The sequence below is a fragment of the Devosia sp. LjRoot3 genome, assembly GCF_964252865.1.
Classification (GTDB): domain Bacteria; phylum Pseudomonadota; class Alphaproteobacteria; order Rhizobiales; family Devosiaceae; genus Devosia.
In genome coordinates this window covers 1,294,755-1,407,520 of record NZ_CAXUPK020000001.1, presented here as the reverse complement: position 1 = coordinate 1,407,520, position 112,766 = coordinate 1,294,755, and the positions used below count along the sequence as shown (strand labels likewise).

At 61.5% G+C, this 112,766-nt stretch carries 108 protein-coding genes and 1 tRNA gene (2 of these 109 cut by a window edge); 37 read left to right on the top strand and 72 right to left on the bottom strand.

The window, feature by feature from the left end; genetic code table 11:
* The 9 genes from ACSQ2A_RS06860 to aspS form a co-directional block, all read right to left on the bottom strand.
* Positions 1 to 1,120: the 5' portion of a pyruvate dehydrogenase complex E1 component subunit beta gene (locus ACSQ2A_RS06860; RefSeq protein ID WP_295411934.1), read on the bottom strand. It extends 266 nt beyond the left edge of the window; the window shows 1,120 of its 1,386 coding nt (coding positions 1-1,120); it begins with the start codon at positions 1,118 to 1,120; its stop codon lies off the left edge, out of view.
* Position 1,121: 1 nt separating this feature from the next.
* Positions 1,122 to 1,523: a hypothetical protein gene (locus tag ACSQ2A_RS06855; protein WP_436071579.1), complete on the bottom strand. Its 402-nt coding sequence runs from the start codon at positions 1,521 to 1,523 to the stop codon at positions 1,122 to 1,124.
* Between the two features lie 7 nt (positions 1,524 to 1,530).
* Positions 1,531 to 2,550 carry a pyruvate dehydrogenase (acetyl-transferring) E1 component subunit alpha gene (gene pdhA, locus ACSQ2A_RS06850; protein ID WP_436071578.1) on the bottom strand — a complete coding sequence of 340 codons (1,020 nt, stop codon included), beginning with the start codon at positions 2,548 to 2,550 and terminating at the stop codon, positions 1,531 to 1,533.
* Between the two features lie 116 nt (positions 2,551 to 2,666).
* The gene (locus ACSQ2A_RS06845; protein ID WP_353921413.1) at positions 2,667 to 3,014 is read right to left on the bottom strand and encodes an FtsB family cell division protein; all 348 of its coding nucleotides are present in this window, start codon (positions 3,012 to 3,014) and stop codon (positions 2,667 to 2,669) included.
* 109 nt (positions 3,015 to 3,123) lie between these two features.
* Positions 3,124 to 4,095: a ribose-phosphate diphosphokinase gene (locus tag ACSQ2A_RS06840; protein WP_436071577.1), complete on the bottom strand. Its 972-nt coding sequence runs from the start codon at positions 4,093 to 4,095 to the stop codon at positions 3,124 to 3,126.
* Positions 4,096 to 4,152: 57 nt separating this feature from the next.
* Positions 4,153 to 4,443, bottom strand: coding sequence for a Dabb family protein (locus ACSQ2A_RS06835; RefSeq protein WP_436071576.1), 291 nt, complete (start codon positions 4,441 to 4,443; stop codon positions 4,153 to 4,155).
* Positions 4,443 to 6,725 carry an NADP-dependent malic enzyme gene (locus tag ACSQ2A_RS06830; protein ID WP_436071575.1) on the bottom strand — a complete coding sequence of 761 codons (2,283 nt, stop codon included), beginning with the start codon at positions 6,723 to 6,725 and terminating at the stop codon, positions 4,443 to 4,445. Before ACSQ2A_RS06830 ends, ACSQ2A_RS06835 begins: the two co-directional genes overlap by 1 nt.
* A gap of 127 nt (positions 6,726 to 6,852) precedes the next feature.
* Entirely contained in the window at positions 6,853 to 8,463 is a 1,611-nt protein-coding gene (locus ACSQ2A_RS06825) for an EAL domain-containing protein (protein WP_436071574.1), read from the bottom strand.
* 141 nt (positions 8,464 to 8,604) lie between these two features.
* Positions 8,605 to 10,395: an aspartate--tRNA ligase gene (gene aspS / locus ACSQ2A_RS06820; protein ID WP_295411948.1), complete on the bottom strand. Its 1,791-nt coding sequence runs from the start codon at positions 10,393 to 10,395 to the stop codon at positions 8,605 to 8,607.
* A 171-nt stretch (positions 10,396 to 10,566) separates the two neighbouring features.
* On the opposite strand from aspS, the gene rnd reads away from it, so the two are divergent.
* Complete coding sequence (gene rnd / locus ACSQ2A_RS06815) at positions 10,567 to 11,736, top strand: ribonuclease D (protein ID WP_295411950.1); 1,170 nt, start codon at positions 10,567 to 10,569, stop codon at positions 11,734 to 11,736.
* Between the two features lie 40 nt (positions 11,737 to 11,776).
* Positions 11,777 to 12,082: a nucleotidyltransferase family protein gene (locus ACSQ2A_RS06810; protein WP_436071573.1), complete on the top strand. Its 306-nt coding sequence runs from the start codon at positions 11,777 to 11,779 to the stop codon at positions 12,080 to 12,082.
* Between the two features lie 182 nt (positions 12,083 to 12,264).
* On the opposite strand, the gene ACSQ2A_RS06805 is transcribed toward ACSQ2A_RS06810, so the two are convergent.
* From ACSQ2A_RS06805 to ACSQ2A_RS06790, 4 genes are read right to left on the bottom strand one after another with little or no spacing between them, the layout of a single operon-like run.
* Positions 12,265 to 13,800 carry a Ppx/GppA phosphatase family protein gene (locus tag ACSQ2A_RS06805; RefSeq protein WP_436071572.1) on the bottom strand — a complete coding sequence of 512 codons (1,536 nt, stop codon included), beginning with the start codon at positions 13,798 to 13,800 and terminating at the stop codon, positions 12,265 to 12,267.
* A 2-nt stretch (positions 13,801 to 13,802) separates the two neighbouring features.
* Positions 13,803 to 15,965, bottom strand: a complete 2,163-nt coding sequence (locus ACSQ2A_RS06800; protein ID WP_295411954.1) for an RNA degradosome polyphosphate kinase — start codon at positions 15,963 to 15,965, stop codon at positions 13,803 to 13,805.
* A complete protein-coding gene (locus ACSQ2A_RS06795; RefSeq protein WP_436071571.1) occupies positions 15,958 to 16,704 on the bottom strand; it encodes a hypothetical protein in 747 nt (248 codons plus the stop codon). The genes ACSQ2A_RS06800 and ACSQ2A_RS06795 overlap by 8 nt, the downstream gene beginning before the upstream one ends.
* Positions 16,673 to 17,764 (bottom strand): AI-2E family transporter, encoded by a 1,092-nt coding sequence (locus ACSQ2A_RS06790; RefSeq protein WP_295411956.1) that lies wholly within the window; start codon positions 17,762 to 17,764, stop codon positions 16,673 to 16,675. The genes ACSQ2A_RS06795 and ACSQ2A_RS06790 overlap by 32 nt, the downstream gene beginning before the upstream one ends.
* Positions 17,765 to 18,000: 236 nt before the next feature.
* On the opposite strand from ACSQ2A_RS06790, the gene purM reads away from it, so the two are divergent.
* The gene (gene purM, locus ACSQ2A_RS06785; protein WP_436071570.1) at positions 18,001 to 19,077 is read left to right on the top strand and encodes a phosphoribosylformylglycinamidine cyclo-ligase; all 1,077 of its coding nucleotides are present in this window, start codon (positions 18,001 to 18,003) and stop codon (positions 19,075 to 19,077) included.
* Positions 19,074 to 19,658 (top strand): phosphoribosylglycinamide formyltransferase, encoded by a 585-nt coding sequence (gene purN / locus ACSQ2A_RS06780; protein ID WP_436071569.1) that lies wholly within the window; start codon positions 19,074 to 19,076, stop codon positions 19,656 to 19,658. Before purM ends, purN begins: the two co-directional genes overlap by 4 nt.
* Here purN and ACSQ2A_RS06775 read toward each other — a convergent pair.
* The 3 genes from ACSQ2A_RS06775 to ACSQ2A_RS06765 form a co-directional block, all read right to left on the bottom strand.
* On the bottom strand, positions 19,655 to 20,146 hold the full coding sequence (locus tag ACSQ2A_RS06775; protein ID WP_436071568.1) for a hypothetical protein: 492 nt from the start codon (positions 20,144 to 20,146) through the stop codon (positions 19,655 to 19,657). The two genes, purN and ACSQ2A_RS06775, sit on opposite strands and share 4 nt — an antisense overlap.
* Positions 20,147 to 20,245: 99 nt before the next feature.
* Positions 20,246 to 20,824, bottom strand: a complete 579-nt coding sequence (locus ACSQ2A_RS06770) for a TetR/AcrR family transcriptional regulator (RefSeq protein ID WP_436071567.1) — start codon at positions 20,822 to 20,824, stop codon at positions 20,246 to 20,248.
* A 47-nt stretch (positions 20,825 to 20,871) separates the two neighbouring features.
* The gene (locus ACSQ2A_RS06765; protein ID WP_436071566.1) at positions 20,872 to 21,480 is read right to left on the bottom strand and encodes a nucleotidyltransferase family protein; all 609 of its coding nucleotides are present in this window, start codon (positions 21,478 to 21,480) and stop codon (positions 20,872 to 20,874) included.
* A 188-nt stretch (positions 21,481 to 21,668) separates the two neighbouring features.
* Between ACSQ2A_RS06765 and ACSQ2A_RS06760 the strand changes: the two genes are divergently transcribed.
* A complete protein-coding gene (locus tag ACSQ2A_RS06760; RefSeq protein ID WP_295411967.1) occupies positions 21,669 to 22,571 on the top strand; it encodes a DMT family transporter in 903 nt (300 codons plus the stop codon).
* 47 nt (positions 22,572 to 22,618) lie between these two features.
* Complete coding sequence (locus ACSQ2A_RS06755; protein WP_436071565.1) at positions 22,619 to 22,819, top strand: hypothetical protein; 201 nt, start codon at positions 22,619 to 22,621, stop codon at positions 22,817 to 22,819.
* A 40-nt stretch (positions 22,820 to 22,859) separates the two neighbouring features.
* Here the strand turns inward: ACSQ2A_RS06755 and ACSQ2A_RS06750 are convergent, their stop codons facing one another.
* From ACSQ2A_RS06750 to ACSQ2A_RS06735, 4 genes are all read right to left on the bottom strand, one after another.
* Positions 22,860 to 23,153: a DUF1330 domain-containing protein gene (locus tag ACSQ2A_RS06750; protein WP_436071564.1), complete on the bottom strand. Its 294-nt coding sequence runs from the start codon at positions 23,151 to 23,153 to the stop codon at positions 22,860 to 22,862.
* Between the two features lie 17 nt (positions 23,154 to 23,170).
* Entirely contained in the window at positions 23,171 to 24,670 is a 1,500-nt protein-coding gene (gatB, locus tag ACSQ2A_RS06745; RefSeq protein WP_436071563.1) for an Asp-tRNA(Asn)/Glu-tRNA(Gln) amidotransferase subunit GatB, read from the bottom strand.
* 89 nt (positions 24,671 to 24,759) lie between these two features.
* Positions 24,760 to 25,269, bottom strand: a complete 510-nt coding sequence (locus tag ACSQ2A_RS06740; RefSeq protein ID WP_295411973.1) for a GNAT family N-acetyltransferase — start codon at positions 25,267 to 25,269, stop codon at positions 24,760 to 24,762.
* A 37-nt stretch (positions 25,270 to 25,306) separates the two neighbouring features.
* Positions 25,307 to 25,624: a chorismate mutase gene (locus tag ACSQ2A_RS06735; RefSeq protein WP_436071562.1), complete on the bottom strand. Its 318-nt coding sequence runs from the start codon at positions 25,622 to 25,624 to the stop codon at positions 25,307 to 25,309.
* A gap of 264 nt (positions 25,625 to 25,888) precedes the next feature.
* Here ACSQ2A_RS06735 and ACSQ2A_RS06730 point away from each other — a divergent pair, with 264 nt between their 5' ends.
* Positions 25,889 to 26,131: a YjhX family toxin gene (locus ACSQ2A_RS06730; protein ID WP_295411976.1), complete on the top strand. Its 243-nt coding sequence runs from the start codon at positions 25,889 to 25,891 to the stop codon at positions 26,129 to 26,131.
* 71 nt (positions 26,132 to 26,202) lie between these two features.
* Here ACSQ2A_RS06730 and ACSQ2A_RS06725 read toward each other — a convergent pair whose 3' ends face one another.
* The 6 genes from ACSQ2A_RS06725 to ACSQ2A_RS06700 all read right to left on the bottom strand — a co-directional run bounded on the left by ACSQ2A_RS06725 (position 26,203) and on the right by ACSQ2A_RS06700 (position 29,972).
* A complete protein-coding gene (locus ACSQ2A_RS06725; RefSeq protein WP_295411978.1) occupies positions 26,203 to 26,520 on the bottom strand; it encodes a hypothetical protein in 318 nt (105 codons plus the stop codon).
* A 129-nt stretch (positions 26,521 to 26,649) separates the two neighbouring features.
* A complete protein-coding gene (gatA, locus tag ACSQ2A_RS06720; RefSeq protein WP_436071561.1) occupies positions 26,650 to 28,134 on the bottom strand; it encodes an Asp-tRNA(Asn)/Glu-tRNA(Gln) amidotransferase subunit GatA in 1,485 nt (494 codons plus the stop codon).
* The gene (locus tag ACSQ2A_RS06715) at positions 28,127 to 28,594 is read right to left on the bottom strand and encodes a hypothetical protein (protein WP_436071560.1); all 468 of its coding nucleotides are present in this window, start codon (positions 28,592 to 28,594) and stop codon (positions 28,127 to 28,129) included. Before ACSQ2A_RS06715 ends, gatA begins: the two co-directional genes overlap by 8 nt.
* Positions 28,591 to 29,073 (bottom strand): GNAT family N-acetyltransferase, encoded by a 483-nt coding sequence (locus ACSQ2A_RS06710; protein ID WP_436071559.1) that lies wholly within the window; start codon positions 29,071 to 29,073, stop codon positions 28,591 to 28,593. The genes ACSQ2A_RS06715 and ACSQ2A_RS06710 overlap by 4 nt, the downstream gene beginning before the upstream one ends.
* Before the next feature lie 2 nt (positions 29,074 to 29,075).
* A complete protein-coding gene (gene gatC / locus ACSQ2A_RS06705) occupies positions 29,076 to 29,363 on the bottom strand; it encodes an Asp-tRNA(Asn)/Glu-tRNA(Gln) amidotransferase subunit GatC (RefSeq protein ID WP_295411986.1) in 288 nt (95 codons plus the stop codon).
* An 87-nt stretch (positions 29,364 to 29,450) separates the two neighbouring features.
* Positions 29,451 to 29,972 carry a hypothetical protein gene (locus ACSQ2A_RS06700; protein ID WP_436071558.1) on the bottom strand — a complete coding sequence of 174 codons (522 nt, stop codon included), beginning with the start codon at positions 29,970 to 29,972 and terminating at the stop codon, positions 29,451 to 29,453.
* A 106-nt stretch (positions 29,973 to 30,078) separates the two neighbouring features.
* Here ACSQ2A_RS06700 and ruvX point away from each other — a divergent pair, with 106 nt between their 5' ends.
* Positions 30,079 to 30,495, top strand: a complete 417-nt coding sequence (gene ruvX / locus ACSQ2A_RS06695; protein WP_436071638.1) for a Holliday junction resolvase RuvX — start codon at positions 30,079 to 30,081, stop codon at positions 30,493 to 30,495.
* Here the strand turns inward: ruvX and ACSQ2A_RS06690 are convergent.
* Positions 30,484 to 31,494 (bottom strand): cupin domain-containing protein, encoded by a 1,011-nt coding sequence (locus ACSQ2A_RS06690; RefSeq protein WP_436071557.1) that lies wholly within the window; start codon positions 31,492 to 31,494, stop codon positions 30,484 to 30,486. The two genes, ruvX and ACSQ2A_RS06690, sit on opposite strands and share 12 nt — an antisense overlap.
* A gap of 48 nt (positions 31,495 to 31,542) precedes the next feature.
* Here ACSQ2A_RS06690 and ACSQ2A_RS06685 point away from each other — a divergent pair, with 48 nt between their 5' ends.
* The 8 genes from ACSQ2A_RS06685 to topA all read left to right on the top strand — a co-directional run bounded on the left by ACSQ2A_RS06685 (position 31,543) and on the right by topA (position 40,368).
* Positions 31,543 to 32,373, top strand: coding sequence for an NAD(P)H-binding protein (locus ACSQ2A_RS06685; RefSeq protein WP_436071556.1), 831 nt, complete (start codon positions 31,543 to 31,545; stop codon positions 32,371 to 32,373).
* Positions 32,373 to 32,768, top strand: a complete 396-nt coding sequence (locus ACSQ2A_RS06680; RefSeq protein WP_436071555.1) for a DUF4345 domain-containing protein — start codon at positions 32,373 to 32,375, stop codon at positions 32,766 to 32,768. The genes ACSQ2A_RS06685 and ACSQ2A_RS06680 overlap by 1 nt, the downstream gene beginning before the upstream one ends.
* 114 nt (positions 32,769 to 32,882) lie before the next feature.
* Positions 32,883 to 33,845 (top strand): aspartate carbamoyltransferase catalytic subunit, encoded by a 963-nt coding sequence (locus ACSQ2A_RS06675; RefSeq protein ID WP_295411998.1) that lies wholly within the window; start codon positions 32,883 to 32,885, stop codon positions 33,843 to 33,845.
* The gene (pyrC, locus tag ACSQ2A_RS06670) at positions 33,842 to 35,134 is read left to right on the top strand and encodes a dihydroorotase (protein WP_436071554.1); all 1,293 of its coding nucleotides are present in this window, start codon (positions 33,842 to 33,844) and stop codon (positions 35,132 to 35,134) included. Before ACSQ2A_RS06675 ends, pyrC begins: the two co-directional genes overlap by 4 nt.
* Before the next feature lie 90 nt (positions 35,135 to 35,224).
* A complete protein-coding gene (locus ACSQ2A_RS06665) occupies positions 35,225 to 35,725 on the top strand; it encodes a DUF1993 domain-containing protein (protein ID WP_436071553.1) in 501 nt (166 codons plus the stop codon).
* 190 nt (positions 35,726 to 35,915) lie between these two features.
* Positions 35,916 to 36,527 (top strand): glycerol-3-phosphate 1-O-acyltransferase PlsY, encoded by a 612-nt coding sequence (gene plsY, locus ACSQ2A_RS06660; protein ID WP_436071552.1) that lies wholly within the window; start codon positions 35,916 to 35,918, stop codon positions 36,525 to 36,527.
* A 17-nt stretch (positions 36,528 to 36,544) separates the two neighbouring features.
* Positions 36,545 to 37,651, top strand: coding sequence for a DNA-processing protein DprA (gene dprA, locus ACSQ2A_RS06655; protein ID WP_436071551.1), 1,107 nt, complete (start codon positions 36,545 to 36,547; stop codon positions 37,649 to 37,651).
* Between the two features lie 83 nt (positions 37,652 to 37,734).
* On the top strand, positions 37,735 to 40,368 hold the full coding sequence (topA, locus tag ACSQ2A_RS06650; RefSeq protein WP_436071550.1) for a type I DNA topoisomerase: 2,634 nt from the start codon (positions 37,735 to 37,737) through the stop codon (positions 40,366 to 40,368).
* Between the two features lie 13 nt (positions 40,369 to 40,381).
* Here the strand turns inward: topA and ACSQ2A_RS06645 are convergent, their stop codons facing one another.
* Together ACSQ2A_RS06645 and ACSQ2A_RS06640 are read right to left on the bottom strand one after the other, a co-directional pair.
* Positions 40,382 to 40,762, bottom strand: a complete 381-nt coding sequence (locus ACSQ2A_RS06645) for a nuclear transport factor 2 family protein (RefSeq protein WP_436071549.1) — start codon at positions 40,760 to 40,762, stop codon at positions 40,382 to 40,384.
* A gap of 50 nt (positions 40,763 to 40,812) precedes the next feature.
* Positions 40,813 to 41,859, bottom strand: a complete 1,047-nt coding sequence (locus ACSQ2A_RS06640; RefSeq protein ID WP_436071548.1) for a dipeptidase — start codon at positions 41,857 to 41,859, stop codon at positions 40,813 to 40,815.
* Positions 41,860 to 41,957: 98 nt separating this feature from the next.
* Here ACSQ2A_RS06640 and rnr point away from each other — a divergent pair, with 98 nt between their 5' ends.
* The 3 genes from rnr (at position 41,958) to rpmG (ending at position 44,903) form a co-directional block, all read left to right on the top strand.
* Entirely contained in the window at positions 41,958 to 44,240 is a 2,283-nt protein-coding gene (gene rnr, locus ACSQ2A_RS06635) for a ribonuclease R (RefSeq protein ID WP_436071547.1), read from the top strand.
* A gap of 4 nt (positions 44,241 to 44,244) precedes the next feature.
* Entirely contained in the window at positions 44,245 to 44,640 is a 396-nt protein-coding gene (locus tag ACSQ2A_RS06630; RefSeq protein WP_295412012.1) for a DUF983 domain-containing protein, read from the top strand.
* 95 nt (positions 44,641 to 44,735) lie between these two features.
* The gene (gene rpmG / locus ACSQ2A_RS06625; RefSeq protein ID WP_046104197.1) at positions 44,736 to 44,903 is read left to right on the top strand and encodes a 50S ribosomal protein L33; all 168 of its coding nucleotides are present in this window, start codon (positions 44,736 to 44,738) and stop codon (positions 44,901 to 44,903) included.
* A 398-nt stretch (positions 44,904 to 45,301) separates the two neighbouring features.
* On the opposite strand, the gene ACSQ2A_RS06620 is transcribed toward rpmG, so the two are convergent.
* Together ACSQ2A_RS06620 and ACSQ2A_RS06615 are read right to left on the bottom strand one after the other, a co-directional pair.
* On the bottom strand, positions 45,302 to 46,672 hold the full coding sequence (locus ACSQ2A_RS06620) for a PleD family two-component system response regulator (protein WP_436071546.1): 1,371 nt from the start codon (positions 46,670 to 46,672) through the stop codon (positions 45,302 to 45,304).
* 87 nt (positions 46,673 to 46,759) lie between these two features.
* Positions 46,760 to 47,131, bottom strand: a complete 372-nt coding sequence (locus tag ACSQ2A_RS06615) for a response regulator (protein ID WP_291417845.1) — start codon at positions 47,129 to 47,131, stop codon at positions 46,760 to 46,762.
* 123 nt (positions 47,132 to 47,254) lie between these two features.
* On the opposite strand from ACSQ2A_RS06615, the gene ACSQ2A_RS06610 reads away from it, so the two are divergent.
* The 10 genes from ACSQ2A_RS06610 (at position 47,255) to ACSQ2A_RS06565 (ending at position 56,158) form a co-directional block, all read left to right on the top strand.
* The gene (locus ACSQ2A_RS06610) at positions 47,255 to 47,533 is read left to right on the top strand and encodes a DUF3572 family protein (protein WP_295412018.1); all 279 of its coding nucleotides are present in this window, start codon (positions 47,255 to 47,257) and stop codon (positions 47,531 to 47,533) included.
* Between the two features lie 9 nt (positions 47,534 to 47,542).
* The gene (locus tag ACSQ2A_RS06605; RefSeq protein ID WP_436071545.1) at positions 47,543 to 48,871 is read left to right on the top strand and encodes a DNA polymerase IV; all 1,329 of its coding nucleotides are present in this window, start codon (positions 47,543 to 47,545) and stop codon (positions 48,869 to 48,871) included.
* Entirely contained in the window at positions 48,868 to 49,326 is a 459-nt protein-coding gene (locus ACSQ2A_RS06600) for a RidA family protein (RefSeq protein ID WP_295412022.1), read from the top strand. Before ACSQ2A_RS06605 ends, ACSQ2A_RS06600 begins: the two co-directional genes overlap by 4 nt.
* Before the next feature lie 70 nt (positions 49,327 to 49,396).
* Positions 49,397 to 50,158, top strand: a complete 762-nt coding sequence (locus ACSQ2A_RS06595) for a glycerophosphodiester phosphodiesterase family protein (protein ID WP_436071544.1) — start codon at positions 49,397 to 49,399, stop codon at positions 50,156 to 50,158.
* On the top strand, positions 50,148 to 51,323 hold the full coding sequence (locus ACSQ2A_RS06590) for a GNAT family N-acetyltransferase (RefSeq protein ID WP_436071543.1): 1,176 nt from the start codon (positions 50,148 to 50,150) through the stop codon (positions 51,321 to 51,323). Before ACSQ2A_RS06595 ends, ACSQ2A_RS06590 begins: the two co-directional genes overlap by 11 nt.
* A gap of 81 nt (positions 51,324 to 51,404) precedes the next feature.
* The gene (locus ACSQ2A_RS06585; RefSeq protein ID WP_436071542.1) at positions 51,405 to 52,505 is read left to right on the top strand and encodes a hypothetical protein; all 1,101 of its coding nucleotides are present in this window, start codon (positions 51,405 to 51,407) and stop codon (positions 52,503 to 52,505) included.
* Between the two features lie 12 nt (positions 52,506 to 52,517).
* Positions 52,518 to 52,934, top strand: a complete 417-nt coding sequence (locus tag ACSQ2A_RS06580) for an HIT family protein (protein ID WP_436071541.1) — start codon at positions 52,518 to 52,520, stop codon at positions 52,932 to 52,934.
* Positions 52,935 to 53,030: 96 nt separating this feature from the next.
* Positions 53,031 to 53,738, top strand: a complete 708-nt coding sequence (gene lexA / locus ACSQ2A_RS06575) for a transcriptional repressor LexA (RefSeq protein WP_295412030.1) — start codon at positions 53,031 to 53,033, stop codon at positions 53,736 to 53,738.
* A 5-nt stretch (positions 53,739 to 53,743) separates the two neighbouring features.
* Entirely contained in the window at positions 53,744 to 54,118 is a 375-nt protein-coding gene (locus tag ACSQ2A_RS06570) for a YybH family protein (protein ID WP_436071540.1), read from the top strand.
* Between the two features lie 246 nt (positions 54,119 to 54,364).
* The gene (locus tag ACSQ2A_RS06565; RefSeq protein ID WP_436071539.1) at positions 54,365 to 56,158 is read left to right on the top strand and encodes a diguanylate cyclase; all 1,794 of its coding nucleotides are present in this window, start codon (positions 54,365 to 54,367) and stop codon (positions 56,156 to 56,158) included.
* A 125-nt stretch (positions 56,159 to 56,283) separates the two neighbouring features.
* Here ACSQ2A_RS06565 and ACSQ2A_RS06560 read toward each other — a convergent pair whose 3' ends face one another.
* The gene (locus tag ACSQ2A_RS06560; protein WP_436071538.1) at positions 56,284 to 57,228 is read right to left on the bottom strand and encodes an alpha/beta fold hydrolase; all 945 of its coding nucleotides are present in this window, start codon (positions 57,226 to 57,228) and stop codon (positions 56,284 to 56,286) included.
* Between the two features lie 86 nt (positions 57,229 to 57,314).
* Here ACSQ2A_RS06560 and ACSQ2A_RS06555 point away from each other — a divergent pair, with 86 nt between their 5' ends.
* On the top strand, positions 57,315 to 58,034 hold the full coding sequence (locus tag ACSQ2A_RS06555) for a helix-turn-helix transcriptional regulator (RefSeq protein WP_436071537.1): 720 nt from the start codon (positions 57,315 to 57,317) through the stop codon (positions 58,032 to 58,034).
* 554 nt (positions 58,035 to 58,588) lie between these two features.
* On the opposite strand, the gene ACSQ2A_RS06550 is transcribed toward ACSQ2A_RS06555, so the two are convergent.
* Positions 58,589 to 60,397: an IlvD/Edd family dehydratase gene (locus ACSQ2A_RS06550; RefSeq protein WP_436071536.1), complete on the bottom strand. Its 1,809-nt coding sequence runs from the start codon at positions 60,395 to 60,397 to the stop codon at positions 58,589 to 58,591.
* A gap of 286 nt (positions 60,398 to 60,683) precedes the next feature.
* On the opposite strand from ACSQ2A_RS06550, the gene ACSQ2A_RS06545 reads away from it, so the two are divergent.
* From ACSQ2A_RS06545 to ACSQ2A_RS06530, 4 genes are read left to right on the top strand one after another with little or no spacing between them, the layout of a single operon-like run.
* Positions 60,684 to 61,595: a 2-dehydro-3-deoxygalactonokinase gene (locus ACSQ2A_RS06545; protein ID WP_436071535.1), complete on the top strand. Its 912-nt coding sequence runs from the start codon at positions 60,684 to 60,686 to the stop codon at positions 61,593 to 61,595.
* Between the two features lie 11 nt (positions 61,596 to 61,606).
* On the top strand, positions 61,607 to 62,218 hold the full coding sequence (locus ACSQ2A_RS06540) for a 2-dehydro-3-deoxy-6-phosphogalactonate aldolase (RefSeq protein WP_436071534.1): 612 nt from the start codon (positions 61,607 to 61,609) through the stop codon (positions 62,216 to 62,218).
* Complete coding sequence (locus tag ACSQ2A_RS06535; protein ID WP_436071533.1) at positions 62,215 to 63,090, top strand: SMP-30/gluconolactonase/LRE family protein; 876 nt, start codon at positions 62,215 to 62,217, stop codon at positions 63,088 to 63,090. The genes ACSQ2A_RS06540 and ACSQ2A_RS06535 overlap by 4 nt, the downstream gene beginning before the upstream one ends.
* A 9-nt stretch (positions 63,091 to 63,099) precedes the next feature.
* Entirely contained in the window at positions 63,100 to 65,061 is a 1,962-nt protein-coding gene (locus ACSQ2A_RS06530) for a beta-galactosidase (RefSeq protein ID WP_436071532.1), read from the top strand.
* On the opposite strand, the gene ACSQ2A_RS06525 is transcribed toward ACSQ2A_RS06530, so the two are convergent.
* Positions 65,030 to 67,132 carry a ComEC/Rec2 family competence protein gene (locus ACSQ2A_RS06525; protein ID WP_436071531.1) on the bottom strand — a complete coding sequence of 701 codons (2,103 nt, stop codon included), beginning with the start codon at positions 67,130 to 67,132 and terminating at the stop codon, positions 65,030 to 65,032. The two genes, ACSQ2A_RS06530 and ACSQ2A_RS06525, sit on opposite strands and share 32 nt — an antisense overlap.
* Positions 67,133 to 67,242: 110 nt before the next feature.
* On the opposite strand from ACSQ2A_RS06525, the gene gltX reads away from it, so the two are divergent.
* Positions 67,243 to 68,655, top strand: a complete 1,413-nt coding sequence (gene gltX, locus ACSQ2A_RS06520) for a glutamate--tRNA ligase (RefSeq protein ID WP_436071530.1) — start codon at positions 67,243 to 67,245, stop codon at positions 68,653 to 68,655.
* A gap of 154 nt (positions 68,656 to 68,809) precedes the next feature.
* Positions 68,810 to 70,099, top strand: coding sequence for a citrate synthase (gltA, locus tag ACSQ2A_RS06515; protein WP_295412051.1), 1,290 nt, complete (start codon positions 68,810 to 68,812; stop codon positions 70,097 to 70,099).
* 79 nt (positions 70,100 to 70,178) lie between these two features.
* On the opposite strand, the gene ACSQ2A_RS06510 is transcribed toward gltA, so the two are convergent.
* The 16 genes from ACSQ2A_RS06510 to proS form a co-directional block, all read right to left on the bottom strand.
* Positions 70,179 to 71,309, bottom strand: a complete 1,131-nt coding sequence (locus tag ACSQ2A_RS06510) for a lipid-A-disaccharide synthase (protein ID WP_436071529.1) — start codon at positions 71,307 to 71,309, stop codon at positions 70,179 to 70,181.
* Positions 71,310 to 72,119 carry an acyl-ACP--UDP-N-acetylglucosamine O-acyltransferase gene (lpxA, locus tag ACSQ2A_RS06505; RefSeq protein ID WP_436071528.1) on the bottom strand — a complete coding sequence of 270 codons (810 nt, stop codon included), beginning with the start codon at positions 72,117 to 72,119 and terminating at the stop codon, positions 71,310 to 71,312.
* Entirely contained in the window at positions 72,116 to 72,592 is a 477-nt protein-coding gene (fabZ, locus tag ACSQ2A_RS06500; protein WP_295412056.1) for a 3-hydroxyacyl-ACP dehydratase FabZ, read from the bottom strand. Before fabZ ends, lpxA begins: the two co-directional genes overlap by 4 nt.
* The gene (gene lpxD / locus ACSQ2A_RS06495; RefSeq protein WP_436071527.1) at positions 72,589 to 73,617 is read right to left on the bottom strand and encodes a UDP-3-O-(3-hydroxymyristoyl)glucosamine N-acyltransferase; all 1,029 of its coding nucleotides are present in this window, start codon (positions 73,615 to 73,617) and stop codon (positions 72,589 to 72,591) included. The genes fabZ and lpxD overlap by 4 nt, the downstream gene beginning before the upstream one ends.
* Before the next feature lie 71 nt (positions 73,618 to 73,688).
* The gene (gene bamA / locus ACSQ2A_RS06490; RefSeq protein WP_436071526.1) at positions 73,689 to 75,824 is read right to left on the bottom strand and encodes an outer membrane protein assembly factor BamA; all 2,136 of its coding nucleotides are present in this window, start codon (positions 75,822 to 75,824) and stop codon (positions 73,689 to 73,691) included.
* 181 nt (positions 75,825 to 76,005) lie between these two features.
* Positions 76,006 to 77,142 (bottom strand): RIP metalloprotease RseP, encoded by a 1,137-nt coding sequence (rseP, locus tag ACSQ2A_RS06485; protein ID WP_436071525.1) that lies wholly within the window; start codon positions 77,140 to 77,142, stop codon positions 76,006 to 76,008.
* Positions 77,143 to 77,184: 42 nt separating this feature from the next.
* Entirely contained in the window at positions 77,185 to 78,042 is an 858-nt protein-coding gene (locus tag ACSQ2A_RS06480) for a phosphatidate cytidylyltransferase (protein WP_436071524.1), read from the bottom strand.
* A complete protein-coding gene (locus tag ACSQ2A_RS06475) occupies positions 78,042 to 78,803 on the bottom strand; it encodes an isoprenyl transferase (RefSeq protein ID WP_436071523.1) in 762 nt (253 codons plus the stop codon). Before ACSQ2A_RS06475 ends, ACSQ2A_RS06480 begins: the two co-directional genes overlap by 1 nt.
* A 34-nt stretch (positions 78,804 to 78,837) precedes the next feature.
* Positions 78,838 to 79,392: a ribosome recycling factor gene (gene frr / locus ACSQ2A_RS06470; protein ID WP_353921745.1), complete on the bottom strand. Its 555-nt coding sequence runs from the start codon at positions 79,390 to 79,392 to the stop codon at positions 78,838 to 78,840.
* A 98-nt stretch (positions 79,393 to 79,490) separates the two neighbouring features.
* On the bottom strand, positions 79,491 to 80,210 hold the full coding sequence (gene pyrH / locus ACSQ2A_RS06465) for a UMP kinase (protein WP_295412065.1): 720 nt from the start codon (positions 80,208 to 80,210) through the stop codon (positions 79,491 to 79,493).
* 177 nt (positions 80,211 to 80,387) lie between these two features.
* Positions 80,388 to 81,317, bottom strand: a complete 930-nt coding sequence (tsf, locus tag ACSQ2A_RS06460; protein ID WP_436071522.1) for a translation elongation factor Ts — start codon at positions 81,315 to 81,317, stop codon at positions 80,388 to 80,390.
* 70 nt (positions 81,318 to 81,387) lie between these two features.
* Entirely contained in the window at positions 81,388 to 82,158 is a 771-nt protein-coding gene (gene rpsB / locus ACSQ2A_RS06455) for a 30S ribosomal protein S2 (RefSeq protein WP_295412067.1), read from the bottom strand.
* 319 nt (positions 82,159 to 82,477) lie between these two features.
* A complete protein-coding gene (gene dnaE, locus ACSQ2A_RS06450; RefSeq protein ID WP_436071521.1) occupies positions 82,478 to 85,933 on the bottom strand; it encodes a DNA polymerase III subunit alpha in 3,456 nt (1,151 codons plus the stop codon).
* A 778-nt stretch (positions 85,934 to 86,711) separates the two neighbouring features.
* A complete protein-coding gene (locus tag ACSQ2A_RS06445) occupies positions 86,712 to 87,398 on the bottom strand; it encodes an ABC transporter ATP-binding protein (RefSeq protein ID WP_436071520.1) in 687 nt (228 codons plus the stop codon).
* On the bottom strand, positions 87,391 to 88,701 hold the full coding sequence (locus ACSQ2A_RS06440; protein ID WP_436071519.1) for an ABC transporter permease: 1,311 nt from the start codon (positions 88,699 to 88,701) through the stop codon (positions 87,391 to 87,393). The genes ACSQ2A_RS06445 and ACSQ2A_RS06440 overlap by 8 nt, the downstream gene beginning before the upstream one ends.
* 62 nt (positions 88,702 to 88,763) lie before the next feature.
* Positions 88,764 to 90,113 (bottom strand): proline--tRNA ligase, encoded by a 1,350-nt coding sequence (gene proS, locus ACSQ2A_RS06435; RefSeq protein ID WP_436071518.1) that lies wholly within the window; start codon positions 90,111 to 90,113, stop codon positions 88,764 to 88,766.
* A gap of 294 nt (positions 90,114 to 90,407) precedes the next feature.
* Between proS and ACSQ2A_RS06430 the strand changes: the two genes are divergently transcribed.
* Positions 90,408 to 90,731 (top strand): MmcQ/YjbR family DNA-binding protein, encoded by a 324-nt coding sequence (locus ACSQ2A_RS06430; protein WP_436071517.1) that lies wholly within the window; start codon positions 90,408 to 90,410, stop codon positions 90,729 to 90,731.
* A 177-nt stretch (positions 90,732 to 90,908) separates the two neighbouring features.
* Here ACSQ2A_RS06430 and ACSQ2A_RS06425 read toward each other — a convergent pair whose 3' ends face one another.
* The 22 genes from ACSQ2A_RS06425 to ACSQ2A_RS06320 form a co-directional block, all read right to left on the bottom strand.
* On the bottom strand, positions 90,909 to 91,160 hold the full coding sequence (locus ACSQ2A_RS06425) for a DUF1467 family protein (protein WP_436071516.1): 252 nt from the start codon (positions 91,158 to 91,160) through the stop codon (positions 90,909 to 90,911).
* 4 nt (positions 91,161 to 91,164) lie between these two features.
* Entirely contained in the window at positions 91,165 to 92,838 is a 1,674-nt protein-coding gene (locus tag ACSQ2A_RS06420; RefSeq protein ID WP_436071515.1) for a ribonuclease J, read from the bottom strand.
* 72 nt (positions 92,839 to 92,910) lie between these two features.
* Positions 92,911 to 93,741, bottom strand: a complete 831-nt coding sequence (locus ACSQ2A_RS06415) for a biotin--[acetyl-CoA-carboxylase] ligase (RefSeq protein WP_436071514.1) — start codon at positions 93,739 to 93,741, stop codon at positions 92,911 to 92,913.
* A complete protein-coding gene (nuoN, locus tag ACSQ2A_RS06410) occupies positions 93,742 to 95,187 on the bottom strand; it encodes an NADH-quinone oxidoreductase subunit NuoN (RefSeq protein WP_436071513.1) in 1,446 nt (481 codons plus the stop codon).
* 9 nt (positions 95,188 to 95,196) lie between these two features.
* The gene (locus tag ACSQ2A_RS06405) at positions 95,197 to 96,780 is read right to left on the bottom strand and encodes an NADH-quinone oxidoreductase subunit M (RefSeq protein WP_436071512.1); all 1,584 of its coding nucleotides are present in this window, start codon (positions 96,778 to 96,780) and stop codon (positions 95,197 to 95,199) included.
* Positions 96,780 to 98,879 (bottom strand): NADH-quinone oxidoreductase subunit L, encoded by a 2,100-nt coding sequence (gene nuoL / locus ACSQ2A_RS06400; protein ID WP_436071511.1) that lies wholly within the window; start codon positions 98,877 to 98,879, stop codon positions 96,780 to 96,782. Before nuoL ends, ACSQ2A_RS06405 begins: the two co-directional genes overlap by 1 nt.
* A gap of 10 nt (positions 98,880 to 98,889) precedes the next feature.
* Entirely contained in the window at positions 98,890 to 99,198 is a 309-nt protein-coding gene (nuoK, locus tag ACSQ2A_RS06395) for an NADH-quinone oxidoreductase subunit NuoK (protein WP_035079223.1), read from the bottom strand.
* Positions 99,199 to 99,213: 15 nt separating this feature from the next.
* The gene (locus ACSQ2A_RS06390; protein WP_436071510.1) at positions 99,214 to 99,822 is read right to left on the bottom strand and encodes an NADH-quinone oxidoreductase subunit J; all 609 of its coding nucleotides are present in this window, start codon (positions 99,820 to 99,822) and stop codon (positions 99,214 to 99,216) included.
* A gap of 11 nt (positions 99,823 to 99,833) precedes the next feature.
* Positions 99,834 to 100,322 (bottom strand): NADH-quinone oxidoreductase subunit NuoI, encoded by a 489-nt coding sequence (nuoI, locus tag ACSQ2A_RS06385; protein ID WP_436071509.1) that lies wholly within the window; start codon positions 100,320 to 100,322, stop codon positions 99,834 to 99,836.
* Positions 100,322 to 101,419, bottom strand: a complete 1,098-nt coding sequence (gene nuoH / locus ACSQ2A_RS06380; protein WP_295412089.1) for an NADH-quinone oxidoreductase subunit NuoH — start codon at positions 101,417 to 101,419, stop codon at positions 100,322 to 100,324. Before nuoH ends, nuoI begins: the two co-directional genes overlap by 1 nt.
* A 9-nt stretch (positions 101,420 to 101,428) precedes the next feature.
* The gene (nuoG, locus tag ACSQ2A_RS06375) at positions 101,429 to 103,531 is read right to left on the bottom strand and encodes an NADH-quinone oxidoreductase subunit NuoG (RefSeq protein ID WP_436071508.1); all 2,103 of its coding nucleotides are present in this window, start codon (positions 103,529 to 103,531) and stop codon (positions 101,429 to 101,431) included.
* Between the two features lie 4 nt (positions 103,532 to 103,535).
* The gene (gene nuoF / locus ACSQ2A_RS06370; protein ID WP_436071507.1) at positions 103,536 to 104,843 is read right to left on the bottom strand and encodes an NADH-quinone oxidoreductase subunit NuoF; all 1,308 of its coding nucleotides are present in this window, start codon (positions 104,841 to 104,843) and stop codon (positions 103,536 to 103,538) included.
* Complete coding sequence (gene nuoE, locus ACSQ2A_RS06365; RefSeq protein ID WP_436071506.1) at positions 104,843 to 106,183, bottom strand: NADH-quinone oxidoreductase subunit NuoE; 1,341 nt, start codon at positions 106,181 to 106,183, stop codon at positions 104,843 to 104,845. The genes nuoF and nuoE overlap by 1 nt, the downstream gene beginning before the upstream one ends.
* Entirely contained in the window at positions 106,183 to 107,373 is a 1,191-nt protein-coding gene (locus tag ACSQ2A_RS06360; RefSeq protein WP_295412093.1) for an NADH-quinone oxidoreductase subunit D, read from the bottom strand. Before ACSQ2A_RS06360 ends, nuoE begins: the two co-directional genes overlap by 1 nt.
* Positions 107,373 to 108,011, bottom strand: a complete 639-nt coding sequence (locus ACSQ2A_RS06355; RefSeq protein ID WP_436071505.1) for an NADH-quinone oxidoreductase subunit C — start codon at positions 108,009 to 108,011, stop codon at positions 107,373 to 107,375. The genes ACSQ2A_RS06360 and ACSQ2A_RS06355 overlap by 1 nt, the downstream gene beginning before the upstream one ends.
* A gap of 9 nt (positions 108,012 to 108,020) precedes the next feature.
* Complete coding sequence (locus ACSQ2A_RS06350; protein WP_295412096.1) at positions 108,021 to 108,602, bottom strand: NuoB/complex I 20 kDa subunit family protein; 582 nt, start codon at positions 108,600 to 108,602, stop codon at positions 108,021 to 108,023.
* Complete coding sequence (locus ACSQ2A_RS06345; protein ID WP_295412097.1) at positions 108,593 to 108,958, bottom strand: NADH-quinone oxidoreductase subunit A; 366 nt, start codon at positions 108,956 to 108,958, stop codon at positions 108,593 to 108,595. Before ACSQ2A_RS06345 ends, ACSQ2A_RS06350 begins: the two co-directional genes overlap by 10 nt.
* A 361-nt stretch (positions 108,959 to 109,319) precedes the next feature.
* A complete protein-coding gene (locus ACSQ2A_RS06340; RefSeq protein ID WP_295412098.1) occupies positions 109,320 to 109,895 on the bottom strand; it encodes an outer membrane protein in 576 nt (191 codons plus the stop codon).
* A gap of 252 nt (positions 109,896 to 110,147) precedes the next feature.
* Complete coding sequence (locus ACSQ2A_RS06335) at positions 110,148 to 110,723, bottom strand: outer membrane protein (RefSeq protein ID WP_295412100.1); 576 nt, start codon at positions 110,721 to 110,723, stop codon at positions 110,148 to 110,150.
* Positions 110,724 to 111,077: 354 nt separating this feature from the next.
* A complete protein-coding gene (locus ACSQ2A_RS06330; RefSeq protein ID WP_295412102.1) occupies positions 111,078 to 111,626 on the bottom strand; it encodes an outer membrane protein in 549 nt (182 codons plus the stop codon).
* A gap of 217 nt (positions 111,627 to 111,843) precedes the next feature.
* Positions 111,844 to 112,575 (bottom strand): peptide-methionine (S)-S-oxide reductase MsrA, encoded by a 732-nt coding sequence (gene msrA / locus ACSQ2A_RS06325; RefSeq protein WP_436071504.1) that lies wholly within the window; start codon positions 112,573 to 112,575, stop codon positions 111,844 to 111,846.
* A 130-nt stretch (positions 112,576 to 112,705) separates the two neighbouring features.
* Positions 112,706 to 112,766 (bottom strand) — tRNA-Asp (locus ACSQ2A_RS06320) (it continues 16 nt past the right edge of the window).

Sequence of the window (112,766 nt, the reverse complement as noted above, 5' to 3'; positions counted from 1 at the left end):
GCAGCGTGCGCAGATCGATCAGTTCAACGTCGACGCCGGCCGCAACCAGCTTTTCCGTCGCCTGGGTCGCGTAGCGCATGCCCATGGAGAAGGAGACGATGGTGACATCGGCACCCTTGCGGGCGATGCGGGCCTTGCCGATCGGCAGGACATAGTCATCGACCTTCGGCACAAGGCCGGTCGAACCGTACAAAATTTCGTTTTCGAGGAAGACGACCGGGTTGGGCGAACGGATTGCTGCCTTGAGTAGGCCCTTGGCGTCAGCTGCGCTATAGGGCGCGATGACGGTCAGGCCCGGGACATGGCTGTACCATGCCGAATAGTCCTGGCTGTGCTGGGCGGCAACGCGCGAGGCAACGCCGTTCGGGCCACGGAACACCATCGGCGCCGTCACCTGGCCACCGGACATGTAGAGCTGCTTGGCAGCCGAGTTGATGATCTGGTCGATTGCCTGCATGGCAAAGTTCCAGGTCATGAATTCGACGATCGGCTTCAAACCGGCAAAAGCCGCACCAACGGCGAGACCGGCAAAACCGTGCTCGGTGATCGGGGTGTCGATGACGCGCTGCGGACCGAATTCCTGCAGCAGGCCCTGGGTCACCTTATAGGCGCCCTGATACTCCGCGACTTCTTCACCCATGACGAAAACGTCCGGGTTGGCGCGCATTTCTTCGGCCATGGCTTCGTTGAGCGCCTGGCGAACCGTCAGTTCTACCATTTCGACGCCTTCCGGCAGATCCGGATCGGCCTGGGCTTCGAACTTCGGGGCGGCCGGAACAGCAGCGGCGGGAGCCGCAGCCGGAGCTTCGGCCTGCACCATGCTCGGCGCGGGCTCTTCCGCAGCGGCAGGGGCCGCAGCTGGAGCAGCGCCAGCGCTTTCGCCTTCGGCCAGAACCAGCGCGATCGGGGTGTTCACCTTCACGCCTTCGGTGCCTTCGGCCACGAGGATTTCGCGAACGACGCCCTCATCGACAGATTCGACTTCCATCGTCGCCTTGTCGGTTTCGATTTCGGCAAGCACATCGCCGGACTTGACGGTATCACCGACCTTGACCAGCCACTTGGAGAGCTTGCCCTCTTCCATCGTTGGCGACAGGGCGGGCATGAGGATTTGGGGCATATCAGCTCTCCAGAATGGTAGTGCCGGGCATGGGGGCCACGCGGCGAAGTTCGAATTGTTCGGCAAATTGCGCGGCGGGCAGCACGCGCCAATCGTTTATAGGGGCAGAAGCAGCAACGGGCGCCGCGGACTGGCGCTGGTTGACCGCCCAGCCACTAAGGATGAGGCCAAGGATCACGAAGACCAGGCAGGCAATGACAGCGCGCTTGTAGATGGCAGCCTGCACTTCGCCGCTGAGACCAGCCCAGCCGGCGACGCGTTCAAAGCGCCACCAGCCGAAAAGCCATTCGCGCCAACTCGGGCCGCTCGCTGCGGCCAGACGGCTGATGGCGATCGCCTGCCCCGCCGCCAGAACGGCGGAGAGCAGTGCAAACAGCATGATGACGCCGAGCAGGATGCTCATCGTGAGATCAGGCCTCGATCGTGATATCGGTCCACAGCTCCGAAGCATCGGGCTCCGGATCATTGGTGGCAAAATCCGCCGCTTCCGTGACGATGGCACGAATGTCGGTCTCGATTTTCTTGAGATCGTCTTCGGTGATCACACCAGTTTCGAGCAGACGCGCCCGGACCTGTTCGATGGGATCACGTTCCTGACGATACTTGGTCACTTCGTCCTTGGAGCGATATTTCGCCGGGTCGGACATGGAGTGGCCGCGATAGCGGTAGGTCAGCATTTCGAGGATATACGGCCCCTGCCCCGAACGGGCATGCTCGATGGCGCGCTTGGCGGCATCATAGACCATGCGGACGTCCATGCCGTCGACCTGCTCGCCCGGAATGTCGAACGAAGCGCCGCGCATGGAGAAATCGGTGGTTGCGGCGGCGCGCTCGATCGAGGTGCCCATGGCGTATTTGTTGTTTTCGATCACGAAGACAACAGGCAGCTTCCAGAGCTTGGCCATGTTGAAGCTTTCGTAGACCTGGCCCTGGTTGGCCGCGCCGTCGCCGAAATAGGCAAGGCTCACCGAGCCGTCGCCCTTGTACTTCGAGGCGAAGGCCAGACCTGTACCGAGCGAAACCTGCGCACCGACGATGCCGTTGCCGCCGTAGAAGCGGTGCTCGTTGGAGAACATGTGCATCGAGCCGCCCTTGCCTTTCGACAGGCCGCCCTGGCGGCCGGTCAGCTCGGCCATCACACCCTTGGGGTCGAGCCCCATGACCAGCATGTGGCCGTGGTCGCGGTAGCCGGTAATCTGGGCATCCTTGCCCTTTTCCGAGGCCATAGTGATGCCGGTAACGACAGCTTCCTGGCCGATATAGAGGTGGCAGAAGCCGCCAATCAGACCCATGCCATACATCTGGCCGGCCTTTTCCTCGAAACGCCGGATCAGCAGCATTTCACGGAAGGCTTCGAGATCCTGTTCGTTGGTGAACTGAGGGGCATTGGGCTGCGTCTTGGCCTTGGTGGCCGTCGCCTTGCGCGCCATAGGGGGCTCCCGGTGTAGAAATGGAATTTGCCGCTTGGCCCGATCAGGCCACTTCTCGCACTATAGCGCAAGCGCTCCGCGGATAATATTGCTCCAGGAGCGTGTTGGAATGGGTGCTAGAGCGTTGAATCCGCTTCGATAATCTTGATTAACTGATCATCGATTAATTCTTGGAATTTACCGGAAATCGGTTTACCCGTCGCCGGATCGACCATGATCAGAATGTCATCCGCATTGGCCATGTTGAGCAGCGCCCTGGCCCGCTCCGTCACGATATCAGGATCGAGATGGCGCGGATTCATCAGCGAATTGCGGTGACGAAAACTGTCGATTTCGGCCTGCAGGGCCGACGAACGGTCCTTGAGCACCTGAATATCGGCGTGAATTTCGTCGCGACCTTCGATGCCGAACTGACCGCTGATGGCCGAATAGCCGAGATAGCCCTGAAAAGCCAGGAGTGTCACGGCTAGGGCCAAGGGACGCCAGAATGGTGGGCGTTTGAGTCTGGTGGGCATGTACGGACCGGTCTATGGACCTTCACTATGCCGTACAAGGCATTAATACCCGGTTTAGCTATTCCGCCGCGACCCGTTCGGGGGCCACGCCTTCCTCGAAAAGCGCGCTGACCGATTCCCCATTATTGATGCGCCGCATGGCCTCGGCCAACGCCGGCGCCACCGACAGCACCGTCAGCTTGCCATGGGCCTGCCGTGCCGCGTTGGGCAGCGTATTGGTGCAGACGATTTCGATCACATCAGGTTCAGCGGCCAGACGCGCAACCGCGTCGCTACCAAAAATGCCATGCGTACAGGCAACCCGCACCGAGCGTGCGCCATTGGCGCGAAGGTGCTTCAGCAATTCAAGGATCGACCCGCCGCTGGCGATTTCGTCGTCAAGAATGATGACGTCCTTGCCCCGCACCTCGCCAATGATGGCTGAGATGCGCACCTGCGTATCGGTAATTCGCTCCTTGGCGCCCGCCGCCACTGGAGTGCCAAGGCTGCGAGCAAAGGCGGCTGCGGTCTTGGCATTGCCAAGATCAGGCGAGACGACGACCGCATTGCTGAGATCAAACCGGCGGAAATGCGATGCCAGCTCGTGCAATGCGTGCAGGTGATCAACCGGCACGCTGAAGAAACCATGCACCTGCGGCGAATGCAGCGTCATGGTCAGCACGCGATCGGCGCCGGCGGTCTTGAGCAGATCGGCAACCAGACGACCGCCGATGGAAATGCGCGGGGCGTCCTTCTTGTCGGAGCGTGCATAGGAATAGTGCGGAATGACCGCTGTAATCCGCGCCGCCGAAGCCCCGCGTGCCGCGTCGAGCATCAGCAGCAGCTCCATCAGGTGCTCCTGAACCGGCGCGCTGAGCGTCTGGACCAGGAACACATCCTGTTCACGGCAATTGGCCTGCAATTGCACTTCGATACAGTCGTTGGAGAAGCGTTTGACCCGCGTCGGGAGCAGCGGCACGCCGAGATCGGCGCATATCTCCTTAGCCAGGTCGGGGTGAGCACTACCACTGAACACAGCAATCTGGTTCATGGAACTTCCTCGGCTTTTGGCGGTAAGGATTATGCGGCGGTCTTAGCCTACGCAGCCTCAGAGCGCAACGTAGTCGATCTCCTGAAATCTTTCGACTTCCGGCACCCAACGGTCCCGCACGAACGCGACGTGGTCCCGATGCACATTGTAGCCGTCATAGGCGGCCTGATCGGCGAACTCCATCGAGAAGCCATAGGCAAAGTCAGCCTTGGGGCTCACCTGCTTCAATCGCTCGAATTTTTGCACGCCCGGAATGCCTTCCAGCACCAGAGCATCGCGCAGAAAGGCCGCTTCGGCTTCCGAGCCGGCCGCATGCTTGAGCGAGAAAACGACAGTGTGACGGATCATCACTCGGCTCCGATGGCTTCATTGGCGGCAATGGCCGCCATGTTGACGATGCCGCGGCTGGTCACCGACGGCGCCAGAATATGCGCCGGCGCCCGCGTACCCATCAGGATCGGCCCGACAGCCAGGGCGTTGTTCATTTCCTTGAGCAGCGTCATCGAAAGGTTGGCCGCATCGAGATCGGGGAAGATCAAGAGGTTGGCTTCGCCCTTCAGTGCGGTCTCAGGCACATAACGCTCGCGCAGCTCAGAATTGAGCGCAAGGTCACCCTGCATTTCACCTTCGACAATGAGGTCCGGTGCGGCGACTTTAAGCTTCTCATAGACCTCGCGCATCTTGAAGGCGCTGTCGCCATCGCGCGAACCGAAGTTCGAATAGCTCAAGAGCGCCATGCGCGCCTCGATGTTGAAGCGCTTGAGGTGATCCCTTGCCTGCAGCGAAATGCTGACCAGCTCGTCGGCGGAAGGATTCTGGTTCACATAGGTGTCGGCGAGGAAGAAGGCACCGCGCGGCATGATCAGCATAGAGAGCGCCGAAACGTCGCTCACGCCGTCCTGGAGCCCGATGATCGAGCGGATATCGCGGACATGCTTGATGTAGCGGCCCTGGAGACCACAGATCAGCGCATCGGCCTCGCCGCGCTTCACCGCCAGCGCCCCGATCACCGTCGTATTGGTGCGCACGATGGTGCGTGCAGTGTCCGGCGTCACGCCGTTGCGCCCCACCAGCGAGTGGAACAAGCTGACATAGTCGCGGTAGCGCGGATCGTCTTCAGGGTTGATGACCTCGAAATCGCGACCGGGCTGAATGCCAAGACCAAAGCGCTCGATACGCGCCTCGATGACGGCCGGACGGCCGATCAGGATCGGGCGGGCAATCCGCTCTTCGAGCAGCACCTGGGTGGCGCGCAGCACGCGCTCGTCTTCGCCATCGGCAAAGGCGATGCGCTTGCTCTTGCCCTGTGCCCGATCGATGATCGGCTTCATCACGAGGCCCGAGCGGAACACGAAGCGGTTGAGCTGGTCCTGATAGGCGTCCCAATCGGCAATCGGGCGCTTGGCCACGCCCGATTCCATCGCCGCCCGCGCCACGGCCGGCGCGATGCGCAGGATAAGACGCTGGTCGAACGGGTTGGGAATGATGTGGTCCGGCCCAAACACGGCCGGCGCGCCCGAAGGCGAGACTTCAAGGCCCGGCTCATGCGCCAGCTTGGCAATGGCGCGAACCGCCGCCAGCTTCATTTCTTCGTTGATGGTCGTCGCATGCACGTCGAGCGCACCGCGGAAGATGAAGGGGAAGCAAAGGACGTTGTTGACCTGGTTGGGATAGTCCGAGCGCCCGGTGCAGACCATGGCGTCAGGCCGCGTTGCCTTGGCCACTTCCGGCATGATTTCCGGATTGGGATTGGCCAGCGCCAAGATCAGCGGCTTGGGCGCCATCTTCTGCAGCATTTCCGGCTTCAGCGCGCCGGCAGCGGACAGGCCCAGAAACACGTCAGCGCCGTCGATCACTTCAGCCAGCGTCGTCGCATCGCTCTGGCGGCGGAACTGGCCGCGCCACTTGTCATTGACGTCGTTGCGCTTGTGGGTGACGAGGCCGTCCTTGTCGGCGACCCAGATATTTTCGTGCTTGGCGCCCAGCGCCACCAGCACGTTGAGGCAGGCAATGGCCGCAGCCCCTGCCCCCGAGGTGCAGATCTTCACCTCGTCGATCTTCTTGCCGGTCAGTTCGAGCCCATTGAGCACAGCGGCACCGACGATGATCGCCGTACCGTGCTGGTCGTCATGAAATACCGGGATCGGCATGCGCTCGCGCAGCGTCTCTTCGATCTCGAAGCAGTCAGGCGCGCGGATATCTTCGAGATTGATGCCGCCAAAGGTCGGCCAGAGCGGCGCCACGGCATCGATGAACTTCTTCGGCTCGATCTCGTCGATCTCAAGATCGAAGACGTCAATGCCGGCGAACTTCTTAAACAGAACCGCCTTGCCTTCCATCACCGGCTTACTGGCCAGCGCGCCGATATTGCCAAGACCCAGCACTGCCGTGCCATTCGAAATCACCGCGACGAGATTTTGACGCGAAGTGTAACGGGCCACGGCCTCCGGGGTCTGGGCGATCTCTTCGCAGGGCGCCGCAACGCCAGGCGAATAGGCGAGCGCGAGGTCGCGCTGGTTGCCAAGCGGCTTGATCGGCTGGATTTCCAGCTTGCCGGGCTTGGGGAACTCATGGAAGTGGAGAGCAGCGTCGCGCAAAACCTTGCGTTGTTCATTAGGATCAGTCGACACGCTTTCCTCCGGCACAGCTTAGATGGCGTCGTACCTGCCACCAATCAGCGCCGAAGGAAAGGGGCGTTGCGACCTCGTGAAGCCAAGAATCGAGGCCGTCGCCATAGGCAATTCGTAGAAGGCGCGATCAAGCCGCGTCAGTAACGATTTCAGACGTATCCTGCGTATCGGAATAGCGGGCCGGGCTCGTAGCGAGTGCCAGCGCGAGTTCCTTGAATGCACCCACCTTGAGGGCCGGCGCGAAGATGTAGCCCTGCGCCTGGACGACGCCACGCGACCGCAGGTAGATAGCCTGCGCTTCAGTTTCGACGCCTTCGGCCACGATTTCGCAATCGAGATCCTTGGACATGGCGATGAGACCGTCGAGCACCGGCACTTGAGTCGTGCCCGGCTTGATCATGTCGACAAAGATGCGGTCGATCTTGATCACGTCGACGCCGAGCGTCGCGATGTAAGCAAGGTTCGAGTGCCCCGTGCCCGCATCGTCCATGGCAATACGCGAACCGAGCGCGTGGAGGCCAGAGATGACGCTATTGACGGCCAGCGAGTTTTCCAGCGGACGACGCTCGGTGATTTCAAACACAAGCTGATCGTAGGAGATCGGCGAATTGCCGAAAATCGCCTGCACGTCGTCCACGATACCGACATCGCGGAAGTGGCCCTCGAAGAGATTGATCGAAATCTTCAGGCCCGGGATTTTCTGCGAGAGATCGCTCAGGTCGTAGCGCACCTGCTGCATCAGCGAGAGCGTCATCGGAATGGCCATCCCCGACGCTTCTGCATAGTCGATAAAGACGCCCGGCGGCACCACTTCGCCACTCGGCTTTTCCCAGCGGCAGAGCACTTCGCAACCCATAAGGCCGCCAGTGCGCAGGTTGATGACCGGCTGGTAATAGGGCTTGATTTCGTTACGGCCGATGGCGCGCTCAAGATCGAAAGACGGCGTCCGTGAGCGGCGAGCATAGCGCAGCGTTAGGAGCAGCAGCCCCGCACTCAGCAAGCACCCGAGAATGGTGAAAAGCACATCGAGATCGGCGTAGCCCGCGCGCGCCTCGGCGAAGGGCAGCAGATAGCGAACCTTGATCGGCAGTTCGCCGGCAAAGCTCTGCACCGCCAGATAGTCCCCGCGCGCCGCCTGGCGATCGAAATCCACTGAAGCACCAAGTGAGAGAACCGGCAGGCCACTGGTCAGCGCGATGTCCAGCATGGCGCCATCCGGCAGATTGTCAGCGAGCGCTTCCTGCGTCGTCGCCATCAGTGGGGTAAACGCCGAAATGCGCCGCACGCCGCCCAGGGTTTGCGTAACCTTGAGGGCGGGCATGATCATCTCGGCGAATTTGACGACGGTGATCGTTTCGGTGAGGCCCGGCACAGGCAGCGACTCGGAGAGCGGCGAATAGGCGACATTGCGACCGAAGGCGTCGCAATACTGCACCCCATCCATGTTCTCGACGAGGATCTGCTTCACATTGAAGCTGTTGTCGATTGCCGTCTGAGCAAAACCGCTAAAGGTCGGCGTACAGAACGATGGACTATCGGCAACCACCTGTCGCAGCGCCGCAACAGCATTGGCCGCGTTGTAATTGATTTCGGAGCTGAGGGCATCGATCCGCGTCTGCAGCGCGGCGACTTCCTTATTCCTTGCATAGGCGTCGAGCAGGTAGTCGACAGAGACTATGGGAACGAAGGCCAACAAGGCGCCCAGCAACATAAGTACGTGCGAGAACTTCGCCTTCACCGACCAATCCACTTCTATCAGCTCTATCCCATTGTTAACGCTGCGATCTTAAAGACCCGTTAACCAGGATTTTAACCGCCCGTGGAAACGAAAAAGGCAGGCCTTGCGGCCTGCCTTTGAAAGAAAATTAGTGCGCCGAAATCAGCTTTGCACGTTGAGGCGGATGCTCAACTCGCGCATCTGCTTGGCCGAAGCCGGGCTTGGCGCGCCCATGAGAAGGTCTTCGGCCTGCTGATTCATCGGGAAGGCCGTGATTTCGCGCAGGTTCTGCACGCCGCAAAGCAGCATGACGATACGGTCGATACCGAAGGCCGCGCCACCATGCGGCGGAGCGCCATACTGGAACGCACGGTAGAGGCCGCCAAACTGCTCTTCGACTTCCTGACGCGACTTGCCGGTCAGTTCGAAGGCCTTGACCATGGTCTCGGGCTCCTGGTTACGAATCGACCCGGAGGCGATTTCGTAGCCGTTGCAAACCGCGTCATACTGATAGGCCTTCAGCGACAGCGGCTCAGCCGAGTTCAGCGCCTCAAGACCGCCCTGCGGCATCGAGAACGGGTTGTGCGCGAAGTCGATGCGTTTTTCTTCCTCGCTCCATTCATAGAACGGGAAGTCGACGATCCAGCACAGTGCGAACTGCTCGGTATCCACCACGCCGAGATCGGTACCAACCTTGGTGCGGGCTTCGCCGGCGAACTTGTAGAACTTCTCCGGGCGACCAGCGACGAAGAACACGGCATCGCCGTCCTCAAGGCCAAACTGCGCCTTGATCGCTGCCGTGCGCTCTTCGCCAATGTTCTTGGCGATCGGGCCAGAGCCTGCACCGTCCTTGAAGAAGATATAGCCAAGGCCCGGCTGGCCTTCGCCCTGCGCCCAAGCGTTCATTCGATCGCAGAAGGCGCGGCCGATCGGCTCGGCGCCAGCCTTGTTCTTGGCCGGGATCGCCCAGACTTCAACCTTGGGGTCGGTTTCGATCTGGTTGGCGAAAACCTTGAAGCCCGAACCGGCAAAGTGCTGGGTCACGGCGTCGATTTCGATCGGGTTGCGCAGGTCGGGCTTGTCCGAGCCATACTTGCGGATCGCCGTGTCATAGGGAATGCGCGGCCAGCTCTTGGTAACGCGCTTGCCGTCGGCAAACTTCTCGAAAACGTTGGTGATCACCGGCTCGACGGTGCTCCACACGTCTTCCTGCGTCACAAAGCTCATTTCGAGGTCGAGCTGGTAGAATTCGCCAGGCAGGCGATCAGCGCGCGGGTCTTCGTCGCGGAAGCACGGCGCCACCTGGAAGTAGCGGTCGAAGCCGGCCACCATGAGGAGCTGCTTATACTGCTGCGGCGCCTGCGGCAGGGCAAAAAACTTGCCGGGGTGGATACGGCTCGGCACGAGGAAGTCACGCGCGCCTTCCGGCGACGAGGCCGTCAGAATCGGCGTCGAAAATTCGGTAAAACCGGCATCACCCATTCCGGCGCGCATGGCCGAGATGACCTTGGTGCGCTTCAAAATATTGGCGTGCAGCTTCTCACGACGCAGATCGAGGAAGCGGTAACGCAGGCGAATATCTTCCGGATATTCGGCGTCGCCGAAAACCGGCAGCGGCAGCTCCTTGGCGACCGACAAAACCTCGATTTCGCGAATGAAGATTTCGATGCCACCGGTGGCAATGTTGGTGTTCACAGCCGCAGCGTCGCGCAGCTTCACTTCACCGTCGATACGCAACACCCATTCCGAACGCACCTTTTCGGCGTCTGCAAAGGCCGCGGAATCAGGGTCGATCACGCACTGGGTAATGCCATAGTTGTCACGGAGATCGATAAACAGCAGGCCGCCATGGTCGCGAATACGATGAACCCAGCCGGACAGACGCACGTTATTGCCGGCATCGTTCGCCGTGAGAGCGCCACAGGTGTGGGTACGGTAGCGATGTGTCGTCATTTTCTTTTCCGAAAAAGTGCAAAAAGGGCCGGATTCTCGGGCGGGAAAAGCGCATGGAGCACCCCGCTTGTCAAGCACCCGGGCTTTCCCGGTCCGTGGCGGAAATCCGAGGTGGAGCAATCCTTCAGCACCTGCTAGGAACGATAGTGACTATTTTGAGACGGTATTCATATGGACCTGATTGTTTCCACAGAGGCGCTCTCGGCATTTTGCGAGCGTGCAGCCCAGTTTGATTTCGTGACGGTGGACACCGAATTCCTGCGCGAAACCACCTATTGGCCGCGTCTCTGTCTCATTCAGGTGGCGACGGATGACGAAGCCGTTCTCATCGATCCCCTCGCCGATCACCTTGATCTCAAGCCGTTCTTTGCGCTTCTGGCCAATCCATCGGTCACCAAGGTGTTTCATGCCGCGCGGCAAGATATTGAAATCTTTGTCAAACTGACCGGCGCCGTGCCGCACAATATTTTCGACACGCAGATCGCAGCCAGCGTATGCGGCTTTGGAGATAGCGCGTCCTATGACAGCCTCGTGCGCGCCATCTGCAAGGTCGAGCTCGACAAGTCCTCGCGCTTTACCGATTGGTCGGCTCGCCCGCTCTCGGAAAAGCAGCGCCTTTATGCGCTCGCCGACGTCACCTATCTGCGCGACATCTACCGCGAACTGCGCAAGCAGGTCGAACAGACTCGCCGCTGGGATTGGGTTGAAGACGAACTCACCGTTCTGCGCAGCATCGATACCTATGTCGTCCAGCCCGAAGAGGCCTGGGAACGGCTCAAGATGAAGATCAACCGCCCGCGCGATCTCGCCGCCCTCAAGGTCTTGGCCGAATGGCGCGAGCGCAAAGCGCAGACATCAGATCAGCCGCGCAGCCGCGTCTTCAAGGATGACGCGCTGTTCGACCTCGCCATGCAGCGCCCCCTGACGCCCGATGCTTTCGACAAACTGCGCGCCGTCCCCCGCGGCTTTGGCCGCAGTTCCGCTGCCGCCGAAATCATCGAACTCCTCAAGGGCGTCGAGGCTCTACAAAAGACTGACCTCCCCACCCTGCCCGAGCGCTACCGCGGCCCCTCGCCCAAGGGCGCCGTAGGCGATCTCATTCGCGTACTTCTGAAGTCCGTGGCCGAACAGCACGGCGTCGCCGCCCGCATCCTCGCAACCTCCGACGACATCGATGCCCTCGTGCTCGATGACGAAGCCGACGTTCCGGCCCTCAAAGGCTGGCGCAGAAAACTCTTCGGCGAAAAGGCCCTGGCCATAAAGCACGGCCGCATCGGCCTCGTGGCCACTCGCAAGGGCGTTATCGAGTTCGCGGTCAATCAGGCAGAAGCGGCTGAGTAGCCACGGTAGCAAAGTGCGGGTAGCGTCCTATACTTAAGGCATGCAGAATATTGCCCGCGATGAATTGCTGCAGAGGCTGAGGCGATTGCGCCCCCGTTTTGAGCGGGACGGCGTAACGCATATGACTCTGTTCGGGTCCAGAGCCCGCGGCGATCACCGGCCCGACAGCGATGTAGACCTCATGATCGAGGTCAACGACGGTCAGTCATTCTCGATGTTGAAGATCGTCGGCATTGGCCACATCGTCACGGACGACACCGGCCTGCCCGCGAATATTTTCATGAAGCGAAGCTTGGACGACAGTTTCGTCAAAGAAACTCAGGCCGATTTGATCCGAGTTTTTTGATGACCCGGCGCACAATAGCGTCTCTTCTTTCGATTGAGACATCCCAACACTCGATGTCACCCCGGCGAAGGCCGGGGCCCATCCCCAGATCTCATGATGGCTCCCGGCCTTCGCCGGGATGACATCCGGTGGGATGGGAAGTCATTGTTGCGCCCAATCAAAGCGTGAAACGATGTAGCCTCTCAGCCCACTTCCACTCGCGCGTCCGCGTGCTCGGCGAAGCTGGCGAACTGGCTCAGCCGGTTGCGCAGGTGCTCGCCATTGAGGAAGGCAAAGTCCGTCGGCAGTTGCAGCACCAGCACATCGCCATCGAGCCGGAAACGGATGCGCGGCAGAATTCCCGGCATGGCGGCCGTCATCGGATAGGCCACACGGAACAGCGTGCCAATCAGCCTTCCCCGCTTGATCATTTCCGGCGAAGCCAGTGGGATCAGCGTATTGGCCGATTTGCTCTTCAGCCCGTCATAGCGCACCGAAATGGCATGGGCGAGCACGGCGCGGCCGGGATGGTCGACACCGGTCAGCGAGCCATAGGCCACCGAATCGACGCTTTGCGGCCCGCGATAGTCCGGATGCGCGCGCCAGCCGATATCGGCCAGGAGGCATGCCACCTGACGCAACCGGCTTTCCTCGGCCGTTTCCACAGTGCCGGTCGCCGCAAAATACTGGGCGGTAAATTCCACAAGGTCAGAAGCATGAGCCGGCGAGCGCGAGCGCAGTACCGACAGTTCCTCGGCGCCCTGAATCAGTGGGTCGACCGCCTGTTCGGCCTCCGAAAGCAACCCATGCAGATAGCCTTCGCGCACGCCCAATGCCGAGAATACGACGCTATCAAACTTGCCTGCGCGCAGCACCTCGGCCAGCACGGCGGCGCCGAACGGCACGAGTTCGCGGCGCGAATTGCTGGCGCTGTTTGAGCCCGGATAGCTCTTGAGCGACTCGGCCGCGATGATGTCTTCGCAGACCGCAATCATTTCGGCCGCCGGTACCACATAGTCCTGCACCATGTGGAGCGGGTAGTCGCGCAATTCCAAATGCAGTTTCGCGAGGGATCGCCAGGTGCCCCCAATGGCCGCAAACCGCCCGCCCGGCTCGATGCCCGCGAGCAGCGACTTCTTGAGCTTTTCCCGGACCAGGGCCGCAGCCTTTTTAGGCGACCCGTCGGCATCGTCCTGCAGCCGAATGACACCCAGCTCGTGCGATTGTCCGTCGGCGTCGCGACCATTGGTGATCACAGACAATTCGAGGCTGCCGCCGCCTAGGTCACCGACCACACCGGCAAATCCCGGAATGCCGGCGACTACACCGAGCGCAGCGAAATGGGCCTCTTCCTCGCCCGAAAGCACCCGAACGGGCGTTTCCATGATCGCTTCCACGGCCGAGACGAATTCCTGCCGATTGGCCGCATCGCGCACGGCCGAGGTGGCGAGCACATGGACCTTGCCGACACGCATCATCCGCGCCACCAGCGCAAAGCGCTTGATGGCGTCGAGTGCCTTTTCGACATTGGCGTCGGCCAGCCGCCCGCTCTGGGCAATGCCCCGGCCGAGCGCGCAGGCCGATTTTTCGTTGTAGAGCGGCGTCAGGGAGCGCGCGTGGCGCTCATAAACGACAAGGCGAACGGAGTTCGACCCGATATCAAGGACGGCAACCGGCTGGGCGCCCTTGAGACGGCCCTGGGCCGTAGGATCGGCGTCTACGCCCCAGAATTGTGTCAAACTCAGCCCTCGTCGTCTCCAATCCCGGCGCTGCCGCGTCCAGACAGCGACGGATTGGTCATGAAATAGTCATGCGCATTGAAAGGTTCCGCCCCTTCGGCAACGCGCAAGCGATGGGAACTGCCATCTGGCAAGACTTCCCAACTTTGCTGATTGTCCTTCAAATAGGCAACTAGCGTTCTGTCAAGAATCTGCTTGTGCACGGTTCTGTTGAGAATCGGCACCATCACCTCGACGCGACCATCAAGGTTCCGACCCATCAAATCCGCAGAGGAAATATAGACCAGCGCCCGCGCCGACGGCATGGATTCGCCATTGCCGAAGCAATAGATGCGGCTGTGTTCGAGGAACCGTCCGACCACCGATTTGACCCGGATATTATCCGAGAAACCCGGAATGCCCGGCCGCAGGCAGCAGATGCCACGGACGATGAGGTCGACCTTCACCCCAGCCTGGCTCGCGTCATAAAGCGCGTCGATCACCTGCGGATCGACAAGCGAATTCATCTTGAGCAGGATCGATGCCGGCTGGCCCGAGCGCGCGAACTCGATCTCCCGGGCGATATTGTTGACCAGCGTCTCGCGCAGGTTGACCGGCGAAACCGCGATGGTTTCGAGTTCGGTCGGCCGCGCATAGCCGGTGATGAAGTTGAAGACGCGCGCCACGTCGCGGGTGATCGCGGGATCGATCGTGAAATAGCTGAGATCGGTATAAATCTTGGCCGTGATCGGGTGATAATTGCCCGTGCCGATATGGCAATAACTGACGAGCTTGCCCTTCTCGCGCCGCACCACCTGGCTCAGCTTGGCGTGGGTCTTCAACTCGATGAAGCCGAAAACCACCTGCGCACCAGCGCGTTCGAGATCGCGCGCCCAGCGGATATTGGCTTCTTCGTCGAAGCGCGCCTTGAGTTCGACCAGGCACGTCACCGACTTGCCCGCCTCGGCCGCCATCACCAGCGCCTTGACGATCGGACTATCCGACGAGGTGCGATAGAGCGTCTGCTTGATCGCCACAACGTCCGGATCGCGCGCCGCCTGCATCAGGAATTGCGCAACGACGTCAAAGCTCTCGAACGGATGGTGGACCAGAATATCCTTGGCCCGGATCGCGGCAAAATTGTCGCCGTTATAGTCGCGGATCCGCTCGGGGAAGCGAGCGATATAGGGCGTGAATTTCAGGTCGGGCCGATCCACATCGCAAACCTTGCGCGCGTCGGCGAGCCCGAGGAAGCCGTGAACTTCGAACACATCGGCATCCTTGATGCCCAGCTGTTCGCCGATCTGGCGCTGCAGCGCACGCGGCATCGAGCGTTCGATTTCAAGCCGGATCACCTGGCCGCGGCGACGCTGGCGCAGGGCGCTTTCGAACTCCACGACGAGGTCTGCCGCTTCGTCGTCGATTTCGATTTCGCTGTCGCGGATGATGCGGAAAGCACCCGATCCCACGACCTCATGGCCCGGAAACATCTTGTGAAAGAAGAGCTTGACCAGCGTGTCGATGGTCACGACTTCGCTGCGCCCTTCCGAAACCAGTTCGTTAGGCAGGTTGATGAAGCGATCGAGATTGCCCGGAATGCGAACCAGCGCCGTCAGCGGCTGATCGCTGTCAGGACGCTTCAGTTCAAACGCCAGCGCCAGACCGAGATTGGGAATGAACGGGAACGGATGCGCCGGATCGACCGCAATCGGCGTAAGAACCGGGAAGATTTCTTCGCGGAAAAGCTTTTGCAGGTAAGCCACCTGCTCTTCGCTGAGATCGTTGGATTCGTGGATGACGACGTTCTGCGCAAACAGCTCTTCGCGCAGCGTTTCCCAATGATCCTGCTGATCACGCTGCAAGTGCTGCGCCAGCGTCGCGATTTCCTCGAGCTGTTCGGCCGGTGTCAGCCCGTCAGCGCTCTGCTTCGTCAGGCCCGCCCGGATCTGACCCTTCAGACCCGCCACGCGCACCATGTAGAATTCGTCGAGATTGTTGGCCGAGATCGACACGAAGCGCAGGCGCTCCAGCAGCGGATGCGCCTCGTTGCCGGCTTCTTCCAGCACGCGCATATTGAACTGCAGCCAGCTCACCTCGCGGTTGACGAACCGCGCCGGGCTGGTTCGCAACGCCTCGACGTCCGGCCCAGCGCCTTCTGCCTCGGTGATCTCGCTCATGTCATTCATCGCTTAAAGGGTCCCAGTCCTGTTGGCTGCCACCGTCGCGCTCCGCCTCCCGGAGCGCCAGGGCCTCTGCTGCAATCGTTCGGGTAATGGCCGTGCCCCTTGCTAGGGCCAGCCTGTCCATGCGGTCGACTAAAACGGCCACTTCCTCGGGGCTGCGCTCCATGCGCGCCACAAGATAGTGGATGATTTTCGGGTCGACCTTGATCTGACGATCGCCGAAAAGTTTGGCGAACATGTGTGACAGTTCTATGTCGTCGCTAACCTCAAGCCGGAAGGCCGGAGCGCGACGCACGCGCGACCGCACGTCGTCCGTTGCCAGAGGCCACTTGGCGATATCTTCGCGCGCCGTCAGCAGCAGCGTCCGGTTGCCGCGCATGGCCTGGTTGAGCAGGTGAAACAGGCTCGGCTCATCATAACCCAGCCGATCCACGTCCTCGACAACCAACGGCCCGCGCCCATCGGCTTCGGCAATGGCAGCGATCGTCTCGGGCGTCACCATGGGTGCATGGCTGCGATCGGCAAAAATCCGCGCCAGATGCGATTTCCCCGAAGCCGGCGGGCCGATCAGCAGCGTCACGGCATCGGGCCAATGCGGCCAGGCGCCGATGCGTCCATGGGCCAAGGCATTGCCTTCCCCCACCAGAAAATCGTCTGCGGCATGGGATGGCGTATGCTCGAACTCGAGCGGCAATTGCCGCAGCCTGTCGTTACGCAGTGGGGTTACCACCCTGGCCACCATGGGTTGATCCGAGATAGAGGCTGCTACCCTTATACTTGCGAATGCCGTAGCGCACGAGCACCCCGCCAATCGCCGCCAGCGGCACGGCCAGCAACAGCCCGACAAAGCCGAATAGCGCGCCAAAAGCCAACAGTGCAAACATCAGCCAGACCGGGTTGATGTTGATCGAACTGCCCACGAGCTTGGGATAGAGCACGTTGCCCTCGACAAACTGCCAGCCCATGAAAATGCCGAAGACCAGGGCAATCATCCACCAGTTCGGCCAGAACTGCACGGTGGCGATACCCATGGACAGCGCAAAGCCAACGCCGAACCCGACATAGGGAATGAAGCTCAAAAGCCCGGCAATGAGCCCGACGGCGAGGCCATAGTTAAGGCCAACGAGGGAAAGCGCACCCGCATAGAACACGGCGTCGATCACCAGCACACCGCCCTGCCCGCGGATCACGCCGGCCATCGAGCTGTCGATATCGCGCAGGATGCCGAGAATCTCCGCCCGATGCCGCCGCGGCAGCAGGTCATGCACGCCGCGCACCATGCTGTCCCAGTCGAGCAGCAGGTAGAAGGCGACGACGGGCGTGAAAATGGCGAAGCCGATCACGCTGATCAGCGTCATGCCGGAGGCCAGAATTTCAGATGTGACGACGCCGGCAAATCCGACGATCTGCCCCAGCATGTCCGAAACCGTGCGCTCCACCTGCGCCGCGCGCTCCGGCCCAAGCCACTCGTTGAGTTCCGGCGCCCATTTCCGCACCATGGCTTCAAGATCGGCCGCATAGCCCGGAAGGCGCTGCACCAGCCCCACGATCTGCTGCGCCACCATCGGAACGATCATGACGAAGATGCCAGCGATAATGGCAACCACGCAGAGCAGCACGACCGCCGTGGCCCAGCTGCGGTTGAAATGCCACTTCTGAAGCTGGTTTACGAGCGGATTGAGCAGATACGCTAGCGCCGCGCCGACCACGAAGGGCAGGAGAATTCCGCGGAATATCCAGAGAGCCAGGATCAGGAAGACGAGGAAGCCGATCCAGATCAGCACTTGATTTCTAAGGTTCATGGTGCCGGGCGGCCCTTGCGTCTGACTATCCAAGAAGCTATCAGGCCTTCAGGCGAATTCAGCGGAAAGCATCTATCACTTTCCGCTTTTGAAACCGCCGCAAAAACAAAGACCTGGAGCATCACGCGATTCGAGGATCGCACGAAAAGCTCTAGCGGCCAGCACCGTTAAGTTCAACCAGACCGGGTCTCGGTAGCCAAAGCGTTCCCGATATCCCCAGCAATGGCTTTAGGCTCATGTCCGACGCGCAAAACCTGCCATCAAACGGCCTGTCATACAAGCAGGCGGGTGTCGATATCGATGCTGGCAATGCTCTGGTCGAGGCGATCAAGCCCGCCGTACGCTCCACTCGCCGCCCCGGCGCCGATGGCGAAATCGGCGGTTTCGGTGGTCTTTTCGATCTCAAGGCGGCTGGTTTTGTCGATCCGGTTCTCGTCGCCGCCAATGATGGCGTCGGCACGAAACTGAAGATCGCCATCGATACCGGCAAGCACGACACCATTGGACAGGACCTTGTCGCCATGTGCGTCAACGACCTCGTGGTGCAGGGCGCCGAGCCGCTGTTCTTCCTCGATTATTTCGCCACCGGTAAGCTCGATGTCGCCCAAGGCACGGCCATTGTCGAAGGTATCGCCCATGGCTGCCGCCTCGCCGGCTGCGCCCTGATCGGCGGGGAAACCGCCGAAATGCCGGGCATGTATCACGGCAACGACTATGATCTCGCCGGCTTCGCGGTCGGCGCTGCCGAACGCAACGCGCTCCTGCCGCGCAAGGATATTGCCGCCGGCGACACGCTCGTCGCCATCGCCTCCTCCGGCGTTCATTCGAACGGCTATTCGCTCGTGCGAAAAATCGTCGATCTCTCCGGCCTAGCCTGGACCGCCGACGCGCCCTTCGAAGCTGGCAAGACCCTCGCCGAAGCGCTCCTCGAGCCGACCCGCATCTACGTAAAACCGCTGCTCGCCGCCCTCAAGGCCGGCATCGGCATCAAGGCCCTGGCCCACATTACCGGCGGCGGTTTCATCGACAATATTCCGCGCGTCCTGCCCGATGATCTCGCGGCCGACGTCGATCTCGACGCCGTCACCGTGCCCGCCGTCTTCGGCTGGCTGGCAAAAGTCGGCGGCATGAGCGAGCGCGAAATGCTGCGCACCTTCAATTGCGGCGTCGGCATGCTCGTTGCCGTCACCCCGGAAGATGCCGAAAAGCTCGTCGCAAACCTCACCGCCTCGGGCGAAACCGCTGCCATTGTCGGCCAGTTGACGCCGCGCACCGGCGAGCCCGTCACCTTCCGCGGAAAGCTCGCCCTGTGAGCCGAAAAAAGGTCGGCGTCCTCATTTCCGGCCGCGGCTCCAACATGTCCGCGCTGATCGAGGCCACGAAGTCCCCGGACTATCCGGCCGAGATCGTCGGCGTGCTCTCGAACAGGGCCGCCGCTCCGGGTCTGCTGACGGCCCAGGAAAACGGCATTGCCACGGCCTCACTGGCCCAGAGCAAGTTCCCAAGCCGGGAAATGTTCGAGGACACGATGACCCAGATTCTTGAGAGCTGGGAGGTCGACTATGTCTGCCTCGCCGGCTTCATGCGCATCCTGGGCGAAGATTTCGTGCTGCGCTGGCAGGGGCGGATGGTCAACATCCACCCCTCCCTCCTGCCCCTCTACAAGGGCCTCGACACCCACGCCCGCGTCCTCGCCGCTGGCGACGCCGAGCATGGCTGCACGGTCCATTTCGTCACGCCCGGCCTCGACGAAGGCCCCGCGATCCTCCAGGCCCGCGTCCCGGTCCTCCCGGGCGATACGCCCGAGACGCTGACCGCCCGGGTGCTCGTCGAAGAGCACAAGATCTATCCGCAGGCGCTAGCAATGCTCGCCCGCGGCGAAGTTTCGCTCTAGCGGTAAGCCGGCATGCGGCCTTCGCGCCGCAGCACGATGATCTGCACGATCAGCCCGACGATGAAGGCCAGCAACAGCGCCGCGTGAGATCCCAGCACGATGGGCGAGGTAACGCTCGACGCCAGCGGCGCCCCATCAGGCACGCGCGTGAGCGTTTCCGTCACCGTCGGTACCAGCAGCAACAAGACGCTGAAGCTGAGACTGACGGTTTCGATATACCGCCGCAGGCGCCCCAAGAAGGTCACGCGATGCACGCCATAGCCCACGGCGATCAAAAGCAGCGTCAGGCCACCAATGGCATAGCTCACCGGCTGCTTTGCCACCAGAAATGCCGTGGCGCCGCCCAAAACCATTGAAGCAAAGTAGATCGCGCCCGGTACGGAACGCGGCACGATGCGGCCATGCCGCGCCAGCATATAGGCAGCCACGACGAGCGCCGGCAGACTGCCGAGCGTGTGAAACCAGCCGATGGGAGAAATACCGAACATTTTTAGTCCTTCACATTGAAGAGGACGCACAATGCGCCCAACATATATCTACTAGTTGGTAGGCTTAATTGCCGAAGGTCGGCATGCTCACCCCTGCCCTTATCTAACGAAGCGCTCCACAAGGGGGCGGACGATCATTTCAAAAACGGCGGGATCGCCATGAGCCCGGCTGGACAGCATGGCCCCGTGCACCGTGGCAACAAAGACCTCCGCCTCTATCTCGGGATCATGGGCCATGTGCAGGCTTCCCTGTTCCAAACCATCCCGAAACACTGAGGTCAGCCACGTGGCCAGCGCCCGAAAGTGCACCCGCACCTCGGCAGCAACCTCATCAGGCAAAGCCGGCATCTGACTGGCCAACAAGGCGCAAACGCAGAAAGGCTCCGAGCCCGAGGTGATGCAGGACTGCCAATAGCCCGTATAGGCCCGCAGCTTTTCCGCCGGGTCGGCAATGACCTCGTCCATTTTCTGAAGCCCTTCAATGGCCTCCCGCCGATACCGCTCCACCAGAATGCGCACCAGCTGTGCCTTGGTCGGAAAGTGGTGGTGAATACTGGCCTTGCGGATGCCGACGATGGTGGAAATATCCGCATAGCTGAATCCGTCATATCCGCCCAAGAGAATGAGCGGACGCGTGCGGCGGAGGATTTCTTCGGCAGTACTGGAAAGCTCGGTCATGCAAGCTACCTACCTTCTAGTAGGTTTGCCGTCAAGCACCGAGCTGACTAATCCGGCCAGGGTTCGAACTGCAGTTCCGGCCAAAGCACCATGGCCCGTGCCGCCTTGCTTTCGTGCGTGGCACGATTGTGCAGAGCAGGATTGGGCGTCAGCCGAAACGAGAACAGATCATCCAGCCCAAAGGGCGCGAAGATGACGATCTCTCCATTCTCGATCCGTGCTGCGACCGCGTGAGTCCTGGTGGCAAAATAGAGCAGCATGTCCGCACTTCGCGTGAGCTCGGGATAGACCAGCCCAAACTTTTCGGGAAACCAGAGGTGCACCCGCGCCTGGTTCCGCACTTCAACCGGAATTGGGCTGTCCGCGAAGTGGGCCTGCGTTCGGCGAATGACTCTGTCTTCCGCCTCATAGCTTCGGTCGCTCGGGTCGAAATAGACGATGTCAGCGTCCTTGATTCCCGCGTACCGCTCGCGACCGGTGAGGACATTCCAGACCGTGTTGTAGATCGCCCCCGAGCCCAGCAGCGGATCGGGAAGACCAAGGTCCGCCATGCCCCTCAGGAACCGCATCAACACCGGATCATCCGCAATAATGTCGACGAGGACCTGCCGCTGCATATCGGCATCGAGCCCCGAATATCTTAGGTGTGCCACCATGCTTGCGTCCCTCGCTCAACCGCCTCCGCCGAAGGCAACAGACGTCGCTGACATGGACTGTCAGCAGAAAGACGTTCAGTCTCCGCAGGCAGACCGACCGCATCACCGCAATTGATGACCCCCATCGTCAAAATCGGTTCGACGCGACTCCTTTTGCCCGCTACCGTCAGCACAAAGGGAGAACACCTGTGCCACTACGCTATTGGTTGCTGATCATTCTGCTGGGCGCGGTCTGGGGCAGTTCGTTCCTGTTCAATGCGGTTCTTATTCGCGAAATCAGCCCGCTCTGGGTCTCGGCCGGTCGCGTCAGCATCGGCGCTGCCATTTGCTGGGTCTATTTCTTCGCCACCCGCAAGACATTGCCTAGAGACGGCAAGATTTATGGCCAGCTGCTTTTCCTGGGCATTCTCAACTACTCCATCCCCTTCTCGCTCTTCCCCTTTGCCGAGCACACCGTCGCCAGCAGCATCGTGGGCGTCATCAATGGCCTGACCCCGATGAGCACGGTGATCGTCTCGCAGCTTTGGCCGGGCGGCGAAAAGGCGACCTGGAACAAGGTCGTCGGTGTGGTGATCGGCTTCCTCGGGGCAGTGATCCTCGCCCTGCCCTCGCTCGGCGCCGGCGCCTCGGCCCAGGTCATCGGGCTCCTGGCCGCACTTCTTGCCACCGTCTGCTACGCGGTGACGCTCAACTATGCCCGGCGCTTCAAAGCCATCGAGCCCGCCGTCGTCGCCACCTGCTCGCTGACCGGCGCCGCGCTGGTCTCGCTGCCAATCGCGCTGATCTTTTCGGGCCTGCCGATCATTACTCGTCTCGAAACCTGGGGCGCGCTCTTTGCCATCGCAACGTTCTCGACCAGCTTCAGCTTCCTGCTGGTCTATTGGCTGCTACCGCGCGTGGGCCCCACCAATCTCTCGCTCAACACCTATATCACGCCAATCTCGGCGATCCTTCTGGGCGTGCTGATCCTCCACGAACGCTTCGAGCCTGTGCATGTCGCCGGCATCGTCGTGATCTTCATCGGCCTGATCTTCATGGACGGCCGGCTGGTGCAGCGCTGGCGACCGAGGCAGGTCAAGTCTGCGAGTTGACGCGGAACTCTCCTTGAGGCCTCACGTTGGCTTCAAGGAGGTGTGCCATGCCCGAACCGAGACCCGATATCGATCCGCGCCCGACCCCTGAAATCATACCGCAGCCCGAACCGTCGAACCCGCAGCCAATCAATCCCTATCCGCCGGGGCCGGAGGAATTTCCGCCGCCGGACCAGCCGATCGAAAATCCCACCACGCCCGATTTTCCGTCCGATCCGGGGTACGAACCGCGGATGAGCGAGGCATAGGTTTAGGCGCCGGAGCCGGGCCGCGATATCACTGTGAAAATTAGCCTTCGTAGCCTTCCACGACCACGAAATCGACTACGGACGCATTTTCGCGCATAGCAATCCCGCCCTGGTATTCGGCGGAATCATAGGCCTTTAGCGCGGCCTCGTAGGTTGGAAATTCCACGACAACGGTGCGCTGCCGCGCCGTGCCCTCGGGAATGGTGTGGCGACCGCCGCGGACCAGAAAACGCCCATCATGGGCGGCTAGAAAGGGGCCGACGAAAGCCTGGTAGATCTTGAACTGTTCGGGATCGGTCACATCGACCCGAACCACCCAATAGCCTTTCGCCATGCCCCCTCCAGAATGGTTTATTCGATGCCGAGCTTCTTCTTCATGAGATCGTTCAGAGCCTGCGGATTGGCCTTGCCGCCCGAAGCCTTCATGGCCTGGCCGACGAACCAGCCGATCATGGTCGGCTTGGCCAGAACCTTGGCCACCTGATCCGGGTTGGCCGCAATGATTTCGTCGACGATCTTCTCGATCGCGCCGAGATCGGTCACCTGCTTGAGGCCGCGACGCTCAACGACCTCGGCCGGGTTGCCTTCGGGCTCTTCAGCGATAAGAATCTGCAGCACGTCCTTGCCGCCCTTGGACGAAATCGTACCGCCGGCGATGAGATCAACGAGCCCGGCAATCTGGGCCGGCTGCAAGTGCGTTTCCCACACGGCGAGACCCTGGCTATTGGCATAGGCCGCGACGTCAGCATTGAGGATATTGGCCACGGCCTTGCCGTCGCGCTTGCTGCCACCAAAGGCGACGCAGGCTTCAAAATAGTCCGCCGTTTCGCGATCGAGCGTCAGCACCATCGCGTCATAGGCCGTCACGCCATAGTCAGCGATGAAACGTGCCTGCTTCTCGTCCGGCAATTCCGGCAGGTGCTTGCCAAGCTCCGCGACAAAAGCATCATCGAATTCGAGCGGCAGCAGATCGGGATCGGGGAAGTAGCGATAGTCATGCGCTTCTTCCTTGGAACGCATCGAGCGCGTTTCACCCAGCTTGGGATCGAACAGCCGCGTTTCCTGATCGATCGAGCCGCCGTCTTCCAGAATATCGATCTGGCGACGCGCTTCATACTCAATGGCCTGACCGGCGAAACGGATCGAGTTGACGTTCTTGATTTCGCAGCGCGTGCCGAACTCGCCGCCCGGGCGACGCACCGACACGTTCACGTCGGCGCGCATGGAGCCCTGCTCCATATTGCCGTCGCAGGTGCCGAGATAGCGCAGAATGGTGCGCAGCTTGCCTAGATACGCCTTGGCCTCTTCCGACGAGCGCAGATCGGGCTTCGACACAATTTCCATCAGCGCCACGCCGGACCGGTTGAGGTCGACAAAGCTCATGTTCGGATGCTGGTCGTGAATCGACTTGCCGGCGTCCTGCTCGAGGTGCAGGCGCTCGATACCGATCTCGATCTGCTCGCCATCGACGTCGAGCAAAACCTTGCCCTCGCCAACGATCGGGTCCTTGAACTGGGAAATCTGGTAGCCCTGCGGCAAATCCGGATAGAAATAGTTCTTCCGGTCGAACACCGAGCGCTTGTTGATCTTGGCCTTCAAGCCGAGGCCGGTGCGCACAGCCTGGCGCACGCATTCCTCGTTGATCGTTGGCAGCATGCCGGGCATGGCCGCGTCCACAAAGCTCACATTGGCATTGGGCGGATTGCCGAAGGCCGTCGAGGAGCCCGAAAAGAGCTTCGACTCGCTCGTGACTTGCGCGTGCACTTCCATGCCGATGATCACTTCCCAATCACCGGTCGAACCGGAAATCAGGCGCTTCTTGTCAGGGGTGCGGGTGTCGACGAGGGTCAATTCAATGTCCTGAAAGGCGAGGCAAATCTAGGTAAGTGCTTACTTATGTTGGCGCGGGGATGCAACCGAATAGCCCGGCTTCGGGGCCTTCAATCCTCGTCGATTTCGCCCTCATAGGGCCGAAGCTGCTTTTCGAGGTGCACACTCGTAAACGGATCATGCCCGCCGCGCGGCTCTCCGCGCAGTGCCAGGATGTGATAACCCTGCCGCTCATAAAACCGCACGGCCCGCACATTGTCGGCGGGCGTTTCGAGATGCACCTTGCTCGCGCCCTGCAGCTCGAGGATCGTTTCCATGCGGCCGAGCAGGCTCGCGCCAATCCCATGGCCCTGCATGTCGGGCATCACGAAGAGATAGGGGATATAGCTCCGCCGCGCCGAGCGGGAACACCAGCCAACGACGATACCATCGATGGTGGCGACAATGGTGTTCTGCCAATTCATGGCGGAAGCCTGCGAAAGCCGCGCACGTTCGTTTTCGCGCTGCCCCGGCTGTTCATCGAGCAATGGACGAATACCAGTGTCCCAGGCGGCGAAGGCAATGTCGGCCATGCGTGGGGCGTCGGATATTTCGGCCTTCCGAATTTCGATCACCGCCACGCCCAGCTCCCGTTACGCTTCAGTTACGCCCGATATCTCACCGCGCCCGGCGACGAGCGGCAATGATGCCCTTTTCGTAGTTTACGTTCCAGTCGATCAGGGTCCGCCACAAGAGTTCGGCCTGGTCTTCGTCCAATTCAAGATCGCCGCTGCGCGTGCGAACCTTGGAAATGACCGCTTCGATGCGCTGGGGATCATAGGCCTCGTGCGGATCGGTTTTGATCTCGGCCATTCTTGTCACATAGCGGTGACGCTCGGCAAGCAGGGTCAACAGCGCTTGGTCGATACGGTCGATCTCGGCCCGCACATCATCCTTGCTTTCACATTCGGCGGGCAGTTTGGCGGCAGCGGTCACGGTCTATCCTCAAGTCATGCGTCTGTTGCTGGTTTGCACCGCCATGGCGGCGATTTCAACCGCTGCTTTCGGAGATTCTGGACGCAACGGCAGAGCGGCGGTAAACGATACGCCATGTCTAGCCAGTCTGAGATTGCATAGGACCCCGTCCAATCGCGACGGGGCAGAATGAACCACCCGGCCCCCTGTGCGTGATGCCAGCGGCCGGGCCCGTTTGTTCGCGACCGTGCTTATGGCACGCCGCTCCTAGACACCTCAAAGACAATGAACATTTCTCGACTCGAACGCCGCGTGCTCGGCGTTTTGGCGCTTGGCGGCCGCATCTGTCTCATTCGCGATGATGACGGCAGGACGACAGATATTGAATGCTACACCCGCGAAGGATGGGTGATGACGGACTGCACCTTGGACATGTTCAAAAGCATGCGGTCCAAAAAGGTCATCTCGTCCACGCGTGGCGGTCCATATCGCATTACGAGGCAAGGCCTCGAAATGCTGCGCGTCTGATCGGGCATTATTGTGAAAAGAAAAGGCCGCAGGACACACTGTCCTGCGGCCCAAATTTCGCTGCGAGCGCTCTAGTGCTTGGTCACTTCGCTCAACGCCGCGGCAATGTGTTCCCATTCCGCGCTGACGCTCGCTGTCGCCCGGCGCTTGCCGGCGCGGCGATACCAATAGTCGGCATTGCCCATATCGGCCTCGATCCAGTGCATCAGCGCGTGCACCCAGTCGAAAGCCTGCACGCCTTCCATCGCCTGAACGATATTGTGCGCCTTTTCCCATTCGGGCCCGACGCGCAGCTCACCCTTCTTCAGCCACCATAGTGCCTGCAGGGGCATGCCCATATCCTTGGGCGGCTCCGACCAGTCGATCGTCGTGAAAATATCAATGGCCATCGGCGAAATTCCTGTCGGCCCGGACGCTGCCACAGGGCGCGTCACAACCAGTTTCAACTTGTGCATGGCGCGCAAATAGTGCGGAACGGCGGCGCAATCAAGCGCCGCCGTCTCCGAACGTCTTGTCGCTTACCACCAGCGGGTGGGCGAAAAGTCGGTGCCGGTGCTCTTTTCGATCACGCGGGCGGCCGCAAACAGCGTCTCTTCGTCAAACGGCTTGCCGATCAGCTGCAGGCCAAGCGGCAGGCCCTTGCCGTCCTTGCCCGCCGGCACCGCAATGCCCGGCAGGCCAGCCATATTAACGGTCACGGTGAAGACGTCGTTGAGATACATGGCCACCGGGTCTGCCGCCAAAGCCTCGTCGCCGATGGCAAAGGCAGCCGACGGCGTCGCCGGGGTCAGCACCGCGTCGACGCCCGCATTGAAAGCGTCCTCGAAGTCTTTCTTGATCAGCGTGCGGACCTTCTGCGCCTTGACGTAGTAGGCGTCAAAATAGCCAGCCGAGAGCACATAGGTGCCGATCATGATGCGGCGCTTCACCTCGCGGCCGAAGCCGGCAGCGCGGGTGAGTTCGTAGAGGTCGGTGATGTCCTTGCCCGAAACGCGCAGGCCATACTTCACGCCGTCATAGCGCGCGAGGTTGGACGAGGCTTCAGCCGGGGCCACGATATAGTAGGCCGGCAGGGCATACTTGGTGTGCGGCAGCGAAATGTCCTTCACCGTCGCGCCTTCGGCCTTGAGCCATTCGAGGCCCTGGTTCCACAGCGCCTCGATCTCGGACGGCATGCCGTCCATGCGATATTCGCGCGGCACGCCAATGGTGAGGCCCTTTACACCGCGCTCGACGGCAGCGGCAAAATCTGGAACCGCCAGATCGACACTGGTCGAATCCTTGACGTCAAAACCCGACATGGACTGCAGCATCAGCGCGGCGTCTTCCACGGTGCGGGCAATCGGACCAGCCTGATCGAGCGAGGAGGCGAAAGCCACCGTGCCCCAGCGCGAGCAACGGCCATAAGTCGGCTTGATGCCCACGGTGCCGGTGAACGCCGCCGGCTGGCGGATCGAACCACCGGTATCGGTCGCGGTCGCGCCGGCGCAGAGCCATGCGGCCACAGCCGAAGCCGAACCACCCGAAGAGCCGCCCGGCACGAGATTGGCATTGCTGCCTTCGGCACGGAACGGGTTGATCACCGAACCATAGTAGCTCGTCTCGTTGGACGAACCCATGGCGAATTCGTCCATGTTCAGCTTGCCCAGCATCACGGCGCCATCGCGCCAGAGATTGGCCGTCACGGTCGATTCGTATTCGGGCTTAAAGCCATCGAGAATGTGGCTCGCAGCCTGGGTATGCACGCCCTTGGTCGCAAAGAGATCTTTTACGCCGAGCGGAATGCCTTCGAGCAGCCCAGCCTCGCCCTTGGCCAGCTTGGCGTCGCTGGCCTTGGCCATGTCGCGCGCCTGGTCGGGCGTTGTCGCCACATAGGCATTGAGCTTGTCATTGGCAGCGTCGATGGCACCGATATAGGCCTCGGTCAGCTCCAGAGCGGTAAAGCTCTTGTCCTTGAGGCCCTTGCGGGCATCGGCGAGGCTCAGCTTGGTCAGTTCAGTCAACGGTAATCTCGCTCAGATTGTCGCAGCGCGTATAAATGGTTGTGCCCGTGGGCACCATGGCGTCGGCCGATTCCGCTTCTTCGGGCCCAAAGTTCATCGCCCACATGATATCTGCGGAGGACGCCACCTGTATCTCGGTTTCCGAATACGGCGTCACGGCCAGGATGTCAGGATAAATTTCGCCCGGAAGCTCGCAGATTGCATCAATGAACAGATGCGTCGAGCCTTTCCGGCTTTTGACGTCGAAGAAGTTGCAGTGAAACTCCATCGACTGGATACCCTTGGAAAAATCGAGGGCCAGGAAGTCAAGGTCCATGAAAGCGTCGATGCCCTTGTCCTCGATCACGCCGCACGCCTTGGCGTCGCTGACATAGATCTTGGTCTGGTCGATGCTGAGGTCCTCCTGCGCGAAGGCAGGCGGCGTCAGGGCGAACAGGGAAACAAGGGCAAGACGGATCATGCGGCTTTCTCCTCGTCGAGTCGCAGCTCGAAGAAGGCCGACCACTCGCTATCGGGATAGTCGAGGAACGGTCCGCGTGCCACAAATCCGTAACGTTCATAGAGCCGATGCGCTTCAAGCATGCCGTCGCCAGTGCCGGTTTCCAGCATCACGACCGGCATCCGCCGCTCGCGCGCCAGCTCGACGATCCGCTCCAGCAACTGCCGGCCGACACGCTGCCCGCGCACTTCCGGCACGGTATACATGCGCTTGACTTCACCCAGCTCCGGCCCGTGCGCCTTGAGCGCGCCCATGCCCACCGCAGCGCCGGTCTCGTCCCGCGCCACGAACAGCGTCGTATCGCTATCGGCCATCTGCTCCACGGTCATCTTGAACTGGAATTCCAGCGGCGACAGCGGCAGCAAATGGTCGTTGAGGCGGTCGACGAGCCCGCGCACGTCGTCCTGAAGCGGGGTTTCAATGGCGATCGAGATCGCCATTTTTACTCGACCACCTTGGGCACCATGAAGAAATTGTCTTCGGTCAATGGAGCGTTCTTGACGATTCTCTCGGGATAGCCGCCGTCGGTCACAACGTCATCGCGGCGACGCAGCTGCATCGGGGTCACCGAAGTCATCGGCTCAACGCCATCGACATTCACTTCACCGAGCTGTTCGACGAAGCCCAGAATGGCATTGAGTTCATTCTGATAGCCGGCAACTTCCTCCTCCTCGATACGGATACGGGCAAGGCGCCCGATGCGCTTGACGGTGGTGGCGTCGACAGACATGGCAAACTCCAGCGAATAAGGCCTTCTTTGCCGCTTCATTAGCAATGCAGCGGCCCAAAAGACAATGAAAATGCCTTATGGCAGGGATCAGACTTCCACAGCCAATCCACGCTCCAGCGCAATCAGCCCCGTCCCATCGAGCCGATCCCGCAGCGCATCGAACGCCGAGTCCACCTCCGACTCGGCCCCAGCCAGCGCAATCAACCGCGGCGCCGCCCTCTCCAGCAGCTCTCCACCGCGCTCCGCCAGCCCCTCGCCGATCAGCACGACCACCGCCTGCCCCAACCAGCGCCCGGCCGCCGCAAAATCCTCCCGCGCCAACACCAATGGCGCCTCCCCATCGGCATCGACCACCAGCGCGCCATGCCCCAACCCAACCACCTCCGGCTGCCGCATAGCCTCATCCACCTCAAGCATCCGCAACGGTGCCCGCGGCTTCCAATCCCCCTTCGCGCCACCCACCGCCCCGGCAAACGCCACGACGAGATCAGCCCCACTCACCAGCTCCGCCCGATCCACCCCCGGCAAAGCCCCCTCACCCTCGACCACCACAATCGCTCCCGCCGCATGAATGCGAAACGTGTTGTCTCCGAACCAGGTGAGTTTCATCCGTCAGTCCCATCGCCAAAGTCTGCCCATGAGCCTATAGGACAGACCGAGCCACAACCGCGAGCCCCATGTGACCGAGACCGACCCGCTAGAAGCCATCCCCGCCATGGGAAAAATCCTTGGCCTCGACCTCGGCACCAAAACCATCGGCGTCGCGGTGTCGGACGGCATGCGCTATTCGGCCAGCCCCCTCGAAACCATCAAGCGCACAAAATTCACCCAGGACGCTGAACGCATTATCGAGCTCGTTGCGGAGAACAATGCCGTCGCCCTGATCCTTGGCCTGCCGCTCAATATGGATGGCACCGAAGGCCCGCGCGTCCAATCGACCCGCGCCTTTGCCCGCAATCTCGCGCAGAAACTTGATCTGCCCATCGCCTTCTGGGACGAGCGCCTGTCCACCTCCGCCGTTACCCGCATGATGATCGAAGCCGACCTCCGCCGCGACCGCCGCGCTGAGGTCGTTGACAAGCTCGCCGCCAGCTACATCCTGCAGGGTGCGCTGGATCGCCTACGCCGCTAAGCGACGCACCGCCACCGGCGCCTCGCCAAAAAGCTTTCGAAACGCCCGCGAAAACGCCGCCTCGGACTGGTAACCGCTGGCTTTCGCAATCCGCGATACTGGCTCCCCCGTATCGACCAGTTTCAGCCGCGCCAGGTGCAACCGCCATTGCGCGAGATAAGTCATCGCCGGCTGCCCCACGAGATCGGTGAACCGCGCCGCAAAGCCCGAGCGCGACATGCCCGCCTCCCGCGCCAGGCCAGCCAGCGACCAATCCGCCTCCGGCCGCCGATGGATCAGCGCCAGTGCCCTCCCGATCTGCGGATCGCGCAACGCCGCCAGCCACCCCTGCCGCGCTTCAGGCGCCGTATCGAGCCATTCGCGAACAGCCTGGATCACCAGAATATCCGCCAGCCGCGTCATCACCGTTTCCCCGCCGGGCCGCAGCGATGTCGCCTCCCGCGCAATCAGCCCAAGCGTGCTCTGTACCCAGGCATCCAGCGCTTCATCCCAAGCCTGTATGAGAATCTTCCGCGGCAGGAGATCGAGCAGCCGTTTTCCCGCCACATGGTCAAACTGCACCACCCCGGCCATTGCCCGCACCAGCTCACCACCGCCACCCAGCGTCATGATCTCATAGCGTTCGCTGATCTTTTCGACCGGCAGATCGAACAGCGGCACGCTCGCCACGCCCGATCCGCTCAGCAGCCGAAATTCCTGTCCATGCGGCAGCACCAGCATGCTCCCGGCCTTGAGCATAATCTCCTCGCCATCCACCTCGGCCACGCCCTGCCCCTCGGTGACGATGACGAACATCATCGACTCGATGAGCCGCGGCATGTCGATGCCCCAGGGCGCCGTCATGGTCGCCCGGCAATAAAGCGTCCCGGTGAGACGCAGCATATGCAGCACCTCGCCCAGCGGATCGGAAAGCGGCACCGGCTGAAAGCAATCCATGGCAACACCGTCAGTTTGGACGATCTGCAAAATACTGCGGACTTCACGTGATTGATAGTCCAAATCACCGCTCCGAAATCTCCCCCGTCATCACGAGGAGACTTTTTCACCATGACAACCGACAACCCCATTCTCGTCATCGGCGCCACCGGCAAGACCGGCGCCCGCGTCGCCTCCCGCCTCGCCGCCCTGGGCCATCGCCACCGCGCCGTCTCGCGCCGTTCCGAGCCCGCCTTCGATTGGGAAAAGCCCGAAACCTGGGCGCCTGCCCTCGAAGGCATGAAGAGCGCCTACATCACCTATGTGCCCGATCTCGCCGCCCCCGAAGCCCAGGAAAACATCCGCCGCTTCGCCGAAGCGGCAAAATCGGCCGGCCTCAAGAAGCTCGTCCTCCTCTCCGGCCGCGGCGAACACGGCGCGGAACTGTCCGAGGAAAAGATCCGCGAGAGCGGCCTCGGTTTCACCATCGTCCGCGCGAGTTGGTTCAACCAGAATTTCGACGAAGGCTTTTTCCATTCGTCCATCCTCGATGGCGTCATCGCCCTGCCCGCCGGCAATCGCCTCGAACCCTTCATCGATGTTGACGACATCGCCGAAGTCGCCGTAGCCGCGCTCCTCGACGACAAGCACAATGGCGAAACCTACGAAGTCACCGGCCCCCGCCTTCTTACTTTTGCCGACGCCGCTGCCGAGATCGCCGCGGCCAGCGGTCTCCCAGTGAGCTATGTCCCCATCGACGGCCCCACCTTCCACGCCGCCCTGCTCCCCGCCGTCGGCCCCGAAATCGCCGATCTCATGACCAATCTCTGCGCCGAAGTGTTTGACGGTCGCAACGAACGCCTCAGCAATGGCGTGCAGCGCGCCCTCGGCCGCCCCCCGCGCGATTTTTCCGACTATGTGAAAGCCGCAACCGCCCGCGGCGCCTGGCGCAAGGCTGCGTGATGATCCGGCTCACGCAAGCCTATCTCGGCCTTGCCGCCCTCACTGCTCTCTACGTTGGCCTGAGCATGCTGTTCATGCCCAGTGCCTTCTACGGCAGCTACGGCATCGACCCCACGCTCTCCCCGAGCCATGCCAGCGAACTCCGCTCTCCCGGAGTCTTGCTGACCACCGTCGGCCTCTTCTTCGCCTATGGCATCGTCTCACCCCGATGGCGCAGTCTGGCCATCCGGACCGCCGCCGTCTTCTACCTCGGCTACGCCACCGCCCGCACCCTCTCGCTGGCCCTGGACGGCGTCCCATCCAGCGCCCTTCTCGCCGCCGGTGCCTTCGAACTCGCCCTCGGCCTCGCCGCGGCGGTTCTACTCATCGCCCAGCGCCGCACCGCCACGGCCTGAAAATCCCGGCGCCGACCACTGGCCGGCGCCCCCAACATCCGTTGAAAACCCAATCATGGGTTGAACGTGTCGCCCCCCTCGGATAGACCGCAGCAAATCTGAAGGGATCCGAGCATGGCCGACACACCCGCCAGCACCTCCGGCGACTTCCCCCCGTTCCGCCAACGACACCTCATTTCCATTGCTGATCTCAAACAGCACGAAATAATTGACCTGCTGGATCGCGCCGAGCGCATGGTCCCCGTAAGCAGGCAGGAGCGCAAATCGCTCCCCACGCTTTCCGGCAAAACCCAAATCAATTTGTTCTTCGAGCCGTCCACCCGAACGCAATCGTCCTTCGAGATCGCCGGCAAGCGCCTTGGCGCGCTCGTGGTGAACATGTCGGTGAAGACAAGCTCGGTCTCCAAGGGCGAGACCCTTGTCGATACCGCCGCAACGCTTAATGCCATGCGCCCCGATGTGCTGGTGGTCCGCCACGGTGCTGCCGGCGCAGTAGAGCTTCTCAGCCAGAAAGTCGGCTGCTCCGTCATCAATGCCGGCGACGGCGCCCATGAGCACCCGACCCAGGCCCTCCTCGACGCCCTGACCATCCGCCGTCACAAGGGCCGCATTTCCGGCCTCACCGTCGCCATCTGCGGCGACATCGCCAATTCCCGCGTTGCCCGTTCCAATCTGCTGCTGCTCGGCGCGCTCCATGTGCGCACCCGCGTCATAGCCCCGCGCAACCTGCTGCCGCCCGGCATCGAACACCTCGCCACCGAAGTTTTTACCGACATGGAAGAGGGCCTCAAAGGCGTCGATGTCGTGATGATGCTGCGCCTCCAGCACGAGCGCGCCAGCGGCAAAATGATCCCCTCGGTCCGCGAATACTACCGCTTCTATGGCCTCGATGCCGAAAAGCTCGCCTTCGCCAATCCCGATGCCATCGTCATGCATCCCGGCCCCATGAACCGCGGCGTCGAGATCGATCCGGCCATCGCCGATGGCGCCCGCTCGGTCATCACCGATCAGGTCGAAATGGGCGTTGCCGTCCGCATGGCCGTCCTCGACGCGCTGCTCTCGGGAGATCAGGCATGACAAAACCCCTGCTCATTGAAAATGCCCGCATCGTCGATCCCGCCTCGGGCACCGACCAGCGCGGCGCCGTGCTCATCGAGAACGGCCGCATTTCCGATCTCGCCCTAGATGGTCCCGTCGGCGTCCCCGATGGCGCCGAGGTCATCAATGCCAACGGCCTCGTCCTCGCCCCCGGCCTCATCGACATGCGCGTCTTCACCGGCGAGCCCGGCTGGGAATATCGCGAAACCCTCGCCTCAGCCGGCGAAGCCGCCGCCGCCGGTGGCGTCACCTCTTTCGTCATGATGCCCGACACCATGCCGGCTGTGGACGACGGCGCCGTTGTGGACTTCCTCGTCCGCCGCGCCAAGGCGACCTCCAAAGTCAACATCCTCCCCGCCGCTGGCATCACCAAAGGCCTTGCCGGCAAAGACCTCACCGAATTCGGCCTCATGCGCGAGGCCGGCGCCGTCTGCCTCTCCGATGGCCGCAATTCCATTCAGTCCACGGCGCTGCTGCGCACCGCCATGTCCTACGCCGCCAATTTCGACATGACGATCGTCCACCACACGGTGGACACCAGTCTTGCCGGCGAAGGCGTCATGAACGACGGGCTCTTTGCCACCGTGCTCGGTTTGAAGGGCATTGCCCGCGAAGCCGAAACCATTCCGCTGTCGCGCGACCTGCAACTGGCGGCCCTCACCGGCGTCCGCTACCACGCCGCGCAAATCTCCACCGAAGGCTCGGTCGAGATCGTCAAGGCAGCCAAATCGCGTAACCCGCGGATTACCGCCGGCATCTCGATCAACAATCTCTGCCTCAACGAAAACGACATCGGCCGCTATCGCACCTACTTCAAGCTCGGCACGCCGCTGCGAAGCGAAGACGACCGCCGCGCCGTCATCGATGGCCTGCGCTCGGGCGTCATCGACACGATCCATTCCGATCACGATCCGCAGGACAGCGAAGTCAAGCGCCAGCCCTTTGCCGAAGCCTCCAACGGCGCCATTGGCCTTGAAACCCTGCTCGCCGCCGCGCTCCGCCTCGTCCATTCCGACGATGTGCCGCTGCTTACGGTGCTCAAGGCCATGACCAGCCGCCCGGCGGAAATCCTCGGCCTCGAAGCCGGTCGCATCGCCAAGGGCGCCCCGGCAGACCTGATCCTCGTCGATCTCGACTATCCTTGGCAGGTAAACGAGAACGAGCTTCGTTCGCGCTCGCGCAATACGAGCTTCGAGAATGCCCGCCTCGCCGGAAAGGTCATGCGGACCATCGTCGGCGGCGAGACGGTATTTTTGCATAAGGACTAGCGGCCGCCCTTCCGGGGCGCACATGAAGACCCTATCTTGCGGCACGGGCGGCATTGAGCTTCCCGTGCTTTTCTTTTCATGGTGTTCCCAATGACGCTGTCCATGTATTCGGCCTCGGTGCCGGTCTTTTCGCGCATGCTCAAGAACCTGCTGGCCATTTTCGAAAAGGCCGAAGCCTTTGCGGCAGCCGAAGGCGTAGACCTGCAGACCTATGTCGAAACCCGCCTCGCCGCCGACATGCACCCGCCGCGCAGCCAGGTGCAGATCGCGACCGACGGCGCCAAGGGCGTAACCTCGCGTCTCGCCGGCAAGCCTATCCCAAGCTGGGCTGATGACGAAGTGACCTGGGCCGACCTCAAGGCACGCCTGCAAAAGGGCATCGACTATCTCGCCACCTTCACGCCCGAGGATTTTGCGGGCTCGGACGAGCGCGATGTCACCATCAAAATCGGTGGCCAGGACGTTGAGATCGCCGGAGACACCTACCTCCTCAACCGCGGCCTGCCGAACTTCTTCTTCCACATCACCACCGCCTACGACATCCTCCGCCACAAGGGCGTCCCGATCGGCAAGCGGGACTATCTGGGCTGATCTGCCTTCGCATCCACACTCTCGGTGTCATTCCCGCGAAAGCGGGAATCCCTGTTTTGAGAACCAACGGAGATCCCCGCTTTCGCGGGGATGACACCGCGCTGGGGTAGACTTTCCTCAACTCCCCATCATCGGGCTCTTGCCCCATCCCCGCCCCGGCGCTACTCCTTCCGATAATAAGGGAGAAACCATGCCGATCGATATCCTGCCGCTCATTCTGGCGCTCGTCCTTGGCTATCTCGCCGGTTCCATTCCCTTCGGCCTGATCCTCACCCAGGCCGCCGGCCTCGGCGATATCCGCAAGATCGGTTCGGGCAATATCGGCGCCACCAATGTGCTGCGCACCGGCAATCGCCCTGTAGCCGCCGCCACTCTCGTTCTCGACGCTCTCAAGGCCGCCATCCCCGTCCTCGTCGCCCGCTATTTCTGGGGCGAAGAGGCCGCCATGCTCGCCGCCGTCGGTGCCTTCCTCGGCCACTGTTTCCCCGTCTGGCTCGGCTTCAAGGGCGGCAAGGGCGTCGCCGTAATGATCGGCTCGCTCCTCTCGCTCGCTTGGCCCGTCGGCCTCATCTTCTGCGCCGTGTGGCTCCTGATCGCCTACACAAGGAAGATTTCCTCGCTCGCCGCGCTCACTGCCGCCGCCACCGCGCCGATCTTCGCCTATGTCGTCGTTGGCAGCACCGGCCTCACTCTGACCGTTCTCGGCCTCGCCCTCCTGCTCTTCTTCCAGCACCGCGAAAATATCGGTCGGCTCATGAGCGGCACCGAGTCGACCATCGGCGGCGACAAGAAGGCCGGCTGACAATGCGGGCCCGCGTGATGCCCATGCTCACGCCGGCCCAGCGCACCGCCTGGCTGCGTCTCGTGCGCAGCGACAATGTTGGCCCCGTCACCTTCCGCCAGCTCGTCAATCGCTTCGGCTCGGTGGAAGCCTCCCTCGATGCCCTGCCCGCGCTCATGCGCGGCGCCGGCCGCCCCTTCCGCATTACCTCGCGGGCCCAGGCCGAAGACGAGATCGCCGCGCTCGACCGCCTCAATGCCCGCGTCGTCGCCATGGGCGAAGCCGATTATCCCGAGCACCTGACCCATATCCCCGCCGCCCCACCGCTCCTGACCATCGCCGGTGGTCAGGACCTCAACTGGCACCGCACCGTCGCCATTGTCGGCGCCCGCAATGCCTCCGCTGCCGGCGCCAAGATGACGCGCCTACTCACCACCGATCTCGGCGAAGCCGGTTATGTCGTCGTCTCGGGCCTCGCCCGCGGCATCGACACTGCGGCCCATCGCGCGAGCCTCACGACCGGCACCATTGCCGTTCTCGCCGGCGGCCTCGATTGCATCTATCCCGACGAGAACATTCCGCTCGCCAGTGAAATCCTCGGCTATGGCGGCGCCCTCGTCACCGAAATGCCGCTCGGCTGGGAACCCCGCGCCCGCGACTTTCCAAGACGTAACCGCATCGTATCGGGCCTATCCCTCGGCACCGTCGTCGTCGAAGCCGCAAAACGCTCCGGCTCGCTCATCACCGCCCGTCTGGCCCTAGAACAAAACCGCGACGTCTTCGCCGTCCCCGGTTCCCCACTCGATCCGCGCGCCGAAGGCGGCAATGCCCTTATTCAGCAGGGCGCCAAGCTCATCACCTCGGCCGCCGACATCATCGAATCCCTGTCCGCAGCCGATCCCTCGCGCACCCTGCTCTTCGAAACCGAATGGCAACCAGACATCGGCCCCGTCGACGCCCCTCCTGGCGCTGACGACCGTTCCCGTCTCCTGAGCGCCCTCTCGACCACGCCTACCGATATCGAAGAACTGCTCGCCCAGACCGAGATATCGCCCCAGGCCATGCAGATCCTGCTCCTCGAATTCGATCTCGCCGGACAGATCGAGTGGTCGTCCGGACAGCTTGTCGCACTGCGCGGCGCGTGAACAAAATCAGTCCCCGTTGACACCGCCCCCTCGCTTCACCATGTTGCGCGCTCTCAGTTACAGCGTTGCGGAACGGGTCATCCATGAAGGTCGTCGTCGTTGAAAGTCCGACTAAGGTCAAGACAATCAACAAGTATTTGGGCTCGGGCTATGAAGTCCTGGCCAGCTTCGGCCATATCCGCGACCTGCCGGCCAAGGACGGTTCGGTTCGTCCTGACGAAGATTTCGCCATGTCCTGGGAGGTCGACACGGCCTCCAAGAAGCGCGTTTCCGACATTGCCAATGCCCTCAAGGGCGCCGATGAACTGATCCTCGCAACCGACCCTGATCGCGAAGGCGAGGCCATCTCCTGGCATATCCTTGACGTGCTCAAGCAGAAGAAGGCGATCAAGAAGGACCAAAAGGTTCAGCGCGTCGTCTTCAATGCCATCACCAAGGATGCCGTGACTGCGGCCATGGCCAATCCGCGCGAACTCGACATGCCGCTGGTGGACGCCTATCTCGCCCGCCGCGCCCTCGACTATCTCGTCGGCTTCACCCTGTCGCCGATCCTGTGGCGCAAACTGCCGGGCTCCCGCTCTGCTGGCCGCGTGCAGTCCGTCACCCTGCGCCTTGTTTCCGACCGCGAAGCCGAGATCGAAAAGTTCAAGGCCGACGAATATTGGTCCGTCGAGGCCTCGCTCGCCCAGAACGGCAAGGGTTTTGTGGCCCGCCTGTTCTCCGTCGATGGCAAGAAGACCGACAAGCTCGACGTCAAGACCGGTGAAGACGCCGCTGCGCTGAAAAAACTCATCGAATCCGGCCAGTTCAACGTTTCCAACGTTGAAAAGAAGCCGACCAAGCGCAACCCCTACGCGCCCTTCACGACTTCGTCGTTGCAGCAGGACGCCTCCTCGCGCTTGGGCCTCTCGCCTTCGCGCACCATGCAGATCGCCCAACGCCTCTACGAAGACGGCCTCATCACCTATATGCGTACCGACGCCGTGCAGATGGCGCCCGAAGGCATTGCGATGGCCCGCTCGGTCATCGGCAAATATTACGGTGACGAGTACCTGCCTGAAAAGGCGCGCATCTATCAGTCCAAGGCCAAGAACGCCCAGGAAGCGCACGAAGCGATCCGCCCGACGGACATGTTCAAGCGCCCCGAGCAGCTCTCGCTCGATGCCGATCAGGCCAAGCTCTACGGCCTGATCTGGCGCCGCACCCTTGCTTCGCAGATGAAGTCGGCCGAGATCGACCGCACCACCGTCGACATCGCCGTCAACGTACCCGGCCGCAATGTCGAACTGCGCGCCGTCGGCTCCGTCGTCACCTTCCCAGGCTTCCTCAAACTCTACGGCGTCGAGGTCAAATCCGACGAAGAGACCGAAGACGAAGACAGCCGCGAATTGCCCCCGCTCAAGGTCGGTGACAAGCCGACTCTCGAAAAGGTCGAGATCGAGCAGCATTTCACCCAGCCGCCGAGCCGCTACACCGAAGCGAGCCTGATCAAGAAGATGGAAGAGATCGGCATCGGCCGTCCTTCCACCTATGCCGCCATCGTCTCGACCCTCAAGGATCGCGACTATGTCCGCCTCGAAGGCAAGGCCCTGCACCCCGAAGATCGCGGCCGCATCGTCACCGCCTTCCTCGAAAGCTTCTTCACCCGCTATGTCGAATACGGCTTCACCGCCGGCCTCGAAGAGCAGCTCGACGAAATCTCCGACGGCAAGCTCGACTACAAGCAGGTGCTGCGCGATTTCTGGAAAGATTTCACCGGCAATATCGACGAGATCAAGGACCTCCGCGTCTCGGAAGTCCTCGACGCCCTCAACGACCTCCTCGCCAGCCGCATCTTCCCGCCCAAGGAAGACGGTTCGGATCCGCGCCGCTGCCCCACCTGCGGCACCGGTACGCTCTCGCTGAAACTGGGCAAATTCGGCGCCTTCATCGGCTGCTCGAATTATCCCGAGTGCAAGCACACCATGCAGCTCTCCGACGCAGCCTCCGGCCAGTCTTCGGAAGCCGCTCAGGGTGATGGCGTTCTCGGCACCGATCCGGAATCGGGCGAGGAAGTGCACCTGAAATCGGGCCGTTTCGGCCCCTATGTCCAGCTCGGCGAAGGCAAGGAGCCCAAGCGCTCGTCTCTGCCCAAGGGCTGGGAGCCGGGTTCCCTGACGCTCGAAAAGGCACTGCAGCTCCTCTCGCTGCCGCGCGAAGTCGGCCTGCACCCCGAAACCGGCCTCCCCATCTCGGCCGGTCTCGGGCGCTATGGCCCCTTCATCCTGCATGATGGCAAGTACGCCAACCTGCCCGATGTCGAAGAAGTCTTCACTGTCGGCCTCAACCGCGCCGTCGACCTCCTCGCCCAGAAGGCCGCAGGCGGCTTCAAGCGCGGCGGCGGCACTGCAGTCGCCGCCATCCAGACTTTTGAGCACGACAACGGCCCCATCACCGTCCGCGCCGGACGCTACGGCCCCTACGTCAACCAGGGCAAGGTCAACGCGACCATCCCCAAGGACGTAAAGCCCGAGGACGTCACGGTCGAACAGGCCGTCCAGTGGATCGCCGCCCGCGCCGAAGCCACCGGCACCAAGGTGAAAAAGGCGCCGGCGAAAAAGGCCGCGGCCAAAAAGCCTGCCGCCAAGGCAACCGCCGAAAAGAAGCCGGCCGCCAAGAAGGCACCGGCTAAAAAGGCCGCCAAGGCGACCGTGACAGAAGAAGACCCGCCGTTCTGAGGCGGGTCACTCTTCAGTTTTCCAGCGTGGTCTCGGTGTGGAGGGCGCACTTCCAGCTCTTGCCGTCGCGCACCCAGGTTGTGCTGTCAGCACACTTCAAGTCCATCGGCTTGCCGTCCATGTCGCCCTTCTGGTGCACCTTGTAGGCGATTACGGCGGTATCGTCCGACGGGAAGATCACCTCAAGATTACTGAACTTGAAGCTGTCGAGGGTCCACTTGCCCTCCTTGGTCATCTTCTCATAGGCATCGGTGTCGATCTTCATCGACCCCATCGGCCCGGTGATCAGACAATCCTTAGCGATCAGCGTCTTGGCGAAGCGGGCATCCTTGTCCACCATGGATTGCCAGAAGCTGGTCTCGAGTTCGACGATACTCTGTTGGTTCGCGTTCATGACCGTTCTCCTTTGAGTTGGGAAAACGACTCCCATGAACCCCGGTTCCGCTATCCCATCGTCCTTCCGACCAACCCCAGCCAATTCTCCAGGGCGATCTTGCGGACCAGCACCTCGCCATAGCCCTTGTCCAGCAGCGCCTGCAGCAGCTTCGGCACGCCGGTGACATCCTTGATCGGCGCCGGCATCACCGCGCCATCAAAGTCGCTCCCCAGCGCCACACCCTCTTCGCCCAGCGCTTCCACCAGCGCGTCGACATGGCGAACCATCAGTTCGATCTCCATGTCCGGCTCCATCTTGCCATCCGGCCGCAAAAAACCCGTCGCATAGTTGAGCCCGACAACGCCGCCGCTCTCGCGGATCGCCGCCAGCTGCCAGTCCGTCAGGTTGCGCGTCGAAGGACAGATGGCAAAGACATTGGAATGCGTCGCCACCAATGGCTTCGTCGAAATATCAGCCACATCGCGGAAGCCGGCGGCATTGAGATGGCTGAGATCGATCATGACCCCCATCCGATCACACACCCGCACCAGCTCCTTGCCCGCATCGCTCAGCCCCGGCCCGATATCGGGATCGGCATTGTGCTTGAACGGCACACCGGTTCCGAAGGCATTGGCCCGGCTCCAGGTAATCCCCAGCGAGCGGAAGCCCGCCGCGTAAAGCACTTCCAGCGAATTGAAATCGGTGTCGATCGCCTCGGCGCCCTCGTGGTGATAGATCGCTGCCAGCTTCCCCGCCGCAATCGTCGCCCGCAGCTCCGCCTCAGTCCGACACACGGCCAGCGCCCCGGCCTTCTCCAGCCGGAACATCAGCGCCGCCATGGCATTGGTCGAGCGCTGCGCCTCGGCGATGTCGAGCTCCGGTGGCAATTGCCCGCCCGATGTCGTCGGGCTCGCTGCCACGGCCGTCAAATTCGTCTTCAGCGGCGGCGGGAACATGGCAAAGAACCCGCCAGCCATCCCGGCTTCCTTCGCCCGCGGCAGATCAATATTCGCCTCGGCCATGCCCTCTGTGAACAGTTCCACCTTGTTGGGCCGCGGGTCATCCAGCAGCCGCAACAGCGTGTCATTGTGTCCGTCGAAGAATGGAATCGTCATGGAATCGCCTTGGGTTGAAGCGCCCATTCAAGCGGCCTTTGTTCGGCGTGGCGAGCCAATTTGGCAAAAGCCCTGCAATCCCCTACATATCGGGCAACATGACCACCAAAAAACCAAAACCAAAAAACACCTCGGGCCCGAAGCGCAGCGCACAACCGCGCGCCGGTGAATTGCCCACGCGCGAACAACTGCTCGAAGCCTTGGCGCAAGACGCCGACATCAAGGGCAAGCGCGACCTTGCAAAAGTCTTCGGCATTCGCGGCGATATGCGCCGGCCGTTCAAGGCCATGCTGGCCGAGCTTGAGGGCGATGGCGTCATCACGCGCACCCGCAAGGCGCTGCGCCGCACAGCCGCCCTGCCCCATGTGACCGTCCTCGACATCCCTTCGGATGCCGATCCCGACGCGCTTCACGCCTTCCCGGCCCAATGGAACCCGGAAGAAGGCGAAAAGCCCCGCGTCGAAATCCTTGTCAGCAAGGATTCCCGCGTCGTCCCAGCCCCAGGCGACCGCATTCTTGCCCGCATCGATGCCGGCGATGGCGAAATTCCCTTCTATACCGCCAAGCCGATGAAGGTGCTCGACAAGCCCCGTCGCGGCCAGATCGGCATTGTCCGCATGGACAATGAAGGCGCCCGCCTCATCCCGGTTGATCGCAAGCAGAAAGAAATGCGCATCCCGCTGGGCGATCTCGGCGAAGCCCAAGATGGCGATCTCGTTGAAGTGGAAGTGAAGCTCTCCGGCCGCCTGATGATTCCGCGCGCCCGTGTGACTTCCGTCATCGGCAACCCCGCCTCCGAAGGCGCGGTCTCGATGATTGCCATCCACAATCTCGAAATTCCCTACAAATTCCCGACCAGCGTCATTCGCGAGGCCGAAGAGGCCAAGGAAGCAACGCTCAAGGGCCGCGAAGACTGGCGCGACCTGCCGCTCGTCACCATCGATCCGCCCGACGCCAAGGACCATGACGACGCGGTTCACGCCGCGCCCGACGACGATCCGAAAAACCCCGGCGGCCATGTGGTCACCGTGGCCATCGCCGACGTCGCTGCCTATGTCCGCCCCGGCACCTCGCTCGATCGCGAAGCCTATCTTCGTGGCAATTCGGTCTATTTCCCTGACCGCGTCGTGCCCATGCTGCCCGAGCGCATTTCCAATGAGCTCTGCTCGCTGAAGGAAGGCGAGCCCCGCGCCGCCCTCGCTGTGCGCATGGTGCTCAATGCCGACGGCCACAAGATCAGCCACAGCTTCCATCGCATCCTGATGCGCTCGGCGGCGAAACTCAGCTACCAGCAGGCCCAGGCAGCGATTGACGGCAATGCCGACGACAAGACCGGCCCACTGCTCGAACCCATCCTGCGGCCTCTCTGGGACGCCTATGACGCCATGGCCGGCGCCCGCGACAGGCGCGGCCCGCTCGATCTCGACCTGCCGGAGCGAAAGATCATCCTCGACGACAAGGGCATGGTCGCCGATATCCGCATTCCGGAGCGTCTCGAAGCCCATCGTCTCATCGAAGAGATGATGATCGCGGCCAACGTCGCCGCCGCCGAAACGCTCGAGCAGAAGCGGAGCGAACTGCTCTATCGCGTCCACGATGAACCGAGTTCGGAAAAGCTGCAGAGCCTGCGCGATTTCCTCGGTAGCCTCGATATCGCGGTCAAAAAATCCGATTCCGTCCGCGCGTCGGATTTCAACGGCATCCTCGGCCAGGCCCGCAAGGCCGGCAATGTGGAGCAGGTCAGCGAAATGGTGTTGCGCAGCCAGGCGCAGGCCGAGTATTCCGCCGAGAATTATGGTCATTTCGGTCTCAACCTCGACCGCTATGCCCACTTCACCTCGCCCATCCGCCGCTATGCCGACCTCATCGTGCACCGCGCGCTGGTACGGGCACTCGGCCTTGGCGACGACGGCCTCACCGACCAGGAAGCAACAAAACTCCAGGGCATTGCCCAGCACATCTCGGCCACCGAGCGCCGAGCCATGGTGGCCGAACGCGAAACCTCCGATCGCCTCCTGGCGCAATTTCTGGCGCAAAAAATCGGCGCCCGCTTTGAGGGCCGCATCTCCGGCGTTACCCGTTCGGGCCTCTTCATCCGTCTCATCGAGACCGGCGCGGACGGTTTTGTTCCCGCCTCCACCCTCGGCGAGGACTACTATCGCTATGTCGAAGAACGGCAGGCGATGATCGGCGAGCGCGGCGGCGAAACTTTTACGCTTGGCGACCGTGTCACCGTGCGCCTCCTTGAAGCTGCACCAGTAGCCGGCGCGCTACGCTTTGAACTTCTGTCGGAAGGCACCCGCGGCAATCCGCCATCTGGTCGGCGCCCGCAAAAGCGACCATCTAAGAGCTTCGGTCCCAAGGGCCGGAGAAAGAGGTAGTTCCATGACCGAGAACGCCACAACTCTCGAAAATCGCAGCGTGGGCCAGGCCATGTGGCGCGGCACGCTCTGCAAGTGCCCCCATTGCGGCAAGGGCAAGATGTTCCGCGCCTATTTGAAGGTCGCGGACCAGTGCGACGTTTGCGGCGAAGAGCTGAAGCACCATCGTGCCGACGACTTCCCGCCCTATATCGCCATCACCATCGTGGGCCACATCATCATCTTCCTGATGCTGCACATGGACATGACCTATCACGTCCAGCCGATCACCTATGTGATCACCATGATTCCCTTGGCCATCGTCCTGCCGCTCGCGATTCTGCCCTCGACGAAGGGTTCGATCGTCGGCCTGCAGTGGGCTACCAGGATGTACGGCTTCGGCACTGGCCAGCGGGACTGAACCTCCGCTTGACAATCGTCCGCAAATCCGTAGTTTGCGCCCAAATTCCAGCGCTGCCGTTTCGCAGCGCCTTTCTTTTATGAAGGACTGCGAAAATGGCAAAAGCCGCCACCATCAAGATCAAGCTCGTGTCGACGGCTGATACCGGCTTCTTCTACGTCACCAAGAAGAACGCACGCACCCAGACCGAAAAGCTTGCTTTCAAGAAGTACGACCCGGTCGTCCGCAAGCACGTCGAATTCAAGGAAGCCAAGATCAAGTAATCTGATCTGACCTTCTGAGCGTTTGAAGGCCCTGCACATCGTGCGGGGCCTTTTCGCATTTGGACCAACCAATTGTGCGAACGGTTACGCTCGACGCGAACAGTCTGCTAGCGTCGGGGCGCAGTTCTATAACGATTTCGGGAGAGAGAGTGGCTGGTCCGGAGCGGTACGTCGAAGAGGCCACTCTCACCGCATCCGGACCAACCGCCCTACGGAACTCAGGAGTTGCGGCGGACCTGAGAAAAGCCGTAGGGAGCTCGGAGGCATCAGTCGTTTTGCGACCGTCGCCGTCTGAAATCACCCTACAATGGGCCCGGGGAAACTCAAGGAAATCCAGTCAAAAGCGACCGATAACCGTTTGTTAATTATAACAGATAACCCTAATAGCGGGCATTTTATCAAGCGGCGTCCAGGATCACCCGATTACGCCCCTCGCGCTTGGCGCGATAGAGCGCCAGGTCGGCCCGCTTGATCAGGCTTTCCGAGGTATCAGCAAGGCTCTCGTTGAACGATACGCCCACGGAAACCGTGACCGTCAGCGGCCTTTGACCATTGATTTCAAAGGTCTTCTCACCAACAGCTTGGCGCACACGCTCAGCCACCAGCTCGGCATTGCTGACATCGGTATCGGGCATTAGCACCACGAATTCCTCGCCGCCGAACCGGCAAGCCAGATCGACCCCACGGATATTGCGCTTCATCCGCGCCGAGAATTCCTTGAGCACCACGTCGCCGACGTCGTGACCATAGGTATCGTTGACCGACTTGAAGTGGTCGATATCGAGGATCATCACCGCCAGGTTGCGTTCCTGCTCCTGGGCTTTGCTCAGCAAGACATTGAGATGTCTATCGAAATAGCGACGGTTATAGAGACCGGTCAGATCGTCCGTCACCGCCATGGCGATGGAATTGTTGACGCTTTCGCGCAGCTCCATGGCATAGCGATGCCGCCGGATCTGCGTGCGTACCCGCGCCTTCAGCTCGTTCCGCTCGATCGGCCGGCTGATGAAATCATTCACCCCGAGATCAAGCGCCCTCACCACCCGCGGCTTGTCGCCATCGTCGGCCATCAGGATGATCGGCAGGTTGCGCGAATGCTCGACGGTCCGGATCTGCGAGGCGACGCGCAGCGGGTCAAAGTCATTGAGCGACATGCTGACCAGCGCCAATTCATATTGCGCGCCAGACACTTGGAACACGGCATCAGCCGGCTCGAGCAGGATGTCGACCTTGTGTTCTTCCGAAAGATAGCCCTGCACGCGCTCGGCGTGGCGCTTGTCGGTGTCGATGATCAACACCTGCCCGCCTTGGGCGGAGATCGTGTCCATCGCCCGCAGAGCGTCCTCGATGGCCAATTGCTGGCCAGTCAACGCACGCGCCCGCAATTCGTCCGTCAGCGACTTGAGCCGCGCCAGGCTTTTGACACGCGCCATGAGCTGCATGTCATCGACCGGCTTGGTGAGAAAGTCGTCTGCTCCGGCCTCAAGGCCTTTCACGCGGTCGGAAGGCTGGTCGAGCGCGGTGATCATCAACACCGGCACATGATGCGTGCGAGGGTTGGATTTGAGGAGACGGCAAACTTCAAAGCCGTCCATCACCGGCATCATCACATCGAGCAGAATGATGTCGACGTCGGTTCCTTCAAGAATTTCAAGCGCTTCCGGCCCGGAGCTGGCAGTCAGCACCTCGAAATATTCGGCGGTAAGCCGCGCTTCGAGCAGCCGAACATTCGTCGGAATGTCGTCGACAATCAGAACGCGCGCCGTCACCGCATATCCCCCAAACAAACCAAATCATCCCGATGCCAACTGGCTACCGGGAGAAGTCCGCCTAAACATTGACCGTCTCGGGCGCCGTCAGGCAGGCCCAATATATTGGGCAATGGTTTCCAGAAAATGAGCCACGGAGATAGGTTTCGATATGTAACCCTCGCACCCGCCTTGTAAAATCCGCTCCTCGTCGCCCTTCATGGCGAAAGCCGTAACGGCGATGACGGGAATATGGGCGAGTTGTTCGTCATCCTTGAGCCACTTGGTGACCACAAGACCTGAAACTTCCGGTAGCTGGATATCCATCAGGATCAGATCGGGCATATGCGCCCGCGCCAGATCCAGTGCCTCAAGGCCATTGCGGGTCTGGATGACCCGGTAGCCGCGCGATTCGAGCAGATCGTTGAAGAGCTTCATATTCAGCTCGTTGTCTTCCACGATCATGACTGTCTTGGACATTGGTCCTCACTTGCGTGCCTTTGGCACCGGCACTATCCCCGGTCCCAGCACCACGGCCCTTCGCTTCCCCATCGCCTTGGGGTATCATTCAATCCGTTACAAAACCTCAAATGAGGCCAAGACTTGCCGCTCGCAAAACCGTCATCGCTGGACCTCGAAGAGGTCGCCGGGGCCTGCCTCGGTTACCTTGCCGAAAACCCCGATGAGCTGCTGGCTTTCATGCAGCATGCCGGGCTCGATCCGCAATCTCTTCGTTCCGCGATCGGTACGAAGCGCCTGCAAACCGGGCTCATCGACTATTTTGCAGCAAACGAACCGATTCTGCTCGCACTCTGCGCAAATGCCGGCATGAACCCGGAATCGTTCATGCGCCTGTGGCACAAGCTCAACCCAAACGGATGACCCGAGGCGATGGATTGGCTGTGCCGCGACTGCCTCAGTTCCGGAACGGCGGCGGCTGAACCCCGCCGCTGTCCGCAATGCGGCTCGCCCCGAATCCGCAGCCATTCCGAGCTTTTTGCCCTCTCCATCGCCCATGTCGATTGCGACGCCTTTTACGCCTCAGTCGAAAAGCGCGATGATCCGAGCCTGCGCGATCGTCCGCTGATCATCGGCGGCGGCGTGCGCGGTGTCGTATCCACCTGCTGCTATATTGCTCGCCAGTCCGGCGTCCGCTCCGCCATGCCCATGTATAGGGCGCGCGAGCTTTGCCCCGACGCGGTGATCATCAAGCCCAACATGGCCAAATATGTGGAAGTCAGCCGGCAGATTCGCCGCCACATGGACGCGCTGACGCCACTCGTCGAACCGCTTTCCATCGACGAGGCCTTCCTCGACCTGACGGGCACCGAGAGGGTTCACAAGGCGCCCCCCGCCTTGACCCTGGCGCGTTTCTCCCGCACCATCGAGCAGGAGGTCGGCGTCAGCATCTCCGTCGGTCTCAGCCACAACAAGTTCCTCGCCAAGGTCGCCTCCGACCTCGACAAGCCGCGCGGCTTCGCCGTCATCGGTGCCGCTGAAACCCTGTCATTCCTCGCGCCAAAACCCATCAGTCTGATCTTTGGCGTCGGCAAGGTCTTCTCCGAGACCCTCAAGAAGGACGGCTATCACACGATCGGCCAGCTGCAGGAGGCCGACCCCCTCCAGCTGATGCGCCTCTACGGCGAATCGGGCGCACGCCTCGCTCGCCTTTCCCTTGGACAGGACAGTCGCCGCGTCTCGATCGATGGCGAGATGAAGACCGTTTCCTCCGAAACAACCTTTAACCGCGATCTCGCGACGCTCGAGGAGCTGTCCACCGAACTTCTCCAATGTTGCGAACGCCTCTCCGAGCGCCTGAAGGCCAAGAATATCGTCGGCGACACGGTGACGCTAAAGCTCAAGACAGCTGGATTTAAGTTGCGCACGCGCGCTCGACACCTGATGATGCCGACACAGCTCGCCAATGTGCTTTACGAGGCAGGACTAAACCTCCTGCAGCGAGAGGCAGATGGCACGCCGTTCCGCTTGATCGGCATCGGCATTTCGGGCATCGAAGCGGCCGACGGGTCCGATCCAACGGACCTTCTCGAACCGCAGGTTGCCCGCAAGGCAGCGGCGGAACGGGCCATGGACCGCGTGCGTACCCGCTTTGGCCGCGCCGCCGTCGTCCGCGGCAAACTCTATACTAGCCGGCCCGAAACCAGTTCGGCCCCGGCATCCGAAGAAGAAGCAGAAGACCTGGAAGGCAAGACCAGATGACCGATCCGATCCAAAAGCTCCGCGAATATGGCTACGAACTGCCCGCGCCCAAGGCGCCCGTCGCGAGCTATGTGCCCGTCACCCGCAGCGGCAATCTCCTCTATGTCTCGGGCCAGATCTCGACCGGCGAGAACGGCGTGGTGGGCGGACGTCTGGGGGACACAATGAACGTCCAGCAGGGCGGCAATGCTGCCGAGCTCGCCATCCTCAACGTCCTTTCGCACATCGTTTATTCCGCAGGCGTACCGCTGCAGGACATCAAGAAGATCCTGAAGCTGACGGTTCTCGTCTGCTCCGACAATGAATTCACCGAACAGCATCTCGTTGCCAATGGCGCATCGAACCTGCTGGTCGGCATCTTGGGCGACAAGGGCAAGCACGCCCGCGCCGCCTTCGGCGTTACCTCGCTGCCATTTGGCGCAGCGGTGGAAATCGACGCTGTCGTCGAAGTCTAGCACCCGCCTGTAATTGCACTGTCACGGAGGCGTGCGAACCGGACGCCTCCGATTTCACGGCAGATTTTTCATGACCGCACCGCTCTTTCCCCGCCCTGTCGCTCATCGCGGCCTGCACGATCGCGCCAGTGGCGTCATCGAAAACAGTGCCAGCGCCTTTGCCGCCGCCATTGCAGGCAATTTCGCCATTGAGTGCGATCTCCAGCTTACGAGCGACGGTCACGCTCTGGTCTTTCACGATGAGAAGCTCGAACGGCTGACGGGCGAAACCGGTCTTGTCAGCGACCTTACCCTCGCCGAAATGACCGACATGAAACTGCTCGACAGCGCCGCCGGCGACCGTCCGCAGACCTTCGACACTTTCCTCGAGCAAATCTCGGGACGAGCCCTCCTCCAGGTCGAGCTCAAGCACCAGCCGAGCCTTGATGCCACGCGCCGCCTCGCGACGGTTGCGGCCGAAGCGCTCGCCAAATATTCCGGTCCGACCACGGTCGAATCCTTCGATCCGCGCCTCATCGCTCTCATCCGCGAATACGGCTTTGCCGGCCCGCGCGGCATTATCACCTATGACTACGAAGGCGAAGACTATCCGCCTGGGATCACCGAGGACGAGCGCTATACGCTGCGCCACCTCCTCCACTGGCACGAGACGCAGTTCGACTTCATTTCCTGCGACAAGAACGCTTTGACGCTGCCCGCGATCACATTCTGGCGCGCCCTCGGCAAGCCGGTGACCGCCTGGACGATCCGGTCTAAGGTTGAAGCGGAGGCCGCGGCCCCCTACATCGACCAGATCGTGTTCGAAGGGTTCAACCCGGACAGTGTCTCCTAAAGAGCTTTCAGCAACCATCCATCCCTCGACGGCCTCCATTCCGGCCGAGCAGTGGAATTCCCTTGTGCCGGGCACCGATGGGGTGCCCGACAATCCCTTCCTCGACCACGCCTTCTTTCTCGCGCTCGAAGAATCAGGTTGCGCCAACGGCCGCACCGGCTGGCAGCCGCAGCACATCCTCATCAAGGACGAAGCCGGCACTGCCGTGGGCTTGTTGCCGCTGTTCCTCAAAACCCATTCCATGGGCGAATATGTCTTCGACCACGGCTGGGCCCAGGCGCTCGAACGCGCCGGCGGACACTATTATCCCAAGCTGCAGGGCTCCGTACCCTTCACGCCCGTGACCGCCCCAAAGCTGCTGGTCCCCTCGGACAGTCTCGAAATCCGCGCTGCCTTGCTCTCGACTGCCGAAGAGCTGGCCCGCCAGCGCAATGCCTCGTCCGTCCACCTCACCTTCCTTCCCGACGAAGATGCCGCCACGGCCACAGCCTCGGACTGGCTGAGCCGCGTCGACACACAGTTCCACTGGCACAATGACGGCTTTTCGAGTTTTGACGCCTTCCTCGAAACCCTCTCCTCGCGCAAGCGCAAGGTGATCCGTCGCGAGCGCCGCGACGCATTGGCCGAGGGCATCAGCATTCGGTGGCTCAGCGGAGCCGACATCAAGGAGCATCACTGGGATGCTTTCTTCGATTTCTACGAGGACACCGGTTCTCGGAAGTGGGGCCAGCCCTATCTCAACCGCAAATTCTTCTCGCTGCTCGGCCAATACATGGCCGACCGGATCGTCCTGATTTTTGCCTATGATGGCAGCGAGCCCATTGCCGGCGCTATTAATTTCATCGGCAAGGACCGGCTCTATGGGCGGAATTGGGGCGCTACCCGCGAGGTGCCATTCCTCCATTTCGAGGTCTGCTACTACCAGGCCATCGACTACGCCATCGCCCATGGCCTCAGGGTTGTCGAGGCAGGCGCGCAGGGCGAACACAAGCTCGCGCGCGGCTACACCCCGGTGAGCACGCATTCGGCGCACTGGATTGCCCATCCGGGCCTCAGGGAGGCCGTTGCTGACTATCTCGAGGCAGAACGCCCTGCGGTAACCCACGAGCAGTCGGTGCTCGAAACTTTCTCACCCTACCGACGCGGCGAACGCACCGATCGCTGATCGCGTGCGGCGGCAAAGCACCTTTCCCTCCCCGGCGATCGATTCTAAAACCGTCTTATGTTTTGGGACGCTTTCATTTTTTTGCTTCAAGCCGCGCTCGCCTTCGTCGTTTCGACGGCTCTTTTCGATGCGCTCCACTGGTTGCTGCACCGCTGGGAAAAATCTCCCAATCCGTGGCTGAGGAAATTCTCCTCCTGGCACTGGGTTCACCACAAGTTCCTCGGGCTCGATATGCAGGTTAACCCGGCCTATGTCCGGGCCAATATCTGGTTCCACGTCCTGCCCGAATACCTCACCGCAATGCTGGGAACTCTGCTGTTCCTTTTCGTCTTTCCCTGGCCGCCGATCGCGCTGGTCGCCGTGGTGCGCACCATCATGCTGGGCCTGACGCTGCGGGAAGAAGGGCTCGATTTCAACCACATGTCCATGAACCGCGTGGGAGGCCAGCAGGGCCTTCTGTGGGTAAACAACAATTACCACGCGATGCATCATGTCTATCCGCACAACTTCTTCTCCTCCTTCACCAATGTCTTCGATCTCGTCGCGGGCACGACCTGCCAGATCGAGGGGCGGCGCTTTCTCGTTACCGGTTCGGGTGGCGCCTTCGGCTCGGCCATGATCAGGGCGCTGGAAAAGCGCGGCGCCATTGTCGAAGTGGCAAAGTCAGGTGTCGATTTTTCCGCGGGCAGCTATGCCGGACTAGAAGAAAAGCTCGCGCGCGCCGATGTCCTCGTGCTCTCCCACGGCGCCAAGACCGACGATTGCTGGAACGCCAATTACGTCACCTTCCGCGATCTCATCGAGCGTTTCACCGCCATCGGCAAAGGCCGCCTGGCGCCACCCGAAGTCTGGGCGCTGGGCTCCGAAGTCGAATTTCATGGCGATATGGGCCTGGATGAACTCAAGGACTATTCCAGCTCCAAGCGCGCCTTTGCGGCCCGCGCTCGCCACTATTATCGTTCCGACGATCTCATTTACCGCCACATCGTCCCCTCGTCCTTCACCTCCGCCATGGGCAAGGGCGCGATGTCAGCGGAAACGGCCGTCAACATCGCGCTGTTTTTCATCACACGCGGTATCAAGTATGTTCCGGTGACATTGACGGGCCTTGCCGTCCTCAATTTCTTCCGCTTCCGCTACGCCAACAATGCCGGCGACGAAACGCTGGCCGCAGCCGAATAATCCGAGGGGCCAATGAGCTACGATCCGACCAATATCTTCGCCAAAATCCTCAAGGGCGAACTGCCTTGTCACAAGGTCTATGAAGACGAGACTGCGTTGGTGATGATGGACATCTTCCCCCAGTCGAGGGGCCACACGCTGGTCATTCCCAGGGCCGCTTCGCGTAACCTTCTCGATGCCGATCCTGCGGCTCTCGCGGAAGTCATCCCGCTGGTGCAGCGCGTCGCCAAGGCTGTCCAGACCGCCACCAAGGCCGACGGCCTGCGTCTGGCCCAGTTCAACGAAGCCCCGGCCGGCCAGACCGTCTTCCACCTGCATTTTCACATCATTCCCGCCTATGAGGGCATTGCCCTTGGCGCCCACGCCACCGGCCGCGCCGACGATGGCGAACTGGCCCAGTTGGCCAAGGACATTGCGGCAGCGCTCTAGCGCCCGGAAAACACCAAAACCCCAAGACTCTTGCGGAACATAGGTGGAACACATATAGTCGTTCCGTCTATGTTCCGATTCTGGGGTCGCCGGGCAATGCTGACGCGCAAACAACACGAACTTCTCATGTTCATTCATGAACGCATGAAGGAAAGCGGCATTCCGCCGTCCTTCGATGAAATGAAGGACGCGCTCGATCTCGCCTCCAAATCCGGCATTCACCGGCTGATCACCGCGCTTGAAGAGCGCGGCTTCATCCGCCGCCTGCCCAACCGGGCCCGCGCGCTGGAAGTGGTAAAGCTCCCCGATTCGATGAACCCCTCGCTTGGCGGCCGCAAGTCCCGCTTCGAGCCATCCGTGATCGAGGGCAATCTGGGCAAGGTCGCCTCGCCCCCCGCGCGCAGCACCGACGACTATGCCCGCCCGATCTCGATCCCCGTCATGGGCCGCATCGCCGCCGGTACGCCGATCGAGGCGATCCAGAGCCATTCCCACACCATCGCCGTTCCCCCGGAAATGCTCGGCGCTGGCGAACACTATGCGCTCGAAGTGCGCGGCGACTCGATGATCGAAGCCGGCATTTTTGACGGCGACACGGTGCTCATAAAGAAGCAAGACACAGCCTCGACCGGCGAGATCATCGTCGCTCTCGTCGATGACGAGGAGGCTACCCTTAAGCGCCTGCGCCGCAAGGGCAATACCGTGGCGCTTGAAGCTGCCAATCCTGCCTATGAAACCCGCATCTTCCCGCCCGACCGCGTCAAGGTGCAGGGCCGGCTCGTTGGGCTCCTGCGGAAATATTGATTAGCGTGGCCGCCACACCTGAAGCGGTGATGGCGGCTTATGCCGACCTGATCAACCGGCACGATTTTGCGCTGCTGATCCCCCTGATCGACCCCAAAGCCAGCTTCTGGTTCAGTTCTGGCACCTACCAGGGCCACGAGGCGGTGCGCGAAGCCTTCGAGCGTACTTGGCGACGTCTCGCCAACGAAACCTATTGGCTGGAAGACCTCGTCTGGATCGCCAGAAGCGCGGAAGCCGCCAGCTGTACATACCGCTTTCATTGGCACGCTACGATCGACGGTCAACGCGCCGAAGGCAAAGGTCGCGGCACGACGGTTCTTGCCAAAAGCGAGAATGGCTGGCGCATTGTGCACGAACACCTGAGCGCTTTTCCGAAGTAACTGGAGCCGCTTCTGGCACTCGTGCTCCATAAACGAGGGCGTTGCCGCGGCGACGGCGAAGCTTTCGCCCTCAAGGCGTGTCTCAACCGGGACCAGTCTCTCCGCGCATCCATACCTTCCGTCGCTGCGCCACCCAGCCTGCGGCATCGCGACCCGAACAAAAATGGCAAAGTTTAAGCCGATTTTTAGCGCCATCGCGCATCCTCTAGCCTGAATCTAGGCCCCCTAATTGGAACGAGGACCGCGATGCGCATTAGCACGATTACCAATTGGGCATATGCCTTGACCGTAGGCCTGACCTTGTTGTCGGGCGGCTCGTTCATCATTGCAACGCACTACGCGGATCGCGAGCGTGACGCCCTCGATACGGCATGGAAGGCTGATGAGAGTGTCGAAGCGCTGGCTCGGGCGGCCGAGCTGACCACGGAGGACGCCCGGCTTTACGTGTTCACGGGCGAGCAACGATACCAACAGGCGTTTCAGGCTGCCCTGGCCGAAGAGCGTGAACGGGAACGCGCGGTTCGCGTATTGCGAGAACGGGGGCTGCCCGAAGAGGAATTGGCAGCGCTTCGTGCGATAGAAGCAAACGCCGAAATCCTGGACGCAATCGAGGAAAGCGCGGTTGCAGACTTTGCCAACGGAGCCGAAGCTCAAGCCAAAGCGGCTCTCTTCTCCCCCGAGCACGAAGAGGCCCAGTTCGGCCTCCTGAGCAGTGTCAGCCATTTTGTCGATCTCGTTGCCACGCGAACCCGCGGGGAAGTGGAGCAGGCAAGCGCTCAGGCAGCTCTTTGGGGAACGATAGCCAAGTCGATGCTCGCCCTGACCGCAGTGGTCTTCCTGTGCGTGCTCTATTTTGTCCTGACGCGGCGTGTGACGCGCCCCTTGCTTCGCATGAGCAATGTCGTGCAGCGCCTCGCCAAGCAGGACTATGATGTTCAGCTTCTGACAGACGGTCGTCGCGACGAGATTGGCGACATGAACCAGGCGATCCAGATATTTCGTGACAACGGCCTCGAAAGAGAGCGCCTGGACGCCGAACGGCGCAAGGATCAGCAGACCAAGGACCAGATACTGCAACTGATGCATCGTCTCCAGGCCTGTCGACTGGAAGGAGAACTTGCCCCGGTCGTGTCCCTGTTTGCCTCGCAGCTTTTTCCGGATCTTTCCGGCCATCTCTTCGTGATGAACACGGGCAGGACAGCGCTGATCGCCAAAAGCAGTTGGGGCACACCCACCCTGTCCGGCAAAGAATTCGCCGCTCATGAATGCTGGGGAATTCGAAGAGGCAGAGCGCATTTTAGCGAGGGCGCAAATAGTGACGTCAGATGCCTCCACCTCGAACAAGGTTCAAGCTCGGCTCTTTGCGTTCCGCTCTCAGCGCGCGGGGACACGGTCGGTGCACTGTACTTCGAGGAAGCCGAAGGCAGCGCGGCCCTCGCGAAAGCACGAACATATGTCGAGTTGATCGCAGAAAATCTGGCCCTGGCGATCGCCAATCTTCAATTGCGGGATCGACTTGCCAACCTCGCCGTGAAGGACCCTCTGACTGGACTGCTCAATCGGCGCTCGCTTGACGAGAATCTGGCGGAGTTGATCCAGAGCAGTGAAGACGGTTCCGCTTCGCTGATGATGATCGATATCGACCATTTCAAGCGCTTCAACGATCAGTTCGGACATGACGCCGGCGACTTCGTCATGGGTCAGGTGGCGGCCATCATGACCAGTATCGCTGGACCCGGAGGGGTCGTGCATCGATATGGCGGCGAAGAATTCGCAATCATCCTTCGAAAGCAGGACACAACTGCGGCGCTCCACACCGCGGAAGCGATAAGGCATGCCATCGAAACCGCGCCGATCGATTATCAGGGGCAGCCCTTGGGAACCGTCACCGTTTCCATCGGCATAGCGTCCACCGAAGATGATCGACCCAAAGCCACTCTGATGCAGCGGGCCGATGCGGCGCTTCTGCAGGCCAAGTCCAGCGGAAGAAACGCCGTCGTCAGCGATTGGTCTGGCCGCGCCAATAGACGCCTTGCATAAAAAGGAAACTGGTCGCCCTTCGCTCGCTGCAAGCTGAGGCGATGGCGATCGGTCTATCGCCTCGGGCGTCGCTTCCGCCCTCCGGCCGAACCGGAGGGCGTCCTCTGCGTGCAGCCCCCCTTGGACTAGGAAGCCTTCTGCCGTTCCAGCCAGCCCAATATCGCCTGGTTCGTCTCTTCCGGTTTTTCCTGCTGAATCCAGTGCCCGCAATCGAGCATGACCACATCTACATTCGGAACAAACGTAGCCAGTTTATCGGACGGCGGAATCGCGTCGCGCGCGCCGTGGATCATGAGTGTTGGTTGCCGAATGATAGGATCCGCATCGGCCAACAGATGCCAGTTGCGATCAAGATTCCTGTACCAGTTGATGCTGCCGGTAAATCCCGTTTTCTCGAAGGCCGAGACGAAAACCGCCAACTCGCCATCGCTCATCAAGGGCTCCCCGAGCGGCGTTTCTGCCCTGGCGAGATTGATCATCGCCATGCCCGGCTCGGGCTCCTTGAAGGGCTCGTTTTTCCGATAGAGGTTGCGTAGGAACCGGAAGGCATTCTCGTCCAACACGGCGTCGGCCACGCCCGGCTGCCGATTGAAATGGACGAAATAATACTCACTACCAAGGATTTGCTCCAGGAACTCGATCCAGGGCAGCTCTCCGCGCTCCTGGTAGGGCAGGCTCAGATTGATCACTTTGTTGACCCGGCTCGGATGCAACAGGGTCAGCCCCCAAACGACCATCGCACCCCAATCGTGCCCGACAAAGGTGGCTTGGTCGTAGCCGTAGTGATCGAGAAGGGCGACGAGGTCACCCGCCAAATGTTCGATGTCATAGGCTGAGACTTCGGCCGGACGGGACGAGTTGCCATAGCCCCGCTGGTTCGGAACGATGACATGGTAGCCCGCTGCGACAAGGGCGGGCACCTGGTAGCGCCAGGAAAAAGCATGCTCCGGCCAGCCGTGACAGAGCACAATCGGGTTTCCGTGATTTTCCCGGCCTGCCTCGAAGACTTCGAGTTTCACGCCGTTGACGGAAACAAGCGAAGGCTTGGGAAAGTCGATCATATTGGGCATTGGTCATTCACCTTGCTGATGTTGCGACCGCTGCCTAAAAGTGAATGGTGCCAAACTTTGACACCATTGAATGACATCCTCTCCGAATGAAAGCTCGCCTCCGACAAGACGCCATCGTGCGCAGCCTTCGCCGAAACGGCACGTCGACAATCGCCGACCTCGCCGAAGCGGTTGGCGCATCCCGGCGCACTGTTTTGCGTGACATCAGCGCGTTGCGCGATGAGGGTTTCGTCATTCATTCGGAGCCCGGGCGCGGGGGCGGCCTGCAACTCGATCCGCAATCGCTTCAGACCACAGCGCGGCTCTCGGTCGCCGAAGTCTTCGCGCTTCTCATCAGCGTTGCATCGATGCGTGCAGCCGGAAACCTTCCCTTTTCGGATCTCGCCGATGCCGGGCTCTCCAAAATCGAGGCAGCCTTGCCGCCGGACAAGTTGCGCGACCTGCGCCGATTCCTGGGCTGCCTCTATGTCGGGCAACTGTCACCGCAGGTGGACATATCGGATATGGGCGCGATGGACCCCGCGCTGCTACCGGCATTCGAGACGGCATTTCTGCAACGGCAGCATCTGCGCTTCCAATACCGTGATGCAAAAGGGATCTTGTCCCACCGAAATGTTGAACCGCAGGCCATGCTGATCCTGCCACCGCTATGGTATTTGGTGGCCTGGGATCCGGCACGCCAGGACTTCCGTCACTTTCGTATGGACCGGATCAGCACGCCGGCAATCGACGAAGGCGCAAGGTTTCAGCGGCGGCATGTGCCATTCGAGGATCACGTCCGCCCAGTTCGCGATCTGTCTCGTTGAACGCGGCACATAGGCATTCGCCGTTGCACAGCTAAACGGCGCAACGCCGGTGCGCGCGTCTTCCTCCCGCCCCAAAAACTCTCCCCGCTATCCACCACCGCCAGGGTCCCATCGGCCAATGCCTTTCGCGGCCACCACCAAACTTATCCCCGGCCCCCGCCCGTCATGCCACTATCCCACTGTTCCCACCGCAACACGCGGTACCGACGAAGTGCCGGGTGGGAAGACGGGCTGCTTGAGGTCGCTCAGGCGGGTGCGTGGATGCCGACCACCGGTCAAGCGGCAGTGAGCCCCCGTTGCATCTTGGGATGCTTCCGACGGCGATCTGGACCGTAAAACCTCAAAAGGGGACCGCTCGAGGCGTGCGCAAAAAATCCCGATCGTGGGAAGCGGCTTTCGCCTCTTCTTTTCATCCACATTTCGGGGCGAAAGCCGCTTTCCGCCGTGCGCCCGATGGGCGCCGCGACCGTGCAACCGCGCCGCCAACAAAAAGGCCGGGCGGCACTTTGTGCTGCCCGGCCTTTGGTCAAAGCGTGGTTACGCCTCGATCAGGCTTAGTGGTTGTCGCGCGGCAAGCCTTCGTTCTGGGCGATGCGCTGATACTTCTCGGCGGGCTTCAGGATAGCGCCGTCGCCAAGCTGGCCGACGATACCGCGCTGGATTTCCTGCCACGGCGTCTGGTGCTTGGGGAACTTGTAGCCGCCAGCGGCTTCAAGCGCGGCGCGACGGGTCGCGATTTCCTCGGCCGAGATCAGGATATTGGCCTCGCCCTTGTTGAGGTCGATGCGCACCTTGTCACCGGTCTTGAGGATGGCAAGGTTGCCACCGGCAGCAGCTTCCGGGGACGCGTTGAGGATCGAAGGCGAGCCCGAAGTACCCGACTGGCGACCGTCACCAATACAGGCGAGCGAGGAGATGCCCTTCTTGATCAGGTAGGCCGGCGGTCGCATATTGACGACTTCGGCAGCGCCCGGATAGCCGATCGGGCCGGCGCCGCGCATGAAGAGCAACGTGTGCTCGTCGATCTCGAGCGAGGGATCGTCGATGCGGTGGTGATAGTCTTCCGGACCATCAAAGACCACCGCCTTGCCTTCGAACATGCCCGGGTGTTCGGGATTGTTCAGGTAACGCTCGCGGAACTCGGTCGAGATCACGCTGGTCTTCATGATGGCGGTATCGAAGAGGTTGCCGCGCAGCACGAGGAAGCCGGCATCGACCTTGAGCGGGTTGTCGAAGTGACGAATGACCTTGTCGTCCTGGATCGTCGTCGCGCGGCAATTCTCGCCAATGGTCTTGCCGTTGACGGTCGGTGCGTTCTCGCGGATCAGGCCCTGCTTCATCAGCTCGTTGACCACCGCCGGCACGCCGCCAGCGTGGTAGTAGTCTTCGCCGAGATATTCGCCGGCAGGCTGCAGATTGACCAGCAGCGGCACCTTGTGGCCGTAGGTCTGGAAGTCCTGCAGTTCCAGCTCGACGCCGATGTGCTTGGCAATGGCCTGGATATGGATCGGCGCATTGGTCGAGCCACCGATCGCCGAATTGACGACGATGGTGTTGATGAAGTTGTCCTTGGTGAGAATGTCGGACGGCTTCAGGTCCTCGTGCACCATGTCGACGATGCGCTTGCCGGTGCGGTACGCCATTTCCTGACGGTCGCGGTAGGGCGCCGGGATCGCGGCCGAACCGGGCAGCTGCATGCCAAGCGACTCGGCCAGCGAGTTCATCGTGGTGGCCGTGCCCATGGTGTTGCAGTAGCCGGTCGACGGAGCCGACGAAGCAACGAGTTCGATGAACTGTGCGTAGTCGATTTCGCCGGCGGCCATCATCTGACGGGCCTTCCAGACGATAGTGCCCGAACCGGTGCGTTCGCCCTTGTGCCAGCCGTTCAGCATCGGGCCGACCGACAGGGCAATCGCCGGGATGTTCACGGTCGCCGCGCCCATCAGCATGGCCGGAGTGGTCTTGTCGCAGCCGATGGTCAGCACCACGCCATCAAGCGGGTAGCCATAGAGCACTTCGACGAGGCCGAGATAGGCAAGGTTGCGGTCAAGGCCTGCGGTCGGACGCTTGCCGGTTTCCTGGATCGGATGCACCGGAAATTCGATGGCGATACCGCCGGCTTCACGAATGCCCTCACGCACGCGTTCAGCCAGGACGATATGGTGACGGTTGCAGGGGCTGAGGTCGGAACCGGTCTGCGCAATGCCGATGATCGGCTTGCCCGATTGCAGCTCTTCGCGCGAGACGCCGAAGTTCATGTAGCGCTCGAGATAGAGCGCGGTCATGTCCGGGTTTTCGGGATTATCGAACCATGCACGCGAGCGCAGCTTCTTGGGGGCACCGGCGCCATTGTCAGTCGTCATCGTCAAATTCCTTTTCCGTCCGCCGCAGCGAACCGTGGGGCCTTGGTTGACCCCGTTCTAGCACGGCAAACGCCGGTGTGAACGGCTCCAAACGAAAAAATCATACAATTGATTGCGCTGGCGCAACAGACCCCAGATGTGCCGGAACGCGCTGAAAATCTTACCAATCGAGGAGATCACTGCTCCTCGCTCGGGTAGCGGGTGCAGCGGAACGCCCTGTTCAGAGCGGACGAAGCCCATTAGGGTCGCGCCGCATTCATTAGGCGTTCGTCGAGGAGAGTTTGGGTTGAGCGAATCTGTTGCGTGGATTGCCGTCGATTGGGGCACATCCAATCTCCGAGGCTGGACGATCGATGCGGACGGCAACGTCCTTGCGTCCCGCAGTTCGCCCAAGGGTATGGGCAAGCTCACCCGCGAAGAATTCCCGGCAGCGCTGGCCGAGCTCCTCTCCGGCGTCGATCTCGCTGGCCCGACCGACGTTCTCGTCTGCGGCATGGCCGGTGCCCGCCAGGGCTGGCTCGAAGCGCCCTATCTCGAAGCGCCGACTGACCTGCGCGGCCTCCTCAAGGGTGCCGTTCACCCCCATAGCGGTTCGGACAAGCTGAAAGTCTCGATCCTGCCCGGCGTCTGCCAGAAGCAGGGAGCCGACAACGTCATGCGCGGCGAGGAAACCCAGTTGCTGGGCCTCGCAAGCACCCTGCCCGGCTATTCCGGCCTCGTCTGCATGCCCGGCACCCATTCGAAATGGGCACTGCTTGACGGCACGAAGATCGAGCATTTCACCACCGCAATGACCGGCGAAATGTTCGAGATCCTTTCCACGCATTCGGTGCTGCGCCATTCGCTCGGCGGCGACCTCGACACCCCTGAGCGCGTCGAAGGATTCGCGGCCGGCGCCAGGGACGGTCTCGAGCACCCGGCCGACCTCCTCGGCCAATTGTTCCGCGTCCGCGCCAGTGCCCTTGTCTCGAACCGTCAGCCTGCCTGGTGCGCCGGCTATCTCTCGGGCCTGCTCATCGGCACCGAAATATCAGCCAATCGCCACCAGATCGGTAACGAACCCGTTCCGCTGATCGGTTCGCATGTGCTCTGCGCCCTCTATGGCCAGGTGCTGGAAATGGCCGGCGCTGCCGGTCGCCCCGTCGATGCTACTGCTGTCGTACTGGCCGGCCTCAAGGCCGCTCGTTACGCCGCCTAAGGAAACACGCCATGTCCCACCGCCACATCATCGCCATCCTGCGCGGCATCACCAATGACGAGGCCGCGCCGGTCTGCACGGCTCTCGTCGAAGCCGGTATCACCCTCATCGAAGTGCCGCTGAATTCGCCCAATGCGCTCGAGAGCATTTCGCGGGCGGCCAAGGCACTGTCCGACCGCGCGGAAATCGGCGCCGGTACGGTTCTCACCGAAGAGAGCGTACGCGCCGTCGCGGCCGCTGGCGGCACTTTCATCGTCTCGCCCGACACGAATGAAGCCGTCATCGCCGAGACTGTAAAACTTGGCCTCAAATCCTATCCAGGCGTCTTCTCGCCCAGCGACGCCTTCAAGGCGATCCGCACCGGCGCGACCGGGCTGAAATTCTTCCCGGCCGAAGTATTGGGCTCCAAGGGCATCAAGGCCATGAAGGCGGTGCTCCCGCCTGACCTCCCGCTCTACGCTGTGGGCGGAGCCAATCCCGACAACTTCGATGAATTCTTCGCCGTCGGCTGCGCCGGCTTCGGCCTTGGCACTTACATCTACAAGCCCGGCATGAGCGTTGCCGAAGTCGCCGAGCGCGCCGCCACTGCCGTCGCCGCCTATGACAAGGGAGCCAAGGCATGAGCGATACGGCACGCCTCCTGATCGACAGCAAGTGCGAGCTGGGCGAAGGCCCTATCTGGCACGGCGAACGCCAGCAGCTCTTCTGGTTCGACATCAACGAACAGTCGCTGTTCGCTGCCAACGCGGATGGTGAAATCGAGGAAAGCTGGCTCTTCAACGAGACCGTGGCCGCAGCCGCGATCATCGACCGGGATCGGCTGGCAATCGCCAGCGAGAACGGCCTGATCGAGTTCGACCTTAGCGTGGGCGGCATGAATCGCCTGCACGACATCGAGCGCGAGGTACCGGCCAACCGGACCAATGACAGCCGCGTTCATCCGTCCGGCGCCTTCTGGATCGGCACCATGGTCAAGGAAGAGGGACCAAAGGAAGGTTCCGTCTATCACTACCGCGCCGGCCAGCTCAAAAAGATCATCGAGAACGTCGCCATTCCCAATGCGACCTGCTTCTCGCCCGATGGCCGCATCGCCTATTGGACCGACACGCCGACCAAGAAGATCCTGAAATGCGCGACCGATCCCGAAACCGGCCTGCCGGTTGGCGAATGGGAACTGTTCGCTGACGTGTCGGACCACCGCGGCTGGCCCGATGGCGCCGTGGTTGATAGCGAAGGCTATCTCTGGAACGCCCGCTGGGGCGGCAGCTGCGTCGTTCGTTTCGCGCCCGATGGATCGATTGATCGCGTCGTGGAAGTCCCCGTCAGCCAGGTCACCTGCCCCGCCTTTGGTGGCAAGGACCTCAAGACGCTGTTCATCACCACCGCGGCCAAGACACTGACGCCGGAACAACTCGCCGCCGAAAAGGTGGCCGGTGGCGTCTTTGCCATCGAGGTCGACGTGCCCGGCCTTCCCGAAACTCCCATAAAGCTCTGAGCCTAAGCCATGTCCATCAGTCCCACCCTCGGCGTTTGCTACTATCCCGAACATTGGCCTGAAGAGTGGTGGGACAAGGACGCTGCCCGCATGGCCGAAGTGGGTATCAAGTATGTCCGCATCGGCGAATTCGCCTGGTCGCGGCTGGAGCCGACGCCGGGCGATCTACAGCTCGACTGGATGATCCGGGCCATGGACGTGCTTGGCAAGCACGGCCTCAAGGTCGTCGTCGGCACGCCGACCGCCACACCACCGCGCTGGATGGTCGACAAGCACCCCGACATGCTGGCGGTGGATGCCCGCGGGCAGCGCAAGGGCTTTGGCTCACGCCGCCATTACGATTTCTCGCACCTGCCCTATCGCGAGGAATCGGCGCGCATCACGCAGATTCTTGCTGATGCGCTCAGCGATCATCCCGCGCTCGGCGGCTGGCAGACCGACAACGAATATGGCTGCCATGGCACGACCTATTCCTATTCGCCCGCAGCGCTCGAAGGCTTCCGCAAATGGCTCGCTGACCGTTACGGGTCGATCGAGGCGCTGAACCAGGCCTGGGGCAATGTCTTCTGGTCGATGGAATACAACAGCTTCGACCAGATCGATCTGCCGAACCTGCTCGTGTGCGAACCCAACCCGATTCACGACCTCGATTTCCGTCGCTATTCCTCGGATCAGGTCAGTGCCTTCAACAAGGTGCAGTACGACATCCTCAAGGCCAAGCGACCGGACTTGCCTGTCATCCACAATTTCATGAGCCGATACACCGAGTTCGACCATTACGACCTGGCCGAAACGCTCGATGTCGCGAGCTGGGACTCCTACCCCATCGGTCACCTCGCGGTCAGCGACGAGACCGAGGACATGAAGCGCCAATACATGCGTCAGGGCGACCCGGACAATGCGGCCTTCCATCACGATCTCTACCGCACGGTCGGCCATGGCCGCTGGTGGGTCATGGAACAGCAGCCCGGCCCGGTGAATTGGGCAAAGTTCAATCCTGATCCCCTGCCCGGCATGGCCCGCCTCTGGGCGTGGGAAGCCTTTGCGCATGGCGCCGAAGTCGTTTCCTACTTCCGCTGGCGGCAGGCACCCTTCGCGCAGGAGCAGATGCATGCCGGCCTGTTGCGCCCGGACAGCGAGCCCGCGCCAGCTTATGGCGAAGCAAGCCAGGTCGCCGAGGAACTCAAGCTCACCGGCCTCGATGGTCCCGTGGGCAAGGCACGCGTCGCGCTTGTCTTCGACTATGACAGCGAATGGGCTTGGGAAGTGCAACCGCAGGCTCAGGGCTTCAAGCACGGCGCGCATGTGCGAGACATCTACGCCGCCTTCCGCAAGCACGGCGTCGACATCGACATTCTCTCGCCCAAGACCAAGAGCTTCGCCGGCTACGACATCGTGGCAATCCCGGCGCTCTTTGCCTGGACGGAGGAATTGCGCGAGGCCGTGGCCGCCTTTGAAGGTCATCTGCTGATCGGCCCACGCTCGGGCTCGAAGACAAAAAACTTCTCCATTCCTGCCCGCCTTGGTCCGGACCTGTCGCCTAACCTTCTCGATGCCCGCGTGATGCGGGTAGACAGCATTCCCGCACACGTTTCGGTCACCGTGAAGGGCGGTGGCTCGACGCGCCTGTGGCGCGAAAAGGTCGAAACCCGCGGCGAAGTGGTGATGGAGGACAATGAAGGCGTGCCGGTGCTGATCTCGCAGGGCAAGCTGTTCTACCTCACCGCCAGCGGCGATCGGGCCCTGATGCAGCGGATCGCCGACTATCTGATTGCCGAGGCCGACCTGCCGATCCTCAGCCTGCCGGCCGGCGTTCGCGCCCGCAGCCGCGGCGGCTTCCGCATTTACGTGAACTATTCGGCCAGTGGCGCCACTCTGAGCCCGGCCGCCGACGAGAGCGGCTATGTGATTGGCGGCACTGAGGTGCCGGCCGCCGGTGTCACCGTGGCAAAACTCGCCAAGGCCGGCTGAGCGTTTCGATGGCCGGGCGGATTTCGAACCGTCCGGCCGTTTCATCCCAACGCAGCCACTGGACACCACCATTCGCGAGGTCATTTGCCGTGATGATCTGACCGGATGCGCCGCAGCCTTTGGGCGCCAAAATTCGGGCAACGACCAGATCTTGTCCCACACAATCTTCGGCAAAGGCAGCCGCGTTTCGGATCACTGCGATGCTGAATCTCTCTGTCTTCACGATGCATCCAACGCTGTCGCAATGGGTGCCTGAATGGGTCGGAGCAATCTCGGTCTGGTAGTGTTGGCTCCAGACATCGACGGCGAAGCTTCCCGTGCGTCCGGTGACAAGGCCCATGCCCGTTCCATCGCGGACCGCGACGGCCTGGGTCGTATCAGCGATTAGCACGTCGGGCCGAGGCGAGAAGCCGAATAGCAGAACGATAGGTAGCACTATGACCGGGACCAACAGGCGCCAGCGCCCGTCGATGAAGGCGAACCAGGCAAAAGCCCCGAGACCTGCCAGCAGCGTCCACCCCGCCAAGATGGGGTTACCGGTCAGGTTTGCGCTCCAGCCCGCAACCAGTCCCGCCACGTCCACCATGCGGTCGATGTTCCAGCCCATCAGCTTGAGAAGGGGACCGTCCAGGCCGAAAGGCATGGCAAGGATGGCGAGCACGCCGAACCACATGATGAGGCCGACGAAGGGGAGCGCCAGCACGTTGCCGAGTACTCCAAGCGGCGCTGTCTGCTGAAAATGGTAGGCGGAGAAGAGCAGTGTCGCAGCACCGGCCACAAAACTGGTCCACGCTGTTGCCGAAATGAAGCGTAACAGGCGCTCGACACTTCCGCCGGTTCCCGGAGGGGATAGGCGCGGCAGTTCGTAGATGCCGATGAGCGCGACCACGGCGGCGAAGGAGAGCTGAAAGCTGGCGCGGAAGACGCTGGCGGGGTCGATGAGGATGATCACCAGGGCGGCAATAGCGACGTTGCGCATGGTCAGGGCGCGGCGTCCTGCGAGGACGGCGCCAAAGATCAGGGCGAGCATAAGGGTGGAGCGGAAAGCCGGAACATTGTCCATGCCTCCCGCGAGAAGCAGATAGCCGAAGGCGGCGGACAGGCCAGCAATCGCCGCTATCTGCTTGTTGGGCCAGGTCAGGGCCATAGGCAAGCTCGCCAGCGCCAGACGCAAGAGCCAGAAGATGCCGCCAGCGACGATGGACAGGTGGAGCCCGGAGATCGAATAGACATGGGCGAGGCCCGAGGCGGCCATGACATCGCGCGTTTCATCGCTGATGGCACTCTGGTCGCCCATCATGATGGCGCGGCCAATCGCTGCGCTGGAGCCCTCCAGCGCGAGATCGATCCGCTCGCCAATATGGTTGCGCAGCGCCTGCACTCGACGTGCGATGTCGCCGTCGTCGCCCTGGGCGACAATTTCAACCGTGCCGATTGCGTTGCCGTAGGCGCCAATGCCGGAAAAGTAGGCGTGGAACTGCCCATCGAAGGCCCCGGGCAAGATCGGGCCCGGCACGGAGGCCAGCCGGATCCGCGTTTCAATCAGGTCGCCGACCTCGACTCTTGGCTCCGTCGGCAGAAGGATGCGAGCGCGTCTGATCGGCAGTTCGCGCGCGTCTTCGATTGGACGCATCGAGGAGACGACGGCGCGGATACCGCTTGCATCGGCCGACAGAACCTCGTCAACTCGTGCCTCATAGGTGCCGTAGGCAGGCACCGATAGCATGGCGGTACCGAAGGCCAGTCCATGCAGGGCGAGAAGACAGAAGCCGAGCCAGGCCGCGCACAATTGAGTTGCCACACGCAAACCAGCGAGCGAGTGCGACAGTGTTGCCAGCACCAGACATCCGGTAACGCAGAGCGAACCAATGATGAAATGGAAGGCCTCGGGCTCAGCGGGTAGCAGTGCATAGACGGCAAGCCCGAAAATCAGGCTGAAGGGCAGAAGCACGAAGAGGCGCCGTTGCTCTGCAGCATCGACAACGGCCTCATAGAGGGACTGCCAGACAAGCGTGAGCCAGCCGGCCGCATGCCAGAGGCGCGGGCGTGCAATGCCCGATGCCCCCAGCACAATCTGCCCTCTGCCGGTCCCCTGCCCCTGCACCGTGCGCCCCTGCCCTTGCGCTCAAGCCCGCCTATGCTACACACGGCCCGAAATTCCCTCAATTCGTTCCGGTTATCATGTCCCAGGTTGTTACTCGCTTTGCTCCTTCCCCTACCGGGTACCTGCATATCGGCGGCGCCCGTACGGCCCTGTTCAGCTGGGCCTATGCCCAGAACAAGGGCGGCAAGATGCTGCTGCGCATTGAGGACACCGATCGCGAACGTTCAACCGAAGCTGCCGTCGTCGCGCTGATCGACGGGCTCAAGTGGCTGGGCCTTGATTGGGAGGGCGATCCGATCAGCCAGTTCGCACGCGCCTCGCGTCATGCCGAGGTCGCGCATGAGCTCGTGAAGATGGGCCACGCCTACTATTGCTACTGCTCACCCGAAGAGCTGGACCAGATGCGCGAAGAGGCTCGCGCTGCCGGCAAGCCGCCGCGCTACAATGGCTTCTGGCGCGATCGCGACCCGAAGGAGGCGCCGGAAGGCATTTCCCCGGTGATCCGCATCAAGGCGCCGCTGACTGGAGAAATCGTGGTCAATGATCACGTGCAGGGCAAGGTCGTGTTCAAGACCGAGAACCTCGACGACTTCATCATCCTGCGCTCGGACGGCACGCCGACCTATATGCATGCGGTGGTGGTCGACGATCATGACATGGGTGTCACCCACATCATCCGTGGCGACGACCACCTGACCAATGCCGCCCGCCAGATCATCATCTACAACGCCATGGGTTGGACCGTGCCGGAGATGGCGCATATCCCGCTGATCCACGGCCCGGATGGCGCGAAGCTCTCCAAGCGTCATGGCGCCCTTGGCGTCGAAGCCTATCGCCAGATGGGTTACCTCCCAGCCGCGCTGCGCAACTATCTCGCTCGCCTCGGCTGGAGCCATGGCGACGAGGAAATCTTCTCGACCGAGCAGATGGTGGAGTGGTTCAGCCTCGAAGCCCTCAACAAGGGCGCGGCGCGCTTCGACTTCGTCAAGCTCGAGAACATCAACGGCCACTATATCCGCGAGGCCGACCCGACCTATCTCTACAACGTCATGATCGACACGGCCAAGGAAGTGGGCCGCGACGAGGACGCCAAGGGGCTGATGGCGAACCACAACACGGTCCTTGCCGCCCTGCCCGAGTTGCAGCCGCGCGCCAAGACGGTGCTGGAGCTGATCGACCTCGCACAGTTCATCTATGCCCTGCGCCCGATCACGCCTGATGCAGCTGCGGCGGCACTGCTGACGCCGGAAGCCAAGGTGGTTCTCGCCGGTATTGCCGAAACGTTAGGGGGCCTTGCCGATTGGTCAGTGCCGGCCATCGATGGCGCCATGCGCGAACTGGCCGAAGCCAAGGGTCTCAAGCTCGGAAAGCTGGCACAGCCGCTGCGCGCAGCCCTTACGGGACGTACGGTTTCGCCGGGAATCTTCGAGGTCATGGTGCTCATCGGCCGCGAAGAATCGATGGCACGTTTAAGTGACCAAATCGCTTAAGAAACGGGGCCGCAGAGGGTAACGTCTGCTTACCTATCGGTTGCTTGTGCGGGGCAAAAACTGATACCTCTGCGGTCATCAATCGGCACCGCTGGAGGTGCTGCCCCGCTTCACCTCCCTTCCCTCGGAGCGTGGGCAAAACGAGGAGAGCTCAATGACCGAAAAAGTCGCCAAACTCATCGTCGGAGACCAGACCGTCGAATTTCCAATCCTGAGCGGAACCGTGGGTCCGGATGTCGTCGACATCCGCTCGCTCTACGCCAAGACGGGGCTGTTCACCTACGATCCGGGCTTTACCTCGACGGCGGCCTGCGACAGTGCCATCACTTATATCGATGGTGACAAGGGCGAACTCCTTTATCGGGGCTACCCGATCGAACAGCTCGCCGAAAAGTCGAACTATCTCGAAGTCTGCTACCTGCTGCTCTACGGCAACCTGCCGACCAAGGCGCAGTTCAAGGAATTCGAAGAGCTCGTGACGCGCCACACCATGGTGCACGAGCAGATGCACTACTTCTACCGCGGCTTCCGTCGCGATGCGCACCCGATGGCCGTGATGACTGGTGTCGTCGGTGCCATGGCGGCGTTCTACCACGACTCGACCGACATCAACGATCCGCAGCAGCGCGAGATCGCCTCGATCCGCATGATCGCCAAGATCCCGACGCTCGCGGCAATGGCCTACAAGTACTCGGTCGGTCAGCCCTTCGTGTATCCGCGCAACGATCTCGATTACGCCTCGAACTTCCTCCACATGTGCTTCTCGGTGCCGGCGGAAGAATACAAGGTGAACCCGGAAATCGCGCGTGCGATGGACCTGATCTTCACCCTGCACGCCGACCACGAGCAGAACGCATCGACCTCGACGGTTCGCCTCTCCGGCTCGTCCGATGCCAACCCCTTCGCCTGTATCGCTGCCGGCGTTGCCTGCCTCTGGGGCCCTGCCCATGGCGGCGCCAACGAAGCCGCGCTCAACATGCTGCGCGAAATCGGTACGGTTGATCGCATTCCGGAATATATCGCCCGCGCCAAGGACAAGAACGATCCGTTCCGCCTGATGGGCTTTGGTCACCGCGTCTACAAGAACTATGATCCGCGCGCCAAGGTCATGCAGGAAACTGCAAACCGCGTGCTCGATCTGCTCGGCGTCGAAAACAACCCGACGCTGCAGGTGGCCAAGGAACTCGAACGTATCGCGCTGTCGGACCCGTACTTCGTCGACCGCAAGCTCTATCCGAACGTCGACTTCTATTCGGGCGTCATCCTCGACGCGATCGGCTTCCCGACCTCGATGTTCACCGTGCTCTTTGCCGTGGCCCGCACCGTTGGCTGGATCAGCCAGTGGAAGGAAATGATCGGCGACCCGCAAAAGAAGATCGGCCGCCCGCGCCAGCTCTACAACGGCTCGGTGGCGCGCGACTATTCCGAGATCGGCACCCGCTGATCTCGACGCCAAAATAAAAATGACCCCGCTTCGGCGGGGTCATTTGTTTTGGGCTCTCGAACTATGCTGGCCAGATGGCTCAGGGAGCGTCGCGCCAGTGGTGCAGCACGCGCTCTGCCGGATTGACACGCGGGTCTTCTTCCGTGCCGTCTTCCATCATCTTCCGGATCGTCTTGAACCCTTCGAACTGGGCAGGGCCTTCACCATCATCCAAATGGCTGCGCACTGCTGAAACCAGCGCGTCGGCATCCGGTTCCAGCTGCAGGATCTCGGGTACCAATGGCCTATCCAGCAAGATATTGGGCAGCGAGGCATACTTGACCTTGAATCTCACCCAAAGCCTCGCCTGGCCCTTGTCGGCGACATAGGTGGTCACCATGGGCACCCCGGCCAGGGCCAGTTCGAGCGTCACGGTTCCGGTGGCGGCGACAGCAACCACGGCGCTTGCCATGGCCGCAGCTTTGCGCTCTTCGCCGGTGATGACGTCGACTTTGGCGGGCCAATCGGCCACCCGCCCTTTCACCGTAGCTTCAAGCCGGCGCGGCGTGGGCAGAACGAAACCGCTGATCCGGGGATGAGACGCGAGGTTTTCGACGACGGCCCGCATCATCGGCAAGTGGCGCCGCAATTCACCATCGCGGCTACCAGGCAGAAGCAGCATCGGTCCGCGCTCAGGAACAGCCGAGCGGAACGCAAGGGCGCTGGCGGCGGGATGGCCGACATAATGCGTTTCCGGCCCGTCGACGCTGCGCATGAAAGCGGGTTCGAAAGGCAAGACCGCCATCACTTCGCGGAAATGCGGCTTCAGGTGTTGCGCCCGCTCCGGCTTCCAGGCCCAGACGGCCGGCGCCACGCAAAGCAGAACGGGGATATCGGGAGCGGCCTTGTAGACCTGCTTGGCGACGATCGAGGAGAAGACCTGCGCATCGACCAGCACAACCACGTCGGGCCGCGTACGGACAATGGCCTTCGCGACTTGCCGAGCGCGCCAGAGAAGCCTGGGGAGCCGCGGAAGCACATCCGCCCAGCCCATGACCGACAGCTCGTTCATGTCGAAGAGCGATTTGATGCCGACCGCTGCGAGAGCATCCCCGCCGACACCGCTAACGTCGACCGCCACCTGTTCGCGCAGTCGGTTCACCAAGTCGGCGCCGATCCGATCGCCCGAAGGCTCGCCGGCGAGAACAAAAAGCCGCAGCTCGGGCGACACTTATTCCTCTTCCGAGCCTGCACGCGGCAGGCAGAGCGGGCGGTCTTTTGCGGTTGCGATGAACGTTACCACGTCCTGTACGAGGCTCGCGTCCTTGAACATCACCGCCGCGTCGTCGACGCGCTCGCGCAACGTGCCTTCGCTTGAAAAGATCATGCGATAAGCAGCACGCAGCGTGTGGATGGCTTCGCGGTCGAATCCGGAGCGCTTGAGCCCTACCAGATTGAGACCTGCAAGGCGGGCACGATTGCCGATGGCCATGCCATAGGGAATGACGTCGTTGTCGATCATGCTATGGGCGCCGATAAAGGCATGGGCGCCGATGCGCACAAACTGGTGCACGGCGCACATGCCGCCGAAGCGGACATAATCGCCGATGACCGTATGTCCGGCGACGCCAACATAGTTCGCGAGGACGACATTGTTGCCGACATGTGCGTCATGCGCGACATGGCTGCAAGCCATCAGCAGGCAGTCATTGCCGATCTTGGTCAGCATACCGCCGCCTTCGGTGCCCGGATTGATGGTCACCGACTCGCGAATGGTGCAGCGTTCGCCGATTTCGACGCGCGATGCTTCGCCGTGGAACTTCAGGTCCTGTGGCTGGTGACCGACGGAGGCGAAAGGAAAAATCCTCGTGCCGGCGCCGATGGTCGTATGACCTTCAACGACAACGTGGGAAATCAGTTCGACATTGTCGCGCAGGACAACGTGCTCGCCCACCATGCAGTAAGGACCGATCTTGACGCCGGCCCCAAGTTGCGCGCCGCTAGCGACAATCGCTGTCGGATGAACAACGATATCGCTCACTCGGTCGCCTCGACAATCATGGCAGTCAGCTCGGCCTCGGCGATAACGGCGCCGTTCACCTTGGCTTCGGCCTTGTAGCGGCCCACCGTGCGGCGACGGTGCAGCTTGGAGATGTGATACTCGATCGTATCGCCGGGCCCTGCCGGCTTGCGGAAGCGGGCACTGTCAATGCCAAGCAACATGACGATGCTCTTGCTATCAGCCGTCGCGTCGTACTTGATGACAATAGCGCCAGCCGTCTGCGCCATACCTTCGAGGATCAGCACGCCGGGGAAGATCGGATTGTTCGGGAAATGACCCTGGAAGATCGGCTCGTTGAAGGTGACGTTCTTGATGCCGACGGCTGACTCGTCGCCATTGATATCAACGATGCGGTCAATCATCAGCATGGGATAACGATGTGGCAGAGCCAGGAGGATATCCTGAATGCTCATGGCATCGAGTTCAGTCGTCGCGCCTACGGTGTCCGTCATCCCCGCTTGTTCCCTTTTGCCAATTTCCGCAACGTGGCGAGCTCTCGCCAGAAATCCGTCAACTCCTGCGCCGGCGCGCCACCAAGTTTGGAGCCTGCCGGCCAGTCCTTAGTTACTGCTGCGCGGCCGAAAATAGTCGTACCCGCGCCGATACGCAAATGCCCCGAGGTGCCGACGCCGCCGCCCATCAGGACACTATCTTCCACGATGGTCGATCCGGACAGACCACTCTGGGCGGCAATCAGGCAATTGCGGCCAATGCGGCAATTGTGTCCGATCTGCACCTGATTATCGATCTTCGTGCCGTCGCCGATAACCGTGTCGCCAAGGGCGCCGCGATCCACCGTGCTATTTGCACCGATTTCGACACGATCCTGAATGATGACCCGACCCAATTGCGGGATCTTGCGGTTGGCCATGCCGTGGTCGAGCCAGCCAAAGCCTTCTGTACCGATCCGTACACCGGAGTGCAGGACGACATCATTACCCAGATGCGCGCAATCAATGGTGCAATTGGCGGCGATGATGCTGTTGCGCCCGATGGTGACGCCCGGGCCGATAACCGTATTGGCCCCGATGATCGTGCCGCGGCCGATTTCGACGCCATTGCCGATGACGACGTTCGAACCAATGGTCACGTCACGCTCGAATATCGGCGCGCCAAGGTCCTCGCGGCCACCCGCGATAGCTGCCCTGGTGCTCGCCGGATAAAGACGATCCAGAATTTCGGTGAAGAGATGATGCGCTCGCGGCGCCACGATGGCCACGGCGCCGGGTGGCACGCTGTCCTTTAGGGACGGATGCACAATAGCAAAACCCGCCGCCGTCCGGCGCAGGTCTTCGGCATATGATACATGAGCGGCAAGTACGAGATCCTGGGGTCCGGCAAGTTCAAGCTCGGAAACGCCGCCTACTACACGGTCTGCTTCGGCAAGTCCTGCAGCCACGTCGGCATGCCCGAGTTCGGTCAGCAGCGCGCCAACAGCAATCGGTCCGGAAAATCGGTGAAATCGAGTATCGACCATGAGATCACTTCAAAAGAAAAGCCGCGGAGCTACCGCCCCGCGGCTTGATGACTTCTTTCACGTTGCCCGTACTAGAGCAAGGTCTGAAGCGTGATCTGGAAGACCTGGGTACGGTCTGCCGTCGATTTGTTGAGCACGTGCGAGACGTCGCCGCGCAGCGGGCCGAACGGCGAGTCCCAAATAAGCGATGCACCGATGGAGGTACGAAGCGGCACATCCTGGCTCAGCGGATCTAGAGTGCCGGAACCAGTGCCCGGCAGACCGTCAATCCAGGCAGCGTCAGCCCAAAGCGCACCGCTCAGACCGTAGCTCTCGGGAAGAGCCGGAATGGGGAACTCGATTTCGGCAGAAACGGCCGCGTACATGGTCGCGCCGAGATATTCGCTGTTACCCGATGCGTTTGCTGCCAAACGCGGGCCAACGCCGCGGCCTTCGAAACCACGAATAATGCTTGAACCCGGCATGAACGCTTCAACAGCATGAACAGAGCCACCGTTGAGGCTGTTGACCACACCGGCCTGGCCACGAACGCTGGCAACGATGCCGCTATCGTCGAGAACCGGCAAGAAGTAACGGCCGCGTGCTTCGGTCTTCAGCAGGTTGTGGTCCCAGCCAATATACTGCTGGGTGAAGGTTGCGTAGAGCCCTTCGGTCGGGTCCTTGACGTCGTCAAGGCCGTTCCAGGTCAACGTATAGCCAATAAAGGCCTTGTTGAATTCCTGAGCATCATTGACCAGGGCCGACTTATAGGCCGGGTTGTCCTTGACGTCGGAGATGACCTTACGCTCGTAACCGCCGAAAAGCGTCGCATTGAGTGCACTGGTGATCGGCACGCCGAAACGCACCTGGCCACCAGTCGACTGCGAACCGTAGAAGCTAGCCGTCGTCTCGTCCGAAATACGGTGATAGGCGTCAAAGCCAGCCGACACCTTAAGCCCCATGAAACGCGGCTCGGTGAAGGAGAAGTCGAAGGTACGGCCCGACTGCGATGCGCCGATAGCGGCACGCAGGTACTGACCACGACCAAGGAAATTGCGCTCGGTCAGCGAAACTTCGCCCAGGATGCCGTCGCTGGTCGAATAGCCGGCGCTGGCGCCATATTCGCCCGTCGAGGTTTCGGTCACGTTGATATTGAGAACCACCTTGTCAGGCGAAGAGCCCGGCGCGGTCGTGACTTCAACCTTGGAGAAGAATCCGAGGTTCTGGATGGCTTCGCGACCACGGATGACCATGGAGCGGTTGAACGGATCGCCTTCACCAAAGGCCAGTTCGCGGCGAACAACGAAGTCGCGCGTCTTGGTATTGCCGGTGATGTTGATGCGTTCAACATAGATGCGCGCGCCTTCGTCGACCAGGTAGGTCACGTTGAAGGTGCCGGTGGCAACGTCGCGATCAAGGCGGGCACGAACGTCCGCGAAGGAATAGCCCTGAGTCGTGGCTTCGTAAGCCATGTCCTCGATGGTTTCCTGCAGGTTCGAGACGGAGTACTGAGCACCCTTGCCGGTCTGGACGGTCGAGCGCAGCACATCGGTGTTCAGGCCGTTGATGCTGGTTTCGATACCGACGTTACCAAACTGGTAGCGCTGGCCTTCGTTAACCGTGAAGTTGATGAAGTACGCGTTACGCGCAGCATCATACTCGGCAACCGAGGTCACCTGCGCGTCGGGATAGCCGCGATTCGCGTAGTAGAGACGGAGACGCTCGCGATCGACCGCCAGCTTCTGCTCATCATAGGTATCATCACGAAGGAGCCAGCTCAGAATGCCGGTTTCCTTGGTGAGCATGGCACCCTTGAGGTTGCCGCTGCTGATTGCATTGTTACCGGTGAAGTTGACCGCTGCGATGCCCGCGCGTTCACCTTCATTGACCTGGAAGACCACGCGAACGCGACCATCAGCAGTCGGCTCCGTACGCGACGTCACCGTCACGCCGAGGAAGCCGTCGCGATCATAGGCCTGACGAATGCTTTCGACGTCAGCCGCAACGCGCTGCGAGGTATAGATGCCGGAGGCAGAGACATCGACCATTGCAAGGAGCTGCGCGTCGGAGAAGCGCCGGTTACCTTCAAACAGGACCGAACCGACCAACTGCTCCTGAGCTTGCGCAGCGACGACGCCCAGCACGGGGATCCCGGCACCGACCATTGGGCTCGCACCCATAATCGCGATCACCGAGACAGCGCCACGCAACAGCTTGGGGTTAATCATATTGTTATTGCCTTCTGCGACCTGCCCGGAGAATCGTCATACGCCGCCCCCCCAAGCTAACTCCATTGGAGTGTTTTACTGTTTTTTTAACCACGGACAAGCGGTAAGCCCGGACGCAGTTAGCAATTCATTGGCGCGCGTGTATTCGTGCAACACCTTGCGAACCAAGGTTAACCAAGGTTTAGCGCAAGATGCCAAAATGGTCGAAAACCGTGTCGTTGAACAGGGTAAAAACCATCAAGGCCAGCACCAGGGCGAAGCCGAAGCGAAATCCTATCTCTTGCACGCGCATGCTGAGAGGGCGTCCGCGAACGGCCTCGATGAGATAGTACAAGAGATGGCCGCCGTCGAGCATGGGAACAGGTAAAAGATTGAATATCCCAATGTTCAGAGACAGAAGCGCCATCAGGTTGATAAGGGCGATGACGCCCAGCGTAGCCACTTCACCCGAAACCTTGGCGACCTTCACCGGTCCGCTCAGCTGCTGGACATCCCCCCGACCGACGAAAAAATCGCCCAGGAATGCGGCCGTGCGCTGCACGATGAAACGGATTTCCTCGAATGTCATGCCAATCGCCTCGACGGGTCCGGGGCGATAAAGCTGGATATCGGCTGCTTCAATATTTCGAGCGACGCCTATCCGGCCGATGCGTTGGTCATTGCCGAAGCGATCCTGAATCACCACCGGCTCAGGCACGAGCCGAAGCGTGTCCTTCGACCCGCCGCGCTCGATTTCGATCACCACCTCACGGGCCGGGCTGGTAGCGACGTAGCGCTGGAAATCCTCGAAACCACGAACGACATAGCCGTCGACGGATAGAATCGTGTCGCCGGGCTCAAAGCCGGCGGCTTCGGCGACAGAGCCCGAGACAACCTCGCCGATGACGGCAGGCACGGTTTCGCGTCCGTAGCCGAGCAGTAGGGCGTAGAGAATCAGGAATGTCAGAAGGACGTTGGCAATCGGGCCTGCCGCCACGATGGCGATGCGCTGCCAGACGGATTTATTGACGAACAGCCGCGGCGCCAGCTCCGGGTCCCGAAGCTCTGCTGCATTGGGGTCCGGCATGCTTGACGCATTCATGTCGCCGGCGAACCGGACATAGCCACCAAGGGGAATCGCCGAAATCTTCCAGCGCGTGCCGTGGCGATCGTTCCAGCCGATGAGTTCGCGGCCAAAGCCGATGGAGAAGGCCTGAATGGCGACCCCGTTCCAGCGCGCGACAAGGTAGTGCCCCATTTCGTGGACGAAGACGATGACGGTCAAAACGGCCAGAAACGGAATGACGTAGGACAGAAGCCAGGCCACAAATTCAAACATCGTCATTCCCGATCTGAGGCAGCAGCGCCACCTGGGCGGTGATCACCAATAGAGCAGTCCCTCGGCCACCGAGCCGATGCCGCCGTGCAATGCGCCGACGATCAAGACCAGAATGATGCCGAATGTGAGGCTATCAAGCCGATCCATCAAGCCGCCATGGCCGGGGATAATGTCGCCGCTGTCCTTGATCCGGAAATGCCGTTTCACGGCACTTTCGCTGAGGTCACCCAGCTGGCCGAGAATGCTGATCGACAACGAGATCAACAGACCTATCCACCAGGGGGAATCGGTCAGGACGATCCAGACCAGCAAGCCCGCCCCGGAGCCAAGAGCAAGGCCGCCTAGAGCGCCTGACCATGTCTTTGAGGGCGAAATGCTCGGAACCAGTTTCTCGCCGCCAATCTGGCGACCAGTGAAGAAAGCCGCGGAATCCGTCATCCAGACGACAGTGCCAAGGAATATGCCTGCCCAAATGCCCGCCACGCCGTCGCCACGCATCAGCACGGCCGACAGAATCAACACGCCGAACAGGACGAGACCGGCGGCCCGCCAGAAGAAAAGTTCGCGTCCCATGAAGGCAGCAACCACGCAGGCAAGCGCGATGGCTCCAACGAGCCCCCAAACGCCCAGCAACGGAAAAATCAGCCCGGAGAGACCAACCAGCCCGATCAGTGCCATGCCCGGCATGGTCAGCGGCGCCCGCGAAACCATTGTCTCCCATTCGCGATAGGCGCCCGCATAGACTGCCCCCACCACGCCCGAGAAAAAGTAGCTGCCAAGATAGAGTGCGGTCGCTGTAACGGCGATCAGCACCATGGCCGACGCGAAACGTGGGCCGACATCTGCCCAATTGCGACGTTGGGGTTCAGGAGGCTTGGGTGAAGGTGCGCCTGGCTCCATCAACTCCCGGTCGCCCCCAGACCGCCAAAACGCCGATCACGCAGGGAATAGGCTTCAAGAACGCGGAGGAAACTTGCCTCGTCGAAGTCCGGCCAGTTTTCCGGCACGAAGACGAGTTCGGCATAGGCCGATTGCCAAAGCAGGAAGTTGGAAAGGCGCTGTTCGCCGCTCGTCCGGATGATGATGTCGGGATCCGGCAAGTCGACGGTATAGAGCGCGCGCGAAATCGCCGCCTCATCGATATCGGCAGGATCAATGCGGCCTTCCGCAGCATCCCTCGCCAGGCTACGGACGGCATCGGTGATTTCGGCTCGACCGCCGTAGTTGAAGGCGACGACGAGGACAAGGCCCGTATTGGATGCCGTCTTGGCTTCCACGTCCTCGATAAGACGAACGAGAGATGGTTCGAGACCTGCCCGCGTACCAATGATGCGAATGCGAACATTGTTGCGAATGAGCCGCTGCAGATCAGAGGCCACAAAGCGCCGCAAAAGCCCGAAGATGAAGGAGACTTCTTCCGCCGGGCGCGTCCAGTTCTCGGACGAAAAGCTGAAGACCGTCAGATAGCCGACGCCGTGCTTGATGCAGGACTGCACGAGGTTACGGAGCGCGTGCACGCCCTCAATATGCCCCTCGGTACGGCGCTTGCCCCTGGCCTTGGCCCAACGGCCATTGCCATCCATGATCACACCCAGGTGAACCGGAATACGGAGGCCCGAACCGAGGTCCGGGCTCATTTTTGCGGCGGTCTCGCTTGCCATCAACGCCCCTCCCGGCGGCGTTCCATGCAGGTCTTTAGACCTGCATGATTTCCTGTTCCTTGGCCGCCACGATCGCATCGATCTCCTTGACGGCGTCGTCGGTAGCCTTCTGCACGAGCTCGGTCTGCTTCTTGGCGTCGTCCTGGCTCATGTCGCCGTCCTTCTCCGCCTTTTTCAAGGCGTCCATGCCATCGCGACGAATATGGCGCACAGCGACGCGGGCCTGTTCGGCATAGGTGTGAGCAACCTTGGCGAGTTCCTTGCGGCGCTGCTCGTTGAGTTCCGGGAGCGGAACGCGGATGACCTGGCCTTCGCCCATCGGGTTAAGGCCGAGGCCGCTGTCGCGGATGGCCTTTTCAACAGCGTTGGCCAAGCCGCGGTCCCAGACCTGCACGGAGAGCATGCGCGGCTCCGGAACGGTCACGGTAGCGAGCTGGCTAAGCGGCGTGCGCGAACCATAGGCTTCAACCGTCACAGGCTCCAGCAGGCTGGCGCTGGCGCGGCCGGTGCGCAGGCCCACCAGTTCGTCCTTGAGCGAGCCGATCGACTTCTGCATGCGGTTCTTGATGTCGGTGAGATCATAGGCCATTGCCGTGGTCCTTCCAGTCATTTGGCGCTGCCAGCATGGGGCGCGCTTCTCTATTAAACTCGCACCGGGAAGGTGCAATGGGCGAAAACCGCCCTGCCCTAAATCGGGTCGCCAACTCGAGTAGACAGGCCCTTGCCTTCCAGGATGCCGGAAAGGCCAGCAGGCTCATCGAGAGCATATACAATAATGGGCATGTGGCTGTCGCGGGCAAGCGCGAATGCAGCCGTATCCATCACCTTCAAATTCCGGGCGATGACTTCGTCATAACCAATCTGCGAATAGCGGACGGCATCGGGGTTCTTCTTCGGGTCATCGGAATAGACGCCGTCGACCTTGGTCCCCTTGAGCACGACGTCGCATTCAAGCTCGATAGCACGGAGCGTAGCAGCGGTATCGGTCGTGAAGAACGGATTGCCGGTGCCACCACCGAGGACGACCACGAAACCCTCTTCAAGCGCCTGCTTGGCATCGCGCGCGGTGAAGGTATCAGCCACGGACGGCATGGTCGCGGCGCTGAAGGGTTTTGACTTCACGCCCTGGCGGGTAATGGCGTTGGAAAGGGCGAGGGCATTGATCATGGTGCCCAGCATGCCCATCAGGTCGGCAGTGACGCGATCGGTGCCGTCGGCAGCGCCGGCCATGCCGCGGAAGATATTGCCGCCGCCAACGACGATGGCAACCTGGATGCCGGAGCGCGCCGCATCGGCGATCTGCTTGGCTACGGCCTGGAGAAAGGGCGGCTCGATGCCGAAGGAGTTATCTCCCGCCAGCGCCTCGCCCGAAACCTTGAGCAGAATGCGCTTGTAGCTCGACGCCATCGGAAGACCTCATGTGAGACTGCGGGCTCGCGACTCTGCAAGACCTTCGGGACACTAGGGCAAAACTGCCACAAGCTGAAGGCTAAGCCACGCAGGAAGTAAATGTAAAACTTATGAAGCTCGATCCAGCCGCACTGGAGAGCGATGGACGGGCCATTGAGGCCCGTCCAAAAGTCATCAGGCCTTGACGCCTGCGGTCGCGGCGACTTCGGCTGCGAAGTCGGTTTCGACCTTTTCAATGCCTTCGCCGAGCGCATAGCGCACGAACTTGGTCAGCTTGATCGGGGCGCCAACGTCCTTCTCGGCCTTCTTGATGGCGTCGGCGACCTTGGTCTCACCGTCGATCACGAAGGTCTGAGCGAGGAGAGTGACTTCCTCGTAGTACTTGCGCAGGCGGCCTTCGACCATCTTCTCGGCGATGTCGGCGGGCTTGCCCGATTCCTTGACCTGCTCGAGGATGATGGCGCGTTCACGAGCCACGACGTCCTGATCCAGCTCGCTGGAGTCGATCGCCAGCGGGTTGGTGGCAGCGATGTGCATTGCAAGCTGCTTGCCGAGAGCCGACAGGGCAGCCTTGTCGCCGGTGGACTCGAGGGCGACCAGAATACCGATCTTGCCCAGGCCAGCCTTGACGGCGTTGTGCACGTAGCTTTCCACCACGCCATCGGCGACCGAAACGGTCAGCGTGCGGCGCAGGTTCATGTTTTCGCCGATCTTGGCGATGGCTTCGGTCAGTTCGGCCTGGACCGAGTGACCAGCGCCGGGGAACGGCATTTCGCCGAGCTTGGCGACATCGCCATCAGCGTCGAGAGCGAGCTTGGCAATCGAGCCAACGATGTTCTGGAACTGCTCGTTGCGGGCAACGAAGTCGGTTTCGGAGTTGACTTCGACGACAGCAGCCTTGGTGCCGGAGGTTGCAACGCCGACCAGACCTTCAGCGGCGACGCGGTCAGCCTTCTTGGCGGCCTTGGCGAGGCCACGGGTGCGCAGCCAATCGACGGCAGCTTCCATGTCGCCATTGGTTTCGGCCAGGGCCTTCTTGCAGTCCATCATCCCGACGCCGGTCGAGTCGCGGAGCTGCTTAACCAGTGCAGCAGTGATTTCCATGGGTTCACCTTTCGGCGGCCCCAGTCTGGGGCCGCATAGTTTCGTTCAAACGATTCCGGACATACCGGACTTAGTTGACAGCTGCGCCTTCGCCCGGAAGATCTTCAGCCGGAGCTTCCGAAGAAGCGCCGAGATCCTGGCCGAGAGCGCTCGAAGAGCGACCGATACCGTCGAGGGCAGCGCGCGAGATCAGCGACACATAGAGTTCGAGAGCGCGGCTGGCGTCGTCATTGCCCGGGATGGCGTAGTCGACCACGTCCGGATCGCAATTGGTGTCGACGATAGCAACGACCGGGATGCCCAGGCGACGGGCTTCCTTGATGGCGTTGGCTTCCTTGTTGGTGTCGATCACGAAGAGGAGCGAGGGAACGTTGCCCATGTCCTTAATGCCGCCGAGGTCGCGCTCAAGACGCTCCTGCTCGCGGGACATCATCAGGCGCTCTTTCTTGGTGCGCAGGTTCAGGTCTTCTTCGCTCATCGATTCCAGTTCGCGCAGACGCGAGATGGAGTTCGAGATCGTCTGCCAGTTGGTCAGCGTGCCGCCGAGCCAGCGGGAGTTGACGTAGTACTGGGCGGACTGCTTGGCAGCTTCAGCAACGAGCGGGGCAGCCTGGCGCTTGGTGCCGACGAAGAGAACGCGGCCGCCATCGGCGACGGTGTCGGACACGAGCTGCAGGGCGCGGCTCAGGGCCGGCACGGTCTGCGACAGGTCGAGAATGTGAATGTCATTGCGAACGCCGAAAATGAAGCGTTCCATCTTCGGGTTCCAGCGGTGCTTCTGGTGGCCGAAGTGCACGCCTGCTTCGAGGAGCTGGCGCATGGAGAATTCTGGCAGAGCCATTTGGTATTCCTTTACCGGTTGATGCCTCCACGAAGCCTTGCGACGGTTGCCCGCCACCGGATGGCACTCCAAACGGAGGGCCTGCTTCGTGTGTGAGATCGCGCCAGCCAAACTGCTGGACGCGTGGGCGATATAAGCGAAGTCTTACCCGAGCGCAACCCGCCAAAGTCACTCACGGGATCGTCAACGAACCGATCCGTGGATTACTCGTTGCTCCCACATGGACCCGCGCCCAGACGTGGGGCTACAGGGTGAAAGCCCCTGAGCGGAGGAGGAAGAGCTTTGCGCTCACCTCCTCTGCGCTTGTCTGGCCCCTACCCTAATTGAACCGGACGTCGGTGATCCCATCGAGCGCCTTGATGCCGCCGGCGACTTCGGCGCTGACGGAATACTTGCCGGGGAGTTCGATTTCATATTCGCGAGCGCCGGCGTCGCGGATCACCACGAAGCTCACCGTGCCATTGCCGCCACGCTTCAGCTGCGCACTGACGGGGCCGAGGGCCTTCTCGTTCGCGGTGAAAATTGTAAGGCGTCGGTCGATGCTTTCTGCCAGGCCTTCTATGGGCTTGGCGCCGTTGAGCATGAGACTGATGCCTTCCGCGCGCTCTTGGGCACCGACTTCGAGGATCACCGAATTGCCAGGCTGCAGGATAGCGCCGAACTGGGTGATCTGCTCGGAAAAAGCGATGACTTCAAAGGTGCCGCTCTGATCCGAGAGGCTCAGGATCATCATCGGCGTGCCTTTACGCGTTCGCCTGTCGTTACGCGATGAGATGGTCCCGGCCATGCGTCCGGCGGAGGCGCCATCCTTCACTGCGCGCTCGAAATCGCTCCAGCGCTGGACGCGAAGGCGCTCAAAGAGGTCGGAATAAGCATCGAGCGGATGGGCCGAGAGGTGGAAGCCGATGGCCGAGAGTTCACGGTCGGCCCGCTCGGTGGAATTCCAGGCAGGGACGCCGGTGGGCAGGCGGAACGGTTCAGGTTCACTCGAGGCGAACATGTTCCACTGGCCTTCGTTGCGCTCCGTGGTCAGGGCCTGGGCGGTGCCCACAACCTGGTCCATGGCAGCGAAGGCGATTTCGCGACGCTCGACCAGCGAGTCGAAGGCGCCGGCATTGACGAGGGTTTCAAGCGTACGCTTGTTGATCGCCTTGGGATCAACGCGGCGGGCAAAGTCGCCCAGGTCCTTGAACGGCTTGTCGCCACGGACCTCGACGATGTGCTCGGCAACGGCGCGACCGACGCCCTTCACGGCGGAGAGGCCGTAGTGGATGCGGTCATTCTTCACCGAGAACACGACTTCCGAGGCATTCACGCAGGGCGGAACGACCTCGATCTTCTTCTTCCCGGCCTCGCGGCGGAAATCCGACAGCTTGTCGGTCTGCGCCATATCGAGCGTCATCGAGGCGGCATAGAATTCGTGCGGGAAATGCTGCTTGAGATAGGCCGTCTGGTAGGACACCCAGGCGTAGGCGGCGGCGTGGCTCTTGTTGAAGCCGTAGTTGGCGAACTTGGCCAGCAGGTCGAAAATCTGATCGGCCAGCGCTTCGCTAACCCCTTGAGGGCCGGAACCCTCGCGGAAGCGCACGCGCTGATTGTCCATCTCCGCCTTGATCTTCTTACCCATGGCGCGGCGGAGCATGTCGGCTTCGCCGAGCGAATAGCCCGACAGAAGCTGGGCGATCTGCATCACCTGCTCCTGATACACGATGATGCCATAGGTCTCGTCGAGCACTTCGCTCAGCTTGGGGTGGGGATATTCCACCTCCTCGCGGCCATGCTTACGATCGATGAAGCTTGGAATATTGTCCATCGGACCAGGCCGATAGAGCGCGTTCATAGCGATGAGATCTTCGATGCGGTCGGGCTTGAGGTCCATCAAGGCCCGGCGCATGCCGCCACTTTCAAACTGGAAGATGCCGTAGGTGTCGCCACGCGCGTAAAGATTGTAAGTGGCCGCGTCGTCGATAGGGATGGTGTCGATGTCGATCTCGACGCCACGCTTGCGTACCATCTCGACAGCGTACTGAATCGTTGTCAGCGTCTTGAGGCCGAGGAAGTCGAACTTCACGAGGCCGGCGGGCTCAACCCATTTCAGGTTGTACTGCGTCACCGGCATTTCGGAACGCGGATCGCGGTAGAGCGGCAGCAGTTCCTGCAGCGGGCGATCGCCGATGACGATACCGGCGGCGTGCGTGGACGCGTGCCGGAAGAGGCCCTCGAGCGATTTGGCGATTTCAACGAGCTGGCCGACGGTTTCGTCTTCCTCGGCCATCTGCTTGAACTGCGGCACCTCGTTCATGGTGCGCTCAATGGTCCAGGGGTCGGCCGGGTTAGCGGGCACGAGCTTACAGATGCGATCGACCTGACCATAAGGCATCTGCAGCACGCGACCGACGTCGCGCAGCACGGCGCGCGCCTGGAGCGAACCGAAGGTGATGATCTGGGCAACCTGTTCGGCGCCGTACTTCTTCTGCACGTATTCGATGACTTCTTCGCGCCGGTCCTGGCAGAAGTCGATATCGAAGTCGGGCATCGAGACGCGCTCAGGATTGAGGAAGCGTTCGAACAGCAGATTGTAGCGCAATGGATCGAGGTCGGTGATGGTGGTGGCATAGGCCACAAGCGAGCCGGCACCGGAACCGCGGCCCGGTCCGACCGGAATGCCCTGCGCCTTGGCCCATTGGATAAAGTCGGCCACGATGAGGAAGTAGCCGGGAAACTTCATCTTCTCGATGACGCCCAACTCGAAATCGAGACGCTCGCGATATTCCTGCTCGGTCTTGCCCGGGCCCGGGCCATGGGCGGCGAGACGGGCATTCAGACCGGTAACCGAAATCTCACGCAAGGCGGCAGCTTCGGCGGCCACGACAGCTTCTTCGGTATCGTGCGAGCCGGCAGCGAATTTTGGCAGGATGGGACCGCGGGTGCGCGGGCGATAGGCAACGCGGCGAGCGATCTCGATGGTGGAATCGAGCGCTTCGGGGAGATCGGCAAATAGCTCGATCATCTCCGCGCGGGTCTTGAAATAGTACTGGTCGTTGAGCTTTCGACGTTCGGTTTGGGCCAGAACGGAACTGCCGGCAATGGCGAGCAGCGCGTCGTGCGCTTCATATTCCTTGGCGGACTTGAAGAAGGGCTCGTTGGTGGCGACCAGCGGGATGCCCTTGCGATAGGCGTAGTCGATCAGGCGCGGCTCGACAGTGACTTCCTGCGCGCGGCCATGGCGCTGCAATTCGATATAGAAGCGATCGCCGAAGAGATCGGCGAGGCGGTCAAGGCGGCGGATGGCGTTGGCGTCCTGCCCATGGGCGAAGGGCATGTCGATGGCGCCTTCGGGGCCACCGGACAGACAGATCATGCCGGCGAGGGAATCGGGCGTCAGCCAATCGAGCTTGGCGCGCGCCAGACCGTTTTCGCCCTGCATATAGGCGCGGGAAACGAGGCGCGAGAGATTGGCAAAGCCCTCTTCGGACTGGGCCATCATGACGACGCTGGACTTTCCGTTCCAGGCGACGTGGCCACGTTCGCTGACACGCTCTTCGGCTGCAGCGAAGTCGATGGCGAGTTCGACGCCGATCAGCGGCTGGATACCCTTCTTCGTCGCCTTTTCGGAGAATTCCAGGGCGCCGAATAGATTGGCTGTATCGGCCAGGCCAAGCGCCGGCTGAGCGTCGGCGGCGGCGAGTTTGAGAATCGACTCAAGCTGGACCGCCCCTTCGAGGAGCGAGAACGCCGAGTGAACATGTAGGTGGATGAAGCCGGGGCCGCGCATATAGGTCTCCTGAAAGGAGTCTTAGCCTGTCGGGGCCAGAGGTCAAATCACCCGGCCCCCAATCCACAGGCGATCAGCCCAAATGCGTGAGCAGGTCCATCCAGGTGAGCGAACCGATGGTGAAGGCACCGAGGGTCACGAAGGCGGCGAAGTCCTTGAGGAAATCAATCATCTTTAGCTCCCGTGTTGCTATAATGTTCTTATATGTTTTCTCTTTGTTCTGGTCCAGTGGGATGATCGGGGAAAGCGGGGACAGGGTTAACGCGTTAGGGATTCGTTAGAAGCCGCGCGGCGCGACGTGCAGGATTCGGACGTGCGGAAGCGCCGGATGGCCTGGAACCTCCGGAGATGCAGTGGACGGACCCCGGAGCGGTATTCGCCTCGAAGTTTTTAGTAGTTGAAGCGCATACCGCTCCGGGGTGCCCTCTTTTCGGGCGGGAACTAAGGCGACTTTTGATCGCTCGTCGCAAGCGGCCAGCCCCGAACGTGCATGGGAGACGATCCCCTGCCGGGCCCCCTCGCTACTGTCGTCTGCAGACCGTCCACGCGAGGTTGGATGAGAGGGAGAATAGCGCGGGTTTTGCGGGCGGGGATAAGAGGGATAGATTTGCAGCCCCCACCTCCACGGTGTCATCCCCACGAAAGTGGGGATCTCTGCTTCGGGCAATGAGATTCCCGCTTTCGCGGGAATGACGCGGTGATGGAGGGGCGGAAGCCAGGCTTGCCGAGGGCACCCTATCCGCCGCTTCGCGGCGACCTCTCCCCTGAGGGGAAGGCGTCAGAGACTATGCGGAACGACCTTGCCGGCCTTGATGGTGACGATGCGGTCGGCGCGTTTGGCGAGGTCGTGATTGTGCGTCGCGATGAGGGCGGCGGCGCCTTCGGTGCGGATAAGACTTTGCAGGGCCTGGAAGACCAGGTCGCTAGTGTCCGGATCGAGGTTGCCGGTGGGCTCATCGGCGAGGATGACACGCGGATGGTTGGCCGCCGCACGGGCGATGGCGACGCGCTGTTGTTCGCCGCCCGAGAGTTCGGCGGGACGATGAGCAGCGCGGGGAGCGACGCCGAGAATGTCGAGGAGTTTCATGGCGCGTTTGTCTGCGTCGGCAGGCGATTTGCCCGCGATCAGTTGCGGCATGGTTACGTTTTCGAGCGCTGAGAATTCGGGCAACAGGTGGTGGAACTGGTAGACGTAGCCCACCGTATTGCGACGAAGCTGGGTGCGGCTGCGATCGCTGAGCTTGCTGGTCTTGTTGCCGACGATTTCAACCTCGCCGGCCTGCGGGCTTTCGAGCAGGCCACAGAGGTGCAGGAGCGTCGATTTGCCGGCGCCGGACGGGGCGACGAGCGCGACGAGTTCGCCACTTTCGACAACGAGATCAGCTTGGTCGAGCACGCGAACCTGGGTTGCGCCCTCGCCATAGTGACGATGGACGCCGGAGAGACGCAGATAGGAATTACTCATAACGCAGCGCCTCGACGGGATCATATTGGGCCGCGCGCCAGGCGGGATAAAGCGTGGCGAGGAAGCTCAAGGTCAGGGCCAGGACGACCACGACAGTCACTTCGGTTGGGTCCGTTTTGCTCGGCAGGGCCGAGAGGAAGAAGACCTCGGGCGGGAAAAGCGCAATGCCAAGCGTGTTGGAAATGGCCGCGCGGATGGCTTCGGCATTGGCGGCAACGATGAGGCCGAGAACGAGGCCGCTCAGCGTGCCGACGACGCCGATGGTCGTGCCGGTGATCGAGAAAATGCGCATGATGGCGCCGCGGGTGGCACCCATGGTGCGGAGTACGGCGATGTCCTTGCTCTTGTCCTTCACCAGCATCACGAGGCTCGAAATGATGTTGAAGGCGGCGACGAGGACGATCATCGAGAGGATGGTGAACATCACCACGCGTTCGACCTGAAGCGCGGAGAAGAAGGTCTCGTTGCGCTGCTGCCAATCGGTGAGGATGAAGGGGCGGATGTTGGTAGCCGCCGCGAGACGCTCGCGCATCAGAGGAATGGCGTCGGGGTTGTCGATGAAGATTTCCGCGGCGGTCGCCTGATAGATGCGCTCATAGGCGGCGTCGATTTCTTCGTCCGAGGCCATGGGATCGAGCGGGGGCTGGCCGGGCTTCAGGACGTCTTCGTAGAGCTTGAAATAGTCCTGCGCCGTCTTCAGCGGCATATACATAAAGAGGCTGTCGAACTCGACCATGCCCAGATTGAAGATGGTGCGGACCGGGTAGGACTTGATCTGCGGGGTCGAGCCGAAGGGCGTCATGGCGCCGCTGTCGGGATTGATGATCTGCACCTGATCGCCGAGGCCGACGCCCAGCGTCTGGGCCAATCGGTAACCGATGGCGATCCCGTCGTTTTCGTCCCAGCTATCGAAACCGCCCTGCTCTGCCGAATTGAACAGCAGGTCGAGCTTTTCGAGATTCTCGGCATCCATGCCGCGCACGGACACGCCGGTCGAGCCGCCGCGGCCGGAGGCGAGGACCTGGCCTTCGACGTAATAGACGGCGAATTTGACGCCCTGGACTTCCTCGAGGGTTGTCACGGCGTCCTTGTAGTCGGTGAACTTGCTCTCGATGGGGAAGGCCGTGAAGTGGCCATTGAGCCCAAGGATTTTCGTGAGCAGTTCGGCGCGGAAACCGTTCATGACGGACATGACGACGATCAGCGTCGCGACGCCGATCGCCACGCCGACCATGGTGAGGCTGGCGATCACCGAAATGAACGCCTCCTTCCGCCTCGCGCGCAAATAGCGCCCAGCAATCATCCACTCAAACCGGGAGAACGGCCGAGTGGATCGGCCGGCCGGGGCTTGCTGCGCGCTAAGGGTCAAATGTCGTTCATCCGCTGAGGTTCGATAAGGCCCTTGAGACGCTCGACCGCATTGGCGAGCGGCAGCGTCTCGCGCTCGCCAGTCTTGCGATGTTTGATCTCAACTTCGCCCGATTTAAGGCCGCGTGGCCCAAGGATAATCTGGTACGGGATGCCGACGAGATCGGCCGTGGCGAACTTGGAGCCGGCGGGCTGATCGCGATCGTCATAGAGCATGTCGAGACCTGCTGCGGTCAGCTCGGCATAGAGCTTGTCGCACGCGGCATCGGTGTCGGCATCGCCGGCCTTGAGGTTGATCAGCACCGCTTCGAAGGGCGCGACGGAAACCGGCCAGATGATGCCGTTTTCGTCGTGGCTGGCTTCGATGATGGCCGGGACGACACGGGTCAGGCCGATGCCGTAGGAGCCCATGTGGACGATGGTTTCCTTGCCGTCATTGCCGGTGACCGAGGCCTTCATAGGCTCGGAATATTTCGTGCCGAAATAGAAGATGTGGCCGACTTCGATGCCGCGGGCCGAGACGCGCTTGTCTTCCGGCACGGAGGCTTCGAACTCGGCGTGGTCAACCATGTCCTCGGTGGCCGCGTAGAGCGAGGTCCAATCGTTGAAGATCGGCTTGAGGTCGCCGCGGAAATCCGTGTCCTGGCCGGGGATGGGCTTGTCCAGCAGGTCGCGATGGCAGAAGACCTGGCTCTCGCCGGTGTCGGCCAGGATGATCCATTCATGGCTGAGGTCGCCGCCGATGGGGCCGGTATCGGCGCGCATCGGAATGGCGGTGAGGCCCATGCGGGCATAGGTGCGCAGATACGCGACGAACATGCGTTCGTAGGCGGCGACGGCGCGATCCTTGTCCAGATCGAAGGAATAGGCGTCCTTCATCAGGAATTCGCGGCTGCGCATGGTACCGAAGCGCGGACGCACCTCGTCGCGGAACTTCCACTGGATGTGGTAGAGGTTCAGCGGCAGGTCCTTGTAGGACTTTACGTAGGTACGGAAAATGTCGGTGACCATTTCCTCATTGGTCGGGCCATAGAGGAATTCGCGCTCGTGGCGATCCTCGATGCGCAGCATTTCCTTGCCATAGGCATCGTAGCGGCCCGATTCGCGCCAGAGATCGGCGGACTGGATGGTGGGCATTAGAAGCTCGATCGCGCCGGAGCGGTTCTGCTCCTCTTCGATGATCTTCTGGACCTTCATCAGCACCTTGTAGCCCATGGGCAGCCAGGAATAGAGGCCGGAGGCCTGCTGACGGATCATGCCGGCGCGCAGCATCAGCCGATGCGAGACGATCTCGGCTTCCTTTGGAACGTCGCGCAGAACCGGCAGAAAATAGCGGGAAAGGCGCATGGGAACTCCGAAATTCGTGCTTCGACTCAAGACTTTTGTTGATGCCCACTCAGAGCCCAACCGTCCATACGATTCAAGCATGCAAGCTATGCAGAATCTGCGTGACAGGAAGAAAATGTGTTGTTAGGTTCCTGTCACAATAAAACGAAGGCGGTCCAACCGCCAACGGTCGACAACGTCAAGGGAGGAGCGTTGGCCGCACGCTGTAGAGCGAGCCTAAGACCAACGTATTGTCGATTCAACTATAAAGCAGGGCCTTCGTGCCCTGCTTTTTTATTTCGGAATCAAGACGTAATGGCTGACTCTGAAAGTTTCACACGAATTGCCCTCGCCCTGCCCGGCGCCACCAGCGGGCCGCATTTTGACCGCACGGCGTTCAAGGTGAAACGCACGTTTGCGACGCTTGCAGCTGACGGATTGAGCGCAAACCTAAAATTCACGCCGGATGAGCAGGAATTCAAATGCCAGCTCGCGCCGGAGGTGTTTCAGGCGATCGACAATGGCTGGGGTCGTCAGGGCTGGACGACGATGTGGCTGGCGAAGGCGACCGAGGACGATGTCGCTGCGGCGCTTGAAATGGCGCATGTGCACGCGGTCGGTGCGGCAAAGAAAAGCTAACGCTCGGCGTTGAGACGTCTCTTGCCCCTCAATCGTCACCACCGGGCTTGTCCCGGTGGTCCACTCTACACGCGGGATGGCGGGCTGTCGCAAGATGGATTGCCGGGACAAGCCCGGCAATGACGATGGGACGGGGATCGCATTAGGTCGGTTGCTCGCTGCCGCGAAGCGCACGACCTACCGATTCCAGTAGGCCATCAGCGTTTCGTTGGTGAGCACCCACAACAAAAGCGCCGTGAAGAAAATGGCGAGGCCGGTGGCCATAAGAAGTTTGCGGCCCATGCGCGGGGCGACCGGCGAGCCGGGGTCGGCGCCCGGCACGAGCGCTTCGCCTGTTTCGTGATGGCTCCGTGCGCCGATGGGCAGCACTGCGACGAAGCAGAGCCACCAGACGACGAAGAAGACTGCGGCGATCGATCCCCACTGCATGGCTTCAGACCCTGTGTACGAAGACGTTCACGTTGGGCTTGCGGCCCCAAAAGCCATTCACTTCGTTGCGGATGGCCTTGAAGAGCGCCGACGAGAACACATCGGGATCCGTGCGACGCTTGGGCGGCAGGCTCTTGATGGTGTTGGTGACGGTGTCTTCCACCAGTTCCACAAGCGACTCGTCTTCGGTCTCGGGGAGGCCTTCGATGACATAGTCCGGGCCGGAGACGACCTGACCACTGGAATTGACCGCGAGGCTGACGATGATCATGCCGCCAAAGGAGAGGCGGCGGCGACCCTTTACACCTGATTCCTCGGGCGTGCAGAGCACGAGGCCATCGAGATAGAGTTCGCCGGTGCGCACTTCGGCGGGATAGGCCATGGGTTCGGGGAAGAGCCGGACCATGTCGCCGTTGCGCGCTTCGCAGACATTGGGAATGCCTTCTTCGCGGCCGAGTTTGGCGTGGGCGGCAAGGTGCGTCGCTTCGCCGTGCACGGGCACGAGAACCTGCGGCTTGACCCAGGAATAGAGGCGGCGCAGTTCGTCGCGGCGCGGGTGGCCGGTGACGTGAACGAGCGCGTCGTTCTGGGTGATGACCTCGATGCCCTTGTCGATAAGCAGGTTCTGGATGTCGATGACTTCGCGCTCATTGCCGGGGATGGCCCAAGACGAGAAGATCATGCGGTCGCCAGCATTGAGATCGATAACCGGGTGCTCGCCGCGGGCAATGCGGGCGATGGCAGCGCGGGCTTCGCCCTGGCTGCCGGTGCAGATCAGCACGCATTTGTTGCGCGCGATGGTCTTGTAGGCGTCCTGGTCGTGCAGGGTCGGCAGGCCCTCGAGCATGCCGAGTTCCTTGGCGATGCCCATGATGCGGTGCAGCGAGCGGCCGGAAAGGACGACCTGGCGGCCGGCCTGGTGGGCGGCGCGGACGATGGAGACGACGCGGCCGACGTTCGAGGCGAAGGTGGTGACAGCGACGCGATTGGGGGCCTCGGCGATGAGGGCCGCGAGCGTGGCGCCGATTTCGGCTTCGCTCGGGCTTTCGCCGTCCTTGAGGGCATTGGTGGAATCGCAGATCAGCGCCAGCGGCAGATCGGATTCGGTGCCGATGGCCTTGAAACGTTCCACGTCGGTCGGGGCGCTGACGACGGGCGTCGGATCGAGCTTCCAGTCGCCGGTATGCAGCACGCGGCCAACGGGGGTCGTGATGAGCAGGCTGTTGGATTCAGGGATCGAGTGGGCGACGTTGATCGCTTCGATCTTGAAGGGGCCGATATCGAACGGCTTGCCGGGGCGCATGATGCGGACGTCGACGTTTTCGACGATGCCGTCCCCTGCCCGCTTGGCTGCCAGCATGGCAGCCGTAAACGGGGTCGCATAGACCGGCTTGTCGAAGACGGGCCAGAGATCGAGCACGGCGCCATAGTGATCTTCGTGGCTGTGGGTGAGGATCAGGGCGAGGACGTCATCGGCATTTTCCTCGAGAAATTCGGGGTTTGCCATGATGAGTTCGATGCCCGGCAGGTCCGGTCCACCGAAGCTGACGCCGCAATCGACGACAATCCATTTGCGGGATTTTTCGGGGCCAAAGCCATAGGCACCCATATTCATGCCGATCTCGCCGACGCCCCCGAGGGGCACAAAGACGAGTTCATCCCTTTGGTTCTTAGCCATGGGTTTTCTTTTTCCTTTTTGCGCGCGGCGCCTGGCGATCTTTGGTCGCTGGTCGTCGCGCAGATGTTGTGGTCAGCTTCGGGCGCTGGCCGTTGCCCCAAAATGCACATCGCCGGCCGTGATCACGATCCGCGCGCCATCGTCGTCGCGCATGACCAGTCGTCCGGACGAGTCGATGGTTTCAAAAATTCCTCGCCGGACTATACCGTCCTGCGAGACAGCGACCGGGGCACCTATGCCCGCGGCCGAACCACGCCACTGGTTCAAAATCTCAGTGATTCCAGAGCCTTCGTTCCAGAGGGAGAAGGCATCGACCCAGGCTTCCGAGAGCGCTTCGAAGACGTCTTCTGCGCTGCGCTCGTAGCCAAGATCTCTAAGGCTGGTAGCGGGATAGGGCAAACCGGTGGGGGCTGCAATGACATTGACACCAATGCCGATGACGATTGCGTGGCGGCCGCCGGCGGTCTTGCCCATTTCAAGCAGGATGCCGGCGACTTTTGCGCCATCGGCGAGGACGTCGTTGGGCCATTTTAGCGCGACGCGGCCGGAGCCGTTCATGGCGTCGGCGCCATCGATGCCGATGCGGACGGCGCCTTGGGGCAGGATGCGCGCGAAGGCGTTCTGCATGGCGACGCCGGCGACAAAGCCCAGTGTTGCCAAGACGTTGGCATCGGCGTCGGGGACAATGAGGAGGCTGGCGGCGAGGTTGCCGGAGGGGCTTTCCCAGGCGCGTCCGCGACGGCCACGGCCGGCGGTCTGCCTGAGAGCGGCGAACCAGATGCCGCCTTGATCGCCCGCGGCAGCGGCCGCGAGCGCTTCTGAATTGGTGGACCCTATTTCATCGAACCCGGCCAGCCGATAACCGGCAGACCGGGCCTTTGGGCCGAGTGAAAACTCGGCCACCTAGAACAGGCTTCCCGCGGCAATGTGTGCCCAATTGGTTAGCACACTGCCAACACTGAAGTAGTACGTAACGACCAAAAAGGCACTGACCGCGAGAATGATGTTGAGCTCATTCGGGACCGCGATGAAGGTCGACTTCGGTTCGTCGAAGTACATCGTCTTGACGACGCGCAGGTAGTAGTACGCGCTCACGGCCGACGCCAGAACGCCGATGACCGAGAGGACATAGAGGTTGGCTTCGATGGCGGCGAGGAAGACGTGCCACTTGGCGAAGAACCCGGCGAGCGGCGGCATGCCGATCAGCGAGAACATCAGGATCGCCATGATGGCGGCAACGAAGGGACGCGTCTGGGCAGCGCCAGCGAGGTCTTCGATGTTCTCGACGTAACCTTCTTCGGTGCGCAGCGACAGGATGCAGGCGAAGAGGCCGGCGGTCATGGTGACGTAGATCGCCATGTAGATCGCAACGCCTTCGACACCGACCTGGGTGCCGGAGGAGAGGCCGACGAGAGCAAAGCCGACGTGGCCGATCGAGGAGTACGCGATCAGTCGCTTGAGCGAGCGCTGGCCGATGGCCGCGAAGGCGGCGAGGACCATGGAGGCGATCGAGAGGAAGATCACGACCTGCTGCCAATCGTGCGAGATCGGCTGGAAGGTATCCATGACCAGACGGATCATCAGCGACATAGCGGCCACCTTGGGAGCCATGGCGAAGAAGGCCGTCACGGGCGTCGGAGCGCCTTCATAAACGTCCGGCGTCCACATGTGGAACGGCACGGCCGAAATCTTGAAGGCAACACCGGCAAGCAGGAACACCATGCCGAAGACGAGGCCGATGGAGCGGCCTTCCATGGCGATGGCGCCGACGATCTCGGTGAGGTTGGTATGGCCGGTGAAGCCATAGACCAGCGAGGCACCGTAGAGCAGCATACCCGAGGAGAGCGCGCCGAGGACGAAGTACTTCAGACCCGCTTCCGAAGCGCGCTTGTCGTCGCGCTTGATGGCGGCCATGACGTAGAGCGCCAGGGACTGCAGTTCGAGACCGATATAGAGGCTCATGAGGTCGTTGGCCGACACCATGATCATCATTCCCAGCGTCGCGAGGACGGCGAGGATCGAATATTCGAACTTGTGTACGCCGTTTGCCTCGGAATTGGGCATGGCGAGGATGAGCGAGAGCGCAGCGCCGCCGAGAACCAGCAGCTTCATGTAGCGGCCGAAGGCGTCGGCGATGAAGACGCCGTTGAACAGAACCGCGTCGGCGGGGTTCAGCAGAGCAACGACACCGGTGGCGGCGATCAGCAGGACGGCGAGCCAGGAGATGAGGGCCGACTTCTCCTTGTTGATGGCGACGCCCAGGATCACAAGGACCAGGGCGCCGACTGCCATCAGCAGTTCGGGATAGGCAGGCGCAACGCTCGCGAAATCAATAACGTCAGAGTTCACGGTGCTCTCCTAGTGCGCAGCAGGCTCAGCCGCATGTTCTGCGGCCGGCGCGGCCTCGCCCGTGGGCGCGGCGTATTCGAGGGGGGCCCGGGCATCAGCCAGGGAAACGGCAGGGTCGAGGCCAATCGAGGTGGCGTAGTGCGACACCAGATTGTTGACCGAAGCGGCCGTCGTATCGAGGATCGGCGACGGGTAGAAGCCGAACACGATGATCAGGACGATCAGCGGGTAGAGAATGATCTTTTCGCGCAGGTTCAGATCGAGAATGCCCTTGAGGCTTTCCTTGGTGAGTGCCCCGAAGACGACGCGGCGATAGAGCCAGAGGGCATAGCCGGCCGAGAAGATCACGCCGAAGGCGGCGCCGAACGCGACCCAGGTATTGACCTGGAAGACGCCGAGCATGGTGAGGAATTCACCGACGAAGCCCGAAGTACCCGGAAGGCCGACGTTCGCCATGGTGAAGACCATGAAGGCGAAGGCATAGCGCGGCATACGCTCGACAAGGCCGCCATAGGCTTCGATGTCGCGGGTGTGCATGCGGTCATAGATGACGCCAACCGAAAGGAAGAGCGCACCGGAGACCAGACCATGCGAGATCATCTGGAACATGGCGCCCTGGATGCCCAGCGCGTTGCCCGCGAAGATACCCATGGTGACGAAGCCCATGTGCGCGACCGACGAGTAAGCGATGAGCTTCTTGATGTCGGTCTGAACGAGGGCGACCAGCGAAGTGATGATGATGGCGGCGACCGAGAGCAGGAACACGAAGTTCGAGAGCTGGGCCGAAGCATCGGGGAACATGGGCAGGCTGAAGCGCAGGAAGCCGTAGCCGCCAAGCTTTAGCAGGATCGCCGCCAGAATGACGGAACCGGCAGTCGGCGCTTCCACGTGGGCTTCAGGAAGCCAACGGTGGAACGGCCACATCGGCATCTTGACCGCCAGCGAGGCGAAGAAGGCCAGCCACAGCCAGATCTGCATGCTTTCCGGGAACTGGTGGGTCAGCAGGCGCGAAATGTCGGTGGTGCCGGCGTTCCAGTACATGGCCATGATGGCCAGGAGCATCAGGACGGAACCGATGAAGGTGTAGAAGAAGAACTTGTAGCTCGCCTGGATGCGGCGCTTGCCGCCCCAGATACCGATGATGAGGAACATCGGCAGCAGGGTGCCTTCGAAGAAGACATAGAACATGGCGAGATCGAGCGTGGTGAACACGCCGATCATGAGGACTTCCAGGATCAGGAAGACCAGCATGTATTCCTTGACGCGCTTGTCGATGGCTTCCCAGCTCGCCAGGATACAGAACGGCATCAGGAGAGCCGACAGCACCACGAAGAGCACGGAAATACCGTCGACGCCGACGCGATAGCCGATGCTGTCGCCCAGCCAGGGATAGTTGACGACGAACTGGAAGCCCGGATTGGACGGATCGAAGGCCGCCCAGATCCAGAGCGAGAGGGCCAGGGTGACGAGGGTCGTCACCAGGGCCGTCCAGCGGATCGCGTTAAGCGCCGTCTTGGGCGTGACCAGAACCAGTGCCGCGCCGAGGAGCGGCAAGAAGGTCACGATTGAGAGGATAGAGTTCTCGAAGGTCATCAGATCAGTCCCCCGGCCGCGATGGCCCAGGTCAGCAGCGCCGCGATGCCGATCAGCATGGCGAAGGCATAGTGATAGAGGTAGCCGGACTGGAGTTTCACAACCCAGGAGGTGACGTTCTGAACGCGACGGCCGAGGCCCTCGGCGATCTTGCCGTCGACCAGCCAGTCATCGAACCCATGCCAGATGGCGCGGCCGATCCAGAGCGCGGGGCGCACGAAGATCGTGTTGTACAGTTCGTCGAAGTACCACTTGTTCAAGAGGAACTGGTAGAGCCCCGGATTGGTGGCGGCCAGCTTGCCCGGGATATCCGGACGACGGATGTACATGTACCAGGCGGCGACGAAGCCGATGATCATGGACGCCGTGGCGCTCCACTTCACCCAGGTCGGCACATGGTGCGCTGCCTCGATGATCTCGTGGTCGATGAAGATCGAACCGGCGAAGAAGTGCTCGATGTGCTCAACGTCATGGAAGAACATGCCGTAGAAGACGACACCGGCGAGCACCGCACCGACAGCCAGCACATAGAGCGGTACCAGCATGACGTTGGGCGCTTCGTGGGCGTTGTCATAGGCCGAGCCGTGGTGGCCGTGGCCGTGCCCATGATCATCATGGGCGTGGTCATCATGGGCGTGATCATCGTGCGCATGATCGTCATGAGCGTGATCGTCGTGGCCGTGAGCGGCTTCGCGCGGCGTGCCGTGGAAGGTCAGGTGGACAAGGCGCCAGGAATAGAAGCTCGTGAAGAGAGCCGCGATCACCAGGAGCCAGAAGGCGAAGCTGCCGATATTGCCGCCGACCGCATAGGCCGCTTCAATGATCGAGTCCTTGGAGAAGAAGCCAGCGAAGCCGAAGTTGGTGCCCGGGATGCCGACGCCGGTGAGAGCGAGGGTGCCGATGAGCATCATCGCATAGGTGATCGGGATCTTCTTCCGCAGGCCACCCATGTTCCGCATATCCTGCTCATGGTGCATGGCGTGGATGACCGCGCCGGCGCCGAGGAACAACAGAGCCTTGAAGAAGGCGTGGGTGAAGAGGTGGAAGATACCGGCCGAATAGGCCCCTGCCCCAAGCGCCACGAACATGTAGCCGAGCTGCGAACAGGTCGAGTAGGCGATGACGCGCTTGATGTCGTTCTGGACGAGGCCGACGGTCGCCGCGAAGAACGCGGTGATGGCGCCGATGACGATCACGACATTGAGGGCGAAAGGCGAAAGCTCGAACAGCGGCGAGAAACGGGCGACCATGAAGACGCCGGCCGTGACCATGGTTGCGGCATGGATGAGCGCCGACACGGGGGTCGGGCCTTCCATGGCGTCCGGAAGCCAGGTGTGCAGCAGGAACTGCGCCGACTTACCCATGGCGCCCATGAAGAGCAGCAGGCAGACGACGGTCATGGCATCGAGGTTCCAGGAGAGGAACTTGATGACCGGCAGGCCGGTGGTCGCGAATTCGTCGGCAGCGTGGAAGGCGCCGTCGAAATCGATGTGACCGAGCACCAGGAAGGCACCGAAGATGCCGAGGGCGAAGCCGAAGTCACCGACGCGGTTGACGATGAAGGCCTTCATGGCGGCGGCGGTTGCCGAGGGCTTGGTGTACCAGAAACCAATCAGCAGGTAGGACGCCAGACCCACGCCTTCCCAGCCGAAGAACATCTGCAGGAAGTTGTCAGCCGTCACCAGCATGAGCATGGCGAAGGTGAAGAGCGAAAGGTATGCGAAGAAGCGCGAACGATGCGGATCCTCGCTCATGTAGCCAATCGAGTAGACGTGCACGAGGGCCGAAACCGTGTTCACGACCACCAGCATGATGGCGGTGAGCGTATCGACACGCAGGGTCCAGCGCAGGTCCATGTCGCCGACCTGGATCCAGCGCATGACTTCGACCTTGAGCACGGCCGTATGACCATCGCCCACGGCGCCGACAAGGCCATCGCCAAAAGCGACGGGGATGAACACGAACCAGCTCAGCACTGCTGCGATGAGCAGCAGGCCGGTGGTGATGAACTCAGATGGCCGGTGGCCGATGGACCGGCCCAAAAGGCCGGCAATAAGCGCCCCGATGAGGGGCAGGAAAACAATCGCCTGAATGATCATAGCGGTGCTCTTAGCCCTTCATCAGATTGGCGTCTTCAACCGCGATGGAACCACGGTTGCGATAGAAAATGACCAGAATGGCCAGACCGATGGCGGCTTCAGCAGCAGCCACGGTGAGGATCATCAGCGCGAAGACCTGGCCCTGCAGATCCTGCAGGTGAGCACTGAAGGCCACGAAGTTCAGATTGACCGCAAGCAGGATCAATTCCACCGACATCAGGATGACGATGACGTTCTTGCGGTTGAGAAAGATGCCGAACACGCCAAGCGTGAACAGGATGGCTGCAACGGTCAGGTAGTGACCGAGCCCGATTTCCAAGCCCATGATAAACCCCTATAGCCCCTGACCGCTCTTGACCTTGACGACCTTCAGCGTCTCGCTCGCCTGACGAGCAACCTGCTTGATCGGATCCTGGCGCTTTGCCGACGCGCGGTGACGCAGCGTGAGCACGATGGCGCCAATCATGGCGACCAGCAGAATTGCACCAGCACCCTGGAACAGGAAGAAGTAGCGCGTGTACAGCACGAGACCGAGCTGACGCGTATTGTCCATGGCCGCATCGATCGGCAGACCCGACCCGCTCGCGACTTCTGGCGAGATGAAGAAGCTGCCGGCAACGAGCAGCAGCTCGAGCAGCAGGATCACCCCGACCAGAATGCCGATGGGCGCATATTGCAGCATGCCCTGGCGCATTTCAGCGAAGTCGATATCGAGCATCATGACGACGAAGAGGAAGAGCACGGCGACCGCGCCCACATAGACGACGATCAGGATCAGCGCGAGGAACTCGGCGCCGGCCAGCATGAAGAGACCTGCGCCATTGACGAAGGTCAGGATGAGAAACAGCACCGCATGCACGGGGTTGCGCGCCGAAATGACCATGAAGGCCGAAATGACAGCAACAGCCGAGAAGAGGTAGAAAAAGAATAGTGGAAGGGTCATCCTCTTCCCTCTCAGCGGTAAGGCGCGTCGGCTGCAAGGTTGGACGCGATTTCACGCTCCCAACGATCGCCGTTTGCAAGGAGCTTCTCCTTCGAGAAGTAGAGCTCTTCGCGCGTTTCAGTTGCGAATTCGAAGTTCGGGCCTTCGACGATGGCGTCCACCGGGCAGGCTTCCTGGCAGAAGCCGCAATAGATGCACTTCACCATGTCGATGTCGTAGCGCACCGTACGGCGGGTGCCGTCGTTCTGGCGCGGGCCGGCTTCGATGGTGATGGCCTGGGCCGGGCAGATGGCTTCGCACAGCTTGCAGGCGATGCAACGCTCTTCGCCGTTGGGATAACGGCGCAGGGCATGCTCACCGCGGAAGCGGGGCGACACCGGACCCTTTTCGAAGGGATAGTTGATGGTCGGCTTCGGCGAGAAGAAGTAGCGCATGGCCAGGAAGAAGGCCGATACGAACTCCTTGAGCAGGAGCGTGTTGACGACTTGTGCAGCGCGCATCAGACGATTCCTCCGTGCCAACCCCAGCCCGTGAGCTTGAGGACGAAGGCGACGATCACGACCATGATCAGCGAGAGCGGCAGGAACAGCTTCCAACCGATCCGCATGAGCTGGTCATAGCGGTAACGGGGCACGATGGACTTGGCCATCGCGAACATGAAGAACACCAGGCTCAGCTTGATGAAGAACCAGATGACACCCGGAATCCAGGTGAAGGGCGGCAGATCGATCGGCGCAGCCCAGCCACCCATGAAGAGGATGGTGGTCATGGCGCACATCAGGAGGATCGAGATGTATTCGCCAAGCATGAAGAGCATGTAGGGCGAAGCCGAGTATTCGGTCATGAAGCCGGCGACGAGTTCGGATTCGCCTTCCGCCAAATCGAATGGCGGACGGTTGGTTTCGGCGAGCGCCGAAATGTAGAAAATCACGAACATCGGGAAGAGCGGGATCCAGAACCAGTTCAGGAACGAGAGCCACGGCACGCCGAGCATGTGGGCAAGGCCCATTTCCTTCTGCGCAACGACGATGTCATTGAGGTTCAGCGAACCGACGCAGAGCAGCACGGTGATGATGACGAGGCCGATCGAGACTTCGTAGGACACCATCTGGGCGGCGGCGCGGAGCGAGCCGAAGAAGGGGTATTTCGAGTTCGAGGCCCAGCCGCCGATGATCACGCCATAGACGCCGAGCGAGGAAATGCCGAGCAGGTACAGGATGCCAATGTTGATATTGGCCATGGCCCAGCCATTGTCGACCGGCACGACGGCCCAGCCGGCGAGAGCCAGCGTGGCCGTGAGCAACGGCGCGAGCAGGAACAGGGCCTTGTCGGCGCCGGCCGGAATGATCGGCTCCTTGAAGACGAACTTCAGCAAGTCAGCGAAGGACTGCAGAAGGCCGAAGGGGCCGACGACGTTGGGACCGCGGCGCATCTGGACGGCAGCCCAGATCTTGCGGTCGGCAAGAAGAATGAAGGCCGTGAAGACAAGCAGGGCAACCAGCAAGGCCAGGGCCTTGTAGATAAAGCCGATCTGCACGCCCCAACCGAGGAAGGGGATGCCGAGCAGATAGTCGAGGGCCGTAGTAACGAAATCCATTGTGGTCCCCTACTCCGCGGCCTGCCGGAGACCGGCAGCCAGCGCGGCGCATTCACCCATGACGGCCGAAGCGCGTGCAATCGGGTTGCTGAGATAGAAATCGGCGACGGCCGAACCGAACGGCGCCGACTTGGTCTTGATAGCGGCCTTGGCGAGCTTGCCGAGATCGGCAACCTTGCCCGGAGCGATTTCGTCGACATTGGCCAGGTGCGGGAATTCGGCATAGAGAGCCGAACGCAACTGGGCCAGCGAGTTGTACGGGAGCGGCTTGCCGATGGCGCCGGACAGGGCACGGAAAATAGCCCAGTCTTCCTTGGCGTCGCCGGGCGGGAACACGGAACGGGCGGTCTGCTGGACGCGGCCTTCGGTGTTCACATAGGTGCCCGACTTCTCGGTATAGGTCGCTGCCGGCAGGATGACGTCGGCGCGGTGTGCGCCCTGGTCGCCGTGCGAACCGACATAGACGACGAATGCCTTGCCCATGGCGGACATGTCGTATTCGTCGGCGCCGAGCAGGAACAGGACGTCGAGTTCACCCTTGCCGGCCAGAGCGATCTGGTCAGCCGAGCAGACGCCGCCGTCATGCGGCACGAAGCCGATGTCGATGCCACCAACGCGGCTGGCCGCATTGTGGAGCAGCGCGAAACCGTTCCAGCCTTCGGCGACATTGGCGCCGGTGGCGAGCTTGGAGGCAATCGCGATGACGTCGCGGCCGACCTGCTTGCCGAGGTTGGCATGCGAGACAGCGGCTTCACCGACGATGATGATCGGACGCTGGGCCTTGGCGAGGATTTCGCCGAAGGAGCCCTTGCCGGCAGCAACGTCAACGAGGGTTTCAAAGCCTTCGCCGAGATAGTCATAGGTGTAGGTGAGGTCGGCGCGTTCGCCGATCACGCCCACCGGGATATTCTTGGCGCGCCAGGTCTTGCGAATGCGCGCATTGATCAGCGACGCTTCCTTGCGCGGATTGGCGCCGATGATCAGCACGGCGTCAGCTTCTTCAATGCCGGCAATGGTCGGATTGAAGATGTAGGCCGAGCGCGGCATCGAGGGATCGATACCCGACATGGCAGGACGGACGTCGGTATTGCCCGAACCGATCGAAGCGAGCAGGCCCTTGAGCGCGTACATTTCTTCGACGGCAGCGAGATCACCAGCGATGGCGCCGACCTTGTTGCCGGCCTTCTTGACGCGAGCGGCAACAGCCGAGAGGGCTTCTTCCCAGGTGGTGGCCTGGAGCTTGCCGTTCTTGCGAACATATGGGCGATCGAGGCGCTGGTTCTTGAGGCCATCCCAGATGAAGCGGGTCTTGTCCGAGATCCACTCTTCGTTGATGGCTTCGTTGACGCGCGGCATGATGCGCATGACTTCACGGCCGCGGCTATCGACGCGGATGGCCGAACCGACGGCATCCATCACGTCGATGGATTCGGTCTTGGTCAGCTCCCACGGACGGGCGTTGAAGGCGTACGGCTTGGAGGTCAGAGCGCCAACCGGGCAAAGGTCGATGACATTGCCCTGGAGTTCGCTCGACAGCGCCTTTTCGAGATAGGTGGTGATCTCGGCGTCTTCGCCGCGACCAAGCAGACCCATTTCGGCAATGCCGGCGACTTCGGTGGTGAAGCGGACGCAACGCGTGCAATGGATGCAGCGGTTCATCGAGGTCTTGACCAGCGGCCCGATGTACTTGTCTTCGACAGCGCGCTTGTTTTCGTGGAAGCGCGACTTATCTACACCGTAGGCCATGGCCTGGTCCTGAAGGTCGCACTCGCCGCCCTGATCGCAGATCGGGCAGTCCAGCGGGTGATTGACCAGCAGGAATTCCATCACGCCTTCACGGGCCTTTTTGACCATGGGCGTGTTGGTGAACATTTCGGGCGGCTCGCCATTCGGGCCGGGACGCAGGTCCTTGACCGCCATGGCGCACGAAGCCTGCGGCTTCGGAGGACCGCCCTTCACTTCGACGAGACACATGCGGCAGTTGCCCGCGACCGAAAGACGGTCGTGGTAGCAGAAGCGCGGGATTTCCGCGCCGGCAGCTTCGGCCGCCTGCATGAGGGTGTAGTAATCAGGGACTTCGACGAGCGTGCCGTCTACCTTGATCTGTGCCATCGGCTCACTCCGCCGCAATCGACGGCACGGCGCCGTCGCTGGTCGAGGACCAGGTATATTGATCGATCCGCGCTTCGATCACGTCACGGAAGTTGCGGATCAGGCCCTGGATCGGCCAAGCGGCCGCGTCGCCAAGGGCGCAAATGGTGTGACCTTCGATCTGCTTGGTGACCGAGAAGAGCATGTCGATTTCGCGCTTCTGGGCGCGGCCTTCGACCATGCGCTCCATGACGCGCATCATCCAGCCGGTGCCTTCGCGGCACGGCGTGCACTGGCCGCAGCTCTCGTGCTTGAAGAAAGCAGCGATGCGCCAGATGGCCCGGATGATGTCGGTCGACTTGTCCATGACGATCATGCCGCCGGTGCCGAAGGACGACTTCTTTTCGCGAAGACCGTCAAAGTCCATGACAGCGGTCATCATGTCTTCGCCGCGCACGACGGGGCACGAAGCGCCACCCGGGATAACGGCGAGGAGATTGTCCCAGCCGCCGCGGATGCCGCCGCAATGCTTTTCGATGATGTCCTTGAAGCTTTCGCCAAGGGCTTCCTCGAAGGTCGCGGGCTTGTTCACATGGCCCGAGACCATGAACAGCTTGGTGCCGACATTGTTCGGACGGCCGATGGAGGAGAACCAGGCGCCGGAGCGACGCAGGATTTCCGGGACGACGGCGATCGACTCGACGTTGTTGACGGTGGTCGGGTTGCCATAGACACCCATGCCGGCCGGGAACGGCGGCTTGAGGCGCGGCTGGCCCTTCTTGCCTTCGAGCGATTCCATCAGCGCGGTTTCTTCGCCGCAGATGTACGCGCCGGCGCCGTGATGGACGATGATGTCCAGATCCCAGCCGTGGATATTGTCCTTGCCGATCAGCTTGGCGTCGTAGGCTTCCTGAACGGCTTCCTCGAGGCGCTGACGTTCGCGGATGAATTCACCGCGGACATAAATGAAGGCCAGGTGCGCATCCATGGCGCGCGAGGCGATCAGGCAGCCTTCGATCAGGTGATGCGGATCGTGGCGCAGGATTTCGCGGTCCTTGCACGTACCGGGCTCGGATTCGTCAGCGTTCACAAGGAGGTAATGCGGACGGCCATCGCTGACCTTGGGCATGAAGCTCCACTTGAGACCAGTGGGGAAACCGGCGCCGCCACGGCCGCGCAGGCCCGAACCCTTGACCTCGTTGGTGATCCAATCGCGGCCCTGATCGAGAAATTCCTTCGTACCAACCCAGGAGCCACGCGCACGCGCGCCTTCGAGGCGCCAGTCATGCTGGCCGTAGAGGTTGGTAAAAATGCGGTCTTTATCAGCGAGCATTAGCGCGGGTCCTTCCCGAACACCTTGCGATATTCCTCAACCCCGCCGCGGGCGAGGACGTCGGCCTGTTGCAGCCAGTTGTCACGCGCTACGCGACCCTTGAAGTTGAGACTGGATTCCAGAGCCGTGATCTGGTCCGGCGTCATCGTCGCAACCTGGCTCCACTTGGTGATGCCAACTGCGTTGAGCTTGCCTTCGAGGACCGGACCGACGCCCGAGATCAGCTTGAGATCGTCAGCCGGGCCTTCCTGCTTCTGGAACAGGGGCGTGGGACCACCGGTCTCAGCAGTCGGGCTCAGGCCTTCGGCGGGAGCAGCAACGACCTTCTTGGTCGATTTCTTCACCGAGGTGGCGGCAGCGTCGCCGGCAGGGGCATCGGCAGATTTCTTGCCGGGGGCCTTGCCGCCATCGACCTTGGCCGCCTTGGATTCGGCGCCGACAGCGTCTTCGCGCATTTCCTTGGCGGGCTTGCCGGTTGCCTTTGCCGAAGCATTGGCAGCCTTGCGTTCGCCTTCGGCCTTGGCCTCGGAAACCTTGGCTTCCTTGGGCGTGCCCTTGAGGGCAGGCGCGGATTCTTCCGAAACGTCCTTGGGCTTGGCAGCCGTGGTCGGCGCGGGAGCCGCAGCGGCCGGAGCCGGGGCAGCGGCCGCTGGAGCGGGCGCGCCTGCAGTAGCTGGCGCTGTACTTTCCGGCGGCGGGGGCGGCACGAACTTTTCGCGCTTAGCAGTCGGCTTTTCGAGCAGGGTCGTCTGACCGCCTTCGGCGGCAGCGTTCAGGCGCTCGATCTGGGTGCCCGGCTTGATGGTGTCGCCCTTGCCAGCCTGGAACGCATCGATGATTTCTTCGAGGCGACCGGCGGTGAGGTCTTCATAGGTGTCGTGGTAGATGGTGACCATCGGTGCGTTGACGCAGGCACCGGCGCATTCGACTTCTTCCCACGAGAGCGTGCCATCTTCGTTGAGATGGTGGGGATCGTGGTGGATCTTGCTTTTACAAACCTCGATCAGTTCCCCTGCCCCGCGCAGCATGCACGGCGTGGTGCCGCAGACCTGAACGTGGGCCCGGGTGCCGACGGGCTGCAGCTGAAACTGGGTATAAAAGGTCGCGACTTCGAGCACGCGGATATAGGCCATGCCGAGCATCTCGGCGACCTTTTCAATGGTCGCGCGGGAAACCCAGCCGTCCTGATCCTGCGCACGCATAAGCAGCGGGATAACGGCAGACTGCTGACGGCCGGTCGGGTAAAGCGCAATGCGCTTTTCGGCCCAGGCCTGATTAGCATCACTAAAGGCGAAACTTGCCGGCTGAACCGACTCGTCTGCAAGGCGTCGCACGCTCATCAGCGATCAACCTCTCCGAACACAATATCAATCGAACCCAGGATCGCGGTGACGTCTGCCAGCATGTGGCCGCGGCAGAGCCAGTCCATGGCGCTCAGATGGGCAAAGCCCGGAGCGCGGATGTGACAGCGATAGGGCTTGTTGGTGCCATCGGACACCACATAGACGCCGAACTCACCCTTGGGCGCTTCGACGGCGGCGTAGATCTCGCCGGCCGGAACCTTGAAGCCTTCGGTGTAAAGCTTGAAGTGATGGATCAGTGCTTCCATCGACTGCTTCATCTCACCGCGCTTGGGCGGAACGACCTTGCCGTCAACAGAGGCCACAGGGCCCTTGCCTTCCGGCGCGTTCAGCTTCTCGACGCACTGCTTCATGATCTTATTGGCCTGCCGCATTTCTTCCATGCGGATCAGGTAGCGATCGTAGCAGTCGCCATTGGAGCCGGTCGGGATATCGAAATCCATTTCGGCATAGGCGTCATAGGGCTGCGCCTTGCGCAGATCCCAGGCAGCGCCGGAGCCGCGGACCATGACGCCCGAGAAGCCCCTGCCCCACGCTTCTTCCAGCGGGACGACGCCGATATCGACGTTACGCTGCTTGAAGATGCGGTTGTCAGTCAGCAGCGTGTCGATGTCGGCCAGCGCGGCGGGGAATTCGTCGCAGAAGGTGCCGATGTCGTCGACGAGCGCCTGCGGCAGGTCCTGATGGACGCCACCGGGACGGAAATAGGCAGCGTGCATGCGGGCGCCGGAAGCGCGCTCATAGAAAACCATGAGCTTTTCGCGCTGCTCAAAGCCCCAAAGCGGCGGGGTCAGCGCGCCGATGTCCATGGCCTGGGTGGTCACGTTCATCAGGTGAGCGAGCAGGCGGCCGATTTCGGCATAGAGCACGCGGATCAACTGGCCACGACGCGGCACCTCGATGCCGAGCATACGCTCGACAGCCAGGGCAAAGGCATGCTCCTGGTTCATCGGGGCCACGTAGTCGAGGCGGTCGAAATAGGGAACCGCCTGCAGATAGGTCTTGTATTCGATCAGCTTTTCGGTGCCGCGATGCAGCAGGCCGACGTGCGGATCGACACGTTCAACGAGCTCGCCATCGAGCTCGAGAATCATGCGCAGCACGCCGTGGGCCGAGGGGTGAACCGGGCCGAAGTTGATCGTGAAATTGCGGACGTCGACTTCAGACATCAGTTCTTCGCCTTCTCGTCACCTGGCAGCACGTAATCCGTACCTTCCCAGGGCGACAAATAATCGAACGAGCGGAATTCCTGGGCGAGAGCGACCGGCTCATAAACCACGCGGCGGCGCTCTTCGTCGTAGCGCACTTCCACAAAGCCAGTGAGCGGGAAGTCCTTGCGCAGCGGATGGCCATCGAAGCCATAGTCCGTGAGGATGCGGCGCAGGTCGGGGTGGCCGGAGAACAGCACGCCGTAGAGGTCGTAGGTTTCGCGCTCGAACCAGTCGGCACCGGCGAAAACGCCAGTGATCGAAGGAACGGGCGTAGCTTCGTCAGCCTGAACCTTGACGCGGATGCGCTGGTTCAGGTGGGGACTGAGGAAGTGATAGACCACGTCGAAGCGGAATTCGCGCGATGGATAGTCGGCGCCGCAGACATCCACAAAGGAGATGAAACGGCATTTTGCGTCATCACGCAGGAAGGTGACGACGTCGACGATGGAATCGCGATTGGCGGTGATGGTGAGATCGCCGAAGGCGGTCTCAAAGCCGGTGACGGCATCGCCAAGGGAAGCCACGATGTGTTCGCCGAGGGCGACCAGCGGGTGGACTTCGATGACGGGCTCGACGGTTTCAACAGTGTCGGTCATGGCCGGGCCCTATCGCTCGATCGTGCCGTCGCGGCGGATCTTCTTCTGCAGCAACAGGATGCCGTAAAGAAGCGCCTCGGCGGTCGGAGGGCAGCCAGGGACATAGACGTCCACGGGCAGGATGCGATCGCAACCGCGCACCACCGAATAGGAATAGTGATAATAGCCGCCGCCATTGGCGCAGGAGCCCATGGAGATGACATAGCGCGGCTCGGGCATCTGGTCGTAGACCTTGCGCAGAGCGGGCGCCATCTTGTTGGTCAGCGTGCCGGCGACGATGAGGACGTCGGACTGGCGCGGCGAAGCGCGCGGCGCAGTGCCGAAACGTTCGATGTCGTAGCGCGGCATCGACATCTGCATCATTTCAACGGCGCAACAGGCCAGACCCGTCTGCATCCACATCAGCGAGCCGGTACGGGCCCAGGTGATGAGCTGCGACACAGTGGTGACGAGGAAGCCCTTGTCGGCCAACTCGTTGTTCACGCCTACGAAAAACGGATCTTCGGCGCCGAACGGCTTGCCGGTTGCCGGGTCGAGAGCGCCGGTGGGACGAGGAGTCACCAGCGTCGCGTTGGAGGGGCTCAATCCCATTCCAGAGCTCCTTTGCGCCATTCATAAATAAAGCCGACGGTCAGCACGCCGAGGAAGACCATCACCGACCAGAAGCCGAACCACCCGATGTCGTGGAAAGCCACGGCCCAGGGGAAGAGGAACGCCACTTCAAGGTCAAAGATGATGAAGAGAATCGACACCAGATAGAATCGGACGTCGACCTTCATGCGCGCGTCGTCGAAGGCATCGAAGCCTGCTTCGAATGCGGACAGCTTTTCCGGATCGGGCTTGCGGTAGGCAACAAGCCACGGCGCCACGAGGAGCGCACCACCGATGACGGCGGCAAGTCCGATAAAGAGAAGGATTGGCAGGTAATTGCTGAGCAAGTCAGTCATGCGGCAGCCTAAGGTTCGAGCCGGTCGGAGGGTCCCGGCGATCCGCGAGGCGAGCAAGCAATTGGGGCGAGCCGACCACCGCGTCAGTTGATGGCTAGGGCTTAGACCTTCCCCTAAATGGTTTCAAGGGAAAGAAAATATGACCTGAAAAATCATATATCTAAGCCGCATGGCTGAGAAAGGTTATGACTTTGAAGACGTGAGTTTGACGTAAATATTGGCGCGCGCAACGCGAATTTTGAAACAGGCTGCAAGCGCAATTGGCGCCCGATTATGTCGCGAATAAACGAAAACGGCGAGTCGATACCGACTCGCCGTTCGCAAGACTGGAGGATGGCGGGACGAACCCGCCAGCCAAATCTTAGAAGTGGTAGAAGACGCCGACGGTTGCCTTGGCGGCTTCGAAGAACTGGTCGCCAGCAGCGTTGGAGAAGTCACCCTGGCCGACGACTTCACCGCGGACGGTGATCGCATCGGTAACGGCGAATTCAACACCAGCACCAAGCTGGTACACGCCTTCCGAACCGCCACCGACGGTCGAAACGCCAACACCACCGATTGCGTAGATCAGGGCAGCGTCGGTCACGACAGCACCAGCGCGCAGGTTGGCGAAGAATTCGCCGCCCGAGTTGACGCTGTTCCAGGTGTAGTCGCCGGTGACTTCAACGCCGAGCAGCAGCGGATCGACGGGGATGAAGTTCACGCCGACGGCAGCACCGATGACGCCATAGGTCGAGCTCAGGGTGTGGTTGGTGTAGGCATTGGTGCCGGTCCACTGACCACCGGCGCGAGCACCGATGTAGAGGCCTTCCCAATCAAAACCAGCAGCTTCGTAGATCGGCTGCGGGGTGGTCGGGATGATCAGGTCCGCTGCCGAAGCGGCGGCGGTACCAAGAGCGGCGATCGACACGCCAATAAGCAGAGAACGAACAGACATTTTAAGCCCTCGAAGATTTCGTTGGTAACTTACTCTAACCTGACAGAGCCACAGGCGCCCCGCAATGGGTTTGGCCTTCACATCGCCCAAAACGTGTCGGCTTTTCGGCAAGTGTAGCCAATCGACAACACCAAACTTCGCTCTTGTTAAATCATTGGTAATAAACGCAAACGGCGAACCGGAAACCGGTTCGCCGCCTGGGTTTGCAAGACTTGTTCCGCAACGGCCTGGGCCGTCGCGAAAAATAGTGTCTTAGAAGTGGTAGAAGACGCCGACGGTTGCCTTGGCCGACTCAAAGAACTGGTCGCCAGCAACGTTCGAGAAGTCACCCTGGCCAACGAGTTCACCGCGGACGGTGATTGCATCGGTCACAGCAACTTCGACGCCGCCACCAAGCTGGTAGACGGATTCGGTGGTGTTGCCGGTGGTGTTCACGCCAACGCCGCCGAGGGCGTAGACGAGCACGGAGTCGGTGACGACAGCGCCAGCGCGGAGGTTGGCGAAGAATTCACCCGACGAGGTGTTGTTTGCCCAGGTCCAGTCACCGGTGACTTCAGCACCGATCAGGAACGGGTCAACCGGGATGAAGTTCACGCCGACAGCAGCACCGACAACGCCATAGGTGGTGTTGATGGTGGTGTTTGCGTACTGGTTTGCACCAGTCCACTGGCCGCCAGCGCGGACACCAGCATAGAGACCGGACCAATCGAAGCCAGCAGCTTCATAGATCGGCTGCGGGGTGGTCGGGATGATCAGATCAGCAGCCTGAGCGCCACCAACCATGAGTGCAGCGGCAGCAACGCCGAGCGAGAGAGAACGTACAAACATATCTTGCACTCCCATAGAGTTAACCGTAGTCGACCGGACTAATGACTCAAGGGAGAAAAAGAGGCAACCCCGCGCCAACACATATTGGGCGGTGCGGATAAGTTTTCATGACCAAAACGACCCGAGTGTTGCCTTTAGGTCTCGGAATTGGTCCAGTTTGATACAAATTGACGCATTCAGCCTTGGATCAGCGCCCGAATTTGTGACCGGACACCAGCCCAAATATGGCTGTTGGAGGGCACGCTGCCACATTGTTGCCCGAAATGCAAATGGCCCCGCAACAATTGCGGGGCCATTTTTAGAGATTCGATCAGATTCGCCGATTCTACCGACGAATCGTGGCTGCGGAACGGGTCAGAAGTGGAAGGCCGCCCCAACCGTGAACTGATCCTTGGCATTGCCGCCATTGAGCGGGAAGCCGTGAAGGTATTGTGCCCGAACCGAGACATTGTCGGTCACGGCCAGTTCGACACCACCTCCGAGCAGGACGTCATCTTCTTCCGGCACGCCGAGATCGATGCCATAGCCGCCGGCTGCATAAACGACGACATTGTCGGAAACGACGAGACCGGCACGACCGAGAATCTGGCCATAGCTGGTATTGGTGTTGCCGCCGGTGATCCCCTGTACCGCAACTTCAGCACCCAGAAGGTAGAAGTCGAACTGGGCATTCACACCGGCCATGGCGCCGGCACCATATTGCATGCCGCCAACCGGGCTATTCTGGATGCCGCCATAGACGCCGGCATAAAAGCCGTTCCAGTCAAAGCCGGCTGCTTCTTCATAGATGGGCAATGCTGCCGGTGTGCTCGTGGGCACGGTAATCAAGTCGGCGGCGAAGGCCGAGCCCGACATCAGGGCGGTGGCAAGCGTTGCCAGGGCGATCTTGTGAGACGAGCGCATCGCGTTTCTCCTTAGCACTACAACCAGCAGGTGGGAGAAGAACGGAAGAATGATCCGCGCGTTCCACCACTGATTTTCCATGACCGCCGGGCGATGCCGATGTGCAACACCGACTCCGGCGACCGGCAAGGAAGTTCGCCACCCAATCCGGCTGCAAGCCGCCCATTGAGGGGCCAAAACAAGGCACCGCGCCGCCGTTGCATTGGAGTCACACCGCTCAGGCGGCGGGCAACTCCCCGACCAGTACGGGTTCGGTGCGATAGACATCCGGGAACAGAGCCGCCAGGGCCGCGATCTTGGGAAGGTCGTTCCGCACGATGTAGGGCCAGGTCGGATTGAGCGTCAGGAAATCCTGATGGTACTGCTCCGCAGGATAGAAGGCCTGGAACGGCTCGAGCGTGGTGACGATCGGGCCAGAAAAGAGATTCGCGGCATCGAGCTGGGCGATGTAGGCCTTGGCGACTTCGGCCTGATCCTCGTTTACCGGGAAGATGGTCGAGCGATATTGCGTGCCGCGGTCCGGACCCTGGAAATTGAGCTGGGTCGGATTGTGGGCAACGGAGAAGAAAATCTGCAGCAGCTTGCCGAAGGTCACGGCCTTGGGATCGTAGGTAACTTCGACCGTCTCGGCGTGACCGGTGTCTCCCCTTGTCGTCTGCTCATATGTGGCTGTGTTGGCCGCGCCGCCGGAATAGCCGGATACGGCATTGGTGACGCCCTTCACTCGCTGGAACACGCCCTGCACGCCCCAGAAGCATCCGCCGGCGAAAACGGCGACCGCCGAGGCCGCTGATTCAACCAGATCCTTGTCGGGCGGCGGGATGACCACGGGCTCTTCCTGCGCAAAGACCGAGCTGGGTCTTGCCGCAAAGCCGAGGACCGACACCGCAGCAAGTCCGCCGAGCAGGCTACGACGGGAAAACGCAAAATCGGGAAAACGTGGCGACATTGGAGCACCTTCCTACTGGCTATTCTACCAGCAGATACGGTGGCCGCATCCAGCGCGTTACACACAAAGAAGAGAGCAAACAAAAAAGGCGCCCGATGGGCGCCGTGGTGGCCACACCTTCTAGAAAGGGTGGCGCGAGAGACGGGGCTCGAACCCGCGACCTCCGGCGTGACAGGCCGGCGCTCTAACCA

What these genes read in the sequence shown, in the direction of transcription:
- ACSQ2A_RS06765 (WP_436071566.1), bottom strand. Translation starts at nt 21,480, where the DNA reads ATGGTGGCACACCTAAGATATTCGGGGCTCGATGCCGATATGCAGCGG.
- ACSQ2A_RS06390 (WP_436071510.1), bottom strand. Translation starts at nt 99,822, where the DNA reads ATGACCCTTCCACTATTCTTTTTCTACCTCTTCTCGGCTGTTGCTGTC.
- topA (WP_436071550.1), top strand. Translation starts at nt 37,735, where the DNA reads ATGAAGGTCGTCGTCGTTGAAAGTCCGACTAAGGTCAAGACAATCAAC.
- ACSQ2A_RS06430 (WP_436071517.1), top strand. Translation starts at nt 90,408, where the DNA reads ATGGCTGACTCTGAAAGTTTCACACGAATTGCCCTCGCCCTGCCCGGC.
- ACSQ2A_RS06855 (WP_436071579.1), bottom strand. Translation starts at nt 1,523, where the DNA reads ATGAGCATCCTGCTCGGCGTCATCATGCTGTTTGCACTGCTCTCCGCC.
- ACSQ2A_RS06595 (WP_436071544.1), top strand. Translation starts at nt 49,397, where the DNA reads ATGACCGCACCGCTCTTTCCCCGCCCTGTCGCTCATCGCGGCCTGCAC.
- aspS (WP_295411948.1), bottom strand. Translation starts at nt 10,395, where the DNA reads ATGACGACACATCGCTACCGTACCCACACCTGTGGCGCTCTCACGGCG.
- nuoG (WP_436071508.1), bottom strand. Translation starts at nt 103,531, where the DNA reads ATGGCACAGATCAAGGTAGACGGCACGCTCGTCGAAGTCCCTGATTAC.
- ACSQ2A_RS06710 (WP_436071559.1), bottom strand. Translation starts at nt 29,073, where the DNA reads ATGGCGATCTCGATCGCCATTGAAACCCCGCTTCAGGACGACGTGCGC.
- ACSQ2A_RS06535 (WP_436071533.1), top strand. Translation starts at nt 62,215, where the DNA reads ATGAGCGATACGGCACGCCTCCTGATCGACAGCAAGTGCGAGCTGGGC.
- ACSQ2A_RS06560 (WP_436071538.1), bottom strand. Translation starts at nt 57,228, where the DNA reads ATGCCCAATATGATCGACTTTCCCAAGCCTTCGCTTGTTTCCGTCAAC.
- ACSQ2A_RS06340 (WP_295412098.1), bottom strand. Translation starts at nt 109,895, where the DNA reads ATGTCTGTTCGTTCTCTGCTTATTGGCGTGTCGATCGCCGCTCTTGGT.
- ACSQ2A_RS06750 (WP_436071564.1), bottom strand. Translation starts at nt 23,153, where the DNA reads ATGGCGAAAGGCTATTGGGTGGTTCGGGTCGATGTGACCGATCCCGAA.
- nuoI (WP_436071509.1), bottom strand. Translation starts at nt 100,322, where the DNA reads ATGCGCGCTGCACAAGTCGTCAACACGCTCCTGCTCAAGGAGTTCGTA.
- proS (WP_436071518.1), bottom strand. Translation starts at nt 90,113, where the DNA reads ATGCGCCTTTCCCGCTATTTTCTGCCGGTTCTGCGCGACGTTCCAAAG.
- nuoH (WP_295412089.1), bottom strand. Translation starts at nt 101,419, where the DNA reads ATGGATTTCGTTACTACGGCCCTCGACTATCTGCTCGGCATCCCCTTC.
- ACSQ2A_RS06420 (WP_436071515.1), bottom strand. Translation starts at nt 92,838, where the DNA reads ATGGCTAAGAACCAAAGGGATGAACTCGTCTTTGTGCCCCTCGGGGGC.
- ACSQ2A_RS06835 (WP_436071576.1), bottom strand. Translation starts at nt 4,443, where the DNA reads ATGATCCGTCACACTGTCGTTTTCTCGCTCAAGCATGCGGCCGGCTCG.
- ACSQ2A_RS06360 (WP_295412093.1), bottom strand. Translation starts at nt 107,373, where the DNA reads ATGTCTGAAGTCGACGTCCGCAATTTCACGATCAACTTCGGCCCGGTT.
- ACSQ2A_RS06600 (WP_295412022.1), top strand. Translation starts at nt 48,868, where the DNA reads ATGACCGATCCGATCCAAAAGCTCCGCGAATATGGCTACGAACTGCCC.
- ACSQ2A_RS06405 (WP_436071512.1), bottom strand. Translation starts at nt 96,780, where the DNA reads ATGACCTTCGAGAACTCTATCCTCTCAATCGTGACCTTCTTGCCGCTC.
- ACSQ2A_RS06730 (WP_295411976.1), top strand. Translation starts at nt 25,889, where the DNA reads ATGAACATTTCTCGACTCGAACGCCGCGTGCTCGGCGTTTTGGCGCTT.
- ACSQ2A_RS06475 (WP_436071523.1), bottom strand. Translation starts at nt 78,803, where the DNA reads ATGGCAAGCGAGACCGCCGCAAAAATGAGCCCGGACCTCGGTTCGGGC.
- nuoE (WP_436071506.1), bottom strand. Translation starts at nt 106,183, where the DNA reads ATGAGCGTGCGACGCCTTGCAGACGAGTCGGTTCAGCCGGCAAGTTTC.
- ACSQ2A_RS06540 (WP_436071534.1), top strand. Translation starts at nt 61,607, where the DNA reads ATGTCCCACCGCCACATCATCGCCATCCTGCGCGGCATCACCAATGAC.
- ACSQ2A_RS06685 (WP_436071556.1), top strand. Translation starts at nt 31,543, where the DNA reads ATGACAACCGACAACCCCATTCTCGTCATCGGCGCCACCGGCAAGACC.
- ACSQ2A_RS06700 (WP_436071558.1), bottom strand. Translation starts at nt 29,972, where the DNA reads ATGAAACTCACCTGGTTCGGAGACAACACGTTTCGCATTCATGCGGCG.
- ACSQ2A_RS06810 (WP_436071573.1), top strand. Translation starts at nt 11,777, where the DNA reads ATGCAGAATATTGCCCGCGATGAATTGCTGCAGAGGCTGAGGCGATTG.
- ACSQ2A_RS06605 (WP_436071545.1), top strand. Translation starts at nt 47,543, where the DNA reads ATGGATTGGCTGTGCCGCGACTGCCTCAGTTCCGGAACGGCGGCGGCT.
- ACSQ2A_RS06440 (WP_436071519.1), bottom strand. Translation starts at nt 88,701, where the DNA reads ATGATTGCTGGGCGCTATTTGCGCGCGAGGCGGAAGGAGGCGTTCATT.
- tsf (WP_436071522.1), bottom strand. Translation starts at nt 81,317, where the DNA reads ATGGAAATCACTGCTGCACTGGTTAAGCAGCTCCGCGACTCGACCGGC.
- ACSQ2A_RS06640 (WP_436071548.1), bottom strand. Translation starts at nt 41,859, where the DNA reads ATGACGATTCCATTCTTCGACGGACACAATGACACGCTGTTGCGGCTG.
- msrA (WP_436071504.1), bottom strand. Translation starts at nt 112,575, where the DNA reads ATGTCGCCACGTTTTCCCGATTTTGCGTTTTCCCGTCGTAGCCTGCTC.
- ACSQ2A_RS06630 (WP_295412012.1), top strand. Translation starts at nt 44,245, where the DNA reads ATGACCGAGAACGCCACAACTCTCGAAAATCGCAGCGTGGGCCAGGCC.
- rseP (WP_436071525.1), bottom strand. Translation starts at nt 77,142, where the DNA reads ATGTTTGAATTTGTGGCCTGGCTTCTGTCCTACGTCATTCCGTTTCTG.
- ACSQ2A_RS06550 (WP_436071536.1), bottom strand. Translation starts at nt 60,397, where the DNA reads ATGACGACTGACAATGGCGCCGGTGCCCCCAAGAAGCTGCGCTCGCGT.
- ruvX (WP_436071638.1), top strand. Translation starts at nt 30,079, where the DNA reads ATGGGAAAAATCCTTGGCCTCGACCTCGGCACCAAAACCATCGGCGTC.
- dnaE (WP_436071521.1), bottom strand. Translation starts at nt 85,933, where the DNA reads ATGCGCGGCCCCGGCTTCATCCACCTACATGTTCACTCGGCGTTCTCG.
- gatC (WP_295411986.1), bottom strand. Translation starts at nt 29,363, where the DNA reads ATGTCTGTCGACGCCACCACCGTCAAGCGCATCGGGCGCCTTGCCCGT.
- ACSQ2A_RS06580 (WP_436071541.1), top strand. Translation starts at nt 52,518, where the DNA reads ATGAGCTACGATCCGACCAATATCTTCGCCAAAATCCTCAAGGGCGAA.
- fabZ (WP_295412056.1), bottom strand. Translation starts at nt 72,592, where the DNA reads ATGACGGACACCGTAGGCGCGACGACTGAACTCGATGCCATGAGCATT.
- ACSQ2A_RS06800 (WP_295411954.1), bottom strand. Translation starts at nt 15,965, where the DNA reads ATGAATGACATGAGCGAGATCACCGAGGCAGAAGGCGCTGGGCCGGAC.
- ACSQ2A_RS06645 (WP_436071549.1), bottom strand. Translation starts at nt 40,762, where the DNA reads ATGAACGCGAACCAACAGAGTATCGTCGAACTCGAGACCAGCTTCTGG.
- ACSQ2A_RS06795 (WP_436071571.1), bottom strand. Translation starts at nt 16,704, where the DNA reads ATGGTGGCCAGGGTGGTAACCCCACTGCGTAACGACAGGCTGCGGCAA.
- ACSQ2A_RS06565 (WP_436071539.1), top strand. Translation starts at nt 54,365, where the DNA reads ATGCGCATTAGCACGATTACCAATTGGGCATATGCCTTGACCGTAGGC.
- pyrH (WP_295412065.1), bottom strand. Translation starts at nt 80,210, where the DNA reads ATGGCGTCGAGCTACAAGCGCATTCTGCTCAAGGTTTCGGGCGAGGCG.
- ACSQ2A_RS06615 (WP_291417845.1), bottom strand. Translation starts at nt 47,131, where the DNA reads ATGTCCAAGACAGTCATGATCGTGGAAGACAACGAGCTGAATATGAAG.
- dprA (WP_436071551.1), top strand. Translation starts at nt 36,545, where the DNA reads ATGCCCATGCTCACGCCGGCCCAGCGCACCGCCTGGCTGCGTCTCGTG.
- frr (WP_353921745.1), bottom strand. Translation starts at nt 79,392, where the DNA reads ATGGCCTATGATCTCACCGACATCAAGAACCGCATGCAGAAGTCGATC.
- nuoF (WP_436071507.1), bottom strand. Translation starts at nt 104,843, where the DNA reads ATGCTCGCTGATAAAGACCGCATTTTTACCAACCTCTACGGCCAGCAT.
- rnd (WP_295411950.1), top strand. Translation starts at nt 10,567, where the DNA reads ATGGACCTGATTGTTTCCACAGAGGCGCTCTCGGCATTTTGCGAGCGT.
- ACSQ2A_RS06725 (WP_295411978.1), bottom strand. Translation starts at nt 26,520, where the DNA reads ATGGCCATTGATATTTTCACGACGATCGACTGGTCGGAGCCGCCCAAG.
- ACSQ2A_RS06680 (WP_436071555.1), top strand. Translation starts at nt 32,373, where the DNA reads ATGATCCGGCTCACGCAAGCCTATCTCGGCCTTGCCGCCCTCACTGCT.
- ACSQ2A_RS06555 (WP_436071537.1), top strand. Translation starts at nt 57,315, where the DNA reads ATGAAAGCTCGCCTCCGACAAGACGCCATCGTGCGCAGCCTTCGCCGA.
- rpsB (WP_295412067.1), bottom strand. Translation starts at nt 82,158, where the DNA reads ATGGCTCTGCCAGAATTCTCCATGCGCCAGCTCCTCGAAGCAGGCGTG.
- ACSQ2A_RS06345 (WP_295412097.1), bottom strand. Translation starts at nt 108,958, where the DNA reads ATGACTGACTTGCTCAGCAATTACCTGCCAATCCTTCTCTTTATCGGA.
- ACSQ2A_RS06530 (WP_436071532.1), top strand. Translation starts at nt 63,100, where the DNA reads ATGTCCATCAGTCCCACCCTCGGCGTTTGCTACTATCCCGAACATTGG.
- purM (WP_436071570.1), top strand. Translation starts at nt 18,001, where the DNA reads ATGTCCGACGCGCAAAACCTGCCATCAAACGGCCTGTCATACAAGCAG.
- ACSQ2A_RS06480 (WP_436071524.1), bottom strand. Translation starts at nt 78,042, where the DNA reads ATGGAGCCAGGCGCACCTTCACCCAAGCCTCCTGAACCCCAACGTCGC.
- rnr (WP_436071547.1), top strand. Translation starts at nt 41,958, where the DNA reads ATGACCACCAAAAAACCAAAACCAAAAAACACCTCGGGCCCGAAGCGC.
- lpxD (WP_436071527.1), bottom strand. Translation starts at nt 73,617, where the DNA reads ATGGTCGATACTCGATTTCACCGATTTTCCGGACCGATTGCTGTTGGC.
- ACSQ2A_RS06675 (WP_295411998.1), top strand. Translation starts at nt 32,883, where the DNA reads ATGGCCGACACACCCGCCAGCACCTCCGGCGACTTCCCCCCGTTCCGC.
- lexA (WP_295412030.1), top strand. Translation starts at nt 53,031, where the DNA reads ATGCTGACGCGCAAACAACACGAACTTCTCATGTTCATTCATGAACGC.
- pyrC (WP_436071554.1), top strand. Translation starts at nt 33,842, where the DNA reads ATGACAAAACCCCTGCTCATTGAAAATGCCCGCATCGTCGATCCCGCC.
- ACSQ2A_RS06790 (WP_295411956.1), bottom strand. Translation starts at nt 17,764, where the DNA reads ATGAACCTTAGAAATCAAGTGCTGATCTGGATCGGCTTCCTCGTCTTC.
- ACSQ2A_RS06350 (WP_295412096.1), bottom strand. Translation starts at nt 108,602, where the DNA reads ATGGGATTGAGCCCCTCCAACGCGACGCTGGTGACTCCTCGTCCCACC.
- ACSQ2A_RS06755 (WP_436071565.1), top strand. Translation starts at nt 22,619, where the DNA reads ATGCCCGAACCGAGACCCGATATCGATCCGCGCCCGACCCCTGAAATC.
- ACSQ2A_RS06355 (WP_436071505.1), bottom strand. Translation starts at nt 108,011, where the DNA reads ATGACCGACACTGTTGAAACCGTCGAGCCCGTCATCGAAGTCCACCCG.
- ACSQ2A_RS06665 (WP_436071553.1), top strand. Translation starts at nt 35,225, where the DNA reads ATGACGCTGTCCATGTATTCGGCCTCGGTGCCGGTCTTTTCGCGCATG.
- gltA (WP_295412051.1), top strand. Translation starts at nt 68,810, where the DNA reads ATGACCGAAAAAGTCGCCAAACTCATCGTCGGAGACCAGACCGTCGAA.
- nuoL (WP_436071511.1), bottom strand. Translation starts at nt 98,879, where the DNA reads ATGATCATTCAGGCGATTGTTTTCCTGCCCCTCATCGGGGCGCTTATT.
- rpmG (WP_046104197.1), top strand. Translation starts at nt 44,736, where the DNA reads ATGGCAAAAGCCGCCACCATCAAGATCAAGCTCGTGTCGACGGCTGAT.
- pdhA (WP_436071578.1), bottom strand. Translation starts at nt 2,550, where the DNA reads ATGGCGCGCAAGGCGACGGCCACCAAGGCCAAGACGCAGCCCAATGCC.
- ACSQ2A_RS06775 (WP_436071568.1), bottom strand. Translation starts at nt 20,146, where the DNA reads ATGTTCGGTATTTCTCCCATCGGCTGGTTTCACACGCTCGGCAGTCTG.
- plsY (WP_436071552.1), top strand. Translation starts at nt 35,916, where the DNA reads ATGCCGATCGATATCCTGCCGCTCATTCTGGCGCTCGTCCTTGGCTAT.
- ACSQ2A_RS06770 (WP_436071567.1), bottom strand. Translation starts at nt 20,824, where the DNA reads ATGACCGAGCTTTCCAGTACTGCCGAAGAAATCCTCCGCCGCACGCGT.
- ACSQ2A_RS06425 (WP_436071516.1), bottom strand. Translation starts at nt 91,160, where the DNA reads ATGCAGTGGGGATCGATCGCCGCAGTCTTCTTCGTCGTCTGGTGGCTC.
- bamA (WP_436071526.1), bottom strand. Translation starts at nt 75,824, where the DNA reads ATGATTAACCCCAAGCTGTTGCGTGGCGCTGTCTCGGTGATCGCGATT.
- ACSQ2A_RS06715 (WP_436071560.1), bottom strand. Translation starts at nt 28,594, where the DNA reads ATGATCCGTCTTGCCCTTGTTTCCCTGTTCGCCCTGACGCCGCCTGCC.
- ACSQ2A_RS06840 (WP_436071577.1), bottom strand. Translation starts at nt 4,095, where the DNA reads ATGAACCAGATTGCTGTGTTCAGTGGTAGTGCTCACCCCGACCTGGCT.
- ACSQ2A_RS06335 (WP_295412100.1), bottom strand. Translation starts at nt 110,723, where the DNA reads ATGTTTGTACGTTCTCTCTCGCTCGGCGTTGCTGCCGCTGCACTCATG.
- ACSQ2A_RS06445 (WP_436071520.1), bottom strand. Translation starts at nt 87,398, where the DNA reads ATGAGTAATTCCTATCTGCGTCTCTCCGGCGTCCATCGTCACTATGGC.
- ACSQ2A_RS06330 (WP_295412102.1), bottom strand. Translation starts at nt 111,626, where the DNA reads ATGCGCTCGTCTCACAAGATCGCCCTGGCAACGCTTGCCACCGCCCTG.
- gltX (WP_436071530.1), top strand. Translation starts at nt 67,243, where the DNA reads ATGTCCCAGGTTGTTACTCGCTTTGCTCCTTCCCCTACCGGGTACCTG.